We start from the raw sequence: 113,479 nt of genomic DNA, 5'->3' as shown, positions 1-113,479 counted from the left end.
GGATCTGCGGTGCCTCCGGCCTCGCCGAGGGCTTCCACTGCGCCGGTGCCGGAGGAGACGATCCCCGGCACGCCGTGGGCGCAGGCCTCGGTGACCACCATGCCGTAGGTCTCGGCCCACGAGGGGAGCAGCAGCAGATCAGTGCGGCGCCAGAGTCCGTGCATCTCCTCCGGGGGGAGTGCCCCGAGGTGGACGATCCTGCCGGGGAGGCGACCCTGAAGCTCCTGGAGCACCGCGGCACCTGGCCCCTGCTCGGCGCCGCCGCCGGCGAGCTGCAGCACCCAGTCGTGCTCGAGCAGGGTGGAGAGCGCCTCACCGAGCAGGCGGTGGTTCTTCCGTGGGGTGAAGGAAGCGGCCATGGTCAGTCGCAGGGGAGCCGTCTCGGAGTGCATCCGGCCCGGGTCCACGCTGCTTGGGAGGTCCACGCTGCTCGGAAGGTCCACACCGGGGACGAGGACATCGACCTTCTGGCGACCATGGCGGCGGTGGAGATCCGCGGCCGCCCACCGGCTGGTGGCCACCACGCGGGCAGCCGCCCGCACGGCCTGACCCTCGGCCTCCGCGAGACCGACGGTCCTGGGCTCTGCGGACCCGGTCGTGTGCTCGTACTCGGCAGCCAGCGGCAGATGCACCAGCAGCACATCGCCCAGCGGCTTCTCTGCCCGCGGGCTCGGGGCCGCCGGCCGCTGCGTGGAGTCGTCGGTGAACAGCTCGGACATGCACCCGCCGATCAGGCCGTCCACGATCACCGGCAGCGGGCGGATTTCGCGGTGCAGCCTCGTGAGCCGGTCCAGGATACGGCTGCGGGAGGCCTCATCCGGGTGCGGCCAGGGGCCGGGGACACGCAGCCGGTGCACTGTGGTGCCCAGGCCCTGCAGAGCGTCCACCACTCGGTCGTTGTACAGCGATCCGCCGCTGGGTCCGGGCAGATCAGGCTCGACCCAGATCAGCTCCGTCACATGCGGCTGCGAGTCCTCGCCGCCGAGCGGCCGGTGGAGGCGCCGGGTCACAGTTCGAGACGCACCGAGGCTCGGGCCCGTGGGTTCTCCTCGGCCTCGATCTCGATGGCCGTGAGTCCATGATGCTCCGGAAGCGACTGGGCGAGCTGCTGCGCGATGTAGGCGATGATCACCTCGGTGGTGCTCAGCTTGTTCTCGAAGGCGGGAAGCTCGTCCAGGTTCTGGTGGCGCAGCGGCTCCAGCACCACGGCGAGGAGATCGGTGGCGGCTCCGATGTCCATGACCACACCATGGGTGTCCAGCCCGGGGCGCTCGTAGGTGGCGTGGATATGAAGCGTGGCCCCGTGCAGCCGCTGGGCGGGGCCGAAGAACGGGTCGTCGAGACTGTGCGCGATCATCAGATGGTCATCGACGGTCAGCCGGAATCGCGACATGTGCGCCGAGAGGTGGGAGACGGTCATGGGTGCTCCTGTCGGTGTGGTGGCTCTGCGGTCTCAGGCTTGAAGCGGACGGGGGACAGCTGGTCCGTGCGGTGGTCGACCACGTGGCAGATCGTCCCGGACCAGGTGGGGTCCTCGGCGGCCAGGGCGTCCATCACCTCCGGAAGGTCCTCCAACGGGGAGCGGCCGGTGAGCAGCGCGTCGAAACGCTCGTCGAGCAGGGACAGGGCCAGCTGGAGCCGCTGCCGCCGAGTCCGCCGCAGCCGACGCGGCTGGGCGACCTCGCCCACCTGGGAGGCGACGATCCGCAGCCTCCGAGCATGGAAATCCGCGCCCAGCGGCACGTCCGGATGGTGCTGGCCGTACCAGGACTGCTCCACGATCACCGTGTCATCGCCGGCCACCCTGAGCGCCTCCGCCAGGCCGGCCCCCGTGGCTGAGGAGTGCAGGACCACGTCACGGTCCGTGCTCGCCCGACCCGGCGGCAGGGCGTGCAGGCCTAGGGAGTCGATGAGCTGACGGCGTGCGGCATCGACCTCGACGACCTCGAGCCGTTCCAGCGGCATGCGGTCCGCGAGCAGTGCGGTGGCCAGCCCGATCATCCCTCCGCCGATGACCGTGACCCGGTCACCGAGGCTGACACCGGCCTCCCAGAGCGCGTTGAGGCCCGTCTCGGCGGCGCCGGCGAGCAGGGCTCGCTCCGGCGGACAGCCAGGCGGCAGCGGATGACAGTCCTCGGCGGGGACGGCGACATGCTCGCGGTGGCCGGCGAGGCTGAACACGGTGCGTCCGACCAGCTCGGCGGCCCCTTCTCCCTGGCCGTCCCGGACGACGCCCACGTTGAGGTACCCGTGGCTGACCGGGTGGGGCAGCTCGCCCAGCTGATGTGGTGCCCGCATCAGCTCGGCGGTCTCGGGGGGAACGTCTCCACGGTGGACCATCGATTCGGTGCCGCGGGAGATGCCGCTGACGATCGTCTCCACCAGCACCTCGCCGTCGGCGGGGCGGGGCGGCGAAGCCTGCCTGAGCTCCCCGCGCCCGGGACCGACAGTCCAGAACTGCCTGCTGCTGGGTGCCTCCATGGTCGTATCCTGCCACGTCAGGCCGGGTGAGGGACATGGTCGCCGCGGTTCAGGCGGCACAGGTCCGGAATCCGCGTGCCCCTTATGATCGCTGTCATGGACCTCCGCCGCAGGCCGCTGCTCGGCAGCGCCGCCGTCATCATCGCTGCGGCGCTGCTGCTCGGTGCTCTGCTGCATCTCGACGGAGCGCTGACCAGCCTGCTCCTCAGCGGGCCCGAGGGGATCGAGGACAGCGTCGACGGCCTCCTGGCGCCGGGGGAGGGGCTCGGCGTGCCGGCGGTGACGGCAGGAATGATCGCTTTCGCCTCTTGCCAGCTGCATGCCCTGAGAGGTGCCGGCCGCTTCCGTCTCGCCGATGCCGTGACCCTGCTGCGCTGCATGCTGCTGGGGGTGTTCACCGCCGCCGCGATCCAGGCGACCAGCCCTGCGGAGCTGCCCACCGGTTCAGGGCTGCCTCTGCCGCTGATCTTCCTGGCGGCGATCATCCTGCTCATCGACGGGCTCGACGGCGCGGTGGCCCGCTCCGCCGGTGGAGAGACCCCCGCCGGAGGCCGGTATGACGAGACCTCCGACGCCGTGGTGCTCCTCGTGCTGGCCCTGACGGCCGCGCTCGCAGTGGGCTGGTGGGCGCTGTTGCTGGGACTGCTGCGGCCGGCCTTCGCCGTGGGAGGCCGCATCCGCCCTGCCTGGCGGCAGCCGCTGGACCCCAGCCGTCGTCGCAAGATCTGCGGCATCGCGCCGGGGATCCTCCTGCTGGGGGCCCTTGCACCGTGGCCGGCGATCTCCGGAGTGACCACCGCCGACGTCGAGCTCGGGCTGCGCGCCCTGCCCGTGGCATTGGGCCTGACCCTGGTGACGATCTCCTTCGGGCTGGATGTGCTGCGCCTGGAGAGAGCATCTCAGGACCAGCCTCCGAACCCGGGCACGACGCTGCCGGAGTGACCTGCGATGTGACGTGTCCGGCGCTCCCGCGGCGCCATGGTGTTGACAGAATGGCCTCTGTGCGACTTTTCTTCGACGCCCGCTACACCCGGACCCGGGTTCATGACGGCATCTCTCGCTTCTCCGCCTCGCTGGTCGAGGCCACAGCCCGCCGTGCGGACGTCACCATGCTCATCAGCGATCTCGATCAGCTGGCCCTGCTTCCATCCGACGTCCCCTGGCTGCGGATCAGCTCCCCGACCTCCGCCGCAGAGCCGTGGGTGGCCCGGCAGATCAACCCGCACCGCCCCGACGTCGTCTTCTCCCCGATGCAGACCATGGGCGGCTGGGGGCGCGAGTATCCGCTGATCCTCACCCTGCACGACCTCATCTACTACGAGCATCGCACGCCCCCGCGGAACCTCCCTGGCCCCATCCGGCTGGGATGGCGGCTCTACCACCTCAGCCCGTGGCCGCAGCGGCTCGTCCTGGACCAGGCCGACGCCGTCGCCACCGTCTCGCAGACCACCTGTGACCTCATGCGGTCCAAGCGGCTGACGCGTCGTCCGATCGAGGTGATCCCCAACGCCCCGCAAGCAGTGGCCGAGCCGCGTGACCCCGCGGGACAGCCGCCCCGCCGTCTGGTCTACATGGGGTCTTTCATGGACTACAAGAACGTCGAGGGCGTCATCCGGGGCCTCTCGGAGCTGCCCGAGCACACGCTGCACCTGTGCAGCCCGATCGACGCCCGCCGGCGCGCTGAGCTGACTGCGCTCGCTCCGCGTGAGGACCAGCTGGTCTTCCACGACGGGATCTCCGAGTCCGGCTACCACGACCTGCTCCGAGAGGCGACTGCCCTGGTCACCCTGTCCCGGGCGGAGGGCTACGGTCTGCCGGTGATCGAGGCCATGTCCCACGGCACGCCCGCAGTGGTCTCGGACCTGCCGATCTTCCGGGAGATCGCAGGCTCCGCCCGGGAGGCCGCCGGGGCCCAGGCCGTGAATCCCGACGACCCGCAGGCCTTCGCCGCCGCGGTCCGCAGGCTCGCGGACCCGCAGACCTTCGCCGCCGCCTCCCGAGCTGCCCGGAGGCGCAGCCTCGAGTACGGCTGGGAGGACTCCGCCGATCGCCTGCTGCGTGTGGCCGGGGACGTCTCCCGACCCTGGCGGCGTCGCCGCGCGCCCTGGGACTGAGGATCGGATCCGGAACGCGTCGGCCTGCTGGAGAGACACACCGGGCCCGACGGAGAGGGGCAGCAGCACCGAGGGCTCCAGGTCCCCGGTCAGCAGCAGCGGGTTGAGGTACTCGCCGTGGAGTCGCACGCCCCAGTGCAGGCAGGAGCCCGCCGTGCAGTGGTGCGAGCCGTCGAGTTGACGGGCCAGCGTGCCGATCGGCTCTCCGGCGGCGACGACGTCGCCCACGTCCAGATCGCTCTCCACCGGTTCGAAGGAGCTCACCAGTCCGTCCCCATGGTCGAGGGAGATCACCGGTCGGTCCACCACCACGCCGATGAAGCTCACCTGTGCTGCCGCGGGCGCGAGCACATCGGCGCCCTCCTCGGCCGCCAGATCCACGCCCCGATGGCCGGCCGCCCACGGAGCCGGAGGCGCGGCGAAGGGCCGCAGCACCTCCGGCACCGCGGTCACCGGAGGCTGCCAGTCAGGGGTGGGGGCGGCGGACCCTGCCGCAGAGGTCGCTGCGGCCGGCAGAGTCCCGACTCGGGCTGTCGCGTCCGGGACCGCCGGCCCGCCGATGCTGAGCATCATGATCAGCAGCAGGCACATCATCACCGTGCGTGGCTGCGGGGGAGTGGTCAGCGGAGAGACGAGTTCGACGACAGGGTCGACGCCGGGCTCCGCACGTCGGGCCCGGGGATTCGCGGATCTTCGGCACAGGTCCATGGAGCTATGCTGGAGCGCTGGCCGAGGTCGCGACACAGTCCGTCGCGACCCTGTGGAGAGATCGGCGTGTCACCCCGTCCTGTGCCCGTCCTGTGGAGGATCGGAGCAGGCCGGGGGATCACGATTCTGTAGTACACTGTTGGCCAGCAGTTGACGCTGACGTTCTATCGTCCTGCCCACTTCTGGTCCCTCTCGCGAGGCAGGTCTCTGGGCAGTTGATCGCCGGCCGACGCTGACTACGCGCAGAGCTTGTCTCCGTCAGCACATCCTCTTCGAAGGGCAGCTGGGGGAGGGGGATCCGCTCGGTCCGCACCGGAGGCGCCTGGTTCCAGGCCTCCTGCTTCGGCAGGAACCGGAGCGGTCGGATCCATGATCTCGAATCCCAGCTCTGCCAGGAGCCCCGGTGAACGGGGCAGTACGACGTGACCAACCGAAAAATACCCGCCGGCGCTGCATGGCGTCGTCCCCTCCTCCGGGAGTCAGGGACGGCATCGTGTCTGAAGCCCGGCACCGAAAGGATTCACCATGCCTGTCGTCACCATGCGCCAGCTCCTCGACTCCGGTGTGCACTTCGGCCACCAGACCCGACGCTGGAACCCGAAGATGAAGCGTTACATCTTCACCGAGCGCAACGGCATCTACATCATCGACCTGCAGCAGTCGCTGTCCTACATCGACCGCGCGTTCGACTTCATCAAGCAGACGGTCGCCCACGGCGGCTCCATCCTGTTCGTCGGCACCAAGAAGCAGGGCCAGGAGGCCATCGCGGAGCAGGCCACCCGCGTCGGTCAGCCCTACGTGAACCACCGCTGGCTCGGCGGCATGCTCACCAACTTCGCCACGGTCTCCAAGCGCGTCCAGCGCATGAAGGAGCTCGAGGAGATCGACTTCGACGACGTCGCCGGCTCCGGCCACACCAAGAAGGAGCTGCTGCTGCTCAGCCGCGAGCTGACCAAGCTGCAGGCCAACCTGGGCGGCATCCGCAACCTGACCAAGACGCCGTCGGCGGTCTGGATCGTGGACACCAAGAAGGAGCACCTGGCCGTGGACGAGGCCCGCAAGCTGGGGATCCCGGTCATCGCCATCCTGGACACCAACTGCGACCCCGACGAGGTCGACTACCCGATCCCGGGCAACGACGACGCCATCCGCTCCGTCGACCTGCTCACCCGTGTGATCGCCGACGCCGTCGCCGAGGGCCTGATCGCTCGCGACGAGAAGCGCGGCGGCGGCTCCGGTGCCGCGGCCGAGCCGATGGCCGAGTGGGAGCGTGAGCTCCTCGAGCAGCACGCCGCAGAGAAGGCCGGCAAGGCAGACAAGGCCGAGGGCGAGGCCGTCGAGGCTCCGAAGGTCGAGACCGAGACTGCTGAGACCTCCGAGACTGTCGAGACCTCCGAGACTGACGCCGTCGACACGGTCGAGGTCTCCGAGCCCGCCGAGGCGTCTGCCGCGGACTCCAAGTAAGACTCTCGTCGCTTCAGCGCCTCACGCCCGTCACCTGAATGCCTGATACTCAGGTGGCGGGCGTGAGGGCTGTGGAGCGCGCATCTTCACCGATCTGATTCATCGATCCCCATCGAACCCCAATCTGGAGGACGGGACTATGGCGAACTACACCGCTGCTGACATCAAGGCCCTGCGCGAGCGCACCGGCGCCGGCATGATGGACGTCAAGAAGGCTCTGGACGAGGCCGACGGCAACTTCGAGAAGGCCATCGAGGCCATCCGCATCAAGGGCCTCAAGGGCGCCGCCAAGCGTGAGGGCCGCTCCGCCGCGGAGGGCCTCGTGCTGGCCAAGGTCGTTGACGGTACCAAGGGCTACCTGCTCGAGGTCAACGCCGAGACCGACTTCGTGGCCAAGTCCGACAAGTTCGTGGGGCTGGCTGAGAAGGTCCTCGAAGTGGCCGTGGCCAACGACCTCGGCGATGTCGAGACGCTGCTCGAGGCCGACGTCGACGGCAAGAAGGTCACCGACTACGTCACCGAGGAGGGCGCGGCCGTCCTCGGTGAGAAGATCGTCGTGCGCCGCCTGGCCAAGGTCGAGGGCGCCTTCGTCGATGCCTACCTGCACAAGACCTCCAAGGACCTCCCGGCTCAGGTGGGTGTCCTCTTCGCGGTGGACGCCGACTCCGACGCCGCGAAGACCGCTGCGCACGACGTCGCCGTGCATGCCGCAGCCATCGTGCCGCAGTTCCTCACCCGTGACGAGGTGCCGTCCGAGACCGTGGAGAACGAGCGCCGGATCGCCGAGGAGACGGCCCGCGCCGAGAACAAGCCGGAGCAGGCCATGCCGAAGATCATCGAGGGCCGCACCAACGCCTACTTCAAGGAGAACGTCCTGGTCGACCAGCCGTTCGCCAAGGACCCGAAGCAGACCGTCTCCCAGGTCCTCGAGTCCGCCGGTGCCGGAGCGACTGCCTTCGCCCGCTTCCGGGTCGGCAGCTGAGCCTCTCGCTCGTCCCACCCCGGCTCGTGCCGCAGGGTGCTCGTCTCAGCCGGAGAGGCATGCCTACAATGAGGCAGACCGCATGATCTGAGACATCAGGGGGTGGCCACACTGACGCTGTGGTCACCCCCTTCTCATGCCCGGATCCCGGCATCCAGGCACTGACCGCACTGACCCTTCTGCCGCCCGACACCTGCCGGCCCTGGTCTGCTGCATTGGCAGCTGCCGGAGGCTGGCCTCCGAAAGGACCTCGATGCCGATGACCACCCAGCCTGCCGTCCCCGTCTCCGCCCAGTCCATCGATCTCGAGCTCACGGAAGGGGTCGAGCGCCGCCGCGTGCTCCTCAAACTCTCCGGGGAGGTCTTCGGCGGCGGAAGCGTCGGCGTCGACCCCGCCACGGTGCGCGGCATCGCCGAGCAGATCGCCGCCGTGGGCGGAAAGGTGGAGGTCTCCGTCGTCGTGGGCGGGGGGAACTTCTTCCGCGGAGCCGAGCTCTCCAAGGCGGGCATGGACCGTGCGCGTGCCGACTACATGGGCATGCTGGGCACGGTGATGAACTGTCTGGCGCTGCAGGACTTCCTGGAGCAGGCGGGCCAGCCCACCCGGGTCCAGACGGCCATCACCATGGGGCAGGTGGCCGAGTCCTACATCCCGCTGCGCGCCATCCGGCACATGGAGAAGGGCCGCGTGGTCGTCTTCGGCGCTGGCGCCGGCATGCCCTACTTCTCCACCGACACCGTCTGCGCCCAGCGCGCGCTGGAGGTCGGTGCCGATATGGTGCTCATGGCCAAGTCCGGGGTCGACGGGATCTACACCGCCGACCCGAAGACGAACCCGGACGCCGAGAAGCTCGAGCACATGACCTACACCGACGCGCTGCGCCGCAACATCCGGGTGATGGACCAGACCGCGATGACGATGTGCAACGACAATGACCTCCCGATGCGGGTGTTCGGCATGGAGGGGGAGGGCAACGTCACCCGGGCCCTGCTGGGCGAGGAGATCGGCACCCTGGTCACCTCCTGAGGACCGGGCGCGCCCTGATCCAGGTCAGATCGGTGTCTGACCCGCAGAATCAGCCCCGGCGGGGGCGCTGCACCACGTAGACTGAGACGCAAGTTCCCACCTCAAGGAGACCGACGTGATTGACGAGACCCTGGTCGAAGCCGAAGAGCTCATGGAGCGAGCGGTGGAGGCCACCAGCGAAGACTTCGCCACCGTGCGCACCGGCCGGGCCAATCCGGCGCTGTACTCGAAGGTGCTGGTCGACTACTACGGCTCGGCGACGCCGCTGCAGCAGCTGGCCTCCTTCAACATCCCGGACGCTCGCACCATCCTGATCACCCCCTATGACATCTCGGCGATGCGCGAGATCGAGCGGGCCCTCTCGGACTCCGAGATCGGTGCGAACCCCTCCAACGACGGCAAGCAGATCCGGATCACGATGCCGGACCTGACGGAAGAGCGCCGCAGGGAGTACGTGAAGCTGGTCAAGTCCAAGGGCGAGGACCACAAGGTCTCGGTCCGCAACGCCCGCCGCAAGGCGAAGGACGTCATCGAGAAGGCCGTGAAGAGCGGCGACGTCGGCGAGGACGACGGCGAGCGGGGCACCAAGGAGCTGGAGAACCTCACCAAGACCTACGTGGATCGCATTGACGACATGATCAAGCGCAAGGAAACCGAGCTCCTCGAGGTCTGAGGCCGATGACAGGATCTGAGCGCACCGGAGAGGCCACCGGGCCGGCGAAGCCGGTGCGCACGCCACGGGCGGGTCGTGACCTGCCCGCGGCGATCATCACCGGCGCTGCTCTGCTGATCCCAGCGGTGCTGGGGATCATGTTCTTTCCACTGCTGCTGATCATGCTGGGCGTGGTCCTGCTCTCCATGGGCGTCTGGGAGGTCGCTCGCGCCCTGGAGACCCAGGGCCTGCGACTGCCCAAGCTGCCGCTCTTCCTGGGGGCTGCGGCGATGCCTCTGTCGGCCTACTTCGGCGGGGTCGAGGCCCTGACTCTGGCGCTGATGGTGACCTGCACCGCCATCGCGGTCACGGCCGCGGTGCTGCGCGTGCAGGATCCCGGTCGGTCCATCATGTCCTCGATGTTCGTGGCCTGCTGGGTCCCGTTCCTGGTCTCCTTCGCGGTGCTGCTGCTCAGTCAGCCCGATGGACAGTGGCGCCTCGCCGTCGTCGTGCTGCTGGTGGTCTCCAACGACACCTTCGGCTATATGGTCGGGGTGCTGTTCGGCAAGCACCCGATGGCCCCCAAGATCAGCCCCAAGAAGTCCTGGGAGGGTTTCGCCGGATCCATGGTGGGCTCCGTCCTGGTGGGGGTGCTGACCTCCTGGCTGATCTTCGGGGAGCCGATCCATGTGGGGGCCCTGCTGGCCGCCGCCGTCGTGGTGTCGGCCACTGCCGGGGACTTCTCCGAGTCCATGGTCAAGCGGGAGCTGGGGCTGAAGGACATGTCCCAGATGCTGCCGGGCCATGGCGGGGTGATGGACCGGCTGGACTCCCTGGTGTTCGCGATGCCGACCGCCTACTTCGTGATCGTGGCGCTCACCCGGGATTCCGGGGGAGTTCCATTAGGCTGAGGGCATGGCGCACACAGAGAATGCACTGTTCACCCTGCTGGACCCGGAGGAGCAGGGCTACAACCGCGACGAGGTCGACGAGTTCATGGCCCGCGCCCGCGTGGCCTACGACTCCGGCACGGGGATGCCGCTGGCCGAGATTCGTCAGGCGAGCTTCTCCATGGGCTCCGGCGGCTACGACCCCGCGGAGGTCGATGGAGCATTGGACCGTCTCGAGGACGCCTTCGCCGCCGCCGAGAGGGACCGTTACATCAGCCAGCATGGTGAGGATGCCTGGTATGAGCTGTTGGCCGAGCGGGCCGCGCCGCTGCGGGTCCGTCTCGAGCGCCCGGACGGCAAGCGGTTCCGTGAGCCGGCACATTCCTCGGCCCTCGGGTATCGCAAGGAGCAGGTGGACGAACTCTGCCGGGAGCTAGAGCAGTATCTGGACGGGGAGAACCCGATGAGCGTGGACGAGGTCCGCACCATCGTCTTCGCGGGAGTGCACGGCTCCAACGGCTACGACGAGGCCCAGGTCGATGCCTTCCTGGACCGCATCACCGAGATCATGGCCTCAGTGGGCTGACCGCGAGTCCTGCTGGGACGTAGCGGTGCCGCCCGCGGCAGTCACGGCATCGAGGAGCCGGTCGAGCAACCCGTGCGCCGCCATCCTGCGCGCGTCTCGTTCCTCGCCCCCTTCGGCGATCCACAGGGCGGCATCGTTCATCGCTCCGGAGAGCTGCGCCGTGGCCGCCTCCTGGAGCTGGCCCGAGTAGCCCAGCTGCCCCAGTCCGTCCTTGAGGTGTGCGGCGGCGTTTTCCGCGTCCATCCGGCGCCAGCGGGCCCATCCGAGCACCGAGGGGGCGTCGAGGAGCAGGATTCGCGCACGGGGCGCCTCGGTGATGGCGTCCAGGAATGCGTGACAGCCACGCCGCAGCTGCTGCTCGGCGTCGGCACCGCCCGTCTCGGCGGCGCTGAGGACCTCTTCCCCGACCTGGAGCTGCAGCTCTTCCGCGACAGCGGCGAAGAGCTCCTGCTTGGTGCGGTGCCGGTGATAGACGGCACCCCGTGAGACGCCCACGCCCCGGGCGACGTCGTCGACCGACACTCCGGCGAATCCCTGCTCCGCGAGGAGGGACCTCGCATGGTCGAGGATCGCGCGGGCGGTCTTGGCCGCATCCGCTGCGGACGAGCGGGGCATGAACCCTCCCTTTACATTCGTTGTGTATGTATTCTGCGAGATGTCACATTCACAGTGTATGTATAGGAGGCCCAGCGATGGCCGTCACCAGTGTCTATCCCGTCCTCATGGTCGTCGATGTCCCGTCCGCCGTGGACTTCTTCCGAGAGGTGCTGGACTTTGAGACCGTGTTCGACGCCGGCTGGTACATCAGCCTGCGGCGCGGTCCCCACGAGCTGGCGCTGCTGGCCCATGACCACCCCACGGTCCCGGCAGAGCGTCGATCCACCGTGTCGGGTGTGCTTCTCAATGTCGAGGTCGATGACGTCGATGCGGTGCATCGAGCCGTGGTCGCGCGGTCCGAGGTGCGCCTCCTGGCCCCGTTGAGAGATGAGGACTTCGGCCAACGGCACTTCATCCTCGACGGCCCGGAGGGACTCATGGTCGACGTGATCCAGCCCATCGCGCCCACTGCGGAGTTCAGCGCCGCGTATCGGTGAAGCCCGGGGCAGGTCGCCTCCGCCGACGACGGCGACCCCACCGTGGTGCTGGAGCCGCCGTCGTGCGTGGTGTCTGAGCCGAGTGCGCCGCGCTCAGGCGCCGCAGGTGTCCTTCAGTGCTCGGAGGCCTTCTCCGCGCCCACGCCGGTGAGAGAACGGATCTCCATCTCGGCCTGCTTGACCGGATCCTCGGCGACCGTGGAGGTCTTCGAGCCCACCCAGCCGAGCAGGAACGCCAAAGGGATGGAGACCAGTCCCGGGTTGGCCAGCGGGTACAGCGCCAGGTCCGTCTCGGGGAAGAAGGAGGTCTCCGCGCCCCAGACCACCGGGGAGAAGGCGATCAGCAGGATCGAGGATCCCAGGCCCCCGTACATGGACCACAGTGCGCCACGGGTGGTGAAGCCCTTCCAGAACAGCGAGTACAGGATCGTGGGCAGGTTCGCCGAGGCCGCCACCGCGAAGGCCAGCGCCACCAGGAAGGCGACGTTCTGCCCCTGAGCGCCGATGCCCCCGAGGATCGCCAGGATGCCGACGACGACCACCGTCGTCCGGGCCGCCCGCACTTCGCCCTTATTGTCGATCTTGCCCTTCTTGATGACCTGACCGTAGATGTCGTGGGCGAAGGAGGCCGAGGCCGTGATGGTCAGGCCCGCCACCACTGCCAGGATCGTGGCGAAGGCGACGGCCGCGATGATGCCCAGCAGCAAGGTGCCGCCGAGCTCGTAGGCCAGCAGCGGGGCCGCGGAGTTCTGGCCGCCGGGTGCGGAGAGTATCCTCTCCTGGTCCAGCATCGCGGCGGCGCCGTAGCCCAGCACGAGTGTGAACAGGTAGAACGCGCCGATCAGCCAGATCGCCCAGACCACGGACTTGCGGGCGTCCTTGGCCGTGGGGACGGTGTAGAAGCGGATCAGCACATGCGGCAGGCCCGCGGTGCCCAGCACCAGGGCGAGGCCCAGGGAGAGGAAGTCCATCTTGGTCAGCAGGTCCATGCCGTACTGCAGCCCGGGCTCGAGCAGCGCGTCCTGGCCGGTCCGTTCCACCGAGTCGCCCAGCAGCGCGGAGAAGTTGAAGCCGTAGCGGGCCAGCACCCAGAAGGTCATCACCGCCGAGCCGGCGATGAGCAGCGCGGCTTTGATGATCTGCACCCAGGTGGTGCCCTTCATGCCGCCGATGAACACATAGACGATCATCAGCGCGCCGACCACCGCGATGATCAGCGACTGGCCGGCTCGGGAGTCGATGCCCAGCAGCAGCGAGACCAGAGCGCCGGCGCCGGCCATCTGGGCCAGCAGGTAGAACAGGCAGACCGCCAGGGTGGAGGAGGCCGCGGCGATGCGCACCGGGCCCTGCCGCAGCCGGAAGCTCAGGACGTCGGCCATGGTGAACTTGCCGGTGTTGCGCAGCAGCTCGGCGACCAGGAGCAGCGCGACGAGCCAGGCCACCAGGAAACCGATGGAGTAGAGGAATCCGTCGTACCCGTAGATGGCGATGGCTCCCACGATCCCCAGGAAGGAGGCCGCCGAGAGGTAGTCCCCGGCGATGGCCGTGCCGTTCTGGGTGCCGGAGAATGATCTGCCGCCCGCATAGTAGTCGGCGGCGGTGTTGTTGCTCTTCGAGGCGCGGAGCACGAAGAACAGCGTCACTCCGACGAAGATGAGGAAGATCCCGATGTTCGCCCAGGGGTTGCCGACCTCGGTGGAGAGGACCTCCTCCTCACCGGAGGCGATCGGCGGGTTCAGAGCGGTCAGTGCCGTGATGGTCATCAGCGATCGCCTCCTGCGGTGGTCGGTGCGGGAGTGTCGTCCGGCAGTCCGACGCCGGCGGCCTCCAGCTCATGTCGGATCGCGCTGGACTTTGGGTCCAGGGACTTGTTGGAGAAGGACACATAGGCGGCGGTGATCGCGAAGGTGGTCGCGAACTGGGCCAGTCCGAGCACGATGCCGAGATTGATGTTGCCCAGCACCGGTATGGCCATGATCTGCGGGGCGAAGGCGGCCAGCAGCACGAACCCCAGGTACCAGACCAGGAAGATGACGGCCATCGGGAACACGAAGCTCCGATGCGTCCGTTTCAGCTCCTGGAACTCCGGGCGGTTCTGCACCTCCTGGTAGTCGACGGTCGCCGCGGTGGGCGCGGTCGGTGAGCTCATCGCTCCTCCTTGTGGTCTCGGATGGACGTCGCGTGAATGTCTCCCACGTTCCGCCGGTCCAGGGCGTGGTCCACGCGGTCCCTGCGTGGGGCAGGGCGGGCCCGCCCCGGCACGCTGACCAGAGTGCCGCAGTGACCCAGCTCACGTGAAGCAGGTCACCGTGCTGCTGCGATGAACGGCCTGTTCGGTGCGACGAGCGGTCGCGGTCGGCCCGGGACGAGTCGGACGGCCCGCGACGGCACGCTCGGCTTGGACGGTAGGGTCGGGCGGCGGTGCGGCTGGCCTACGATGGTCCCCATGTTCGACGTGAGCCCGGTCGTGGTCGTCCTGATGGTGCTGGTCGGGGTGCTCACCGCCTGTGTGCTGCTGCTGGCCGGCCGCCGCCCAGGCGCCGCGCCCTCCCGCGGTGAGGCAGGTGCCGCCCGTGCCGATGACAGTGGTCGCGACGTCGTGGGGGCGGGCGCGCCGGACGAGGGGCCCTTCAGCTCGCAGGAGGGCGGGGAGCCGGACTATCGCCGGCTGGCCGAGACGCGGCGGCGTCAGCTGGTGGAGGCCGAGCTGCGCACGCTGCGCGCTCAGATCTCCCCGCACTTCATCTACAACAGTCTCAACGCGATCGCCGCATTCATCCCCACGGAGCCGGTCCGGGCGCGCGAGCTGGTCATCGACTTCGCCGACTTCACCCGGTACAGCCTGCGCGCCGAGGGGGACTTCTCCACTCTGGCCGAGGAGCTGGACGCCGTCGAACGCTATGTGGTCCTGGAGAAGGCCCGCTTCGGGGGCAGGGTCCAGGTGGACCTGCAGATCGCCCCGGAGGTGCTCGGGGTGCGGATCCCCTTTCTGGCGGTCCAGCCGCTGGTGGAGAACGCGGTGCGCCACGGACTGGAGGCTGAGTCCGGGCAGGTGCGGGTGCTGCTCAGAGCTGTCGATGAGGCCACCCATGCGGTGATCTCGGTGGAGGACGACGGCGTAGGGGCGGAGCCCGAACACATGGCCGAGGTCCTCGCCGGGGAGGCCGGCGGTTCGCACATCGGGTTGCGCAATGTGGACCTGCGGCTGCGTCAGGCCTTTGGCGGCGGTCAGGGCCTGGTGATCGACACGGCCGTCGGGGCAGGCATGATGGTGTCCATGCGCATCCCGAAGTTCCAGCCGGAGGTCGACGTCGACACGGAGGTCGCCGCCCGATGAGCGTCAGTGCCTCTACGCCCCGGGCCTCCCAGTCGACGGCCGCCCCGACCGGCCGCGCGCTGCGCGTGCTGGTCGTCGACGACGAGCCTCCGGCGGTGGCTCAGATGCACTGGCTCCTCGAGGCCGACCCGCAGGTCGGGGCGGTGTGCACGGCGTCCAACGTCGCACAGGCCAGGCATCAGCTGGACACCCGGGAGGTCGACGTCATCCTTCTGGATGTCCATATGCCCGGCCCCTCCGGGTTGGCCATGGCGCGGGAGCTGCGGACCAGCGGCGAGCAATGGCCGCAGATCATCTTCGTCACCGCCGACGCCGGACCGGCGGTGGAGGCCTTTGAGCTCGCCGCCCGCGACTATCTGCTCAAGCCGGTGCGCGCGGCGCGGCTCTCCGAGGCGCTGCGTCGCGCCGCGGAGGTCCTGGGCGGCGCCGCCGACGCCGGAGAAGGGGAGCCCCAGCGTGTCTCGGTGCTGCAGGGCGACGCCACCGTGCTGGTGGACATCGCCTCCATCCGCTGGGTGCAGGCCCAGGGCGACTACGCCCGGCTGCACACCGAGGCAGGCTCTTACCTGCTGCGCATCGCCCTGGGCGACCTCGAGGAGCAATGGTCGCGGCAGGGCTTCGTGCGGGTGCATCGCTCGTCTGCGGTGAATCTCCATCATGTGCACCGGGTGGTCCACCGCCAGGGTCGGATGACCGTCCAGCTGCGTGACGGCTCCGGGGGTGCGCAGGAGATCGCAGTGAGCCGGCGGCTGATGCACCACGTCCGCGAACGCCTGGAGGTCCATCGCGTCCGCTCCCCGAGCGGGGGAGGGTCGGGATGAGTCTGCCGGGCGATGCGGAGCCGGATCCGCAGTTTGCGCCGCTGCGCGACCACCGGGTGCGGGTGCATGGCCCGCGGACCGCACCGGAGGCGGACGAGGTCCTGCTGGCCCCGGCGCGGGGGCACGTCCGCCGTCGGGTCTCTTCTGCGCGGGTCAGCAGGCTCATCCGAGATCAGCTGCGCCTCGCGGTGGGCTGGGGGCTCGGCTTCTTCCTGCTGCTGGTTGCTCTGTACTTGGTGCTCTCGACGCTCGACGTGCTGGCCGCGGTGACGGTGCTGGGAGTGCCGCTCCCGTGGCTGGTCCCGGCGCTATGCTTCTACCCGCTGCTGATGCTCGGCGGCTGGCTGCACCTGCGCGGCAGCGAGGCCGCCGAGCGTCGTCTGCTCACCGAGGTCGGCCTCGAGGGCGAGCCCCATGGAGAGTACGAGGTCCGCCCCGCTGACGGGGAGAGCCGCGGATGAGCCCTTCTGCGACGGCGCTGGTCGCCATCGGGCTCGTCTGTCTGGTGTCAGTGGTGATCAGCGTCCACGGCCTTCGGCTCTCGCGGACCACCAGCGACTTCTACGTGGCCTCGCGGCGGGTCCCGCCATGGCTGAACGCCTCCGCCATCGCGGGGGACTATCTCTCGGCGGCCAGCTTTCTGGGAGTGGCGGGGCTCATCGTGGCTTACGGTGCCCAGGGCCTGTGGTTCCCGGTCGGATACGCCGCGGGCTTCTTCACGCTGCTGCTCTTCGTGGCCGCCCCGCTGCGCCGGTCCGGCGCGTACACCTTGCCGGACTTCGCCTCGCTGCGATTCGGCTCTGCCCAGCTTCGGCGGCTGACGGCGATGATCGTGATGATGACGGGCTGGCTCTATGTGGTTCCGCAGCTGCACGGGGCCTCGCTGACGCTGAGCACCACGACGGGCCTGCCCGGGTGGGCGGGTCCGCTCCTGGTGGTGCTGGTGGTGCTGCCGACCGTGCTGGTCGGGGGGATGCGCTCCGTGACGCTGGTCCAGGCGGTGCAGTACTGGATCAAGCTGTGTGCGCTGCTGATCCCCTGTGTGTTCATCCTGCTGCGGCTGGGCCGGGACTCCGGGTCGGGCTCCGGCTCAGCCCGTCCCGGGGGAGTGCTGGAGGGTCTGCCCCCGCTGGGTGAGTTCTGGCAGGCCGGGCTGCTTCCGGATGCGCTCGACGGCGGCGGCGCCGGCCTCTACCAGACCGCTTCTCTGGTGCTGGCACTCATGCTGGGGACTGTGGGGCTGCCGCATGTGCTGGTCCGCTTCTACACGAACCCGGACGGCCCCACCGCTCGGCGCACGACCCTGCTGCTGCTGGGCCTGCTCTCGGTCTTCTACCTGCTGCCCGTGACTCTGGGGGTGATGGCACGTCTGGTGCTGCCGGTGGCTCAGGGCGGTCAGGGGAGCGCGGACCCAGACGGAGGCCCGGCCGGGGTGGGTGCGGGGATCGCCGATGCGGCTCTGCTGCGCCTGCCGGCGGCGGTCTTCGACGGGGCGGCCGCGGATCTGCTGGTGGCGCTGGTGGCCGGCGGGGCCTTCGCCGCGTTCCTGTCGACCTGCTCCGGGCTGGTGGTCTCCATCTCCGGGGTCGTCTCTCAGGAGTTCTTCGCCGGCACAGTGCGGGGGTTCCGGATCGGTGCGGTGGTCGCGCTCGGGCTGCCCCTGGTGGTCGGCACGGTGACCAGCCAGGTGGCGCTGGCGGGTGCCGTGGCGATGGTCTTCACCTTCACCGCTTCGGCGCTGGGTCCGCTGCTCCTGCTGGGGATCTGGTGGCGGGGCCTCACGGAGTCCGGGGTGATCGCCGGGATGGTCTCGGGTGCGGTGGTCTCCTTGTCCTCCCTGGTGATCGGGCTGGGGTTGGGGGAGCACTCCGCCGGCGCGCAGGTCTTCCTCTACCCGGCGCTGTGGTGCATTCCGTTGGCGTTCCTGGTCACCGTGCTGGTCAGTCTGCTCGGACGGGAGGCGCCGCCGCGCACCGCGGAGGCCGTGCTGGCGCGGCTGCACCTTCCTGAGGCGGCTCAGCCCCGGGGGCGGTGAACCACACGGAGCAGCCGGCTGTGTCCGGCGGCGCTCGGCTCCTGCTCCAGCAGCTGCAGATCGATCGGCCCCATGGAGTCCGGCCCCAGGGAGTCGCTGAGCAGGGGAGTGCCGCCGCCGAGGAGCACGGGCACGGTGTTGACCAGCAACAGGTCCACCACCTGGGCCCGGAAGCACTGGCGGGCGACGTCGGCACCCAGGATGCTGACGATTCCCTCGGGTGCGGCGGCGCGGCAGGCAGAGAGCGCGGCGTCGAGATCTGTGGTCACGGTGATGCCTTCCGGCTCAGGCTGCGGGGGTCGGTGGGTCAGCAGGATCTGGGCCCCTTCCCACTGCCCCTCGAGAGGGCCTTCCTTCTCCGGATCCCCGGCGTGGGGGTCGTCGCCGTCAAAGGTGCGGCGGCCGACCAGCAGCGCCTGGAGGTCGGGCATGAGGCGCTCCATGACGGGGTCGGCCCCCATATGGGGAAGCAGCCAGGACATGTCTCCGCCGGGTCCGGCGATCCGGCCGTCCACGGAGGCTGAGGCGGCGTAGAGGAAGGTGGTCATGGGTGCCTCATCCCTGCATCATCGGGCGGACCTCGGTGGACCCGTACTCCAGGTGGGGCATGCGCTCAGCGATCGCATGGGCCTCGGCCTCGTCGGCAGCGGCGATGACGTGCACGGCGAAGACGATGCTCCGGCCCTGGGGCTCCTGCGGGTCGGGAGCCTCCGCGACGTCGTCGGTCCCCGCGCCCAGTCGGACGGTCTGCTCGCCGAGGGCATAGCCGGCGACGAGGTGTCCGCTGCGTCGAAGCTCGGTGCCCAGGGCTTCCCAGGCCTGCATCTCCTCGTGAAGCTCCTCGGTGCCCTCCTGGGGCCCGGTGCCGGGGACGAATCGGTGGATCAGCAGGTGGGTGGCGGTGCGCTCGGTCATGATGTCCTCTCGGTGATCTGTCGGTGACCCGGCGGAGGTCTGTCAGGGGTCCCTAGGCGGGCGGTAGGTCAGCAGGACGTTGCCGGAGCGGAACGCCGTCGTGGGTCCGGCCTGCAGCTCGATGCGCTGCGGCAGAGTGGTGAACAGGCGGTTCCCCCGGCCCAGGAGGACCGGATGGACGAGGATCCGCAGCTCGTCGACGAGACCCTGTTCGAGGAGTGAGGAGGTCAGGTCGGAGCTGCCGAAGACGGCGACGTCCCCGGTGACCTCCGCACCGAGGCGCGCGAGATCGCTTGGCAGGTCACGGCCGTCTGAGTGCCGCGTCCCGGTCCAGGACGGCAGAGATGCCGGGTCTCTGGTGACGACCAGCTTCGGCACCGAGGTCATGAACGTGGCCACGTCGGGCATGTTCTCCCGTGCGGACGGGGAGGTCCAGAACTCGGCGAAATGCTCGTAGGTGCGGCGCCCGAGCACCAGCGCGCCGACCTGACGGTACTGATTCCTGTTCCAGGCGAAGAACTCGGCGTCGTTCAGTGCCCAGTCCAGTTCGTGGTCGGGCCCTTCGAAGCAGCCGTCGAGGGAGGAGAACAGGAACGCGAAGACATGCCGTGCGCGGGGTTGGGCCGCGTCGTCGGGGTGCTGTGCGGGCAAGGATTCGGCGAAGGCTCGGTAGTCCTCTCCTGCGGTGTTCGGTGGCGCAGGGTCCATGGAATCCTCCCGGGAGAGCTCGGCCAAAACTGATTGCGTTCTGCATCTGGTGAGACCTATCCCAGCATGACCAGGTGTAGAATGCAAGCAGTTCTGTCCGTCGAGAGCGAGGTTTCCGCGCATGGCCGCCACCCAGCCCGCAGGGCACCGCTCCGCGTGCCCCATCAACCTCACCGTCGAAGTGCTGGGAGACAGCTGGTCGCTGATCATCATCCGTGACGTCATCTTCGGTGATCGGCGGCACTACCGACGCCTGCTCGAGGAGTCCGAGGAGGGCATCGCCTCCAACATCCTCGGTGATCGGCTCAAGCGCCTGCTCGCCGCAGGGGTGCTGACCCGCGCGCAGGACCCCACACATCGACAGCGTCGGATCTACAGCCTCACCGAGGCCGGCATTCAGCTGGTGCCCGTGCTCGTCCAGCTCGGTGCCTGGGGCAGGAGGCATCAGCCGGCGTCTGCAGAGCTCAGTGTCCGCGCCAGGCTTCTCGAGGAGGGCGGCCCCGCGCTGTGGGAGGAGTTCATGGAGGAGCTACGCGGTCGCCACCTCCGCGGGGATGGGGTGGCAGAAGCGGCCGGGCATCCACCGGCCGAACCGGCACGTGGGCCTCGGCCGGCCCGCTCCGTGCTCGAGCGGCTCGATGCCGCGTACCAGGAGGCCGTGGCGCGCGGCGTCGAGGGATGATCCCGGTGCCGACGAGCACCGCACGGTCGATGGCCGCCGCCGGTGGGTGACGGGCCGGCCTGCGGGAGCAGGGGTGCGCGCTGGGGGCTCAGGCCTCGCCGGGGTATCGCAGGCCGATCTGTGCACGCACCTCGTCAAGGGTTCCCATGATGCCCACCGAGTCGTCGAGGGTCAGCACGTCGCCGTCGAGCTCTCCCTGCTGGATGTAGCGTTCTGCCGCACGCACCTGCAGGTGCATGCCCCGGCCGATGATCTCCGGCTCGAAACGCTCCACCACCCTGCCCTCTGGGGTCGAGACCGTGAAGCTCGCTGCGGTGTACCAGATCCGGTCGATGTCGAGGCGGCCTTCGGATCCGATGATGTGGGCGGTGTTGGGCCCGGCTCCGCGAGAGGAGGACAGCGACGTCGACAGCGCGCCCTGGGCGTGCCGCATGATCGTGGCCACCTCGGTGTCGGCTCCGGTCTCGCCGAACCGAGCCTGCGCGGTGACGGCGCTGGGTGCGCCCAGCAGGTCCCAGGCGAGGGAGATCGGGTAGACGGCGAGATCCAGCAGCGCGCCTCCGCCCAGCGCCAGGTCGTTGATCCGGTGCTCGGGGTCGCTCGACAGGCGCTGGGTGTGGTCGGCTGAGATGGCGCGCACCTCACCGATGGCACCGCCGTGGACCAGCTCGCGGATCCTGGTCATATGCGGCAGGTGTCGGGTCCACATGGCCTCCATGACGAGCAGTCCGCGCTCTCTGGCGAGGTCGCGGAGCGCTTCGGCCTGGGGGCGGTTGAGCGTGAAGGGCTTCTCCACCAGCGCGTGCTTGCCGTTCTCCAGCGCCAACCGCGCGTGTTCGGCGTGGTACGGGTGTGGCGTGGCCACGTAGATGATGTCGATCTCCGGGTCCTCGGCCAGCGCCCGGTAGGAGCCATGTGCCCGGGGGACCCCGTGCTGACGGGCGAAGGTCTCCGCCGAGGCCTGACTCCGGGAGGCGACCGCGCTGACCGTCAGATCCGCAGTGTGCAGGTCGTCGGCGAAGGCGCGGGCGATGCCTCCGGTGGCCATAATTCCCCAGCGAAGTGGTGTCATGATCTCTGAGTCTACCGCAGGAAAGCGCTTGCCAGTGATGGGGGTCACTGTGCTGTGCAAGGATGATCGAGCACGCCGGCGCAGGTCGGGGGCACTCGGCGTGCGGCAGCGGGGAGGAGCTGGACGTTCGATGAGAGAACCGAGCGAAGGACATCCCGGAGTGTCTGACGCAGCGGAGGTGCCACGTGCCCCGCGACCACGGACGGGGCCGCCGCCCGCCGAGCCGCTCCGCAGGCCCTCGTTCGCGCGATTCTTCACCGCCGACGCGGTCACCGCCTGTGGGCTCAGCATCACCGTGGTGGCCGTCGACGTGCTGGTGGTGCAGGTCCTGGAGGCCTCCGAGGCCGAGGTGGGGATGCTGCGGGCTGTGCAGTTCCTGCCATACCTGCTGGTCGGTCTGCTGGCCGGAGCGCTGGTGGACCGGTGGCGGCGCAGACCCGTGCTGGTGGTCTCGCACGCCGCGGCAGGGCTGGCGCTGCTGGCGATTCCTGTGCTGTGGGTGCTGGGGCACCTGACGCTGGCGACGACGGCGGCGATGCTGTTCCTGGTGGGTGTCTGTGGGGTGTTCAGCCTGGCCGCCGAGCAGTCCTCGATCCCGGACCTGGTCGGGCGTGAGCAGTTGGTGCTGGCCAACGCGCGGATCGGACAGTCCCGGACCGTCGCTCAGACGTCCGGGCCTGCCGTCGGCGGTGCGCTGGTGGCCTGGGCGGGTGCACCGCTGGCGCTGCTCGTCACCGCCTTCTCGAGGCTGGCCTCGGCAGCGCTGATGGCCACGGTCCGCTTCGATGTCACTGAAGCCGGTGCCCCCGGATCGGAGCGACACACCTCGGAGCAGAGCACTCCTGAACAGCGCACTCCGATGCAGGGACTCGGGGCTCTGCCGCGGCGGGGCCTGATGTCGTCGATGGGGCAGGGAGTGGCGTTCGTGTACCGGCACCGGACGCTGGCGCCGCTGGCGGTCTCCACGCACGTGTGGTTCCTGGCCAACAGCGCGGCGATGACCGTCTTTGCGATCTATGCGCTGCGTCACCTGGGGCTGTCCCCGGTGCAGTACGGGGCGGTCCTGGCCTGCGCGGGAGTCGGGGGACTCGCCGGTGCGCTGGCGGCACCGCGCATCGTCCGGAGGCTGGGCGAGGGCAGCACGGTCCTGCTGGGGCGAGGCGTGATGCCGCTGGCCTGGGTCGCGATGATTCTGGTGCCCGATGCTTCGGCGGGCTCGGTGGCCCTGCTCGCCGCGGCGAAGATGCTCTACGGTCTCGCGATGGGGGTGGAGGACCCTGCGGAGGCCGGGTACCAGCAGGCTGTGACCCCGCGTGCCATGCTGGGAAGGATGAGCTCCACCATGCGCACGGCCAACCGGGGCTGCGCGGCCCTCGGGGCCCTGGCCGGAGGAGTGGCCGCAGGACTGCTGGGCCTGCGGGAGACGCTCTGGGTCTCAGTGGTGGTGTTCATCCTGGCGGCGCTGATCGTCGGGCTCTCTCCGCTGCGTGGAGCGCGAGCCCTGGACCATCAGGCGCGCTGACGGTGCATGGTCAGGGTCAGCTGAGCTGGAGGATCTTCTCCTGGACCACCTGGGCGCGCACGTTGGAGAAGCTGGACTCCTCGCCCACCTCGGTGAACCCCAGGGACTCGAGGATCTTCAGCGTGCCGACGTTGTCCACCACCACGCGGGCCCGCACCGGACGCTGTGGGAAGTCCTGGAGGAACTTCGAGACCGCCTCGGTGGTGACGCCTCGGCCCCAGAACTGCTTGTCGGTCCAGAACATGATCTCGCGGGCGCCCTCGTCCTCGAAGGCGGCGATGGAGCCGATCGGCTGCCCCTCGAAGTCGATCGTGCGCACGATGGCGTCGGCAGAGTTCAGCAGCTCTCCCCAGTGGTGATCGAAGACGCCACGGTCAGACGGGTTCGTGGAGGCGAAGCCGGCCATGTGGGCGGCGTCGGCGTCCTGCTGGAACTGGAAGAACTGGTCCAGATCGCTCGGCTGTACTTCCCGCAGCGTGATCATCATGTGGCTCCTCGTCGTCGGCCGCACGGCCGAAGGTGGGGACAGGTGCAGTGCGTCCAGGGTACCGGCAGATCTGCACCGGACGTGCATCAGGTCTCATTGCATGAGGAAGCCGGCACGGAGGAGCCAGCGGGGCGGATTCCGGGATATCCAGCTCAGGCCGGGATAATGGGGCGCATGTCGTCCCACCCTTCCGCCGCTCCCTCCTCGCCCGAGTCCAGTGCCGCTGTGCCCGATGCGGTCCGGCGCAGCGACGACGGCGACTTCGCCGCGAGTCCGGAGACCGTGCGCCGGGTGGTGCTGCTGGGCTCCACGGGGTCCATCGGCACCCAGGCGCTGGAGGTCATCGCGGCCAACCCGGGTCGCTTCGAGGTGGTCGGTCTCGCCGCCGGGGCCAACACCGGGCTGCTGGCCGAGCAGGTGCGCGCCACCGGCGCACGGGCCGTGGGGATCGCCGTCGACGGCGGCACCGCCGCCAATCCGGGCCACCCTCCGCTTGCTGAGGCGCTGCGCGCCGCCGGTGTGTCCCATCCGGTCGAGGTCCTCTCCGGTGCCGAGGCTGCGGTGACCTGCGCCGGGCAGCTGGGGGCCGATGTCGTGCTCAACGGCATGACCGGATCCATCGGGCTTCGCCCGACGCTGGCGGCCCTGGCCTCCGGAGCCACCCTGGCCCTGGCCAATAAGGAGTCGCTGGTGGTGGGCGGCGCCCTGGTGGCCGCGGCCCTGCGCCGCCAGGGCCAGGTGGTGCCGGTGGATTCCGAGCATTCTGCGCTGGCGCAGGCGCTGGGCTCCGGTCGGCATGAGCGAGGCCTGTGTACGGCTTCGGTGACCGGACGAAGCGAGGTGCGTCGGCTGATCGTCACGGCCTCGGGCGGGCCGTTCCGGGGATGGGGCGCTGAGCAGCTGCAGGAGGTCACCCCGGCCCAGGCTCTGCGTCATCCGAATTTCGCCATGGGACGTGTGGTCACCACCAACTCAGCCACCATGGTCAACAAGGCTCTGGAGGTCATCGAGGCTCACCTGCTCTTCGACGTCCCGCTGGCCGACATCACGGCAGTGGTCCATCCGCAGCAGATCATCCATTCCCTGGTGGAGTTCCAGGACGGTTCCACGATCGCGCAGGCCGGACCCCCACGGATGTATGTGCCCATCGCCCTGGGGCTGTCCTGGCCGGAGCGGCTGCCGCAGGTGGACGCGCCTGTGGACTGGACGCAGGCGATGAGCTGGGAATTCGAGCCGCTCGACGACGACGCCTTCCCCGCCGTGCGCCTGGCCAAGCAGGCCTGTGCGGCCTCGGCGACGCATATGGCGGTCTACAACGCCGCCAACGAGCAGGCGGTGGACGCCTTCCACGAGGGTGCGCTGCGCTTCACCGACATCCTTCCCACTGTGGAGCGCGTGCTCGCGCACCACGACGGCGGTGTGGGTCCGCCCAGCCTGGAGGATGTGCTCGGTGCCGAGCAAGAGGCTCGGGCCCGGGCTGATGAGCTCATCGCCGCCGCGTCCGTGTCGAGTTCCGGCGCAAGAGCCGGCGCAGGGACCGGCGCGGCGGAGACGAGGCCGGACGACGTGATGGAGGGGCAGGCATGACAGCGCTGCTGATGACCGCTGGAATCCTCATCGTCGCGGTCGGGATCATCTTCTCCATCGCTCTGCACGAGATCGGCCACCTGCTCCCGGCGAAGCTGTTCAAGGTGCGGGTGACCCAGTACATGGTCGGATTCGGCCCCACGCTGTGGTCGACGCGCCGCGGGGAGACCGAGTACGGGGTCAAGGCGGTGCCGCTGGGCGGCTACGTGGCGATGATCGGGATGTATCCGCCTCCGGAGCAGGACGGCGCCGGCAGGGAGCCCGGCGGCGCCGAGGACACCGGTGTGGGCCGGGAGGATCCCGACCCCGGGCCCACGGACCCGTATCTGCGGGAGATCGGTGCCCAGTACGGGCAGCTCGACCAGCCCGACCAGCCCGGCCAGCCAGCCTCCGGATCGGGGGAGGGTGAGACCCCGGTGCGCACTGTCAGCTCGCAGTCCACCGGGCTGTTCCAGCAGATGTCCGCCGAGGCGCGCGAGGGTGCGGCGGAGGACCTGCGCCCCGGCGACGAGGACCGCATGTTCTTCCGCCTGCCGGTCTGGAAGCGGATCATCGTGATGCTCGGCGGGCCCGCCATGAATGGTCTCATCGCCCTGGTGCTCACCGCCGGGATGATCTCCTTCCATGGCACCGCCGAGCCGAACACCCAGGTGCGCGAGGTCTACGAGTGCGTGGTCTCTGCCGAGGCGGCCGATGCCGGGCAGACCGAATGCAGCGAGGATGACCCCGCCGCCCCGGCCTACGAGGCAGGACTGCGCCCCGGGGACGAGATCGTCGCCTACGGGGGGCAGGAGGTCCAGGACTGGGACGAGCTGACGGGTCTGATCCGTGACTCGGCGGGATCCTCGACCCAGGTGGAGTATCTGCGCGCCGGAGAGCGGCACACCACCACCCTGACGCCGATCCTCACCGAGCGTCCGGTGCTGGACGGCCTCGGACGGGCCGAGCGCTCCGGGGACGGCTCCCTGGTCACCGAACCGGTCGGATTCATCGGGATGGGCGCGGAGCAGGAGCTCGTCCAGCAGCCCGTCTGGGAGGCCGGGCCGCTGGTCTGGCAGCAGTCACAGGCGGTGCTCGGCGTCGTCGCCAACCTGCCGGTACGGCTCTATGACGTCGCCGTCTCCACCTTCACCGAGGCCGAACGCGACCCGGACGGGCCGCTGAGCGTGGTAGGGGTCGGTCGGATCGCCGGGGAGCTCTCCGCCCTCGATGAGGTTCCCCTGGAGTCTCGCTTCGCCTCGCTGATCTCGCTGATCGCCGGGGTCAACGTGGCTCTGATGATCTTCAACCTGATCCCGCTGCTGCCGCTGGACGGCGGCCACGTGGCCGGGGCCCTCTACGAGGCGCTGCGTCGGCGTCTGGCGAAGCTTCTCGGGCGCCCGGACCCAGGCCCCTTCGACATCTCCCGGCTGCTGCCGCTGACCTATGTGGTCGCCGCGCTGCTGCTGGCCATGGGTCTGCTGCTGATATACGCCGACATCGTGAATCCCATACGCCTGTTCTCGTAGCGGTCGGGGTCCGGCTCAGGCCGGTGTCGTCTCGGCTGGTGTCGTCTCGGCCGGCGTCGCCTCCGCCAGCGCGTCGATGCCCTCTGGCGAGAGGGCGTGGTGCAGCGCCAGCAGACTGGCGCCCAGCAGGCCGGCGTCCCGTGACTGCGTGGCGGTGTGGATGTCCAGGCGTTGGGTCGCCAACGGCATCGCTCGTTGATAGACGACCTCGCGGACACCGGCCAGCAGGTGCTCCCCGGCGCCGGCCATCCGCCCGCCCACGGCGATCACCTCGGGGTTCAGGAAGCTGATGCTCGCGGCGAGGACCTCGCCGAGGTCGCGTCCGGCCTGCCGCACTGCGCGGATGGCCTCCAGATCGCCGGAGTCCACGAGGCTGACCACGTCACGGCCCCCGAGCACGTCCTGTCGGCCGGCACGGCGCAGTCGGTCCGCCAGCCGTGAGCCGGAGGCCACCGCCTCGAGGCAGCCTTCGTTGCCGCAGTGGCAGTAGACACCGTCGCCGGAGCGGACGCGGACATGTCCGATGTCTCCGGCGATGCCCTGGGCGCCGCGCTGCAGACGTCCCCCGGAGATGATGCCGGCGCCGATGCCGGTGGCGACCTTCACGAACAGGAAGTGCTCCACCGGCCGGGCCAGCCTGCTGTGCTCACCCAGGGCCATGAGGTTGACGTCGTTGTCCACCAGCACCGGTGCGGCGAGGTGCTGATGGAACCATCCGGGCACGTCGAAGCCGTCCCAGCCGGGCATGATCGGAGGGCGGGCGGGGCGACCTGTCTCGAAGTGCACCGGCCCCGGCAGCCCGATGCCCACCGCCATCACGTCCTCGCGGCTTCGGGAGAGCTCGACGAGCAGCTCGTCGGCCCGCCGCATGACCTGCGTCAGCACAGCCTCGGGTCCGGAGGCGATGTCCAGGGGCTCCTCGTAGGTGTTCAGCTGCGCATTGAGCAGGTTCACCACAGCCAGCCGGACGTGGCTGGCCCCAAGGTCGACGGCGAGCGCGAGCCTGGCATCGGGCAGCAGCGCCACGCGCCGTGGAGGGCGCCCTCCGGTGGAGGCGCCGGCGGTGGCGGGCCCGATGAGGCCCAGCTGCGCCAGCGCGGAGAGCCGATCATTGACTGTGGAGCGGGCCAGCCCCGTCAGACCGGCGAGCTCGGTGCGGCTCTTGGGCACGCCATCGCGCAGCAGCTGAAAGAGGTCGCTGGCTCCTGTTCCACCGAGCGCATTGGTGCTTCTGGCCACGTGCATGGACACCAGTGAACCATACTTCCACTGCCGTCCAGGCGTTGAGTGGCGATTCACTGCAGAGTTATGTTGACCTTCGCCAGAAGTGGGTCTACTGTGATCACTGTCGGACGACGTGACAGGCCTCACAGTCTGTGGCGGCGCTCTCATGATCCATCCCGGTCGGCCCGCAGCCCGAGCCTTCCCCGAATCAGCCTGAAGGAGCACGACGCCAGTGCACAATCTGTCCATCCAGCTCTACACCGTCAGGGGAAGCCTCGAGGCCGACCCCGCGTCCGCTCTCGAGCGCCTCGCCTCCATCGGCTTTCGCCAGGTGGAGCCGTTCGGCCTCGTCGACTTCGCCGATCGGCTTGCTGAGCCGTTGGAACGCCTGGGCCTCTCCGCGCCCACGGCCCACGTCAAGCTCGCCGGAGCTGACCTGGACGCGGTCTTCAGCGCCGCCCGTAGCCTGGGCGTCGACACGGTCATCGACCCGATGATCGATCCGGCACGGTGGACGACCCGCGAAGGAGTGGAAGCCGTGGCCGCTGAGCTCCGAGAGGCCTCCGCACGGGCCGCCGAGCAGGGACTGCGCGTGGGCTACCACAACCACGCCTTCGAGCTGGAGAGCCGGATCGCCGGGACCTCTGCCCTGGAGGTCTTCGCCGAGGCAGTGGGCGACGCCGTCGACCTGGAGGTCGATACCTACTGGGCCGAGGTCGGCGGAGAGTCCGCTCCCGAGCTGCTGCGTCGCCTGGGTGAGCGCGTCGTGGCGATCCACGTCAAGGACGGACCGAAGACCAAGGTGAACACGGACCAGGTGGCCGTCGGCGCCGGCAGCATGCCGATCCAGGAGATCCTCGCCGCCGCGCCGCGGGCCCTGCCGGTGGTGGAGCTGGACGACTTCTCCGGAGAGATCTTCGACGCCGTCACCGCCAGCCACTCTCATCTGACCAGCAGCTGATCGATCCTAACGGGACGACCCGCACGAAGAAGCCCGCCTGATGATCCCAGACCAGGAGAACCGCATGGCCCCCAGCACCAGCACCGGAATCACCGCCTCCGAGGCGCCGAAGCAGACCCCCTCGGCCGACGGCCGGGTCGGCGTCGGCATCGTCGGCGCCGGAGTGATCAGCAACGAGTACCTGAAGAACCTCACGGCCTTTCCCGACCTCGCAGTGGCGTTCATCGCTGATCTGGACACGGCTCGCGCGGCCGAGCAGGCCGAGGCCTGGGGTGTGCCGGACTCCGGTTCCTATGCGGAGCTGCTGGCGCGGGAGGACATCGAGATCGTCGTCAACCTGACCATCCCGGCAGTGCATGTGGAGGTGGCGCTGCAGGCGGTGCGGGCCGGCAAGCACGTCTGGAGCGAAAAGCCCTACGCCCTGGACCGCGAGTCCGGGCACCAGCTCAGGCAGGCCGCCGAACAGGCGGGGGTGCGGATCGCCGTCGCCCCCGACACCTTCCTGGGGGCGGGGCTGCAGACGGCGCTGCGCACGGTCCGCAGCGGGGCGATCGGCACCCCGCTGACCGCGCTGACCCTCTTCCAGGTACCCGGACCGGAGTCCTGGCACCCCAGCCCGGAGTTTCTCTTCGCCCGCGGCGCGGGCCCGCTCTTCGACATCGGCCCGTACTACCTGACCACCCTGGTCCAGTTCTTCGGTCCGATCCGTCGGGTGGCCGCCACCGGCTCCCAGGCGCGAGCCACCCGGGTGATCGGCTCGGGTCCCAAAGCCGGGACCGAGTTTCCCGTCGAGGTCCCCACCCATGTCAGCGCGCTCATCGAGTTCGAGTCCGGAGCCAGCGCCCAGTCGGTCTTCAGCTTCGACTCTCAGCTTCCGCGGGCGGGCTTCGTGGAGATCGCCGGCAGCGAGGGCACTGCCGTGCTGCCTGATCCCAACGTCTTCGACGGCGAGACGACGCTGCACACCGGTGGTGCCGAGCCTGAGGTCATCTCCCCTCAGGGCTCCTTCCACACCCGTGGCACCGGCGTCGCCGAGCTGGCGCAGGCGATCAGAGCCGACCGCCGGGAGCGTGTCCCGGGTGACTTGGCGCTGCATGTGCTCGACGCCATGGTCTCCATCGCGGAGGCGGCCGAGTCCGGACAGTTCGTCGAGGTCGCCAGCACTGTGGAGGTCTCGGAGCCGCTCGACATCGACTGGGACCCCACTCGGCCCACCCATTGATCTGATCTTCACTCACCACTCTCACCGTTTGATGAAGGGACCCTTGTCATGGCCACCACCGATCGCCTCGCCGCCCGCGGCGGCACCGTCCGCCGTGTGACCACCCTGCCCCTGGCCGTGCTGGCCGCGGGCACCCTGGCTGCCTGCGGCTCCAGCCCTGCCGAGGATGTGGACACCGAGAACATCTCCGGGTCCATCACCTACTGGGCCTCCAACCAGGGTGACTCCGTCACGGAGGACGAGCAGGTCCTCTCCGAGACCATCGAGCGCTTCACCGAGGAGACCGGTGTGGAGGTGGAGCTGGAGGTCATCCCCTGGAACGACCTGCAGAACCGCATCCTCACGGCGGTCTCTTCTGGAGACGGCCCCGATGTGCTGAACATCGGCAACACCTGGGCGGCCTCGATGCAGGCGACGGGCGCTTTCCTCGAATGGGAGGGCGAGGTGCTGGAGGCCATCGGAGGCGAAGAGCGTTTCATCGGCTCCAGCTGGGCCACCGGCGGCGCGGAGGGTGAGACCCCCACCTCGGTTCCGCTCTACGCGCTGAGCTACTCGCTCTACTACAACACCGAGATCTTCGAGGAGAACGGCATCGAGGAGCCCCCGGGCACCTGGGAGGAGTTCGTCGATGTCGCCCAGGAGCTCACCCAGGACACCGACGACGACGGCAGCATCGACCAGTGGGGCTTCACCCTCGCCGGTGCCAGCATCTCGAACAATGCCCATGCGGCGTTCATCCGCGGCCTGCAGCACGGCGGTGAGCTCTATGACGAGGACGGCGAGCCGGACTTCACCAACGACGCCGTCGTCGCCGGAGTCGAGGAATGGGTCCAGCTGATGGGGGAGGACGGCGTGGTCTCGCCCTCCGACGCCGAGCTGGTCAACGGCGCGGAGTCGGTGGAGCAGGTCGCGAGCGGCCAGGCGGCGATGGTCTTCGACCAGGCGCCGGGCAACGTGTTCTCCAACCGGGACTTCGACGGCTACGCCGCGGCAGAGATGCCGATGCTAGACGTCGACGCCACCGGGCTGGAGGCCACTCAGTCCCACGTGGCGGGGATCAACATCAGCGTCTTCGAGAACTCGGACAACATCGATGCCGCCGTGGCCTTCGTCGCCCACATGACCAGCGACGAGGAGCTGACGTACCTCAACCAGGAGTTCACCGCGCTGCCGGTGGTCTCCGACCTCTATGAGGACGATGCCTTCCAGTCCGAAGAGATCCAGCTCAAGCAGCAGATCCTGGAGGACCACGCCCAGCCGATGCCGCTGTACCCCTCGGAGAGCCAGATGGAGACGGTGGTCGGAACGGCCATCCGGGACCTGCTCGCCGATGTGGCCCAGGGTGGCGAGGTGACCGAGGACGACGTGCGTGAGGCCTTGGCCACGGCCGAGTCGCAGATGTGACGGAGGACCAGGATGCCAGTCGAGCCGAAGGTCAAGGAGCCGCCGGAGCGGGAGCGGTCCGTCGATGACGCCGCCTCCGCCCGGCACAACGGGAAGCTGACCCCTTCCGAGAGGAATCAGCGCCGCGCGCAGGCCAAGGTGGCCGGGCAGGTGGTGCAGACCGCAGGAGCGGGCCGTCGGGACCGGCTCTTCCCCTACGCGCTGATCGCACCAGCCAGCGTGATGGAGCTGCTGATCCACATCATCCCGATGGCGCTGGGCGTCTACATCGCCTTCCTGGGGCTGAATCAGTTCACCATCGGCAACTGGCTGCAGGCGCCGTTCGTCGGCCTGGAGAACTTCGTCACCGGGCTGGACCCGGACGGGCCGATCGGCAGCCAGTTTTACGCCGCCCTGCTGCGCACCGTGGTCTACACGCTGATCAGCGTGGGGGCCGCGTGGGCGCTGGGCATGTTCGCCGCGGTGCTGCTGACCTCCAAGGTCAAGGGGCGTGGGTTCCTGAGGACGCTGTTCCTGACTCCGTACGCCTTGCCGCAGTACGTCGGGGCGATCGCCTGGGCGTTCATGTTCAACCAGCGCGACGGCGTCATCAACCGGATCCTGGTCCAAGACCTGGGAATCCTGGACGAGGGCCCGTTCTGGCTGCTGGGCGGCAACGCCTTCTGGGTGACCGTGGTGGTCACGGTGTGGCAGTTCTGGCCCTTCGCCTTTCTGATGCTGCTGGCGGCGTTGCAGAACATCCCGGACGACGTCTACGAGGCCGCCGCCTTGGACGGGGCGAGCCTGTGGAAGCAGTTCACTACGATCACCCTGCCGATGATCCGGCAGGCCAATGTGGTCATGCTGCTGATCCTCTCGCTGTGGATCTTCAACCAGTTCAACATTCCGTATGTGCTGTTCGGTCCGGCGTCGCCCCCGGAGGCCACGCTGATCTCACCGCTGATCTATGAGCAGTCGTTCAACTACTGGAACTTCGGTGTCGGCGGCGCGATGAGCGCGCTGCTGCTGGTGGCGCTGGTGATCGCCTCGGCGTTCTACATCAAGCTGGTCATGCCGAAGGGGAAGGCACTCCATGATTGAGACCCGCGGATTCAAGATTCTGCGCGCCGTGGGGCTGACCTTCCTCACCGCGATCGTCGTGCTGCCGCTCTACGTGATTTTGGTGACCAGCGTGAAGCCCCTGGAGGACGTCCGCGGGGTGTTCAGCTGGCTGCCCTCCCGGATCACGCTGCAGCCCTATATGGACATCTGGACGACGGTGCCGTTGGCGCACTACTTCGTCAACAGCCTGATCGTGGTGGTCACCGCGACGATCTTCTCCGTGGTGCTGGCGGTGCTGGGCGCCTACGCGCTGTCCCGGTTCCCCTTCAAGGGGGCCCGCACCTTCTCCATGATGGTGCTCTCCACCCAGATGTTCCCGGGGATCCTGTTCCTGCTGCCGCTGTTCCTGATCTTCACGCAGATCCAGCGCACCGTCGGCATCCAGCTCAACGGGTCGTATCTGGGCCTGATCCTGACCTACATGACGTTCTCGCTGCCGTTCGCGATCTGGATGCTCAGCGGATTCTTCGCCTCCATCCCCAAGGATCTGGAGGAGGCGGCCATGATCGACGGGACCGGCCGCATGGGTGCCCTGATCCGGGTGGTGCTGCCGGTGGCCAGGCCGGGGATCATCGCCGTGTCGGTCTACTGCTTCATCACCGCCTGGGGCGAGGTGCTCTTCGCCTCGGTGATGACCAATGCGGACACCCGTACCCTGGCGATCGGGCTGCGGGCCTACGCCTCGCAGACCGACGTCTACTGGAACCAGCTGATGGCGGCCTCCGTCGTGGTGTCCCTGCCGGTGCTCATCGGGTTCATGCTGGTCCAGCGGCATCTGGTCACCGGGCTCTCGGCGGGTGCGGTGAAGTGAGGGGCCACGCGATCGAGGCAGGGACCGATCAATGATCGACAGGAATGCAGGACAGGCGAGGAGAGTTCGTGAGTCATCAGGGAAAGGACAACGTGACGGGTCGTACTGATCAGCCAGGAGACGTGACGAGGGTCGGAGTCATCGGACTCGGATGGGCCGGGCAGCAGCATCTCGAGGCCTTCAGCCAGGCCGCGGGAGTCGAGGTCCTGGCCCTGGCGGGGATGGAAGACGATCTGCGGCAGACGCTGGGCGGGCAGTACGGCGTCCCGCATCTGGTGCGGACCTGGGAGGAGCTCCTGGAGGTGGACTCGCTGGATGCGGTCAGCATTGCGGTGCCGACGTTCCTCCATGCCCCCATCGCGATCGCAGCCCTCGAGAGGGGCCTCCACGTGCTCTGCGAGAAGCCGCTGGCCCGAGACGCTGACGAGGGCCAGATCATGGTCGACGCCGCCCGCCGGGCCGGGCGCGTGCTCGACGTCGCGTTCAACCACCGCCGACGCGGCGACATCAGAGCTCTCAAGGGGGTCATCGACTCGGGTGAGCTGGGGCGTTCCTACTACGCGAAGGCCTCCTGGCTGCGCCGTCAGGGGATTCCTCAGCTCGGAAGCTGGTTCACGAGCAAGGAGCTCTCCGGCGGAGGTCCGCTGATCGACATCGGGGTCCATGTGCTGGACTACGCCCTCTACCTACTGGACGAGCCGAAGGCGGTCACCGTCTCGGCCTCCGCGTTCGCCGAACTGGGCACGCGAGGCAGAGGCGGGGCGAAGAACGTCTCCGTGACCCGTGAGGATGCGGACCGCGCCTATGAGGTCGAGGACTTCTCCTCGGCGTTCGTGCGGTTCGACGACGGTTCCACGCTGATCTTGGAGGCCGGGTGGGCCACGTACCGCGAGGCCGAGGACCTGCTGGACTTCTCCGTGTACGGGACCGAAGGGGGAGCCCACCTGCACGTGGCCGGGGCCGCCAAGACGCCGGTGGGCGAGCTGAGGGTCTTCACCGACGAGGACGGTGAGACGGCTGACTATGCGCTCACGGCCGAGCCGGGACGCGGGCATGGGCAGGTGATCCAGGACTTCATCGAGGTGATCCGGGGTGATCGCGTGATGTGGCGCGACCATGACGGGTCCCTGGCACTGGAGCGGGCACGCATCATCGATGCCTGCTACCGGTCGGCGGCCGCACGACAGGAAGTGAGGCTGGCCGATGCCTGAGAGTCCGCTGCGGATCCTGGTCTGGAACGAAGGCGTGCACGAGGAGCTGGCCGAGCCCCAGCACATCGGGGAGATCTATCCGGAGGGAATGCACGGGGCCATCGCCGCGGGCCTCCGGAAGCACCTCCCGGAGGCGGAGGTCGCCACTGCCACGCTCAGTGACGTGGAGCACGGGCTGACCGAGGAGCGGCTGGCCCGCACCGACGTCCTGCTGTGGTGGGGCCACCGGGCCCATGACGACGTCGGGGAGGAGATCGTCGACCGCGTGCATCGGCATGTCCTGGCGGGAATGGGACTGCTGGTGCTGCATTCCGGGCACTTCGCGAAGGTCTTCCAACGGCTGATGGGCACCACGTGCTCGTTGGCCTGGAGGAACCGGGGAGAACGGGAGCTCGTCTGGACGGTGAATCCCAGCCATCCCATCGCCGAGGGGATCCCGAACCCGCTCATCGTCCCCGAGCAGGAGATGTATGGAGAGTTTTTCGACGTGCCCGAACCCGAGTCGCTCATCTTCATCAGCTCCTTCGCCGGCGGGGAGGTCTTCCGCTCCGGACTCACCTACTCCCGGGGCCACGGCCGGATCTTCTACTTCAGCCCGGGCGACCAGGACTATCCCGTCTATCACCAGGCCGAGATCCAGCGGGTGCTGGCCAACGGCGTGCGGTGGGCCGCCAGGCCGGGGCATGGACGAGAGGCCCCGGCGGTGTCGAATCCGGCGCACGGCTGGTTCGACGAATCCCATGCCGGCGCAGGCGCTCCACCGGGGAACTCATGACGGGCCGAGCCGGACATCCGGTGACGGGCGACGAGGACGATCAACACACAGGACCGGGAGCCCCGCAGTACGTGGCGGACATGGCGCGACCGAGACAGGGGGATCCATGCAGAAGCTGAAGGCAGGCATCATCGGAGGCGGGTTCATGGCCCGGACCCACACGGCGGCGGCCCGTGCGGCCGGAGCCGACGTGGTGGGGCTGGTGTCCTCATCCCCGGATCGCAGCACCGCGGCGGCAGAGCCCCTGGGAGTGACCCCGGCGTCGAGTGTGGAGGAGCTGATCGAGCGCAGCGACGTCGTCCATGTCTGTTCGCCCAACGCCCGGCATGCCGAGCACGTCCGCGCGGTCCTCCGGGCGGGCCGTCATGTGATCTGTGAGAAGCCGCTGGCCGTGGACGCCGCCGAGGCCGCCGAGCTGGCCGAACTGGCCGAGAGCGCCGGCGTCGTGGCCTCGGTCCCGTTCGTCTACCGCTTCCACCCCATGGCCCGGCAGGCTCGCAGCGAGACCTCCGCAGGGAGGCTGGGCAGGCTGCTCACCGTGCGCGGCGCCTATCTGCAGGACTGGCTGCTCGACGCCGAGGAGTCGAACTGGCGGGTCGATCCGCAGGTCTCCGGGCGCTCCCGGGCCTTCGGGGACATCGGCTCCCATCTGGTGGACCTTCTGGAGTTCATCACGGGGGAGCGGATCGTGCGGCTCAGCGCGGCCACCACCATCGCCCACCCGCAGCGCGGGGGAGCCGAAGTCGTCACCGAGGACGCCGCCGCACTGACCGTGGAGCTCACCGGGGGCGCGCTGGGCAGCCTGATGGTCTCCCAGGTCAACGCCGGGCGGAAGAACCAGCTGACATTGGAGCTCTCCGGGGCCGAGGGCAGCGTGTTCTTCGACCAGGAGCACCCTGACGAGCTGTGGCTGGGCCGTGCCGACGGCTCGGTGACCATCGCGCGGGACCCCGCCGTGATGGACGAGGACGCCGCTCGGCTCTCGCTGGTCCCCTCGGGCCACCCGATGGGCTACCTGGATGCCTTCGCCGCCTTCGCGCGGGACACCTACGCGCGGATCGGCGGCGAGCAACCCGCGGGCCTGCCCACCTTCGCCGACGGCGCCCGGGCGAACCGGATCATCGACGCCGTGCTGGAGTCCGCGCAGAGCGGACGCTGGGTCGACGTCGCCCCATCGGAGCGGCCTGTGCCTGCCCGGACCTGACCTCCGCGAGGAGCACGGGCCGTTCCGGCGCGTGAGCACCGGACCACCGAGACCTCATCCCCAACACACGACATCAGGAGAGACATGAGCGCAGCAGAGCACGCTTCCCACCCCGTCACCCTGTTCACCGGCCAGTGGGCGGACATGCCCTTCGAGGAGTTGGCGGCCCGGGCCGCCGAATGGGGCTATGACGGCCTGGAGATCGCCGCCAGCGGGGACCACCTGGATCTGCGGCGGGCTGATGAGGACGACGAGTACCTGCAGTCTCGGTTGGAGATCCTGGACCGCCACGGGCTGAAGGTCTGGGCGATCTCCCATCACCTGGGCGGCCAGGCCGTCTGCGACGACCCCATCGACTTCCGCCACGAGGCGATCCTGCGTGACTACGTCTGGGGCGACGGCGAGCCCGAGGGAGTGCGCCGGCGGGCGGCGGAGGACATGAAGCGCTCCGCCCGCGTGGCACGGAAGCTGGGGGCCGACGTCGTCGTCGGGTTCACCGGCTCGAAGATCTGGCAGTACGTGGCCATGTTCCCGCCGGTGCCCGGTGAGGTCATCGACGCCGGGTACCAGGATTTCGCGGACCGTTGGAACCCGATCATGGACGTCTTCGATGAGCAGGGTGTGAAGTTCGCCCTGGAGGTCCACCCCTCGGAGATCGCCTACGACCACTGGACCACGGTGCGCGCGCTGGAGGCCATCGGCCACCGTGAGGCCTTCGGGCTGAACTGGGACCCGAGCCACATGTTCTGGCAGGGGATCGACCCGATCGGGTTCATCACCGACTTCGCCGATCGGATCTACCACGTGGACTGCAAGGACACCCGGCTGCGGCCGCAGACCGGGCGCAGCGGGATCCTGGGCTCTCACCTTCCCTGGGGTGATCCGCGGCGCCGCTGGGACTTCGTCTCCACCGGTCACGGGGACATCCCCTGGGAGGACGCCTTCCGCGCGCTGGGGCACATCGGCTACTCGGGTCCGATCTCCATCGAGTGGGAGGACGCGGGCATGGACCGCCTCCACGGGGCCGCCGAGGCGGTGGGGCGTATCCGTTCGCTGCTGTGGAAGCGTCCGGAGGCCTCCTTCGACGCCGCCTTCTCCAATCAGTAGGAGAAGGAGTCAGCCGGCGGCACCGCCATCGGGTGCTGTCGGCATCTCGCCCCGCCTCTGAGTCAACACGCGGTCACGGGCATGACTGAGGTGGTCGGCGAGTGCCTGGCGTGCGGTGACCTCGTCCCCGTCCTGAATGGCAGCCATGATGGTGTCATGTTCAGCCACCACATTCGTGGGTGTCGTGCTGCGGTGCGCGGAGAACTTGCCCATCGTCAGGTGGATCTCCCCGGAGATCATCTCGTACATCCGTTGGAGGCGTTCGCTCTGGAATCCGTTGACGAGACCCCAGTGGAATGCGATGTCGGCTTGCACCTGTTCGGCGAAGTCTTTCTGCTCGGCAGCGCTCCGCATCGATGACTGCGCGCGCTTCACCTCGGCTGGCAGATGGCGCTGTCCTGCCAAGTGCGCGACGGCTGTGGATTCAAACGTGGTGCGGCTGAAGAACAGGTCCTTGATCTCGTCCTCGTCGAGCTCTGGCACGGCGGCCGATCTGTGGGCGACTCTCCGCAGCAGTCCTTGGCTTGTGAGACGCTCGATGCAGGACTTCGCGGTGGGGCGGGCCACGCCGTACTCTTCGACGACCCGAAGCTCCGTGACCTTCTCTCCCGGCTCGATCTCGCCGTTGATGATCCGGGTCCGCAGGGACTCGAAGAGGGCCTCCGTCAGTGATGAGGGGCCGAGCTTGATCTGAGTGCTGCTGGCAGGCACATCTCGTCCTTTCACGGTCCATCTCAGCCTGCCGCAGATGGCGTCATGGAGCTGAGGATGTCTTATCTGATCACTTGCCTGACAACAGCATAGCGCTGAGCTCAGAGGCGTCACTCAGTTCTTGAGCCATGACAAGGTCTCTTCGGTCTTTCTCGTCGGCTTGTACTCAGCGCTTACGGTGCCTGAATACCCTGACGTCTGCAGGGCCGCGGCAAGTGAGGCCCAGTCCAGCTCTCCTGATCCAGGCTCGCCGCGGTCCGGCGTGTCGGCGAGCTGGACATGCCCGATCCTCCCTGCAGACTCGTCGGCAGCACGGGAGGGGTCCACTCCGTTGCGGCTCAGGTGGAAGGTGTCGAGCAGCAGGGCGGAGCCATGACCGACCTCGTCGGCCAGCTCGAGACCCTGGTGGTGCGTGGTGAGCGGATACGTGCCGTTCAGGCCTTCGGCGAGAGGCTCAATGAGGACTGTCCCTCCGATCTCCTCGACCGCTTCCGCAGCTCGCCGGTAGGCCGTCACGGCGATCGTGCGATGTGTGGAGGGTTCTGCGCCCCCGTCTGGCTGTCCGTAGAGCAGGTTGAATCCACGGCAACCCGTGGCGAGCGCGACTCGTAGGACGGCCTCCGTGTTCGCCTCCAGCTCCGCCTGCCGCTCGGGCCTGCACGCGATGCCGCGCTCTCCTCCCGCCATATCTCCGGCGAAGAAATTCAGTCCGGTCAGCCGCACCCCGGAGTCATGGATGGTGCCGACCAGATCGTCAAGGGCCGCATCGCCCGGATGGGCCCGGGTGAAGGGCCACCAGCTTTCGACGGCGCCGAAGCCGGACTCGAACGCTGCTTCGAATCGTTCCATGTACGGAAGCTCGGTAAAGAGGAGGGAGACGTTTGCGCTGATCTCGTAGCCATTCCACTGCATAGGTGCATCTTGTCATACAATGAATAGCATGTCATCATGTCTGACAACACACGCTGGAGTGTGACGTGAGCCATAGACGACGGGAGTACCTGTGAGAGCACCAGAGGCAAGGCCTGACATGCAGGAGAGCCTGAGAACCCCGGAGTGGTACAGGACGGCGACTCGGTGGACACAGCTGACGTTCACCGAGGACGACCCCTCCGCACTCGACGTCGACTTCTGGGTTGATGTCTTGCGCCGGTCCCGATCCAACGCTCTCTGCCTGAGCGCAGGTGGCTACATGGCCTTCTACCCGACGGAGATTCCCTATCACCACAGGAGCCGACATCTTGGGGACTCCGATCCTTTCGGCACTCTGGTGGAGAGCGCCCGCTCACTGGGCATGCACGTCATGGCGCGAGTGGACCCGCATGCCATCCATGAGGAAGCGGCCGCAGCTCATCCCGAATGGCTGGCCCGAGACGAGAACGGCCAAGCCATGGAGCATGACTCGATGCCTGGGCTCTGGTGGACAGATCCGTTCAGCAGCTATCACCGGGAATTCATCACCGAGGTTGCCGTGGAGATCACCAGGAAATACGACATCGACGCCGTCTTCGCCAACCGCTGGGAAGGACCTCCTCGGAGGGTGTCCTACAGTCCGGCATCGATGCGGGAGTTCCTGCGGGGCACCGGCATGGAACTCCCCAGTGAGTCCGAGCCTGAGGATCCTGCCTGGTCTGTATACAGGGAATGGCGGAGTCGGAAGCTCAGCGAACTGGTGGTGATCTGGGACGATGCCGTTCGAGCTGTGAAGTCGCATGTTCGGTTCATCCCCAACCGTGGTGCCAATCTGACTCGAGATCTTGTCCGCGAGATGGTGGATGACCGATATCCGATGTTCTTCGTGGACAAGCAGGGGCGTTCCGGCGTCGAACCGTCCTGGGTTCCCGGACGCATCGCGAAGCGGGCCCGAGGGCTCTACCCAGATAGGCCCGTGGCTCTCATCACCTCCGTGGGGCCTGAATCCCATGAGGCACGGTGGAAGGATTCTGTGGCCGACCCGGAGGAGACCACCAGTCTGATCGTCGACGGTTTCGCCCACGGTGCGCGGCCCTGGTTCACCAAGTTCAAGGGGGAGATCTTCGATCAGCGATGGGTCGCGCCGATCGTGGAAGCTTATGAGCTCCATGAAAAGGCCGAGCATGTGCTGGAGCGGTTGACTCACACCGGTGAGGTGGCGCTCTTGGACAGCCGGGTCTCTGCGGACGCGCTGCCAGACGAGTCCTATGTGCCCGGTCGGCCTGAGCACGAAGACGGCGTCTACCAGGCTCTGATAGAGGCGCGGATCCCCTTCGTCTATATCGCTGATGAAGCCTTGACGGCAAAGCGGCTGGAGGGGGTCCGAGTTCTGGTGCTTCCTGCCTGTCCGGCGTTGAGCACGGCGCAGCGTCAGGTGATCGAGGAGTTCGTCGAGGCAGGGGGAAATGTCGTGGCTGCCTTCGACTCCAGCCTGGCGGGGGAGCCGGGTGAGAGGGTGCTGGAGCTGGGGGAGCTCTTGGGCGTGCGTCTCACGGAGGATGTCCGCGGCCCCTTGAAGAACAAGTACATGACCATTGAGAAGGAACACACTCTTTCCTCCGGCTACGAGGGTGCTCAACGGATCGTCGGCGGAACACAGGTGCTGGGAGTGGAGCTCCTCGGAGAGGCGCAGGAGATCTTCCGCTTCGTGCCCGATTACCCGGACCTTCCTATGGAGGAGGTCTATCCCAGGCCTGGCGCCTCCACGCCGGCTGTCGTGACGCGCGAGCATGCCTCGGGTGGGCGGACTGTGTACGTCGCGTTCAACCTGGGGGAGATCTACTGGGAGTTCCTGCAGTCCGATCACGGGCGCCTGGTGGGGAACGCGGTCCGCTGGGCGCTGGGGGGCCGGCCGCAGGTAGAGGTCTGTGGCCGAGGGTTGGTCGACGTCGCTGTCCAGCGAGGGCATGGCGAGTTGGCGGTCACCCTGGTCAACCTCACCAATCCGATGGCCATGCGGGGGCAGAACCATGAGCTGATTCCCCTGAAGGACCAAGAGGTCCGCATCCGGCTGCCAGAGGGTGTCTCGGAGGTGACGGCCACCCTGCTCTATGCCGACGGGCAAGCGGGGGTTTCTGTGGAGGACGGTGTGGCGACGGTTCCGGTCGCGCGGATTGACCGGCTGGAGACTGTGCACCTCGTATGGCCGGTCTGAGCCGGAGGAGGTCACTGACGTGCACCAGTGGCAGAGATTTTTCGGAAGCAGTGAACGAGGGATTGAGGAGAGTGTAGATGCGTATCGGTTTCATCGGGCTCGGGGTGATGGGTGCTCCTATGGCCTTGAACTTGCTCAAGGCAGGGCACACGCTCACTGTGCACCGGGTGAGGGAGCGCCACCAGGGCCTGCTGGAGGCGGGTGCGGTGGCAGCAGATAGTCCCCAGGAGGTTGCGGAGAAGTCCCAGGTGATCGTCCTGATGCTTCCGGATACGCCTGATGTGGAGAAGGCCGTCATCGGGGCCGATGGCGTTCTGAGCGGGCTGCAGGAGGGTTCGCTGGTGATCGACATGAGTTCGATCTCCCCGGTGGTGACCAAGGACGTGGCGGCTTCCGTCCGCAGAGCCGGGGGAGAGTACATCGACGCGCCGGTCTCTGGGGGTGAGGCGGGAGCCAGGGAAGGCGCGCTCACCATATTCCTGGGTGGGTCGGAGGCCGCTGTCGAAGAGGCCATGCCACTGTTCCAGACCCTGGGGAAGAACATCACCCACATGGGCGAGGTGGGCGCCGGACAGGCGACCAAGGTGGTGAATCAGATCATCGTGGGGCTGACCATCGAGGCGGTGGCCGAAGGGCTCTCTGTGGCGGAGGCGTCCGGCATTGACGCTGGCAAGGCACGGGAGGCGCTGTCCGGAGGGTTCGCGTCCTCCAGGATCCTGGAGATGCACGGGCAGCGCATGGTCAATCGGACGTTCGACCCCGGCTTTCGGATCCGGCTGCATCGGAAGGATCTCGGTCTGGCGTTGGCCGCCGCGGAGCATCACGGCGTTGAGCTTCCCGGCATCGAGGTGGTGGCCCGCCAGATGGACAAAGCTCTCGCGAAGGACTGGGGTGAGCTCGATCATGCGGCCCTGTTTCGCCTGATCGCCGAGAGGGACGTATGAGCCAGAGATGGTGGAACGCACCCTTCCGGACGGTTCAGACCAATCTGCGGGAGATCGACGCGGGGCTCGACGTCGAGCAGACTGCAGACGCGATACAGAGCTTCGGTGCGAACACCTGGTTGATCAGCGTCGGGGGGATCATCGCGAACTACCCCAGCAAGCTCGCGTGCCAGACGGTCAATCCTGTGCTGGGGGAGAGGGAATCGGGGGATCTGGTCGGCGACGCGGTGGTGGCTGCCCACGATCGGGGCATGCGCCTCCTGGGTCGCATGGACTTCTCGAAGATCGATGCTCGTCGAGCTGAGGAGCATCCCGAGTGGTGCTTCGTCAGTCCCGAGGGAGTGCCTCAGACCTACAACGGGTATCGAAGTGTCTGTCCCAGCGGCGACTACTACCAGCAGAAGATGTTTGACGTCATCGAAGAAGTGATGAATGGATATGACATCTCCGGATTCTTCTTCAACATGATGACCTTCAACGAGTTCGACTACAGCCGCGCGTACTGGGGGGTCTGCCACTGCGAGCCGTGCTTGGAGGGCTTTCGAGCGTTCGCTCCTGGGCTGGAGCATCCTCGAAGCCCGGAATCCAGCGGATACTCACGCTGGAAGCAGTTCACCGCACACGTCCTTGATGATCTGCATGCGCGGATGACTGCGCATATCCATGCCATTCGTCCCCACGTGGCGCTGATCATGGGCGACAAGGCGGACATCACGTTCCACGAGGCCAACAACGCCGTGGGGAGGGCGCTGTGGCACCACCACACCGCTGAGCAGGTCAGTGCGGCGCGGTCTGGGAACCAGGAGCGCCCGGTTTTCGTCAACTCTGCGGCCTTCGTCGACATGCCGTATCGCTGGGCAGGGGAGGATCCTCACCGCTATGCGCAGTACTTGGTGCAGACGATCGCCACCGGTGCCCAGCCTTCCCTCTACCTCATGGGCCGCATCGAGGACAGCAAGTACGAGGCTGTCGAGGCCGGTGCGGAGGTGATGCGATTCCATCGGGACAACGAAAGGATCTACACAGACCTTCGATCTGATGCCAAGGTCGCTCTTGTACGGATCTCAAAGCCGGACGCCCCTGATCCACAGCGGCGGCGGGCCGAGTTCGAGGGCCAGTATCTGGCCCTGACTGAGAAACATGTGCCGTTCGACGTCGTCCGCCAGGACCGCCTCTCAGAGATGGACCCTGAACGCTATGCCCTGGTCATCCTTCCAGACCTCGGTGAGCTGCGACCTGAAGAGGTCAAGGCGCTGGAGGCGGTGCTGGCCGCAGGGGGCGGTGTCGTCGCCACCGGGGATTCCGGATGGCAACAGGGCTCGCCTCAGCTCGGCGGCGACGAGCCGCTGGCCCAGCAGCGTGCCGCCTTCGTGACTCAGGAGTCCGTGCGCTCACTTCATGTTCCGGTGAACGACTCTGGTGACCTTGCCCCCGTGGTGGGGGGATTCCACGTGTTGGAGCCGCGTCCCGGGGCACAGGTCGACTGGCTCGCCGTAGGGCGCGCGCTCTACGGGCCCCCTGAGAAGTGCTACGGGCATCACCCCACGTCTCACCCCGGGTGGGTCGCCGGCCGGCATGGAGCCGGGGTGCTCGCCTATGCACCGTGGCGACCAGGACTCACCTATCGGACGATCGGCCTCAGCGCGGTTCGTGATTCCTGGGTGGCGAAGATTCTCACGACCTCAGGGGAAGCCTTGCAGGTGCGGAGCAGCCTGCCCCAGCACGTGCAGATCGTTCCGGGCCGGAATCATGAGGCCTCGGTCGTTCACCTCCTCAACCGCACAGGAGATGCAGATCAGCGCTTCATGCCCCCCGTCCCTCTTGCTGAGGCGGCACTGCACCTTGATGTCTCGTGGGCGGTGTCTAGGGTCCGTGCCCGCGTCGCTGACCAGGAGCTGGAGTGGAGGCAGTCGGGCCGCGACCTCACGGTGAAGACGCCTCCGCTTGGCCTGTTCGAAGTCATCGAGATCAAGTGAAAAGTAACAAGACATGAATGATTGACAGACAATATGCTCGGCATTACAGTCGAATGCAGTCCGCTGAGTGATGCTCGTCACTGTGCAGGTGTTGCTCATGCTTATTGAGGGGAGAAGGTCATGCAGGCGTTCAACAGGCGAGACTTCCTGATCGGGGCCGGTGCTGCGGGTGGGATGGGGATGCTGGCCGCCTGCGGCGGTCTCGGCGGCGGCGGGGGCAATCAGGCTGGCACGCTCCGCTATGCGTTCTGGGGGAGTGATGTGCGTCAGCAGAATTATTCCGAGGCGTTCGGCATGATGGAGGACGAATACCCCGACATCAGCATGAACGTTGAATTTGCCGACTACAACGCTTTTCAAGAGCGCATGACGACGCAGATGGCCGCGGGGAATGTGGCAGACATATTCTGGGTGCCGGCTCCTCAGGTCATGACCTACTACTCAAACGGACTGTACCGCTCCCTTGAGGGGATCGATACCCTGGACCTCTCGGATTACAGCGACCAGGATATTGAGGACTTTCGCCTCGATGGAGAGCACAACACTATGCCGTTCGGAACATTTGTGCCCGTCATCAGATACAACGCAACATTTGTCGAAGAGTATGGAGTTGACCTTCCTGACGAGTGGACCTGGGATGAGTTCGCAGAGTTTGCGATCGATTTCTCCAGTGGAAATCCCGACGGCGTCAAAGCTCTGACGTATGACGCGCAGGCAGACCTCCCGTTCGAAGGATGGATCCGGCAGCGCGGCGAAGAGCTGTGGACAGAGGACGGGCAGATCGGATTCAGCCAGGAGACCTTGGAAGAATGGATCGAGTGGTGGGAGAACCTGCGCGAGGCTGGTGCCACGACCTCCATCGGCGAACAGGACGGGATCGAAGGCAGCTGGGAAGACATCGGCGACATCGTCTTGATGCGTTTCGGAAATTCGAACCATATTGTCGATGACGCCGCGATGTTCCCTGATTACGAGTTCCGGCTGAGGCACATGCCTGAGGCCCAGAGTGCGGCCGAGGGGTATCAGTACCTCTACTTCCCGAGAATGGCGATCTACAAGGATGCCGATGATGACCAGGCTGAGCTTGCGGGAAGTGTCCTGACGTTCTGCACCTCGAATGTTGAGATGCAGCAGATCGTCGGTCTGACAATGGGTGTTCCCCCGAACCCGCGTGTGGCAGAGGAATATGCGGAGGTCGCAACAGCTGAAGAGCTCGAAATGCTGGAGCTCGTGGCGGAGGACCGTGATGTCGACCGCCGTCCCCGGTACGAGGCGCCCCCCGGCACCAACACCTGGCGGGACGTTCTGCGTCGGCAGCTCGAGCAGGTGACCAATGGGAACCGGAGCATCACGGAGGCCGCGGAAGCGACGATCAGCGAGATCGACAGCGGGATCCAGGGCTGAGCGGTCGGTGATTTGAGATGACCAAGACTGTGGAAGAGGCCGCTGACGTGCAGCCCGTGTGGCAACGGCCATCAGGCCCGCCGAAGAAGACCACGAGGAAGTCCACGCTGGGCAGGCAGGACGGCGTCGCACATGTCTTCATGCTGCCGTGGTTGTTGGGGCTCGTGTTCATCACATCGGTTCCGATGCTGGCTTCGCTGTATCTGTCGTTCACGAACTACAACATCATGGGGTCTCCTGAATGGACCGGGCTTGCGAACTATGAACGAATGGCCGGAGACGATCGGTTCTGGAGCGCGGCACAGGTCACGGCAACCTATGTCCTGGTGTCGGTGCCGCTCCAGCTGGCCTTTGCCCTTGGCCTGGCTCTGATCCTGGATCGTGGGCTCAAGGGGCTCACGTTTTACAGGAGCGCCTACTATCTACCCTCCCTCCTGGGGGCAAGTGTGGCGGTGGCGGTTCTCTGGCGTCAGGTGTTCGGTCACAGCGGACTCATCAACCAGATGCTCGAGATGATCGGGATCCAAGGGACCAACTGGCTGCAGAACCCGGACACGGCGCTCAGTACATTGATCATCCTCAACGTCTGGACGTTCGGTGCACCCATGGTGATCTTCCTGGCGGGTCTGCGTCAGATCCCTGAGGAGCTCTATGAGGCGGCCCGAGTTGACGGGGCTTCAGTGGTGAGGCAGTTCGGCAGTGTCACGATCCCACTGCTCACGCCCATCATCTTCTTCAACCTCATCCTGCAGACGATCGGATCGTTCCAGGCTTTCACCCAAGCCCATGTGGTCAGCGGCGGAACCGGCGGCCCAGTGGACTCGACGCTCTTCTACACGCTGTACATCTACCAGCAGGCGTTTGTGAACTTCGACATGGGGTATGCCTCAGCGCTGGCCTGGGTGCTCCTGCTCGTCATCGCGCTCATCACTGGTGTGCACTTCCTTCTGTCCAAGTACTGGGTTTTCTACGGAGACTGATATGAGTGAGCAGGCATTGTCGAGGAAGGCCCAGGCGGAAGGCACGGAAGTTGCGTCACCGATGGAGTTGGGCCCATCCACCACCTCACGGGTCATAGGCCCCAGGGAGGCCAGGCGGTCGGGCAGACGCAACAGCATCATCCGCCATGCAGCGCTGATCATCTTCGGGCTGTTCATGCTGTATCCCCTGATCTGGATGGCAGTCAGCGCCTTCAAACCATCACACCTGGTGCTCACTGACCCGAGCATCATCCCCACTGAGCTCACACTGGAGAACTTCCGCAACGGATGGCACGTGGCCGGCCTGCCCTTCTGGGTCTTCTTCGGAAACTCTCTGATCCTCGCGATCAGCTGCATCGTGGGGAACCTGTTCGCCTGCTCGTTGACGGCCTATGCTTTGGCCCGCCTCAACTTCAGGGCACGCAAGTGGTACTTCGCCATCGTCCTGGTGTCGGTGATGCTGCCCATCCACGCGGTGATCATCCCCCAGTACATCGTCTTCTCTCAGCTGGACCTCGTGAACACTTTCATCCCCCTGGTGCTGCCCAAGTTCCTGGCTACTGATGCATTCTTCATCTTCCTGATGGTGCAGTTCATCCGAGGCATCCCGAAGGAGCTTGATCAGGCAGCCGTCGTCGACGGAGCAGGTCCGTTTCGGGTGTTCTGGTACGTGATCTTCCCCCTGATGCGTCCAGCCCTCGTGACGACGACGATCTTCACCTTCATCTGGACGTGGAACGACTTCTTCGGCCAGCTGATCTATCTCACAGACTCCGGCATCTGGACGGTGCCGATCGCGTTGAACGCGCTCCTGGACTCTGAGTCGAATCAGGGGGCCGGGACGCTGATGGCCATGTCAGTGGTCTCCCTCATCCCGATCCTGCTGTTCTTCGCCTTCGCCCAGAAGTATCTGATCCGGGGGATCTCGACGACGGGGCTGAAGTGAGACGCATCATTCACGTCAAGTCCTCAGCTGGCCCTTCTCTTGAGCAGATCCGTGCCGCGGCGCCGGATTGCCAGGTGCAGGCGGTGGATCGTCTTTCACCACTGGGAAGTGCGGGGTCGGCCTCGTCTCCAGAAGCGGGCTCTGCTGTGCTCGGGGCGTCCCCACGAGACGACCTCCACAGAATTCCCGGGCTGGACTGGGTCCATTCGGGTGCCGCCGGCGTTGACGGCTGGTTGACGGGCGGAGTCCTGCCGCAAGGGGTGACCCTCACGTCCGCCGCCGGCAACGGCGCGATTCCTCTGGCTGAGCACGCCTTGATGCTTGTGTTGATGCTCAGTCGCGACGCTCCGCGGTGGATGAAGGCTCAGCGGGAGCACCGCTGGGATCGTTTCACCCACGGTGAGCTAGCCGGCCAGACCCTCGGGATCATCGGCTACGGGAACAGTGGCCAGGACCTGGCGCGCAAGGCTCAGGCGTGTCATATGAAAGTACAAGCTCTCCGCAGATCGCCCTCTGGAGAGACGGACGGTCAGATTCGCCTGCTCTATGGAGATGCGGGACTGAAGCAGCTGCTCGACACCAGTGACTTCGTGGTGGTCACTGCTCCGGTGACGTCGGAGACGCGCGGGATGCTGGGGCGCCCGCAGCTGCGGAGGATGAAACCAGGTACCTTTCTCATCGTCATCTCTCGGGGAGGGATCGTCGATGAGGAGGCTCTCCTGGAGGTGTTGGAGGACGGGCACCTGGCAGGAGCGGGGTTGGATGCCCACGGAGTGGAGCCGTTGCCTGAGGGCAGTCCCTTGTGGGATATGCCTCGAGTCATCGTCACACCGCACAACGGAGCGACCACTGACGCGACTCTTGAACGAGGTCACGCGATCCTTCTGGACAACGTCTCCCGGTGGGCTGCAGGGCGGAGCCTGCGCAACGTCGTGGATCGTTCACGCGGATACTGAGGGAGGATGCAGGGCCGGTACGATGGACGCATGACCGCCATCAACCTTGGTATGCCAGCTTCACCTCCGCCTGTCCTTGCCCCGCGCCGGAAGACGCGGAACTTCCAGGTCGGCAGTGTCGGCGTCGGCAGTGATCATCAGATCTCTGTGCAGTCGATGACCACCACCAAGACACACGACATCAACGGGACGCTGCAGCAGATCGCTGAGTTGACGGCCTCCGGCTGTGACATCGTGCGCGTCGCCTGCCCCACGGACAAGGACGCCGAGGCGCTGCCGATCATCGCGATGAAGTCGCAGATCCCGGTGATCGCTGACATCCACTTCCAGCCCAAGTATGTCTTCGCCGCCATCGAGGCCGGCTGCGGTGCGGTGCGGGTCAATCCGGGCAACATCCGCAAGTTCGACGACAAGGTCGGCGACATCGCGAAGGCCGCCAAGGACGCCGGGGTCTCGCTGCGCATCGGCGTCAATGCGGGCTCCCTGGACAAGCGCGTGATGGACAAGTACGGCAAGGCCACCCCCGAGGCGCTCGTCGAGTCGGCCGTCTGGGAGGCCTCGCTGTTCGAGGAGCACGACTTCCACGACTTCAAGATCTCCGTCAAGCACAACGACCCGGTGGTCATGGTCCAGGCCTACCAGCTGCTGGCCGAGCGCGGGGACTGGCCGCTGCACCTGGGTGTGACCGAGGCGGGCCCGGCGTTCCAGGGCACCATCAAGTCCTCGGTCGCCTTCGGGGCGCTGCTGTCCCAGGGCATCGGCGACACGATCCGGGTCTCCCTCTCGGCCCCGCCGGCCGAGGAGGTCAAGGTGGGCAACCAGCTCCTCGAATCGCTGAACCTGCGGCCCCGGAAGCTGGAGATCGTCTCCTGCCCCTCCTGCGGGCGGGCTCAGGTCGATGTCTACACGCTCGCCGATGACGTCACCGCCGGGCTGGAGGGCATGGAGGTGCCGCTGCGCGTGGCCGTCATGGGCTGTGTGGTGAACGGTCCGGGGGAGGCCCGCGACGCCGACCTCGGGGTGGCCTCCGGCAACGGCAAGGGACAGATCTTCGTCAAGGGCGAGGTCATCAAGACTGTGCCGGAGGACCAGATCGTCGAGACGCTGATCGCAGAGGCCAACCGCCTCGCCGAAGAGATGGATCTGGAGTCCGATGGAGATGCTCAGGCAACGGGTGCCCCTGTGGTCTCCGTCAGCTAACACCCTCGCCGCGCGGATCGACCACGCCACGGGCGGGGCGGTCCGCGTGCTCATGCCCGGGGACACCCCCGCGCTGCGCCGTCTGCTCGACGCCGACCCGGTGGTCAACGTCTCGGTGGCCACCACTCTGGCCAGCCGGGGTGGGGCCGGGCCCGGAAAGGGCCGCAACGGCGCGGTGTTCCTCGGGATCGACGCCGAGGCGGAGGAGGCTGACCCGGCCGACGCCTCCGCCGAGGACTCAGGCAGGGCACCGGAGCTCGCCGCCGCGTGCTGGGTGGGGTCGAACATCAACCCTGTCGGTGCCGACGCGGCCCAGGCTGAGCTGTTCGGCCTGGCGCTGGGTGTGATGCGCCGGCGGGTCTCCTCGATCTATGGGCCCGCCGAGGCCGTGCTGGAGCTGCACGAGGCCTCCGGTTGGCACAGCCCGCGGGATGTCCGCGCTGATCAGCCTCTGCTCACCATGACGGGGCCCTCCTCGGAGGTGCCGCTGCCCGGAGTGCGGCAGTCCCAGTCGGAGGACTTCGCGCGGGTGGAGCCGGCCTGCGCGGCGATGTTCACCGAGGAGCTGGGGTTCTCTCCCTACGCCCAGGGCTCCGCGCAGTATCGCGAGCGGATCCGCTCGCTCATCGCCGCCGGGCACTCGCAGGTGCTCACCGATCCGGTCACAGGTGAGGTCATCTTCAAGGCCGAGTACGGGGCTGTCACTGACGACGTCGTCCAGATCCAGGGGGTCTGGGTGCGTCCGGATCATCGTGGTCAGGGGCTGGCGGTGCCCGGTATGGCGGCCGTCGTCGACCATGCCCTCACGCTGGCGCCGACGGTGAGCCTCTACGTCAACAGCTACAACGCCCCAGCCATCCGCGCCTACCGTCGGGTGGGTTTCGAACAGGTCGGCACGTTCGCCACGGTGCTGTTCTGAGTCATGGCATCGTCTAGCCACAGGTGTGACATCATGCGTAGTCCCGGCGGCCCGGCCACGCTCATGACGTGCCTGTCGCCGCCGTCTCGGGCGCGCGGAGCCTAAGCTAGGCTGATGGCTTCTCCACGATCACGCGCCACCATGAAGGACGTCGCCGCGCGGGCCGGCGTCTCGCCGAAGACCGTCTCCAACGTGCTCACCGGCGCGGTGGCCGTCCGGGAGGGGACCCGGGAGCGGGTGCAGGCGGCCATGGATGAGCTGGACTTCGTCCCGAACCTGAGCGCCCGCGGGCTGCGTAACGGGCGCACCGGCATCATCGGGGTGGCGCTTCCGGATCTCGCCACGGCCTTCTCCGCCGACCTCGCCCACACGATCGTGGAGCAGGCCCATGAGCGGGGTCTGGCCGTGCAGTTCGAGGAGACCGCGGCAGAGCCCGAGCGGGAGCATGACCTGGTCTCCCGGGCGCGCACCCACCTGATCGACGGGCTCATCCTCAACCCGGTCCGTCTGGAGGATTCGGTGATCGAACGGGTGGACCATCTGCCGCCCGTGGTGCTCATCGGAGAGGTGGAGCAGCATCGCGCTGATCGGGTGTACGTGGACAGCCGCGTCGCCTCCCGGGAGATCACCGAGCATGTGCTGTCCCGCGGGGCGCGTCGCGTCGCTGCGCTGGGCGGCGCGGTGCGCGGGCAGGAAGGCAAGGCCACCGCCGGTCTGCGCCTGCTGGGATACCTGGACGCACTGCGCGATGCCGGCCTGGAGGCGGACCCCCAGCTGCAGGTGGGCGTGGAGCAGTGGACCATCGGCGGGGCCGCGGCAGCTGTGGAGGAGCTGCTGACCCGGCAGGTGCCCTTCGACGCCGTCGTCGCCTTCACCGACACGTTGGCCTTCGGTGCGCTGCACGCCTTGCACCGGGCGGGGCTCCGTGTTCCCGAGGACGTGCTGGTCACCGGTTTCGACGACGTGGAACATGCGGCGTTCACCCTGCCGCCGCTGACCACCGTGGCCTTCACCCGGACCGACTACGTCAGTGCGGCCCTGGACCTGCTCTCAGCGCGGTTCGAGGAACGGGTGGGGCGGCGCGACGATGGCCCCTCTCAGGCGGTGGTGATCCCGCACCGGCTGGTGCTCCGCGAGTCCACCCAGGGCACCCCCGCGGGGTATGTCCCGACGGGCTCGCCTTGACGGGCGTCAGGTCTCCAGTAGCATGGTGTCCATCGTGATGTGCGCCACAAGGAGATTCTCTGAGGCGTAGTTCCATCGATGGAATTCCTGTCCTCGATCACGCTCGGCCGTGCGTGGAAGGAAGGGGCTGGGTTCTCCGAGACAGAATTACATCGATGTAAAGATGATGGGGGCGCACCTGCGGACCCCATGGTCCCGACCAAGGAATGAGCATCTATGAGACGACCCATCCTCAGCAGGAGGCAGCTCCTCGGGGGCGCGCTCGCCGGCGCAGGAGCCGCCGCGCTGGCCGGATGCGCGCCCAACGTCGGGCCCGCTGACCGGACCACCCTGCAGTTCTGGCATCTGCTCAGCGGCGGTGACGGCATCACCATGGCCGAGCTGCTGGACGGCGTCAATGACTCCCAGGACGACTTCTTCGTCCGCCCGACCGTGCTGGCCTGGGGCACCCCGTACTACACGAAGCTGGCCATGGCCGGCGCGGGCGGCCGTGCCCCGGAGGTCGCCATCATGCACTCCACGCGGGTGCCCGGCTATGTGCCCGGCGGCCTCCTGGACCCGTGGGACGAGGGACAGCTCGCCGAGCTCGGCGTCGACGAGTCCACCTTCACGGGCCCCATGTGGGAGAACAGCCTCGTGGGCGGCGAGCTCTACAGCGTGCCGCTCGATGCCCATCCGTTCCTGATGATGTTCAACCGCGACATCTGCCAGGAGGCAGGCGTCCTCGAAAGCGACGGACGCCTGAGCGTCCCGCAGTCCCCGGACGAGTTCATCTCCCTGTGTGAGGAGATCGGAGGAGTGACCGGCGGCAACGCGCTGTCCTACGGATTCCTGGGTGACGCTCCGCAGATCTGGCGGCTCTTCTACACCTTCTACGCCCAGCACGGGGTCACCATGGAGTTCCCCGACGGAGGCGAAGCCGTCATCGACGACGAGGCCTTCCTCAGCTCCCTGGAGCACATGAGCCGTTTGGTCGACGGGACCATCGCCTCCAGCCGCGGCAACTACGACTCCGCCGTCGCGGAGTTCTCCTCCGGCAGCACCGGGCTGTTCTTCAGCGGCGTCTGGGAGCTGCCCACCATGCAGAACGCCGGCATCCCGGTGGACATGGACATGATTCCGCCGATCTTCGGCGAGCCCATCACCTACGCTGACTCGCACTCCTTCGTGCTGCCGCACCAGCTCAGCCCGGACCCTCAGGCTCGCGAGCATACCTACGAGTTCGTCGCCCAGCTGCTCAAAGACTCCGTGAACTGGGCGACCGCCGGCCATATCGCCGCCTATCTGCCGGTGGTGGACAGCCCCGAGTATCAGGAGCTGCTGCCGCAGGCCAACTACGCGGACGCCGCCGACCACATCGTCTACGACCCCACCGCCTGGTTCACCGGATCCGGGTCCAACTTCGTCAACGAGCTGGGGCAGATGTTCCAGCGCGCGATGACCGCCGGAGACGGCTTCGAGGACGCCCTGGACCAGTTCCGTTCCTACGTGAACTCGATCCTGTCCAATCCCAACCCCGTGGACCCGGAGGGGGCTGAGCAGGTATGAGCGACATCCGAATGACCACCACCGAGAAGACCGACCGCCTCGACGAGATGGCGCCGCCCGGCACCGGCATCGCCCAGGTCGGCGAACGGGCCGCGCGCCGGAAGGAGCGCCTGGTGGCCTGGGCCTTCCTGGCCCCCTTCATGATCGCGTTTCTGATGTTCGTCGTCTGGCCGATGCTCCACGGCGCCTGGCTGAGCTTCACCGACCAGTCGCTGGCCGGTTCGGGCGGGAACTTCGTGGGCCTGGACAACTACGCCGAGGCCTTCACCGACTCCACCATGTGGGGCGCGATCCGCAACACCGTATGGTTCACCATCATCTCCACTGTGCCCCTGGTGCTGTTCGCGATGGTCATGGCCCTGCTGGTCAACACCGGCCTGCCGGGGCAGTGGCTGTGGCGACTCTCGTTCTTCATGCCGTTCCTGCTGGCCTCCACGGTGATCTCACAGATCTGGGCGTGGATCTTCAACCCGGAGATCGGCGCGGCCAACGCGGTGCTCTCCGCCGTCGGGTTGGAGCCGCTGGCCTGGCTGCAGACCCTGCATCTGGACCTGATCTCCATCACCATCGCCACCGTGTGGTGGACGGTCGGCTTCAACTTCCTGCTCTACCTGGCCGCACTGCAGAACATCCCGGAGAGCCAGTACGAGGCCGCGGCGGTGGACGGCGCCGGCCGCTGGCGCCAGCTGTGGTCGATCACGATTCCGCAGCTGCTGCCCGTGACCGGGGTGATCTTCATCCTGCAGATCCTGGCCTCGCTGAAGCTCTTCGACCAGGCCTACCAGATGCTCGGCGGGATCTCCTCGGACACCTCGCGGCCCATCGTGCAGTACATCTTCGAGGCCGGCTTCGTCGGCTACCGCTTCGGCTATGCCGCGTCCATCTCGTACGTGTTCTTCGCCCTGATCGTCGTGGTCGGCGTGATCCAGATGGGCATCCTCAACCGCAGGAAGGGGCAGCGATGACCACCACGGCAGCACTCCCGCAGATCGGGAGCGTCAAGCGCAGCTACAAGCCGGGGGAGGGGCCCTTCACACCGGCCCGGATCCTGGCCTTCATCGCCCTGGCCGTGATGGCTCTGGTCTGGCTCCTGCCCTTCGTGTGGGCCGTGGCCACCTCGTTGAAGACCGAGACCGACGCCGCCTCCGGTCGGCTGACGCTCATCGGCTCGGAGGGCATCTCCTTCGCGGCCTTCGACACGGTTCTCTCCGAGGGCAACGTCTACATCTGGGCGTGGAACAGCTTCTGGACCTCGGCGGTGATCACCTTCCTCACCGTGGCGATCTCCGCGCTGGCCGCCTACGCCTTCTCCCGGATGCAGTTCCGCGGCCGGGCCACCGTGTTCTTCGCCGTCATCGCGTCGATCATCGTGCCGCCACAGGTGCTGATCATCCCGCTGTACTACCAGATGCTGGCGTTCAACATGGTCGACACCTACTGGGGTCTGATCCTGCCGCAGGTGGTCATGGCGCCGATCGTGTTCATCCTGAAGAAGTTCTTCGACGCAGTGCCCATCGAGCTGGAGGACGCCGCCCGGGTGGACGGCGCCGGACGGCTGCGGGTCTTCTGGTCGGTGGTGCTGCCGCTGTCCAAACCGATCCTCGGCGCGGTGTCGATCTTCGTCTTCATCCAAGCCTGGAACAACTTCCTGTGGCCGTTCATCATCATCAACGACACGCTGCTCATGACGCTGCCGGTCGGACTGCAAACCGTGATCAGCGCCTACGGCGTCGCCTATGCCCAGGTGATGGCCCAGGCCGTGCTGGCCGCGCTGCCGCTGATCGTGGTGTTCCTCTTCTTCCAGCGCCAGATCGTCCAGGGTGTGGCCACCACCGGCTTCGGCGGGAAGTGACCTCCCCACCCCGGCGGCGTCGTCGTACGGCGGTGCCACCGGGGCACCCAGCTCTCTCCAGACATCCCCTCACCCTTTAAGAACAGGAGACTCATGTCCCAGGCACATCTGACCGTCGACCGCGCCTTCACCGTCGCGGACGTGCCCCACAGGCTCTTCGGATCCTTCGTGGAGCACATGGGCCGGTGCGTGTACACCGGCATCTTCGAGCCCGGTCACCCGCAGGCCGATCAGCGCGGCTTCCGTCAGGACGTCATGAAGCTGGTCAAGGAGCTCGGCCCCACCGTGGTGCGCTACCCGGGCGGCAACTTCGTCTCCGGCTACCTGTGGGAGGACGGCGTCGGGCCGGTGGAGGACCGTCCGGTCCGCATCGACGGCGCCTGGCACTCCATCGAGACCAACGCCTTCGGCCTTCACGAGTTCGTGGAGTGGGCGCGTGAGGCCGAGGTCGAGGTCATGGAGGCCGTCAACCTCGGCACCCGCGGGGTGGAGGAGGCCCGTGCCCTGGTGGAGTATGCCAACCACCCGGGTGGCACCTATTGGTCCGATCTGCGCAGGAAGAACGGCGCGGCCACCGGCACCATCGAAGAGCCCTTCGACATCCGCCTGTGGTGCCTGGGCAACGAACTCGACGGGCCATGGCAGATCGGGCACAAGACCGCAGACGAGTACGGTCGGCTGGCCCAGGAGACCGCCAAGGCCATGCGGCTGGTGGACCCGGACCTCGAGCTCGTGGCCGTGGGCTCCTCCAACCGGCAGATGCCGACCTTCGGCTCCTGGGAGCACACCGTGCTCTCGCACACCTATGCGGAGGTCGACTACATCTCCATGCACGCCTACTACCAGGAGCACGACGGCGACGCCGCCTCCTTCCTGGCCGAGGCGGTGGACATGGACGCGTTTATCGACGGCGTGGTCTCCACCATCGACGCCGTGAAGGCCGCCGGCAAGCACACCAAGCAGGTCGACATCTCCTTCGACGAGTGGAACGTCTGGTACCAGCGGGGCCTCGAGACCGAGGACCAGCCCCACCAGGTCGCCAAGGGGTGGCAGAAGCATCCCCGGCTGATCGAGGACTCCTACAACGTCACCGATGCGGTGGTGGTGGGAACCCTGATGCACTCGCTGCTGCGCCATGGTGACCGCGTGCGGATCGCCAATCAGGCGCAGCTGGTCAACGTCATCGCCCCGATCCTCTCTGAAGAAGGGGGCCCGGCCTGGCGTCAGTCCATCTTCTGGCCCTTCGCCAGGATCGCCGCCATGGCGCGCGGGCAGATCCTGCGCCTTGCCGTGGACGCTGACCAGGTCTCCACCCAGAAGTTCGGGGACGTCGACGTCGTCGACGCCGCCGCCACCTGGGACGAGGGTACCGGGAGGCTGTCGCTGTTCGTGGCCAACCGGGGGATGGAGGAGTCCAACGACCTCACCCTGGACCTGCATGGTCTCGAGGCCACCGGAATCAGCTCCGCCGAAGTGCTCGCGATCCCGGAGGAGCGGGACCGCAAGGCGGCGAACGTGCTCGACGATCAGGACGCCGTCGGCCTCCGTCCGCTGCGTGAGGTCGGGCTCGAGGACGGCGCGCTGCGAGTGACGCTGCCGCCGATGTCCTGGGCCGTGGTGCAGCTGGAGGTCAAGTCCGCCTGAGCGCAGGACCGCCGGTGCCCCGGCGGGGAGGGACGGGCCGTGTGTGAGCTTCAGCCTCACACACGGCCCGTCCGCGCGTCGGGGATCTGCCCGCCCGGATCGACGCCCATACTGGAAGGTGCGGTGGGTCAGGTGCGTCCGGCTCGCCGCTGTCCTGACCGCTGGGCTTCAGCCCGCAGACGTCCCCGGCCGACCTCCGAGGAGAACCGGATATGCCGCAGCCCGCCCCAGGCCGCCGTCGTCGTCCCTCCGCCGTCGCCGTGGCGCTCGCGGTCTCCGGGGTGCTCATGATGGCCGGATGTGGCGATGATCCGGCCATCGCAGACCGGGACCGTGGGGGAGGACCGATCGGCGACCCTGGCGGGGACCAGCAGCTGCGTGCCCCCGAACCCGAAGGCAACCAGCTCTCCCATGAGGAGATGCGTGAAGCCCTGGAGGAGCACTTCGGCGAGGCGACCATCACCGACACCGACGACGTCCTGCCGGGCCTGCGCGATCTGGACACCGAGCTCCAGCGCCTGCGGGTGGCGCCTCAGGAGTGCAAGCAGTACGTGGTGGAGTCCGCGAGCCCGCTCCCTGACGGCTCGCTGGTGGCCCACGCGGTGCAGGCAGGATCGGTCGGGGGTTCGGAGGACTCGGGCGGCTCGGGGGACTCTGAAGATTCTGAGGACACCGGCTCGGGCAGCGTGGAGGCGACCGTCTACACCTTCGCTGAGTGGGAGTCGGCCGACGCTCTGCTCTCCGGCGAGCAGGACGGCGTCGCGCTCTGCGACACCTACACGGCGACCCGACCTTCCGGTGAGGAGGACGGGGAGCCTCCGGTCACCGAGGTCACGGTCGAGGAGGTCTCGATGTCCTCCGCCGCCGACGCGTCGCTGGGGCTGACCCAGGAGCTGAGGGCCGACGGTGCCACCTCCCATCTGGTGGCCGTGATGCTGCGGCATGGCTCCCAGGTGGTGCTCGTAGCCGAAGCCGGGGCCGAGGCGCCGGAGGAGGACGAGGTCGAGGACCTGGTGGAGCAGCTGCAGGAGCAGGCCGCGGCGGTGCTCTCGGATCTGACCGGCGAGGATCTCGCCCTCGAGGACGAAGACGACGATGACGAGGATGCCGACGAGGACGCTGGGTCAGACGAGGACGAGTCTGACGAGGAGTCCGGCGACGGGGACGAAACGGACCAGGACGAAACGGACGAGGACGAAACGGACCAGGACGAAACGGACCAGGACGACTCCTGAGCGCCCGGCTCTGTCGGTGACCCCTAGTAGACTTCCTTCGGCAGCAGACCCATCGATCTGGAATTGAGTTCACCGTGCCCCTGAGACTGTCGGATCTCTTTCTCCGCACCTTGCGTGACAACCCCGCCGACGCCGAGGTCGCCAGCCATCAGCTGCTGGTCCGTGCAGGCTATATCCGTCGTGCGGCACCGGGCGTGTACTCGTGGCTGCCGCTGGGGATCAAGGTGCTGCGCAAGCTGGAGGCCATCGTCCGGGAGGAGATGGACCGGATCGGCGCCCAGGAGATCCACCTGCCGGCGCTGCTGCCGAAGGAGCCCTATGAGGCCTCCGGCCGTTGGGAGGACTATGGGGACAACATCTTCCGTCTCCAGGACCGCAAGGGCGCGGACTACCTGCTGGCGCCCACCCATGAGGAGCTCTTCACCCTCCTGGTGAAGGACTTCTACACCTCGTACAAGGACCTGCCGGTCTCGCTGTACCAGATCCAGACCAAGTACCGGGACGAGGCCCGTCCGCGGGCCGGCCTGCTGCGCGGCCGAGAGTTCATCATGAAGGACTCCTACTCGTTCTGCCTCTCCGAGGAGGATCAGCGGGCGGCCTACGACGCCCACCGTGCCGCCTATCTGCGGATCTTCGAGCGTCTGGGGCTCGAGGTCGTGCCGGTGGACGCGGTCTCCGGGGCGATGGGCGGCTCGGCCTCCGAGGAGTTCCTGTTCCCGTCCTCGGTCGGGGAGGACACCTTCGTGGAGTCCGACGGCGGCTACCGCGCCAATGTGGAGGCAGTCACCACGGTGGTGCCCGCAGCGATCGACCATTCCGACCTGCCCCCGGCCGAGGTGCACCACACCCCGGGGACCAACACCATCGAGACGCTGGTCGCAGCGGCGAACGAGAACCACGCACGCGCAGACCGGGCCTGGACGGCCGCGGACACCTTGAAGAACGTGGTGATCGCCGTCGTGATGCCTGACGGTGAGAGGCGCGTGGCGGTCATCGCAGTGCCTGGAGACCGCGACGTCGACCTCAAGCGTGTGGAGGCGACCGTCGGGGAACACCTGGGCGCGGCCGGCGAGGTCACCGTCGAGGCAGCTACCTCGGAGGACCTGGAGTCTCACCCGCTGCTGGTCCGCGGCTACATCGGCCCCGGCCTGGAGCTGGAACACCCGGTCCTGGGGGCAGAGGGCGCCACCGGCATCCCGTACCTGGTGGACCCCAGGGTGGTCTCGGGCACCAGCTGGATCACCGGAGCGAATCACCGGGATCAGCATGTCTTCGGGCTGGTGGCCGGCCGTGACTTCACCTGGGACGGCGTGATCGAGTCCGTGGTGGTGAAGGAGGGAGACCCCGCCCCGGACGGCTCCGGTCCGCTGCGCACGCGCCGCGGCATCGAGCTGGGTCACATCTTCCATCTCGGGAAGCGCTACGCCGAAGCGCTGGGACTGCAGGTCCTCGACGTCAACGGCAAGCTGGCCACCGTGACCATGGGCTCCTACGGCTTCGGCGTGACCCGGGTGCTGGCCGCGATCGCGGAGGCCAACAACGATGAGCGCGGCCTGGTGTGGCCCGGTTCGATCGCCCCGGCGGACGTGCACGTGGTGGCCACTGGCAAGGACCCGGCGATCGGCGAGGCGGCTGAGACGCTCGTGGCGGCTCTGGAGGTGGAGGGCGTCTCGGTGATGTTCGACGACCGCCCCAAGGTGTCCCCGGGCGTGAAGTTCTCGGACGCCGAGCTGCTGGGCGTGCCCACCCTTGTGGTGGTGGGCCGGGGTCTGGTCGACGGGATGATCGAGCTCAAGGACCGCCGCTCGGGTGAGGCTGAGCAGGTCCCCGTCGACGGCGCCGTGACGGCGATCGTCGGGCGCGTCTCCTCGCTGCGCTGACGGCCGCGGTCGTGGAGGTTCTTCTCGACCAGCTTGCCGAGATCTCGCTGCTGACGATCCTGCTGCTGCTGGTCGTGGGCTTCGCGGCCGGGTGGGTGGATGCCGTCGTCGGCGGGGGCGGGCTGCTGCAGCTGCCCGCACTGCTGACGGTTCCGGGGATCACTCCGGTGCAGGCGCTGGCCACCAACAAGCTGGGGTCGATCTTCGGGACCACCACCTCGGCGATCACCTACATCCGGCGTGTGAAGCCCAGTCTGACCACGGCTGCTCCGACGGCTTTCGCGGCCCTCTGCGCCAGCTTCGGCGGGGCGATGGTGGCCGCGTGGCTCCCGGAGGCGGTGATCCTGCCGTTGATCGTGCTGGCGCTGCTGGCGGTGGGTGTCTTCACCGCGGCGAAGCCGAACGTGGGACAGCTGGAGAAGCTGCGCCACGTGGGGCTGGGACACGTGGCTCGTGCGGTGCTGATCGGTCTGTTGGTGGGTTTCTATGACGGTGTGCTGGGGCCGGGGACGGGGACGTTCCTGATCATCGGTCTGGTGATGGTGCTGGGGTACAGCTTCCTCAACGCCTCGGCCCACGCGAAGATCGTCAACGCGGCGACCAACCTGGGGGCGCTGCTGTACTTCGGCCCTGCCGGCCACGCGCTGATCGCGGTCGGCCTGCTGCTGGGCGTGGCGAACATGCTGGGCGGCTACACCGGGGCGCGCATGGCGATCGCCAAGGGGTCACGGTTCGTCCGCGTGGTGTTCCTGGTGGTGGTGTTCGCCCTGGTGGCCAACCTGAGCTGGGACCTGCTGACCACCTGGTTCGGCTGACCGCCCGGCCCTGTCCCGCCCTCGCCCTGCTCGTCCCCGTCGAGTTCGCTTGTCCCCGTGCAATTCCGCGGGGACAAGCGAACTCGACGGGGACGAAGTGGCCCTAGACCCGCGGGACGCCGGCGTTCACCAGCTTCTGGCGCAGCAGCTCCACGGTCTGGACCTCCGTCCATATGAAGCGGGCGACGCCGAGGCCCAGGGCCCGCAGGCCGTCCTCGCGGACCTTCTCCTCGTACACCACCTCAGAGACATCGCGGTGCCCGAGCACGCCGTTTCGGGTGTACTTCGCCCATCCGTCGAACTCCCCGACGATCCCTGCGCTCCTCCAGAACAGGTCCACCCGAGCAGTCCTGCCGTCGGGCAGGACGAACTCCACCTGTGTCTCAGGCGTCTCGAACCCGAGGTCCTCCACGCGCAGGCGGGTCAGCGACTCTCCGACAGACTCCGCGCCGGAGTCGGAGCGTGCCCACGCGCTGGCCCAGCGTCGGCTGCCTCGCCGGCTGCGGATGAGCGGGGTCCACGGCTCGACGTCTTCCGGGGCCAGCCTGTGCCCTGAGGCCCAGCGTCCGGACCGCACCGAGTCGAGCACGACGACGGCGTCGGTGACCTCCATGCGGGGCAGGGTGTCAGCGAGCACGAGGCCCAGCGGCTCGACGAGGATCCCAAGATCGTGCAGTCTGTGCTCCCCGGCGTCGGGCAGGGGTCGGCGAACCGTGGCGGGGGAGGGAAGCGTCTCGGCGGCCTGCCGCATGGCGCTGGAGGCCAGCACCCTCCGGGTGGGCACGCCCGCCAGATCAGCAGTGTCGGGCCGACGACGGCGTGGGCCCTTCAGCGGCCCGTCAGAGGAGGCCAGAAGGGCGCCCACGGTGTCCGGTCCGGCACGCCCGACGAGCCGGGGCGCGGGCCGGATCCCCGCCTCTTGGCGTCGCCAGGTGCGCAGGTGAACTGCCTCCGGGACGCGGAGCTGGTCCACCCCGTGCACGGCCAGGGCCGTCTCCCGGCAGATGACGGAGCCTGGGGCGGCCAGCCGTGTCGCCGCGGTGGCCAGCAGGTGCCGGTCCCAGGGCGGTGCCTGCAACCATGCCCCCGGGTCGATGTACACGCCACGGCGGAGTCGAAGCAGACGTCCGGCGTCGACGGCTCGGGTGAAGCTCTGGGAGGCCTGTGTGCTGTCCTCGGATGACCCGGCATGGAGGAGCGGATGGCTGGCGGTTCGACGGGCGGCGCTCATCCTCCGACTATGGCGCACCGGGTCGGAGGCGTGGGGCTCTCGTGCGCATCTGTGGACAACCCCCACCTCTTGTCCCCGTCCTGTTCGTCTGTCCCCGTACATTTCCACGGGGACAGACGAACAGGACGGGGACTGCTGAAAGGTGTGAGAAACATGACGGGGCGCCGTCGTCAGCGGGCCCCGTCGGAGAGCGGCACTGTGCTCCCCGCACCGATACAATCGAGGCGCACCAGCACCCGACCGCCGGAGGTACGTCCCATGGCATCCCCACGCCGCCCCCGCGAGGACCAGGAGTCCCGCGACCCCCGAGCCTCGGCGCTGGTCTCCGTGATCGAGCCGACCGTCACAGCCCACGGGCTGCACCTGGAGGAGGTCGATCTGGCCAGCGGCCCGACCACCACCCTGCGAGTGGTCGTGGACTTCGCTGCAGGCACCGAGCAGGTCGATCTGGACACCGTCGCGGGTCTCTCCGAGGCGCTGTCGGCGGTGCTGGACGGCGCGGACGTGCTCACCGAGGTCGCCTCCTATGACCTTGAGGTCTCCACCCCGGGCGCGACCCGTCCGTTGACCGAGCCGCGGCATTTCGCGCGCAACGTCGGCCGGCTGCTGGAGATCGAACGGGAGGAGGGCGCTCCGGTGGTGGCGCGCCTGGAGGAGGTCGCCGACGACGGCGTGGTTGTCGCCGAGCAGCGCCCAGCCCCGAAGAAGGGCATGCCGGTGAAGTACGGGGATCCGGTGGAGATCGCCTTCGATGCGATCCGCCGCGCCCGAGTGCAGGTAGAGTTTTCCCACAAGGAGTGACCACACCGAGCGAAGAGGCCGGCCGAGATCATCGGCCGGAGGATGAGCGACGGAGCGATCGGACCGGGCCTGTGCGGCACGGGCGAACTGGAGGAACAAGTGGATATCGATATGAGTGCCCTGCGCATGCTCGTCAAAGAGCGTGACATTCCCCTCGAGAAGCTGATACCGGCCATCGAGCAGGCTCTCGTGCTGGCATACCACAAGTCCCCGGGAGCGCTGCAGCACGCTCGTGCCGAGATCGATCAGTCCACCGGTCACGTGACCGTCTGGGCCAAGGAGTTCACCGAGGAGGGCGGCGTCCTCGGCGAGTTCGACGACACTCCGAAGAACTTCGGTCGCATCGCCGCGTCCACCGCACGGCAGGTCATCATGCAGCGCATCCGTGATGCTGAGGATGACCAGGTCCTCGGTGAGTTCAAAGGCCGCGAGGGCGAGCTGATCTCCGGTCTCGTCCAGCAGGGTCGCAACCCGCACATGGTGCAGGTGGACCTGGGCTCCGTGGAGGCTGTCCTGCCCCCGCAGGAGCACGTTCCCGGGGAGGTCTACTCCCATGGTTCGCGCCTGCGGGCCTTCGTGGTGGACGTCCACCGCGGGATGAAGGGGCCTTCGATCACGCTCTCCCGCTCGCACCCGGGGCTGGTGAAGAAGCTCTTCGAGCACGAGGTCCCGGAGATCGCCGACGGCACGGTGGAGATCACCGCCATCGCTCGCGAGGCCGGCCACCGCACCAAGATCGCCGTGCGGAGCAGCCAGTCGGGGATCAACGCCAAGGGCGCCTGCATCGGATCGATGGGCTCCCGCGTGCGGGCCGTGATGACCGAGCTCAACGACGAGAAGATCGACATCATCGATCACAGTGACGACCCGGCGGAGTTCATCGCCCATGCGCTGTCGCCCTCGAAGGTCTCCTCGGTGACGGTCGTGGACGAGAACGCCCGCTCGGCGCGGGTGGTCGTTCCCGATTACCAGCTCTCCCTGGCGATCGGCAAGGAGGGGCAGAACGCCCGTCTGGCCGCCAAACTGACCGGTTGGCGCATCGACATCGTCTCCGACGCCGCTCCTGCCGCCGACTGACCACCCGGCCTGTGGGTGAGGGGACTCACTCGCGCGGGAATGATTCTTCCGTGACCACGCCGAGGGGGTAGACTGTCATGGTCCCTGTCCGAACCTGCGTCGGCTGTCGCCGACGGGTTGAGCAGGGAGACGTCGTGAGACTTGCACTGGCGCCCGAGGCTGTGGAGCCCGACGCCGACCGGTCGTCCGGTCGGCGCGAGGTGGTTTCTCAGCCTTGTCGGGTGGTGGTCGACGCCGTGTGCCGGATGCCCGGTCGCGGAGCGTGGATCCACCCGAGGCCGGAGTGCTTCGAGGCGGCGGTGCGGCGGAAGGCCTTCAACCGGGCGTTCCGCCGGCCGGTCAGCATCGAGTCCCTCAGTTTCGAGCACGTCGAGGCCGCCGCTGTGCGGCCCTGGCGCCGAGGCTGAAGACGTCCCAGCACACACCAGATGAAAGCGGGTTGGAAAGAGATGGACACCCGATGAGCACCGACGGATGAGTACCCAGTGAAGACATCCCTGAGTGACTCCGTCATGAATCTCAGAAATTTCAACGGCTCCGTCCGGTGAGACGCTGATATCAGCCCCGCTGATCTCGGCGGGCATCGCGCGGGCCAGAATGAGGAGCAAAGTGGCCAAGGCCCGCGTACATGAGCTCGCCAAAGAGCTCGGCATCACATCCAAGGACGCTCTTGCCAAGCTGCAGGAGATGGGCGAATTCGTGAAGTCGCCGTCCTCCACCGTGGAACCCCCGGTGGCCAAGAAACTGCGTTCGGCGTTCCCCCACGCCAAGAAGGACGCCTCCCAGAAGTCTGCCCCGAAGCCTGGAGGCGGCCCCTCGCCGACTCCCGGCGGGGTGAAGCCCGGCCCGAAGCCGGCGCAGAAGCCTGGTCCGAAGCCTGTCGAGGAGAAGCCTGCCCCGCAGGCGCCTCAGGCTGAGGCTCCCCAGCCCTCTGCCGAGAAGCCTGACCAGGCGGGTTCTGCCGCGCCTGCTCCGAGCGAGTCGGCCGAGAAGCCTGCTGCGGACAAGCCTGCTCCGGAGTCCCCGGTGACTCGCGCCCCCCGCCCCGGCGGTCCGAAGCCCGACGGCGCCAAGACCGGTGAGGATGCCCCGAAGTCTGGCGGCACTCGTCCGGGTCCGCGTCCGGGCAACAACCCGTTCGCCCCGAAGCAGGGCATGGGCTCCTCGGAGCGCCCGGCCCCGCGACCCGGCGGTTCCGGCGGCCCCCGCCCCGGTCCGCGTCCGGGCCCTCGTCCGGGCAACAACCCGTTCGCCTCCCAGCAGGGCATGCGCACCGAGCGCGGCGGCGGCCCCCGTCCCGCGGGCGGTCGCGGTCGGCAGGGAGCACCGGCCCAGGGCGGTGCTCGTCCCGGCGGTCCGCGTCCGGGCCCGGAGCAGGGCGGCGGCGCTCGTCCGAAGCCTTCGATGATGCCCGGACAGACCACCTCTCCCGGTGGCGGTGGGCGTCCCGGTGGCGCTCCCGGGCGTCCCGGTGCTCCGGCCGGCGGCCCGCCGCGTGGCCGTGGTGGCCGTGGTCGTGGCGGCACTGCCGGCGCCTTCGGGCGCGGTGGTCCGTCCCGGTCGAGGTCGCGCAAGTCCAAGCGCGCCAAGCGTCAGGAGATGGAGCAGCGGCAGACCCGTGAGATCGGCGGTGTGCGCGTCCCCAAGGGTGACGGCACTACGATCCTGCGCCTGCGTCGCGGCTCCTCCCTGGCTGACTTCGCCGAGAAGATCAATGCTGAGCCCGCGGCGCTGGTCACCGTGCTGATGAAGCTCGGTGAGATGGCCACGGCCAACCAGTCCCTGGACGAGGAGACCTTCCAGCTGCTCGGGGAGGAGCTGGGCTACAGGGTCCAGATCGTCTCGCCTGAGGATGAGGACCGTGAGCTGCTCGAGACCTTCGACATCAACCTGGCGGCCGAGGCGGCCGCCGAGGATGCCGATGACCTCGAAGCGCGTCCCGCGGTGGTCACCGTCATGGGTCACGTCGACCACGGTAAGACCCGTCTGCTGGACGCCGTCCGTAACTCGAACGTCACCGAGGGTGAGGCCGGAGGCATCACCCAGCACATCGGTGCGTACCAGGTGCACGTCGAGCATGACGGCCGCGAGCGGGGCCTGACCTTCATCGACACCCCCGGCCACGAGGCGTTCACCGCCATGCGTGCCCGTGGTGCGAAGGTCACCGACATCGCCGTGCTGGTGGTCGCCGCCGACGACGGCGTGATGCCGCAGACGGTGGAGGCGCTGAACCACGCCAAGGCGGCCGGTGTGCCGATCGTGGTCGCGGTCAACAAGATGGACAAGGAGGGCGCCGCACCGGAGAAGATCCGTGGGCAGCTCACCGAGTACGAGCTGATTCCCGAGGAGTACGGCGGCGAGACCATGTTCGTCGACATCTCGGCGATCCAGGGTCAGAACATCGACCAGCTGCTCGAGGCGATCCTGCTGACCGCAGATGCGGCGCTGGAGCTGACGGCCAACCCGTCCAAGGAGGCCCGCGGCGTCGCCATCGAGGCACACCTGGACAAGGGCCGTGGCCCGGTGGCCACCGTGCTGGTGCAGTCCGGCACGCTGAAGGTCGGTGACAACATGGTCGCCGGCACCGCCTTCGGCCGTGTGCGTGCGATGTTCGACGAGAACGGCGATCTGGTCGAAGAGGCCGTCCCGTCCCGTCCGGTCCAGGTGCTGGGTCTGTCCTCGGTGCCGCGCGCCGGTGACAGCTTCCTGGTCACCTCGGATGACCGTACGGCCCGTCAGATCGCTGAGAAGCGTGAGGCCGTCGAGCGCAACGCGATGCTGGCCAAGCGTCGCAAGCGCGTGAGCCTGGAGAACTTCGACCAGGTCGTGGCCGAGGGCAAGATCGACACGCTGAACCTGATCCTCAAGGGTGACGTCTCCGGTGCTGTCGAGGCGCTGGAGGACGCTCTGCTGGGCATCGACGTCGGTGATGACGTGCAGCTGCGCGTGATCCACCGTGGCGTCGGCGCCATCACGCAGAATGACGTCAACCTGGCCACCGTGGATGAGGCCGTGATCGTCGGATTCAACGTGCGTCCGGCCGAGCGGGTCCAGGACCTGGCTGACCGGGAGGGCGTGGACATGCGCTTCTACTCGGTCATCTACGCGGCGATCGATGACATCGAGGCTGCGCTGAAGGGCATGCTCAAGCCGGAGTACGAAGAGGTCCAGCTGGGCAGCGCGGAGGTCCGCGAGGTCTTCCGCTCCTCGAAGTTCGGCAACATCGCCGGTTCGATCGTCCGGTCGGGCACCATCCGCCGCAACGCCAAGGCGCGCCTGGTGCGCGACGGCTCTGTGGTGGTGGACAACCTGGCCATCGAGTCGCTGCGTCGCTACAAGGATGACGCCACTGAGGTCCGCGAGGGCTTCGAGTGCGGTATCGGCCTGGGCTCGTTCAACGACATCAACGACGGCGACGTCATCGAGACCTGGGAGATGCGCGAGATCCCGCGCGTCTGAGTCTCATGTCGCCTGACACCTCCGGGGATCGCACCGTCGTGGTGCGGTCCCCGGAGGTGTCCCTGCCTGGCCTGGGGCTGTCCTAGGCTGGGAACCACGTTTCGACTTTCAAGGAGGCCATCATGGCTGATCCAGCACGCGCCGCACGGCTCGCCCAGCGCATCAAGGTGATCGTGGCCGAGGCGCTGCGTCGTCGGGTCAAGGACGAGCGCGCGGAGCTCATCACTGTCACTGACGCGCGCGTCACCAACGACCTGCAGCACGCCACGGTCTACTACACGGTCATGGGTGACGACGACGCCCGCCGGGGTGCCGAGGAGGTGCTTGCCGCCCACAAGGGAGCCGTGCGCCATGAGATGGGCAAGCAGCTGACCATCCGGCTCACCCCGACCATCGAGTTCGTCGCTGATGAGATCCCGGAGTCCGCCGCGCATCTGGAGGATCTGCTGCGCAAGGCGCGGGAGCAGGACGAGCAGGTCGCCGCCCTGCGCGAGCAGGCGGCTCCGGCCGGGGGCGAGGACCCCTACCGTTCGATGGGCGAGGGGTCGGAGGAGTCCGAGCACGCCGGCTCTGAGGGTGTCGCCTCTGACGGGACCGGCTCCGCTGACGAGCGCTGAGGGGCCGGCATACCTATGGGCAAGCAGCAGCGCGCGGAGGAGATCGCTGTCGGTTCCGGCCTGGTGCTGGTGGACAAGCCGGCCGGGTGGACCAGCCATGACGTCGTCGGGCGGATCCGCCGGCTGGCGGGCACCCGCAAGGTGGGGCATGCAGGCACCCTGGACCCCATGGCCACCGGGGTGCTCGTGGTCGGCATCAACCGCGCGACGCGGCTGCTGACCCACATCGTGGGGGTCTCCAAGACCTATACGGCCACCATCAGGTTGGGGCAGTCGACCACCACGGACGACGCCGAGGGTGAGCTGCGCCAGACCCGCTTCGCCAATGCGATCACCCCGGAGCGGGTGCAGCATGAGGTGGACGGGCTGACCGGGGAGATCCAGCAGGTGCCGGCCACGGTCTCGGCGATCAAGGTCGACGGACGCCGGGCCTATGACCGTGCCCGCAAGGGCGAGGACGTCCAGCTGGCGGCTCGGCCCGTGACGGTGCATCGCTTCGACGTGCTCCAGTTCCGGCGCGTCGAGGGCGGACGGCTCGTCGACGTCGACGTCGAGGTGGACGTCTCCTCCGGCACCTATGTGCGGGCGCTTGCCCGTGACTTGGGGGAGGCGCTCCAGGTCGGCGGGCACCTGACAGCGCTGCGTCGCACCGCGGTGGGTCCCTATCGGATCGAGAACGCGCTGACTCTGGACCAGCTGGCCGAGGACTTCGGCTATGTGGGCCTGGCCGAGGCCGCGGCGCGGATCTTCGCGCAGCGTGAGCTGAGCGCCGAGGAGGCGGAGAACCTCGGGCATGGACGCCGCATCACCGCCTCCGGCACAGGTGCCGCGGGAGAACCGGATCAGCTCACAGCGGCCTTCGGGCCCGACGGCGAGCTGATCGCTCTGCTGAAGGACGTGCCGGCGAAGAAGGACGCCTCCGCCTCCGGCGAGGCCGCCCGCGCGGCTGCTGCGGAGCAGGCGGACTTCCAAGCGAAGCCGGAGCTGGTCTTCGCGCCGCAGTGAGCGGCTTCACCTGCCGGATGCTCCGCTGCGAAGTGTTCTACAGGGTGTAGAGGTTTAGAATCGTCCAGGACCGCTCGGCAGGAGGAGACACATGACCCTGATGTTCATCATCGGCACCGTCGTGTGCGCCGCCTCCACGCTGATCTGCTGGGTGATGACGGCGCTGCGCCGCCATCCGGCGGACTCCTCGATCATCAGCCTCGCCGCCGTCGAGCTCTTTCTGGTGGCCTACGGCATCTACGCCGCGGTGCGGCAGCTGGGCTTCGAGGCGACCATCACCGGTGAGGGCTGGGAGTTCTGGGGCTACGTGTTCACGGCGCTGCTGCTGCCCGTGGGCGTGTTCGTCTGGGCGATGATCGACAAGACCCGCTGGTCGAACCTGGTGATGAGCTTCGTGGGCCTGGTGGTCTTCGTGATGGTCTATCGCATGGAGGTCATCTGGTGGGGGAGCGCGCTATGACATCTGAGACGGGCCCCTCCACTCCGCGGAATCGCGGGGTGGGCATGCTGATCATCACCGCCTACGGGATCTTCGCGGTCTCGGCCACCGCCCGGGCGCTCTATCAGATCCTCGTGCACTTCGACGACGCTCCGGTGGCATACTCGCTGAGCGCTTTCGCCGCGCTGGTCTACGTCTTCGCGACCCTCGCCCTGGCCCGGACCTCGACGGCGGCATGGCGTGCTGCGCTGGTGGCGGTGCTGATCGAGATGGTCGGGGTGCTGACGGTGGGGTCCTGGACCTTCCTGAATCCGACGCTCTTCCCGGAGGCCACCGTGTGGTCGCACTTCGGGCAGGGCTACGGCTTCGTCCCGCTGGTGCTGCCGTTCCTGGGGCTGTACTGGCTGTGGCGCCATCGGCCGTCCCGGAACCTGCCGAGCGGAGTGCCTCGGACGGGAATGGGCACCGACTGATCGGTGCTCCATAATAGGTACCGGCCCTGATGCCGACGCACCACCTGCAGATCCGAGGAGACACGTGCACTACTGGAACGGTCTGGATGAGGTTCCCGCGGACCTCGGTCCGACGGCGGTCACCATCGGCAATTTCGACGGTGTCCACCTGGGGCATCAGGAGGTCCTGAGGCAGCTGGCCGTGGCGGCCGTCGAACATGGCTGTGTCGCCGTCGCGGTGTCCTTCGATCCGCACCCTGCCCTGGTGCACCGGCCCGACTCCAGTCCGGAGATGCTCACCGGGGTGCAGGAGAAGATCAACCGGCTGGCGACCACCGGGATCGACGCGCTGCTGATGATGCGATATTCACTCGATCTGGCCGCGCTGACTCCGGAGGAGTTCGTGCTGCGGTGCTTCGTGGAGGGGCTCAACGCCCGTGTGGTGGTGGTCGGGCATGACGTGCGTTTCGGCCGGGACAACACCGGCTCGTTCGAGACCATGGTCGAACTGGGGCGTCAGCATGGTTTCACCGTGGTCGGGGTGGACGACTTCGGCTCGGACCGGCGCTGCTCCTCCACCTGGGTCCGGGAGGCGCTGGCCGACGGCGACGTCGCCGCGGCCCGCGAGGTGCTGGGGCGTCCCCATGCGGTGCTGGGTGAGGTGGTCCATGGGGCCGCCCGTGGGCGCGAGCTGGGCTTCCCCACCGCGAATCTGAGCCAGCAGGCCGAGGGCATGATCCCGGCTGACGGCGTCTACGCTGGCTGGCTGACCGACGGACGCGGGCGGCGCTGGCCCTCGGCGATCTCCGTGGGTTCGAATCCCACGTTCGACGGGGTGCAGCGCGTGGTCGAGTCTTTCGTGATCGGCCGTCCCAAGGAGAAGGTCGAGGACTTCGACCTCTACGGGCAGCAGGTGCGGGTGGAGTTCATCGAGCGCCTGCGCGGCATGGTGGCCTTCGAGGGCATCCCGGAGCTGATCCGTCAGATGGAGGAGGACGTGGTGCGGGCGAAACAATCGCTGGGCACCGACGATCCGGAGCACCTGGACGCGTGGCCGATCCCGGCCGTGGAGGGCTGACCTGATGGGCCCGGCTGCTCCTGAGGCAGGCGGGGCGGCAGGAGCGTCGCCGAATCGTCCTCGGCTCAGGCCTGGTGACCAGGTGGTCATCGCCGATCCGGGCCGTCGGCGCGTGCTCGGCGGTGCCTACGCCGAAGAGATGGATCGCCCTGCGGCCCGTGAGTATGACGCCCTGCGCCCGCGGTACCCGGGGACGGCGGTGGAGAAGGTGCTGGGTGCGGCGAATGCCGGCCGGGCACCGCTGCGGATCGCGGATCTGGGCGCAGGCACCGGGATCCTGACCCGTCAGCTGCTGGACGTCGGAGCGGATCGGGTGGGCCAGGTGCATGCGGTGGAGCCCAGCCATGTCATGACCCAGGTGTTGGCGGAGACCCTCGACGACGGCGACGAGACCAGCGGCGGCCAAACGAGCGACGGCGAGGGGGCGGGTGCTGCCGGATCCCGGCTGCAGATCCACCTGACGACGGCGGAGGACACCGGCCTGCCGGAGGACGGCGTCGACGTCGTCGTGGTGGCCCAGGCCTGGCACTGGTTCGAGGTCGCCGCCGTGCAGCGTGAGGCCCATCGGATCCTGGCCGTCGGCGGGGCGATGGCGATCCTCTCCAACCATCTCGACACCTCGGATCCCTGGGTGCACCGGCTGACCAGGATCATGCGGGCCGGGGACGTGCATCGACCCGGCTGGGTCCCACCGATGAACCCGCGGCTGTTCGCCGAGCCGCGCACCGAGGAGTTCACCTGGTCGCGCCGACTGACCGCCGACCAGGTGCGCGGGCTGGCCACCACGATGAGCTCATGGCTCAGTGCGGGGGAGAAGGAGCGGGCCCGGCGTCGGGCCAATCTGGACTGGTACCTCCAGGAGCATTCCGGTCTGGCCGGAGGCGACGTCGTCGAACTGCCGTACCTGACGGTGCTGCACACCGCCGCCCGCCGGTGAGAGTCCTCGTCGGTGGCACATGCCGGTCGCTGCGGCGGCGGATTCGTCCTGCTCCCTGGTGCTGGGGTAAAGTGGATCAGTCGTCGTCCGCGACGATCACGCCATGCTGCAGTCCGCGGTGGCTGGCGCTCGATGACGGTCCGCCGTCGTCGGGACTCTGTTCGCGGTACAAGCATCAAGGAGCAATCCCATGGCTTTGGATCCCGCTGTCAAGCAGGAGATCATCAAGGAGTACGCGACCCACGAGGGCGACACTGGTTCGCCTGAGGTTCAGGTCGCCGTGCTGACTCGCCGGATCAGCGACCTCACGGAGCACCTGAAGTCGCACAAGCAGGACCACCACACTCGTCGTGGCCTGATGATCCTGGTGGGTCGCCGTCGCCGTCTGCTCAAGTACCTGCAGAACACTGACATCGAGCGGTACCGTGCGCTGATCAAGCGCCTCGGCATCCGCCGCTGAGTGTCTCAGGCACCGCCCAAGGCGTGCAGACGCTGATACCAAGCTGATGGAACAGGTGGCTCCACACACGGTCGAATGACCGTGGGAGTCACCTGTTCTGTATGCGAGACTATGAAGGACAGGCACGCCGGTGCGAGCATGGATACCACGTGCTCCGGTCCTCGGTAGTGGCCTCCGGGAGCCGCGCGCAGGCGCAGGCAGCCCGTGGGCTTCGATCGATGGCCGTCATGTGGTCTGATCCAGCTCCTCTCGCCGGCGTCCGTGCCTGGTTATTCGACAACTGAGAGGAGACACCTGTTATGCAGGGTCCCGAGGTTCACTATTCCGAGGCTGTGATCGACAACGGTCGGTTCGGCACTCGTACCATCAACTTTGAGACCGGGCGGCTGGCCAAGCAGGCCGCCGGCTCGACTCTGGTCACCCTCGACGAGGAGACCACCATCCTGTCGGCCACCACGGTCGGCAAGTCCCCCCGCGAAGGGTTCGACTTCTTCCCGCTCACGGTGGACGTCGAGGAGCGCATGTACGCCGCCGGGCGCATCCCCGGCTCGTTCTTCCGCCGCGAGGGCCGCCCGTCGACGGACGCGATCCTGGCCTGCCGGCTGATCGACCGCCCGCTGCGCCCCGCCTTCAAGAAGGGCATCCGCAACGAGGTCCAGGTGGTCGAGACCATCCTGGCCATGAACCCGGATGACCTCTACGACGTCGTGGCCATCAACGCCGCCTCGCTGTCCACCCAGCTCTCCGGTCTGCCGTTCTCCGGCCCCATCGGCGGCGTGCGCGTGGCTCTGGTGCATGACTCCGAAGGTCCCCAGTGGGTGGCCTTCCCGAAGTACTCGCAGCTGGAGAACGCTGTGTTCAACATGGTCGTGGCCGGCCGCGTCGTCGGCGATGACATCGCCGTGATGATGGTCGAGGCCGAGGCGACTGACGGCTCCTGGAAGCTGATCAAGGATCAGGGCCGCACCGCTCCGACCGAGGACGTCGTCGCCGAGGGCCTGGAGGCTGCCAAGCCGTTCATCAAGGTCCTCTGCGAGGCGCAGGCCGACCTCGTCGCCCGTGCCGGCAAGGAGCCTGTGGAGGTGCCGACCTTCGTGGACTACGAGGACGACGTCTTCCAGGCCGTGAAGGCCGCCGGCGAGGAGAAGCTCACCGGCATCTACCAGATCGCGGACAAGCAGGACCGCGACGCCGCCGACGCCGAGCTGAAGGCTGAGCTCGTTGAGCAGCTTGCCGGCGAGGGCCAGCAGTTCGAGGGCCGCGGCTCCGAGGTGGGCAAGGCGCTGAGCGCGGTCACCAAGCAGGTCATCCGCCAGCGCATCCTGCGCGACCAGTTCCGCATCGACGGCCGCGGGCTGACGGACATCCGTCAGCTGACCGCCGAGGTCGAGGTGCTGCCGCGGGTGCACGGCTCGGCGATCTTCGAGCGCGGCGAGACCCAGATCATGGGTGTCACCACGCTGAACATGCTGAAGATGGAGCAGTCCATCGACAGCCTGTCGCCGGAGACCAAGAAGCGGTACATGCACAACTACAACTTCCCGCCGTACTCCACCGGTGAGACCGGTCGTGTGGGAAGCCCGAAGCGCCGCGAGATCGGCCACGGTGCTCTCGCCGAGCGCGCCGTGATGCCGGTGCTGCCCTCGCGTGAGGAGTTCCCTTACGCGATCCGTCAGGTCTCTGAGGCACTGGGCTCCAACGGCTCCACCTCGATGGGCTCCGTCTGCGCCTCGACGCTGTCGCTGCTCAACGCCGGTGTGCCGCTGAAGGCTCCGGTGGCCGGAATCGCCATGGGTCTGGTCTCCGATGAGGTCGACGGTGAGACCCGCTACGCGGCGCTGACCGACATCCTGGGCGTCGAGGACGCCTTCGGCGACATGGACTTCAAGGTGGCAGGCACCGAGGAGTTCATCACCGCCATCCAGCTGGACACCAAGCTCGACGGCATCCCCGCCTCCGTGCTGGGTGCCGCGCTGAAGCAGGCACGTGAGGCTCGGCTGCACATCCTGAGCGTCATCAACGCCGCGATCGACACTCCGGATGAGATGTCCGAGTTCGCGCCGCGCATCATCTCGGTGATGGTCCCGGTGGACAAGATCGGTGAGGTCATCGGCCCGAAGGGCAAGATGATCAACCAGATCCAGGAGGACACCGGCACCGACATCTCCATCGAGGATGACGGCACCGTGCTGATCGGCGCCACCAACGGTGAAGCCGCGGAGGCCGCGCGCAGCGCGATCAACGCGATCGCCAACCCGCAGGTCCCCGAGGTGGGGGAGCGGTACCTGGGCACGGTCGTGAAGATCACCACCTTCGGTGCGTTCATCTCACTGACCCCGGGCAAGGATGGTCTGCTGCACATCTCCGAGCTGCGCAAGCTCAACGACGGCAAGCGCGTCGACGACGTCGAGGACGTCGTGGGTGTGGGCCAGAAGCTGCAGGTCGAGATCACCAAGATCGATGACCGCGGCAAGCTGTCGCTGTCTCCGGTGACCGAGGACGACGGCTCCGGCGAGGAGAAGCAGTCCGTCAACCAGGTGCTGGTCGACTCCGAGTGACTCTGCTGAGCTGACACCAGCTCTGAGCTGACGAAGGCCGGTGGCCGTTCCCCGCGGGGAGCTGCCACCGGCCTTCTTCGTGTGGGGCGGCATCCTCTGCCTCGAGCGCCCAGCAGGTGCGAGGGGTGTACGGCGGAATGATCTGCCGGATATGTGATGCTGGACGTGTGACGCAGGACGACGAGGTCAGCCGCGGCACCCGTGGCGGAAGTCGTCGCGTACCTGTGCGAAGCGCGCACCTCGACGCCGTCTGCGCCGCTGGTGGTGATGTCATCGTCTCCGGGGCCTCATCGGCCTGCCCCGACCACGGCCCTCTGTCGAAAGGACCGCTCCGTGCAGAAGATCATCACACAGCCGGACGATGTCGTGGACGACGTTCTGGACGGCATCTGCCACGCCCACGCGGAGCGTCTGCGACCTGTCGACGCCCCGGGACCGTGCGCGGCGGTGGTCCACTTCCTGCGTGAGCTCGCGGCCCGGGAACAGGAGACGGCATGACGCTTCTGGTCGTGGGATCGATCAATGAGGACCTGACGATTCGGCTTCCCGAGTTCCCCCAGCCAGGGGAGACCCTGGGCGCGTCCTCTGTGACGAGGACGATCGGCGGGAAGAGCGCGAATCAGGCAGTGGCAGCTGCTCTGGTCGGCGCACAGTGTCGTCTGGTGGCCCGCGTGGGTTCCGACGACGGCGGAGCGGAGGCTCTGCGGGTCCTCGGCGAAGCAGGCGTGGACACCGATGGTGTCCTTGCCGGAGAAGGGCCGACGGGTTCTGCCTTCATCAGTGTGCGTGACGACGGGGAGAACACCATCGTCGTCGTCCCCGGGGCGAATGCGCAACTGCACGTGGAGCACATCTCTGAGGACGTGTTCGACGGGGCCGACTGGCTGCTGTTGAGCTTGGAAGTGCCGCTGGCGACGGTCGGCGGGCTCGCGGCCCGCGCGCGTGCCGCCGGGGTCCGGGTGGCTCTGAACGCGTCACCGCTGCCGAACCAGGCTCTGGATCTGACCCACGTGGACATGGTCGTGGTGAACGATGGCGAGGCCTCGAGACTCCTCAGGGACCAGGCGTCGGCCGAGAGTGCGCGTGCAGACCACCTCGGTGTCGAGACGCTGGTGGTCACCCACGGCGGGGACGGGGCGACGATCCACGGGCGGGAGGGGGACGTTGTCTCGGTGCCGGGGGTGCCGGTGCGTGCGGTCGACACCACGGGCTGCGGTGACGCCTTCGCCGGAGCTCTGGTGGGACGCCTCACCCGTGGTGACACGGTGTCCCAGGCAGGGGCGACGGCGGCACGGTTCGCAGCCGAGGCGGCGACCCGCCCAGGTGCCCAGGTGTCGTACCCTCGGGACTTCGCCGTGTGAAGCCGCGGCGTGCGCGAAGGGCTTGCCCGCGGGCGAAGCGCGCTGGAGGATGGGGACCGTTCCACCGAGTGGACCCGTCGGCTGATCTGCACTGATCGCCGGCCTCCCAACCTCCGAGAGGACATCGATGCGCTCCCCGATCCTGGACTACCTCGACACGCTGATCTCCGAGACGGATCACATCTCCTCGGGGGAGCCGGCGGACTACATACCCGAGCTGGCCGCCGCCGACCCTGACAAGGTCGCCGTCGCCCTGTGCACCGTCAACGGCACGGTCTACGCCAGCGGGGACGCGGACCATCAGTTCAGCATCCAGTCGATGTCGAAGCCTTTCGCCTACGCGTTGGCGATCGAGGATCAGGGGCTGGAGAGGGTCCGTGATCTCATCGGGGTGGAGCCCAGCGGGGAGGCTTTCAACGAGCTGTCGCTGGATCCTGAGACGGGAAAGCCCCGGAACCCGATGATCAATGCCGGCGCCATCGCGACCCATGCGCTCATCGCCTCTGACGGGCAGTCCAGGGTGGAGCGGGTTCTGGAGTTCTTCGGCAGCCTGTCGGGCCGGACGATCGAGATCGATGAAGCGGTGGCGTCCTCCGAGCTCGCCACGGGGGACCGCAACCTGGGACTGGCGTATCTGCTGCACTCCTCAGGGCAGCTCGCCGGAGATCCGCAGGAGTCGGTGACCGGATACATCCGCCAGTGCGCGGCTTCGATGACGGTCTCGGACCTGGCGCTGATGGCGGCGACCCTGGCCAACGGGGGCGTGCAGCCGCGGACCGGGGAGAGGCTGCTGTGCCGGGAGAGCACCCGCCATCTGCTCAGCGTGATGGCGTCCTGCGGGATGTATGACGCCGCCGGCGACTGGCTCACCGGCGTGGGCATCCCCGCCAAGAGCGGGGTGGCCGGAGGCATCATCGGTGTTCTCCCGGGCCAGGTGGGGGTCGCGGTCTTCTCTCCGCGCCTGGACGGGCACGGCAACAGCGTCCGTGGTGTGGAGATGATGCAGCGCCTGTCCGAGGATCTGGGCCTTCACCTCATGGAGGCGAGCCGCCCGGCACGGTCGGCGCTGCGCGAGACTCGCATCGTCTCCCTGGAGGGGCGCCCGGCGACGATCTACGTGCTTCAGGGAGACCTGGTGCTCAGCAGCATCGAGGCGCTGGTCCATGAACTCATCGAGTCCCCGCCGACCACCGATGTGGTGGTCTTCGACATGGCACGGGTGGACGAGGTGCTGCCCGTGGCCCGACGCACCTCTTCTGAGATGGCAGCGAAGCTCCTGGATGGGGGGCATCGGATCGTCATCGTCGACCCCGAGTCCATGGTCGAGGACTTCACGGACAGCCGTGGACGAGGGATCGAGCGGTGGAGCCCGGAGAGGCTCGAATCCGCTCTCGCCTGAGATGATCCTCCAGGGCGGGTCACCGAGGGGTCCCTCCCGTCGGATCCCCGGTCCTAGACGAAGGCGGACATTCCGGTGAGCTCTCGGCCGGCGATGAGCATGTTGATGCTGTGGGTGCCTTCATAGGTGTAGAGCGCCTCGATGTCCGCTGCGACCTTCGCGATCTCGTGGGTGCTCAGGATGCCGTTGCCGCCCAGAATCTCTCGGGCGGCTGCTGCGGATTCTCGGGCCAGCCTGGTCAGCGTGGCCTTGGCCAGCGAGGCCCGCAGCATGGTGAGGGCACCTTCTTCCTGGAGCCGGCTCAGTTCGCCCATGAGGGCGGTGGAGACCGCGAGATTCCCGGCCACATGGGCCAGGGTAGATTGGATGAGCTGGAATGACGCCAGGGGAGTGCCGAACTGCTCCCGCTGACGTGCGTAGCCGCTGGCGATGTCGAACAGCGCCTGCTGGGCTCCCACGGCCTGCCAGCCCACCCATGCCCGGGAGGACATCAGGAGATCGTTGGTCACGGAGAAGGAGGTGGCCCCGGGCAGTATGGCGTCCTCGGGCACGGTCACATCGAGCTCGACGTCGGCGTTCTGCATGATGCGCAGGCCCGTCTTGCCCTCGATTTTGCTCGCCCGGTATCCGGGGGTGCCGGTCGGCACCAGAAATCCCTTGATCTGACCGTCGGCCGTGTCTCGGGCCCAGACCAGGGCGATGTCGGCCATGGTGCCGGCCCCGATCCACCTCTTGGATCCGCGGATCTGCCATTCTCCGTCCGAGAGGGTCGCCGAGGTGGCCAGCCCGCCGGCGATGTCGGAGCCGTGCTCCGGCTCGGTGAGGCAGAATGCGCCGATGGCCTCCAGGGAGCGCAGCCGGGGCAGCCAGCGCTGTCTCTGATCCTCGGAGCCGAGCTGCTGGATGGTGCCGATGATCAGTTCGTTGTGGATGCCCAGCAGCGCGGACAGCGAGACGTCGGCTCGGGCGATGGCCGCGTGGGCCAGCCCTTGGAAGAGCGGGGAGGATCCGTCGACGAGCGTCTCGCCGAGTCCCAGTGCGGCCAGCCCGGGGAGCAGGCGGTCCGGGAACTCCTCCGCATTCCAGGGCTCGATGACGGCAGGGCGCACCGTCTGCTGCAGATGCTGAGTCAGGCCTGCGAGGCGAGCCTGTTCGGCGTCGTCGAGATGGCGAGACAGCTGCATCAGGTCCAGGTGCTGCTCGGTGGGGACATTCTTGCGGGCCCGTTTCTGGATCACAGGGGTGGTCTGTGTCGTCATCGTCGTCTCCGTCTCCTGGGGTCTAAGCCCTCGTGGGGCTGGTCGCGCGTGCCATGGGTGGTGGCTTTACCGACTATAGGACTTCCAAGTATATTCTAGAGTGACTACGATCACACATCGGCATGAAGGGCATCGAGCTGCCGAAGACCATCTCGGGTAAGATTCGGCGCGTCCAGCTGCGTCATGCCGACGAGTAGCGCGCGCAGGCCGGGCCGCCAGAATCAGGGGCCCGCCCGGAGTTTTGAGAGGAAGAGCCGGATCTCACGCGGCGGCGGTGACCGGCCGTCGTCCCCGCTGCGAAAGGGCTCGCCGTCCCGACTCCCGAAGGAGACCTGTATGCACGACCCCCTCGCCAAGGACCCCATCGCTGAGGTCAGGAAGAACTGGGAGCGGCACGGGTGGGAGTCAGCAGCAGCCCCTGCGGCGGCCGTGACGGCGATCATGCGCACCCAGCAGATCCTGCTGGGCCGCGCGCAGGAGATCCTCAAGCCGTTCAAGCTGACGTTCGCCCGGTACGAGGTGCTCTCCCTGCTCAGCTTCTCGCGGGAGAACCGCATGCCGATGAACAAGGCGAGCAAGCTGCTCCAGGTCCACCCGACCTCGATCACCAACGCGGTGGACCGGCTGGAGTCGGCAGGGCTGGTGCAGCGCCAGCCCCATGAGTCGGACCGGCGGGCGATGCTTCTGGTGCTGACGCCCGAGGGCACGCAGGTGGCGGAGCGCGCCACGAAGGCGCTCAACGAGCAGCTGTTCGAGTCCACCGGGTTCGAGGAGCAGGAGATCGAGGACCTCAACGCGATCCTCGCCCGGTTTCGTCGGCGCGCGGGGGACTTCGCCGACTGACCGCCGGCGTCTCAGGCCTGGGGGCGCCGGTGCCTCAGGCCTCGTGTGATGAGGAGTTCTCGCGGATGGTGTTGATGATCGCGGAGAAGTCCTGCCGGGCGCCGTCTCCTGCGGCGAACTCGGAGTAGATGGCGGCGGCCAGCCGGCCCAGCTGGGCGTCCACCGACTGCTCGTCCAGCGCGTTGGTGGCCAGCGTGAGGTCCTTGGCCATCAGGGCTCCGGCGAATCCAGGCTGGTAGTCGCGGGTCGCCGGAGAGGTCGGCACCGGTCCGGGCACGGGGCAGTTGGTGGTCAGCGCCCAGCACTGTCCGGAGGCTTTGGAGACGACGTCGAAGAGCGCCTGATGGGTCAGCCCCAGTTTCTCGCCGAGCACGAAGGCCTCTCCCACCGCGATCTGAGTGACGCCGAGGATCATGTTGTTGCAGATCTTGGCCGCCTGGCCCAGGCCGTTGCCGCCGCAATGGACGGCGCGGGTCCCCATGATGTCCAGCAGCGGGTGCACAGCGGCGACGACGTCGTCCTCCCCGCCCACCATGAAGGCCAGGGTCCCGGCCTCGGCACCGACCACGCCGCCGGAGACCGGCGCATCGACGGCGCGGAAGCCGGCCTGCTGGGCCAGCTCTGCGGCCTGTTGGGCCTCGGAGATGTTGATGGTGGAGCAGTCCAGGAAGATGGTGCCGGGGCGGGCGGCCGCCAACAGTCCCGGTGTCTCCTGATAGGCCGAGATCACGTGCCGCCCGGAAGGCAGCATGGTCAGGACCACCTCGGCCTGAGCCACGGCCTCCAGCGGATCGGTGACCACCTGCACCCCGTGGTGACGGGCGGTCTCCATGGCTTCCGTGACCACGTCGAAGCCCAGCACCGGCACGCCGGCGGTGACCAGGTTCGCGGCCATCGGCCCGCCCATGTTGCCCAGTCCGATGAAGGCGACGGTCGGGTGCGACGTCGTCTGTGGAGCGTCGGTGCTCATGAGTGTGCCTCCAGGGGTGCAGGGCCGGATCTAGGGTCTGATGCGGGGCGGAGCGTGGGGGTGGACTGTGGGTCAGGAGGGGAAGTCTCGCCGGCCACGGGTCAGCTTCCCTCGGGCATGATGAAGCTGGCGCCCTCTTTGATGCCGGAGGGCCAGCGGGTGCTCACGGTCTTGGTCTTGGTGTAGAAGTTCAGCCCGTCGGTGCCATGCTGGTTGAGGTCGCCGAATCCGGAGGCCTTCCAGCCGCCGAAGGTGTAGTAGGCGATGGGCACCGGGATGGGCACGTTGACCCCGACCATCCCGACGTCCACCCGGGAGCTGAAGTCGCGGGCGGTGTCGCCGTCGCGGGTGAAGATCGCCACCCCGTTGCCGAATTCGTGCTCGCTGGGCAGGCGCAGGGCCTCGTCGTAGTCGGCGGCGCGCACGATGGTCAGCACCGGGCCGAAGATCTCTTCCCGGTAGACGCGCATCGCGGGGGTGACCCGGTCGAAGAGCGTGGCGCCGACCCAGTAGCCGTTCGGGTAGCCCTCGACGGTGACGCCGCGGCCGTCGACGACGAGCTCGGCGCCTTCGTCCACGCCCACGCCGATGTAGTCCTCGATGCGCGCCTTGGCGTCGGCGCCCACCACGGGGCCGAAGTCGCTGGTGGGGTCCAGGGAGGGGCCCACGGTGAGCCTGCCGATGCGCTCGACCAGCTTCTCCCGGAGGGCCTCGGCGGTGGCCTCGCCGACCGGGACGGCGACGGAGATGGCCATGCACCGTTCGCCGGCCGAGCCGAAGCCGGCGCCGATCAGGGCGTCAGCGGCCTGGTCGAGATCGGCGTCGGGCATGATCACCATGTGGTTCTTAGCGCCGCCGAAGCACTGGGCGCGCGTGCCGTGGGCGGCGGCGGAGGCGTAGATGGACTGCGCGATCGGGGTGGATCCCACGAAGCCTACGGCTTTGACCCGGGGATCCTCGATGAGTGCGTCCACCGACTCCTTGTCTCCGTTGACGACATTGAGGGTGCCCGGGGGCATGCCTGCCTCAAGCGCCAGCTCAGCCAGGCGCAGCGGCACGGACGGGTCACGCTCGGAGGGTTTGAGGATGAAGGTGTTGCCGGCCGCCAGGGCGATCCCGGCCTTCCACAGCGGGATCATTGCCGGGAAGTTGAAGGGAGTGATCCCTGCGGCCACCCCCAGCGGTTGGCGCAGGCTGTGCACGTCCATCCCGGTGGCGACGTCGTGGGAGAACTCGCCTTTGAGCAGGTGCGGGGCTCCGGCGCCGAACTCCACGACCTCCACGCCGCGCTGGATGTCGCCCTTGGCGTCGTCGAAGGTCTTGCCGTGCTCGTTTGAGAGCATCTCGGCGAGCTCGTCGCGATGGGTCTGGATCAGGTCGACCCATTTGAGCAGGATGCGGCCGCGCCGCTGGGGGTTCATGCCGGACCACTGCGGGAACGCGCGCTGGGCGGAGTCGACGGCTCGGCTGACCTCATCGCGGGAGGCCAGCGGCACATGGGAGGAGACCTCGCCGCGCACCGGGTTGAAGACCTCGCGGTGACGGCCGGAGGTCCCGCGCACATGCTCTCCGTGGATGAAGTGGGACAGTTCGGGCATGGGGATGCTCCTTCGTGCGCTGAGTGTGAGGTGCCTCTCACTCGTCACCCTAGGCTCACGTCATTGGACGTGCAACTATCAGGGTGAGCGTGCGGCCTCAGAGGTGCGACGGCGCGCGTGTGGTCCGGGGCCGCGGCCGCCGCTACGGGGCGATTCCGCGTGGCTGGTCCGCCCAGGGTGCCCGGGCGTCCCGGAGCGTGCCGGCACCGGTGCGCACCGCGTGCAGCGCCAGGATCCCGACGACGGCGGAGGGGTTGTGGATCCGTCCGGAGAGCACCGCATCCACTGCCTCGGCCAGGGGCACCCAGGTGGGCACGATCTCTGACTCCTCCGCCTCCCGGGCGTGCAGCTCGGCCTCCGGGACTGCGCTGAGCCCCTGAGCCAGGTAGATGCGGATGGCTTCATCGGAGGCGCCGGGGCTGGTGTAGTAGTCCGCCAAGGTGTGCCAGCTCTCGGCCCGCAGGTCTGCTTCCTCGAGCAGCTCCCGCTGGGCAGTCTCGAGCATGGGTTCACCCTCGACGTCGAGCAGCCCGGCGGGCACCTCCCACAGGTGCATGCGCACCGGGTGACGGTACTGGCCGATCAACAGCACCCTGTCCTGCTCGTCCACCGGCAGCACGGCCACCGCCCCGAGATGCTTGAAGTAGGCCCGGCGCAGGGTCTGCTGCTCGGCTCCGAAGCGGAACGCGTCCTCGACCAGGGTGAACAGGCGAGCGTCATGGTGGATGACGGAGGTGTCGACCGGGTGCTGAGCGGGGGAGTCGTGGAGCGCCATGGGGTCAGCCTAACGCTGGGCCGGAGGTGGCTGGTGATGTCTGCTTGTATGTTGTGCACAGCAGACACGAGAGGCGGAGCAGATGGCACAGCGGCAGCGCGGCGCAGCGGGGACGGGCTTCTGGATCGTGGCTCTGCTGCTGTTCAGCGCAGGATGGGCCGCCAATCACTTCGCGTCGATGCTTCCGGTGCTGCGGGTGGAGGGCCCGTTGTCCGCGGTGGCGGTGAACGCCGCCTTCGGCATCTACGCAGTCGGCCTGCTGCCCGGGCTGCTGGGCGGCGGCGGTCTGGCAGACCGGATCGGACCCCGTCCTGTCGTCCTGGCAGGGGGCCTCACCGCGGCTCTGGGCAATCTGGTGATGATGTGTGGGTACACGGAGCCGTTCATCCTCACCGGCCGGCTTATCGTCGGCGTCGGGGTAGGTCTGGCCGTGAGCGCCGGCACCGCCTGGGCGGCGAATGTGCGCGGCATGAACGGCGCGGCGCTCGCCGGGCTGATCCTGACCTCAGGCTTCGCCGCGGGCCCGGTGGTCACCGGGGCGCTCGCCGTCGTGCTCTCCGGCACGGCGCGGCTGACGGTCCCGTACGCGACGACGGCGGCGCTCTCACTCCTCGCGGTGGCCGCGGCGCTGCTCGCCGGGAAGGGGGACGCCGCGCCCACACGGGGCGCTGAGGCCGGGGAACAGGCGAGGTCAGCCCCTGGGCCGCAGCGGAGTGCGTTCAGGGCACTCTCTGCGGCGCTGCCGATGGCCTTGTGGGTGTTCTCCTGCGCCACCGTGGCGTTCGTCGTCCTGCCTGCGCGCCTGCCGGTCTCCGAGGAGCTGCGCATGCTGCTGCCCGGGGCCGCGGCCGCCCTGGCGTTCAGCGCGGGGCTGGGGCTGCAGGTGCTCGCCCGGCGAGGACGGTGGGGACCGGTGACCGGGGTGGCCGGGGCCCTGCTGGCCGGGATCGGGTTCACCCTGGCCGGGCTGGGTGGTCAGGCGCCGCCGGTGTGGCTGTTCATCGTGGCGATCCTCATCCTGGGTGCGGCCTATGGTCTGTGCCTGCGTGAGGGTCTGGTTGATGTGGATCGGCTGGCGCCGCCGGCGTCGCGGGGCCTGGTCATCGGTGTCTACTACACCTTCACCTATCTGGGCTTCGGACTGCCGGTGCTGCTGGAGGCCCTCGACCCTGCCCTGGGCCCCTCGCTGCCGCTGTTCGTGCTGGCGGGAGCTGCCGTCGTCGTCGCGATCCTGCGCACGGCGCATATGCGGTTCACGGATCACCTCACCCGGTAGGCGGGGACTTCGGCGGGAGCGGTGTCATTCCTGGTTGCTGGGACGGCTGAGGTCGTGAAGCGCCGGGCCTTCGAGCCGTGCGCCGTCGGGGGCGAAGCGGGAGGCGTGCAGCGGGCAGTCCCAGGTGTGCTCGGCGTCGTTCCAGCGCAGGATCCCGCCCATATGCGGGCAGATGGCGGAGACCGCGCAGGTGGTGCCCTCCACGGTGGAGACGCCCAGCGGCCGGCCGTGACGCTGCCCCACCACCCCCTGGCCCTCCGCGGGGGCGTCATGGGGCAGGGAGGTCAGCTCGGCCGAGGCCCAGCCGGTGGCCATGTGCATGCCTGTGGAGAGATTGTCCTTGAAGCCGGTGGCGACGTCGGCGGCGCTGGTGACGCGCTCGCTCAACGCCTCCGCCCAGCTGGGGGAGTGTTCGTGGATCTGGGAGGTGATGGCCAGCGCGGCGGCGACCCCGTTGGTCATGCCCCATTTGTTGAACCCGGTGGCGAAGAAGACCGTGCCCTCGCTGCGGGGGAGCGTGCCGAAGAGTGGGAGCTGGTGGATGCTGCGGTAATCCTGCGCGGACCACGCGTGGGTGCGCTCGGCACCCGGGAAGTGCTCCCGGGCCCAGGTCTCGAGATCTGCGACGGCGCCGGAGTGGGACGCCGCCCGGCCGACGGAGTGGTCATTGCCGCCGATGAGCAGCAGCTCGCTCCCGTCGGCTGCCGGCACACTGCGCAGGGTGCGATCCGGGGAGTCGATGCTGAGGTACATCCCCTGTACGGGGGAGGACCCCTCGGGCAGCCGGAAGGTCAGCGCGTAGGAGCGATGGGCGGAGAGGGTGGCGAAGTGCCCGCCGCGGTCCAGTACGGGCACCCCGGTGGCCAGCACCAGGTGGTCGGCCTCGACGTCGCCGGCGCTGGTCTGCACGGTCAGCGGCCGGTGGTGGTCGGCTCCGGTGACCCGGACGCCTTCGATCAGCTCGCCATCCCGATCGATGAGCTCATTCGCCAGGGTCTGCAGCACCGGCATCGGGTGGAACTGGGCCTGATCGGGCATCCGGATCGCCCCGGCCACCTCGAACGGCAGCTCGGTGGCATCGGACCACTGGGCGTCCAGACCGGCGGTCTGGCAGGCCTCCAGCTCCCGACGGAGGGTGGCGACGCCGTCCTCGGTGGTGGCGTAGGTGAACGCGTCCCGCCGCTGGTACGAAACCTTGTGCTCGTCCAGGTGGCGCAGCAGCCAGGCCTGACCCTCCCGATTGGCCTCCACATACGCGCGCAGGATGTCATCCGCCTGGTGCTCCCGGATGCCCGAGAGCACGCTGCCCTGGAGGAGGGAGAGCTTGGCGGTGGTGTTCCCGGTGGCCACCGCGCCCACCGAGCGGGCCTCCAGCACGGCCACGCGTTTCCCGGCCCGGGCCAGCAGCACCGCAGTGGTCAGCCCAGTCAGCCCTGCCCCGGCGACGACGACGTCATAGCGGTCCCGTGAGATGAACCCGGTGTTGGTCGGTGTGATGGTGGGGGAGGTGTCGAGCCAATAGGAACGCATGAGGTCCTCCGCGCAGCCGGGTGCGATGGTCTGATGCCCATCCTGGTGCGGGCACAACATCGGCGTCCAGAGCTGAGGCGCGGCAGCTCCACGAACGCCCTCAGGAATATGTGCACATGAGCTTGAGGACTGAAGGAGGGCTGATAGCGTGAGCAACGTGGAAGACGCGTTGTCAGAATTGCGAAATTTCGTCCAAGAACGTGAATGGGCACAGTTCCATTCGCCAGAGAACCTGGCCAAGAGCATCGCCATCGAGTCAGGCGAACTGTTGGAGTGTTTCCAGTGGTCCGAGGAATCTGGCGATGCGGAGCGTGTCCAGAGCGAACTTGCTGACGTCCTGACCTACTGCCTCCTGCTCGCGGACAGACTGGGTGCGAACCCCGAGGAACTTGTGCTGCAGAAGTTGCAGCACACGCGGACGAAGTATCCCGTGGACAAGGCCAGAGGCCGGAGCACGAAGTATGACCGGCTTTAGCGTCGAGACGATCAGCCTGAACAGTCCGCCGCCGGTGGAGCCCGAGTCTCGACTGCACAACTGGCCCGTCGTTTACACACTCGATGACGGCCACGAGATCTACGTCGGGGAGACCCTCAGTGCGGTCAAGCGTCTTCGTCAGCATCGCGACAGTGAGACGAAGAAGCACCTCCACGCCGTGCGCGTGGTGTTGCATGAGCGCTTCAACAAGTCCGCCGCTCTGGATCTGGAGAGTTTTCTGATCCGATTGTTCGCGGGAGACGGCAAGTACCGGCTGCTGAACCGAAATCACGGAATCGTCGATGCCGACTATTATGATCGCGCAGTCCGTCGCGGCGATTTTGAAGAGATCTTCTCGACGCTGCGGGACCAGGGCCTCTTCGAGCGGTCGATACCTGAGATCGAGCAGTCCGACCTGTTCAAGCTGTCCCCGTTCAAGACGCTCACACCCGAGCAGGCGCTCGCCGTTGAGGATGTCCTGAGGAGCCTGGGTGCTACCTGGGACGCGGTGCCAGGGGTAACGAGGTCGATCGTTGTGGAAGGTGACCCCGGGACCGGGAAGACGATCGTCGCGGTCTACCTCATGAAGCTGCTTCAAGACTTGGCGACTGTGACGGATGAGGAGATGGCCGAGGACATCGATCCCGATGGCCGATTCGCCGAGTTCTTCACCCCGAGCTTCCGGGCCAATGTGAGCACGGGCGATGTAGGACTGGTCGTCCCACAACAGTCGTTGCGAGAATCGATCCGTCGAGTCTTCGGACAGACGAAGCAGCTGTCTCCGGACATGGTGGTCGACCCGTTCGCAGTCGGTGCCGGTGACAAGCACTATTCAGTCTTGATCGTGGATGAGGTCCACCGCCTGAACCATCGAGCCAACCAGCCGTCGGCTCGTCAGAACACTAGATTCCGGGAGATCAACGAGCGCCTTTTCGGAGCAGATGCCCCTGACCTCACTCAGCTGGACTGGATCATCGCGAAGAGCGACACACAGGTTCTTCTCGTCGATCCAGAACAGAGCGTGCGTCCAGCCGATCTGCCGCGGTCCGTCCTCGACGAAGTGATCTCTCGATCAGGGGCGGTAGGGCACCACCACACGCTGGCTTCGCAGCTGCGCCTGCGGGCTGGAGACGGTTACATCCCCCACGTGCGAGCGCTTCTCCAGGGGCGAGCAACGGCTCCCGTGGACGTCGGCGAGTACGAATTCCTCATGTTCTCGAACGTCAGCGCCATGCACCGCCGAATCAAGGAGCTGGATGCAGTCCATGGACTTGCGCGGCTTGCTGCTGGATTCGCGTGGCCATGGTCGAGCAAAGAGGACAAGTCTGCCTACGACATCCACCTCGATGGCTGTTCGCTGCGTTGGAACTCAAGGGCCACAGACTGGGTGAATGCGCCGGAGTCGTTGGAGGAGGTTGGGTCGATCCACACGCTCCAGGGCTACGACCTCAACTACGCCGGCGTGATCATCGGACCGGATCTACGCTATGACGAGGCGAGTGGCGAAGTGGTGTTCGACAGGTCGAACTACTTCGACAAGCGTGGGAAGCAAAACAATCCGAGCCGTGGAATCGTCTATAGCGATGAGGACATCCGCGAGTACGTCATCAACATCTATCGGGTCCTCATGACGCGCGGAATCCGAGGGACCTTCGTTTACGTGTGCGATCCCGCTCTGCGGCGATACTTCAGCCGGTTCATTCCGCATGCAGAGTCCCGTCCGGCTCCTGCGGATCTAGTACGGGAAGAGACGGTTCTGGCTGAGTTTCCGGCCCAGCACCGGGAGCCCCGCCTGCCGAAGAGTTGATGCGATTTTGGATCCCGTGATGGGGCAGGCCGTGTATGACTCGAGATCTTTCGAGCCTGTGCGCCTGGGGGCAGGCGTCCGATGCTGCGGGGTTGCACCTCTTTGGCGACCTCCGCAGTGGCTGTGGCCTCGGCGGTGCTGGCCCATTCATCAAGTTGCCCCGCCAACACGGCCACGATCAGCCGGACGATGGATTCTCGACCGGGGAAGACCGCGACCACGTCATTGCGTTGGCGGACCCCAGGAGCGCACTGGGTCTGTGGGAAGCTCCTGATTCGTCGGCACCCGAAACCAGACGGGCAGATCCTGGAAAAGACACTCCGTATGGGTCAGGCGACTCACGAGTCACACCCGGAATCAGGGGGCGACAGCAACCCCGCCAGCCCGCCCCAGGCCGACCATCTCAAGACTTACTGACTGTTCAGTGGCAAGGTCGAGAACCTGAGCAGCGGTCATACCGGTGATGTCCTCTTGAGTGGGTTGCAGGAGACTCCTCGAAGGGCCACTTTATGGCCGCGCCCCGTCCAAGCCGCAGGCGGTCACGAGCCTCGGGACCGGTACACCACTGTATGGGGCTTTACTGGTAGAGATCCCGATAGAACCAGTAGCCGTTGATTCCTGAAGGGTGATGAATCGTGAACTGGGTCGGTTCTCTCGGTGGGAGCCCCTGGTTCAGTGGCGTCACCGTAAACCCTGCGTGCTTGTAGACCCGGACCGCCTGGGGGTGCCGGATGTCGACGAAGCCTTCGATGTAGCGCGCGCCTTGTTCTCGGACGACCTGGTAAGCGGTCTCCAGCAGCAAGCTTGCAATGCCCTGACCCTGGTACTCGGGGACGACGAACATTCCTGAGAGGTTACGATGGTGCTGGGCGTAGAGTCTCCCCGTCTCAGGGGAGGAGCGTAGGAGGGGACGAGGAGCACAGTGTTCGATGATGACACCTCCGATCAGATCTCCGGAGTCGCTTGCCACCGTACCGATGAAGTCTCCTTCGGGCACCGATTCACCTGAGAACGCGGTGCGCAGGTCCCGTTCATAGGTAGCCCGTTCTCGTTTTACATGGCTGGGGCTTCCATACCCAGTGATGTGCTGATGAGCCAGAGCGTGAACCTTCCGCTGTCGGGACGGTGATGTCACCGATGAGATCTGAAAGTCCATGGAGTTCTCCTCTGCCGCTAGATGTAGGAGGGCATGACGTTGTTGCAACGGGCCGGGACCAGTGAGGCCGGAGGCACCTCACCACAGGCGGTATGTGGACGATGATAGTTGTAGTGATTGGTTTACACCGCCAAGTCGTCTCTTCGAGCCTGTTCTGAAGCACATATGCGTGTGTAGAGCACCTCGTCGATCATGAGGCGGTTGAACCGCTTGACCTTGCCGTTATGCCGCGGCGTGTAGGGCCGGATCCGCTGATGCTTCCGCGTCAGCGCTTCCACCGTTCGGGTGATGTCGTTCGCACGATAGGAGGACCTGTTGTCGGTGACCACCCGATCCAGTCGACTGCTTCCGTGAGCGGCGCAGAGAGCCCGCACCGGGGCGAAGAAGCTGATCGTGGTCGCCGCCGTCTCGTCATCGCGAGCCTCGGTGTGGGCCAGCCGGGAAGTACCCGTCCACCGCTGAGTGCAGGTAGGTGGAGCCGACTCGGGCGCCGAGACCGCGTTCGGCTTTCGGCGCCGCGCCGACACCGTGGCTGCGGGCCCTCCGGCCACCTCCGTCGGGGATCCGCCCGACCCTATTCACGTCCAGTGGAGCACAAGACCGTGCCAGTAGGCGCGGATCTGCCGGGGTGGTCGCCGCTGGGACTCACTGGCGGGGCTGAGATTCTGCAGCCTGGAGATTCCCAGTCGGTGCAGCCATCCGCCCATGGTGCGCAGAGCGATCACCACCGGGGCATGCCATCGGGCCTCGGAACCTTCGCCGTCTTCGGTGTCCTAGCCGCCGGTGACCAGGTGCTGCCAGATCCGTCGGGCTGACCATGTGCGTCGTCGGGGTAGGTCCTCGATCCGGGCGAAGAACCCTGTCGGGGCCCGCCAAGGTTTCTGAGCGGGTCGACAGGCCAGGTCCTGGAGTCCTTCGTCGCCTTCAGCGAGGTAGTGGGCGACCTAGGTGGCCACGGTCGGGCGTGAGACCTGGAACGCCGCAGCGACGTAGTCTTTGGGGATCCCGTCGCTCAGGTGGCGGGTGACCGACGGGAGCCGACCGGTGAGGGCCTGGGGTGCGTGAGTGTGAATCATGGACGGGCCCTTTGGTGCGGATGAGTTGTGTGGGAACTTCCGTCCTGTGGCGGGAAGCCCATTTTATCGACGCGCCTGTGACAAGTACCTAATGACCCACATCAGTTAGTCGCTCGTGTCACTATCGCTGTCGTCTGTCACGCTGTCACTCGCCACTGTGGCATCTACAGGGACCCCTCCCGCAGGCGTCAGGCCCGCCAGCGCCAATGCAAGTTTCTGAAGGTGTGCAGCTCGGGCCTCAAGGAATGCCTCGAAGTTATCGGCCAGTGCCGCTTGGTAAGCAGCTTCTGAGACGAGAGATTTATCGAGCCTGTTTCGCAGTTCATCCTGGCCGATTGTTGCGGCAACTTCAGATAAATAGACCGACGGCGCCTTGTCCCGGATCTGAATATTGCTGATCGATGTCAGCATAACCATATTTCCGATTGCGTTAGCTCGACGTGAAGCGTGCCCTTTTCTCCTAAGGAATGCCTTCGGGAAGAAGTGATGAAATTCTTTGTCGTTACTCCAAGCCAGCGAACGATTCTTGTCGATTGCTTGGCCAGTAATAAGATCCACCGGGGCGTGATGAGACAACATGAGTGCCAACATCTTCGATGTTGCGCTATTCGCGCGGAATTCACGGATCGACCAGATTGATTCCGTGGGGGCGACGGAGGAGTTGGCAATCTCGGTGGACTCGCCGTTGCCGAAAGCGTGAACTGCCTGCCTGTCCGAGCTCATCTGTCCCGTATTCCAGCCACCGAAGTAGCTTGCAAGTGTTGTGCGCCAAAACCAGCGTCTGATGGTTGCATACTGATCATTTGTGGGATGAGGAATGACTCTAAATACCTCACATAGAACTGCAAATTGGTTTGCGTAGGGTAGAGCGCGCGCGCCTGGCGCTCCTATTTGTGTCGCAAGGAAGTCGCTGGCCCGTTTTGCTGCCTCTCGCGTCTCTCGGATGGCTTTCGAGAGCTGATCCTCGGTTTGATTTCGAAGGTCATCGATTGCTGATACCTCAAAGCCGAGGCCAGCCGCTGCGGCAACCGTTCGCAGCATCGTTTTGCGGTCGATGCCGTTGAAGTTCTTCGGAGCCAGGTCCTCCCGGAGGCTATCGATCGCATCGACCAGGTCGAAGGTTGGCGTCCACGTCGCAGCGCGCATCAGATCGACGATGGTCAGTGCCGTACCGGTGCTATTGATGCGCTCGAATACGGGAGCAACATCCTGGATGGGCATATCGCCCAGCGTAACAATGGCTACTTGGTAATCTGTGAACCGATCAAACAACATCTTCGCACGCGAAGAAAGATCTTCATCTAGTCCGGCTAATCGACTGAAATAGGTCGAGGGAGTTGAAAGATGTCGGAGCGGCACGACATGGAGTGCGGGTTCGTCTAGAGTGTCGAGATGCACGAACCGCTCAGCCTTGAGATCGTAGGCCAAGTTCCACACGCTGTCCGCTGAATCGGGTGCCCAGTGTAGAGCACCACAAATAGTAGAAAGGCGTTGCTGGCCGTCAAGCAGATAGTTGACGGGATAATCTGGTTTCGTCGTTGCCACTTCAAGTCCTGCGATATTGCGTTCGCTCGCTAGCTCTTGACGAGATTGCCAGAGCAGCATGCTGCCGATTGGATAGTTCCGTGAAATCGAGTCGAGAAGGTCAAGCATCTGCTTTCGCTTCCAGACAAAGTTTCGTTGAAATCGTGGTAGCAGGATATCCCCAGTCAGGACGCGTCCAGCAAGTTGGACAACACGCTCTGCCGTGGGCTTGGGGTCCTTAAATGCGGACTTCGGCTCATCCATAGGGCCACCCTACTGTGAATTGCCCCAGTCCCGATGGAAGCTCTCATCCTATGGAGGATGAGAGTCATGGCGAGGAAGTACAGCGAGCACCTTCGTGAGCACCCAGCTGCTCCGATGAGTTACGACGGGAGACGAGCCGCAAGACTGCTCGGATCATGTTGGCCCGTCATATTGCCGTGGTCCGGCCGCGGGCCTTGGGGTACTGGAGGATGCACTGCGTCGCTAGCTACGCTCCCTGGCCTAACGCTGTGTCCGTTTCCACCTGCTCCTCGCGGGCATCGAGTTCCTTGTCGCGCTCGTCGGCGGCCTTGCGCTGCTCATGCAGGTTTGCTAGCTCCACCTCCACCTCGACTTCGACTTCCTCGGTGACGGCCTCGGTCACAGTCTCCGTGACGACTTTCGGCTCCAGCTCGGTGCGGCCGGTCAGCGCAATGGCGCCGGCCAGCAGGCCTGCCACGCCCAAGGCGAGGCGCCGGGGCGTCTTCGTTGTCTCTGCGGCGCAGCGGATCATGGGGTTCTCGACTGTGGTGAACATGGTCGTCTCCTCACGGAACGGAACGGAACGGAACGGAGTGGTGCAACAGATGACGCGAAGACCGGGAATCGTTGATGGGGAAGCGGCGATGGATTCACTCTTGAGAGACCGGGTTCTTCGCGTATCCAGAACCTAGGTCCCATTTCGGACATATCCAGGTGACGCGCTCCTCTCACGAGGTCACCGAGAGCGTGTAGCGTCGAGGAGTCTGTTCCGTTTCCGTGCCGTCAGGAGACCCATGACCCCGCTCCGCCCTCTGGCCGCACTCGACCGGCGGATCCGCGACCTCACCGCCGACGCACCCTTCGCGGTCCACTGGCAGATCTCGGACATCACCAGCACTGAGCTTCCCGCCATCGGCTCAGCCGCCGACACTCAGGTGGCCTCTTTCAGCACCCGGAAGGTCAGCTTGCTGCTGGCCTGCCTCGCGCTGGTCCACCAGGGCCGGCTGGCACTGGACGCGCGGCTGCCCATCACCGACGAGCTCAAAGACGGCGTCCAGGCAGGCATCATGAAGGATCTTGCACCCGGGGTCGAGCTCACCCTGGAGGACCACCTGAGGCAGATGATGATCACCTCGGACAACATCTGCACCCAGTTGGTCTTCGACGCCATCGGCGGGGCAACACAAGCCAGCCCCGCCCAGCCTGCCAGCCTGCACCAGGACGACCGCGCCGCCGCCGCGCTGCAGCAGGTCAACGACTACTGCGCCTGGGTGGGTATGCGGAACACCCTCCATCGGGAGATCTTCCCCCGCAGCGGCGAGCTGACCTGGCACCACAGCATCGAGCAGATGACCGTCACCACCGCCGCCGACCAGGCCCACCTGCTCGCCCAGCTCGGCCGCGGCACCCAGAACACCGAGGCTGCCGAAGCCCTGCACCTGACCCCGCAGCTGTGCCGCTTCGCCGTCGAACTCATGCACGGGCTCCACACCCCGCTGCTCGTCGCGCAGACTATCCGGCTGCGCGTGGCCGAAAAGAACGGCCGTGGGCTGCGCAGCCTCTCCCAGATTGGGCTAGCCACCACCGACGACGGCGCCCCGGTCGCCGCCGTCGCGGTCTACGCCGAGACCATCCCCACCGAGCTGCCCGACGGCACACCCGGCCGAATCGCCGCCTGCGAGCTCTTCGGGCAGATCGGACAGGCGATCGAGGACTGGCATGACGGAGTCGGCCGCGGGGAGGGGCGGCACGTCCCGGCGGACGCGCGGGACACGCACCCCGTCCACGTCCCCAGCCTTCTCCGTATCCCTGCGGACATCCCCGGCACTGACGCGCAGCTGGAAGCGGCAGCGGCTCACCCCGGCGTCCTCGCCGCCATCGGGGGAGTGACCGGCGGAGGGCATGAGGGCGGCGCCGTGGGACGAGACGTCCTGGGCCACCGCGAGTTCCACCCGCTGGCCGGAACGGGCAAACTACTCGCCGCGCTGGCCCTGGCCGAGCGGGAGGCCGCCGACCCCGGCCTGCTGGAGATGCCGGTGAGGATCACCGCCGCGCACCGGCGCGCTGCCGTCGTCGGACCTCTGCGGATCCCGTCTGGCTCCAGGGGACACACCGGCGAGAGGGTCAGCAACCTGACGCTGAGCCTGCATGACGCTCTCGGACTCATCATCGGCACCTCCGACGCCGCCACGGCCTTGGCCGTCCGGAACGCCCTGGAAGCCAGGGGAGTGGACCTTGTTGCCGAGGTCCGCAGCTTCTTGGACAGATTCGACGTCCCGGACCAGCGAATGTTCCACACGCAGATCACTGGGCTCGAGGACCCGGAGACCGTCCGCGGTGACTTGCTGACCGGGGAGACCTCAGCCCACGAGCTGCGCCAGGTGCTGATGCTGCTGACCAGCGACGGCGGGCTCTTGGGGGAGGACGTGCCGGACCGAGGAAAGCTCGGTCTGAACGCTGCAGCGGCGCGTCGCGTCCTGGGATGGATGTCCCAGGTGTTCGAACCCTCAGGGCTCGCCTGGGCGCTGCCCGGCTACGGGCCGAAGAAGGTGCCCCAGTGGACGGTCTCCGGACTGGAGTCCCGGGCCGCCCAACACGGAGGAGCACTCAGCGAAGGCTGGACCTCGGTGCTCATCACCCGCCGGCCCGGCGTTGTGCCGACCGACGGGGGAGTCCTCTGGATGGCCGCCCACGTGCCGGCTCGCACCGGCAGGGAGGCCTCCCGGATCCTCGGCGAACTCGGGCTGACCCTGCACCGGCGCGGCCTCAGCCGGCCCAAGCTTCGAGGGAACGTGGCGCCGATGTACATCCAGGAATAGGGCGCCTCACCGGCTGAGCAGCTCCTCGGTCTCTGTACCCGGCACGGCCGCCGAGACCTGGGTGCCCCACGGGTCCTCGGTGACCACCCGGTGCCCCTCATCGGCGAAGCTGATCCCCTGCGCGCGATACCGGGACACCAGGGCGTCCAGGTCCTCGCGGCCCGGCACGGTGATCGCCAGGTCACCCAACCCCAGGCGGGAGGACCGGGGCCCGGCCCCACGGCTGTTCCAGGTATTCATCGCCACGTGGTGGTGATAGCCGCCGGCCGAGGCGAACAGGGCGCTGTTCCAGCTGGCGGTGGGGTCGAAACCCACTGCGCCCACATAGAACTCACGCGCCCTGGCGACGTCGCCCACCTGCAGGTGGACGTGACCCACCGTCCCGGCGCGGGCGGCGCCGGCGTCGAGCACCTCCTGGTCCAGGTGGCGGCGCAGGTAACCGTTCGGGTCCAGCGGCAGATTGTCCATGCGGACCTGCGTCCCGGTGACCTCCCAGGTCTCCCGGGGCCTGTCCCGGTAGAGCTCGATGCCGTTGCCCTCCGGGTCGGTGAAGTAGAACGCCTCGCTGACCAGATGGTCGGCCGAGCCGACATACCGGGACCGCGGGTGCCGCGCGGCACGATGGACGGTCGCCGCCAGGGAGGACTCGTCCTCGAACAGGAACGCCGTGTGGAACAGGCCCGCCTCATGCGGGTCCACCCCGGGCAGATCCGGGGTATGGATCAGCCGCACCATTGGAGTGGCACCGCGGCCCAGCACCCGGTGGACCTCCCGGCCCCAGGTGCGCTCCTGCAACGGCTCCATCACCAGGGCGGTCTCGTAGTAGGCGGACATCGCCTCCAGATCGCCTACGCGCAGGGTGACCGCGTCCATGGCGGTGGCAGGGTTCAAGGCGCGGCCGTCAGCGGCCGGGATGGAGTCGGGGGAGACGTTCGGCATGAGAGCTCATCCTTGCGGCGTCGGCGGTGACCGCAGTCCGGCCACCGGTTAGTTGTTTCTACAAGTATGAACAGCTCGGGAGTGCTGGATGTTCCCAGAAGTGGCCGATGGGCGGCATGGCTTCACGGCGGTATCACCGCGGCGTACTATTCATGGTGAATAAGGAGGTGTTCATGGCACTGCTGGAACGTCCGAGGGGACGACTCACGGCGAAGGACTTCAGGGAGGTCACCCCTCAGAGACTGCGTGCCCGGCAGCTGGTGGATGCCATCGATCGTGATCGACTGGTGGTGCAGCTCCTGGATCAGGGCAGGACGCAGACGCAGGCAGCTGAGGAGTCTGGGCTGTCCCAGGCCACAGTGCACCGCATCAGTCGCCGTCGTGAGCAGATCGAGGAGCAGCGTGAGAATCCCCGGCCGATGGAAGTCATCGCCCGTTGGCTGATCGGAGAAGTGACACATGAGGCCATGATCGAAGATCTTGTCAGCCGCACCTATGAGGCGGGGAGGATCCCTGAAGGGTCTTACGACGGTTACGTTCCCGGAACGTGGGACGACCTCATCCAGGCGTCTGTCAACGGGATGCTGCCCCCAGAGGACTTTCAGCAGATCAGGGACAACGCTGCTTCGTGAGTGCGCGTCACGCCTGTCACCGCTGGCTCGTCGACAGGACGCCTCCGGATTCCACGGTCGAATCTGCTGGGATTCAGCTCGACCTTCCTGCGGCACCGGACATCGACCGGATCGTGGCAGACGTCGTGGGCTCCCACCTTCATGATCCTGAGCGGCGAGGTCTCGTGGAAGGGTGTGCGGCCGTCATCACTTCTGGTCCACCCGGAGCAGGAAAGTCCCACGCGATTGAGCAGCGGGCGGATCAGCTGCGGGGATATCGACGTATCGATCCGGACGCGCTGAAGGACGAGCTTCTGGAGCGGTTCCTCCGTCAGGGCTTCTTGACGCGGCTGGACGCGTACGTGCTTCCTGACGGCCGCAGACTCACTCCCAGGGAGGTGGCATGGTGCGTCCACGCGCAGTCGGTCAGAGCGGCAGATCTCATCCGCCGGGAATGCCTGGCTCGCCAGGAGAACATCATCATCGAAGGGACCCTGCACTGGCATGGGATCGTGGACCAGTTGGAGCGGGAGCTCGTCGACGACGGGCAGTATGACAATGCTCTGATCCTGAACGTCCAAGCGTCGGAGTCGATCGTCCAGGCACGGGCTGAGGCGCGGTGGTGGAATGACCGCACCGCAGACCCGTTAGGCGGCCGCTTCATCCACCCGAAGATCATCTCCACGTTGTGCGCCGAAACTGGCGGCAAGACTCATAGCACACGCCATGCGGTCGAAGCGGCTCGTCGGCTGGCTGAAGCCGGACTCGACGTCGAATTGGAGACCATGACGGCCGACTGAGGCCTCGTCGTCGCGGGGTCCCAGCGGTCGCGTGCGCCGTACTCACCCCAGCCCGCCGGCCGACATCGCCACCAACGCCTGCACGCAGTCCTCCTCGGACCACTCCTGGTGGGTGGTGTGCTGGTCCACGCTCAGGGTCACCGCCGCCGAGAGCAGCGCGGTCGCGGTGACCTCCAGCCGGGCCGGGGACGACGGCGTCTCGGCGTACCCTTCAGCCACTCGGGCCGTGTCGAGCCGGGTCAGCCGGTCCGTCAGCAGGGCCACGATGGCCTCCTTCTCGGAGCGCAGCTGCTGGGACTCGTCATCGCGCCGCCGAGCCAGGGCGTAGGCCACCAGTCCGGTGAAGGAGGGGTAGTCCCGCAGGAAGGCGAAGGCCGCCCGAATCTGGCTGGCCAGGCTGGCCCGCACCGTGGCGAGATCGCCGACGTCGTCGAGGTCATCCATGATCCGCTGCAGCTCCTCCGCCCCGTGCACCAGCATCTGCCGGACCAGGTTCTCCTTGGAGCCGAACTGGTAGTACACCGAGCCCTTAGCCACCCCGGCGATCGCCGCCAGCTCCTCCACGGAATGCTCGTGCACGCTGCGGTGATCATCCAGGGCCATCATCGCCTGCAGCAGACGCACCCGGGCTGAACCCCGCCGTGAAACTCCTCGTGAGCTCGCTCGTGGACTCCCGGCTGTCTGCCGCTCGCTGTCCGTCTCGCTCACCGCGCTCATGCGGCCTCCTCGATCGCCGGCTGGAGCCGCTTCAGGCTCCACATCTTCTTCTTCCGGATTGCCAGCACCAGCAGCGTCAGCCCCACCCCGGTGGTCGCCAGCAGCGCGGCCAGCGTAGTGGACAGCGTAGCCAGGTCCGCACCGTAGATGACATGCCTCAGGCCATCGACCACATAGCTCATCGGCAGCACCGGGTGCAGAGCCTGCAGCGGCTCCGGCAGGGTCTCCGGCGGGAACGTGCCGCCCGAGGCCACCAGCTGCAGCACCAGCAGCAGGATCATCAGCATCTTGCCCGGATTGCCCAGCAGCGCCACCACCCCCAGCACCAGGGCGGAGAACGCCATGGACGCGGCGAACAGCACCGCCAGAGCCAGCCACGGATGCGCCGGAGACAGGCCCAGTCCGGCGACGACGGCCCCATAGAGCAGCAGGCTCTGCGTCAGCGAGAGCAGCAGGAACGGCACCCAGGAGCCCAGCGCGATCGACGCCGACGGGGCGTTGGAAGCCAGCGCCCGGGTGGAGGTCGGCCGCAGCACCTGCAGCATCACCAGCGCACCGATCCACAGCGACAGGGCCAGGAAGAACGGCGCCATCCCGGCCCCATAGTTGCCGGCCTCGGTCTGCGCCGTCTGGTTGACCTTCAGCGGGTTGCCGATGACCTCGCTGATCTCCTCACGCTCATCATCATCAGGGTTCGGCACCTCCTCGGCCCCGTCATCCAGGCCGGCGGCCAGCTCCTCGGCGCCGTCGGTCAGTTCCATCGAGCCGTCCGAGGCCTCGAGGAGGCCATCACGCAGGGCCACCGCGCCGTCGCTGAGCCCGGTCGCCCCGTCGTTGAGCTCCCCGGCGCCGATGGCCAGCTGCCCGACCCCGTCATGGGCGGTGTCAGCCCCATCGGAGAGGTCCGAGGCTCCGGTGCTCAGCTGCAGGGCGCCATCGCGGGCGGTGCTCACCCCGTCCGAAAGGTCAGGGGTGGAGTCCGCCAGCTCCGCGGCACCATCGGCCAACGTCGAGCTGCCGGCGAGCAGCTCATCGGCCCCATCAGCGACCTCACGCGCACCGGTGGCGAGCTGATCGATGTCCTCCTGGGCCTCACCCAGCTCCGTGCGCGCCGTCTGGGCGCGGGTGATCAGCTCAGAGTCCTCCGCCACGGCATCCAGCGCGCCGCGCGCCTCCTCCACCTGCTCCTCCTCGATCACCCCGGCGTCAAGGAGGTCCTGCACCGCCTGGTCCGCACGCCCCTCGGCCGAAGCCTCGAACTCCGAGATGATGTCGCTGGCCTCATGGGAGGCGCTCGAGAGCGCCTCATTGCCGTCGGCCACCTGCTCGGCGCCCTCGCTGAGGGTGCTGATCCCGGTGTTCAGCTCCGAGGCGCCGGCGGAGAGCTGCCCGGCGGCGGTGTCCACCGCGTCGGCGCCCTCCTGCAGCTCAGACATTCCGTTGTAGAGGGAGGAGGCGCCGGTGGAGAGCTCATCGGCCCCGTCGGAGAGCTGCTCGGTGCCCTCGGAGAGCTCACCCAGGCCGGTCACCAGCTCATCGACGCCGTCGTCGAGGTCCCCGGCCCCGTCCGCCAGCTCCACGGAACCGGAGTGAAGCTCACCGATGCCGTCGCTGAGCTCGCCGGCGCCGTCGTGGAGCTGCCCGGCGCCATCGGCGGCGTCGATCAGCTGCCGGTGGATCTGCCCGAAACCGGTCAGCATGGCATCAGCGGTCTCCTGGCCGACCTCGCTGGAGACCGATTCATGGACCTCTGAGGCCAGCACGCTGACGATGTTGCTCAGCAGATAGTTGTTCGCCTCATTGGTGGTGATGTCCAGGATCGCCTGATCAGCAGACTCGAAGCTCGACGGCGAGGCCAGCGCCTCCGAGAAGTCCTCCGGGATGATCAGCGCGAACTGGTGCTTGCCCGAGGCCACCCCCGCCTCAGCGGCCTCCCGGGAGTCGACGGTCTCCCAGCCGAAGGAGGCGTCGTCGATGAGCTCCTCGGCGACGTCGTCACCGACAGTGCGGTGCTCGCCGTCGAAGTCCGCCCCTTCGTCCAGATTCACCAGGGCCGCGTCGACGTGCTCCAGATTGTCGTAGGGATCCCAGTTCGCATACAGGTAGATGCCCGCATAGAGCACCGGCACCAGCGCCAGCCCGAAGATCGTGATCAACGGAGTGAAGCTGCTGGTCATCCGCGCGAACTCCGAGCGCACGAGTCGCAGGAACGTCATTCTTTGCCCTCCAGAAGGTCATCCAAGTCGCTCTCCTGCGCCGCAGCCGCTGCGTCCTCAGCGGGAGCGTCGTCAGCGGGAGCCTCGTCCAGGGGAGCCTCGTCGGCGGGTGAGTCCTCAGCGGGCTGCTCCAGGGCGTGGTCCTCGACCAGCTCATCCTCTGGATAGGCCTCGTCGACGCCTTCGACTCCTGCGGCGGAATCCTCATCGGCACGCGGCGGCTCCTCGTGGTGGCCGGCGAACCCGCAGGTGATGTCCTCCCGGACCGGAGGCGTCTCCAGCAGGGCCAGCAGGGCCCGGCCGGAGTCGAAATCACAACGGTCGCTCAGGAAGTCGGCCAGCTCATCGAGATCGACGTCGTGGCGGTCCGGCGAATCGACCACGGCGAAGCGGACGGCCGGGTCGGAGAAGGCCAGCTCGATGAGCAGGCCGAGCCGACGCAGCGGCTCCAGCGTGTCGATCCGGTCCCCGGCGATGTCCTCCGCCTCATGCTCCGCCAGCCAGGCGCGGACCCCGATCCGCCGGGCCTCGCGGCCCACCCGGCTGCGCAGCGGCCGCAGGGCCAGCGACTCGGAGACCACGTTCTTCACGGTCATATGGTGCTCCGGGGCGGTGATGCCGGGGGAGTCCACCAGAGCAGTCCGGTGCCGGAGTGCGCGCAGATCCTCGACGTCGTCGAGGAGCACCGTGCCCTGGTCCGGCACCATCCGTCCGGAGCTGATCAGCGCCAAGGAGGTCCGCGCCAGGGAGGTGGAGGCCTGCAAACCGGAGAGGGCGCCGTCGGCCGCGGAGAAGCTGGTGGGGTCGAGAATCCGACCGCGATGACCGTCGAAGGCCACATCCTGAAGTCTCAGCATGCGACCATCCTACGCTTGAACTGACTGGTCAGTCTAAAAATGTGAGGAGTGCATCATGTCAGGCCTTCGGCCTCCTTCGTCCCCGTCGTCTTCGTTCGTCCCCGCGCAATTCCACGGGGACGAACGAAGACGACGGGGACAGAAGGCTGCCCCAAGCTCACCCCGTCGCCGTGACTCCGTTCATAGCCAGCAGCCGCGCACAGTCCTAGACTCAGCTCGAGGCGGCCCCCGCCGAGGATCCGGCGGTCACCGGCCGCCCTCTGCCACGGAAGGGGAACATCCGATGCCCACAGTCGCACGCACCATGGTCGACACCCTGCACGCCAGCGGGGTGCAGAGGGTCTACGGGATTCCGGGAGACTCGCTCAACGGCTTCACCGACGCCCTGCGCGCCGCCGGCACCATCGAGTGGGTCCAGGTCCGCCACGAGGAGACCGCCGCCTTCGCCGCCAGTGCCGAGTCCCAGGTCACCGGTGAGCTGGCCGTCTGCGCGGGCAGCTGCGGACCCGGCAACCTGCATCTGATCAACGGGCTCTACGACGCCCAGCGCTCGCGGACCCCGGTGCTGGCCATCGCCGCGCACATCCCCAGCGAGGAGATCGGCTCCGGCTACTTCCAGGAGACCCACCCGCAGGAGCTCTTCCGCGAGTGCAGCGTCTACGTGGAGCACGTCACCCACGCCGAGCAGATGCCCCGGCTGATGCGCATTGCCATGCGCGAGGCGCTCGAGAAGCGCGGCGTGGCGGTGCTGGTAATCCCCGGGGACGTCGCCCTGAAGGAGATCACGGCGGCGCCGGAGACGATCCGGGCCACCAGCTCCGTGGTCACCCCGGCCGAGGACGCCCTGGCCTCCGCCGCCGAGGCGCTCAACGGCTGCGACCGGGTCACCATCCTCGCCGGCGCCGGTGCGGCCGGCGCCCATGACGAGCTGCTGCAGATCGCCGAGCGGCTCCAGGCGCCCATCGTCCACGCGCTGCGCGGCAAGGAGCACGTCGAGTACGACAACCCCTATGACGTCGGCATGACCGGCCTGCTCGGATTCTCCTCCGGGTACCACGCCATGGAAGCCGCCGAGACGCTGCTGGTCCTCGGCGCCGACCTGCCCTACCAGCAGTTCTACCCGCAGGGCGCCACCGTGGTGCAGGTCGACATCCGCGGCGCACAGATCGGCCGCCGCACCAGGGTCGACGTCGGACTGGTCGGGGGAGTGAAAGAGACCGTCGCTGCGCTGCTGCCCCGGCTGGACGCCCACGCCAGCTCCAAGCACCTCGACGGCGCCACCAAGCACTACCGTCGCACTCGCAAGGACCTCGACTCGCTGGCCACACCCTCGAAGCGGACCATCCACCCGCAGTACCTGGCCCGGCTGATCGACGAGGCCGCCGCCGACGACGCTGCCTTCATCCCCGACGTCGGCTCCCCGGTGGTCTGGGCCTCCCGGTACCTGACCATGAACGGCCGACGCCGGCTCATCGGGTCCTTCTCCCACGGCTCCATGGCCAACGCGCTGACCCAGTCCATCGGTGCGGCCTCCGCGGACCCGCGCCGGCAGGTCGTCGCCCTGGCCGGCGACGGCGGACTGACCATGATGCTCGGGGAGCTGCTCACGCTGACCCAGGCGCAGCTGCCGGTGAAGACCGTGGTCTTCAACAACTCCTCGCTGAACTTCGTGGAGGTGGAGATGAAGGCCGCCGGCTTCGTCAACTACGGCACCGGCCTGACCAACCCGAGCTTCGCCGACGTCGCCGAGGCGATGGGCATCCGTGGCATCCGTGTAGAGACCTCCCAGGGCCTCCCGGCCGCGGTGGAGGAGTTCTTTGCCCACGAGGGCCCCGCGGTGCTGGATGTGGTCACCGAGCGGCAGGAGCTCTCCATGCCGCCGGCCATCACCGCCGAGCAGGCCAAGGGCTTCACCCTCTACGCCATCCGCACGGTGCTCTCCGGCCGCGGCGACGAGCTGGTGGACCTGGCCCGCACCAACTGGCGCCAGCTGTTCTGATCGACTGCCTGACCGAGCGCTCCGGATCGACCACCCCTGTGCCGGGCCGCCGGGCTTCGGTAGGGTCGTGACATGGGAGAACTTCTCGATGATCTCGCCGCCGCCCGGGCCGCCTGGACCGGCCTCCAACTGAGGGATTGGTACGCCCAGGACCGGCTGCTGGCCCAGCTGCGCACCGCGCTGGAGCCCGATGCCGAGCGCTTGGAGAACCCCGAGTTCGGGGCGGAAGTCCGCGACCTCGTGCAGGCCGACGAGTCCGCCGCCGCCGATGACGTCCACGTGGACGTCGAGGATCCGCTGCTCTGGGCGGACCGACGGATCACCCACGACGACGGCGGCTGGTCGGTGATCGGCATCAGGTTCCGCGGCCGCGATCTCACCTGCCCCTTTGTCGACGTCATCGCCTCCTCGCTGAGCCCGACCCCGGAGAACATCCGCAGGATCGTCACTGAGGCGGCGGAGGACCTGAAGGAGTTCCGTCCGCTGACCGCCCGGCTCACCGTCGGGGACCCGGACTCCGGTCTCGCCGAGGTCCACGACGCCTCGGGCATCGGCCCTTCGGCGGTGGACCAGTACCTGGTGGCCGGGCTCATCCGGGGGATCAACCACCGCACCCGGGTGGCCTCCTACCGGCGGGTGAGCCTCGAGCCGATGGACCCGACCCTGGCCGCGGCACGGGTAGCCGAGATCTACGCCGCCCACCCGGAAGGCACCCGCTGGGCGACCCCGGCGGGTCCCGACGAGCTGCAAGAGGCCTCCGAGGACGGGGCCCTGTTCGAGATCTTCGCCAATGGTGAGCCCGCCGGGGTGGTCTCCGCCCCGCGCGACGACGACCACGGCCTCAGCGGCCACCTGGTCCAGGAGATCTGCCTGGACGAAGACCATCGCGGCCGCGGATACGGCCCGGCCGTGCTGCAGCGGCTCTGCGAGGAGCTGCCCCACCCGGAGCCGGGAACAGTGCTCTGGGGAAGCATCCACCCGGAGAACGTCCCCTCGCTGCGCAACGCCCATGCCGTGGGACGCACCACCGTGGGCGGCCAGCTCTGGGTGGCCCCGGAAGGACTGCCCGGCATGCCCGCCGCACTGGCCCGCCCGTGGTGAATACAGCAGCCGAATGATGGTCGAGGGGCTCCAAGGGCTCGCCGCCCCCTGATGGCCTCCTCCACGACCGATGACCCCCGCCCGCCCCCCCGACGACAGGATGCTCCGTGACCTCACCTTCCCTCCGCTCCACCGCCGCCGCCGAACGCCAGGCCCTGGTCCGAGCACTGCGGCAGCACGGTCCGCACGCCCACACCCTCTGTGAGGGCTGGACCGCCCACGATCTGGCCGTCCATGTGGCGGCACGCGACGCCCGGCCGCACCTGGTGTTCGGGCAGGAGCTGCCCGTCGTCGGCGACGCCGCGCGGGAGAAGTACAAGACCTTCGAGAAGATGGATTTCGAGGATCTGCTGGACCGCATCGAGGCGGGAGTGCCCTCCTGGCACCCGGCCCGCTCCCGTGCCGTGGACGACGCGGTCAACACCGTGGAGTTCTTCGTCCACACCGAGGACGTGCTGCGCGCCGAGGAACTGAGCCTCTCGGACGAGGAACCGGCTGACATCGAACCGGCTGACACTGATCCCGCTGATGCCGAGACCGTCGGAACGGAGCTGCAGCCGCGCCGCCGTCGGGCGCCCGAAGCTGTCCAGCGGAGACTGTGGCAGCACGCCTCCCGGACGCTGTTCCTGGCCGCCGCGCGCAAGCACAACCGGCGGATCACCTTCATCAGCCCCGGCTTCGGCTCCGTCACCCATGGGTCTTCGAAAGACCCGATGATCAGCCTCGAAGGCGCCCCCGGGGAGCTCATCCTCTGGGCCTTCGGCCGCGAGCAGGCCGCGGACGTCACGCTGCGCCGGCACTGACGGGCCCATCGCGGGGGGAGACGGCGGGCAGGCCGCCCCTGGCTCATAGCAGAGGTCCGCTATACCGTGGAGGCATGGATGAGGTCGCACCGTCGCTGCACGAGATGACCCCGCGGGAGATCCTGCGGGCACGCCGACGCGCCCTCGGCCGGACCCAGCAGCAGCTCGCTGAGGCGATCGGCACCACCCAGTCGGTCATCGCCGCCGTCGAGAGCGGGCGCCGACCCCTGAGCGTACCGATGCGGCAGAGACTCCATGCGGCCCTGACCCCAGACCCTGCTGAGCTGCTCCAGCGCCACCGGGAGACGATCAAGCAGGCCGCCGAGACCCACGGGTTCACCGGAGTGCGTGTCTTCGGCTCCGTGGCCCGCGGCACCGCGGAAGCCTCCAGCGACCTGGACCTCTTCGTGGAGTACGCCGACCCGCAGCAGCGCCAGCCGCTGGAGATCTTCGGACTCCAACGCCACCTGGAGGGCCTGCTGGGGATACCGGTCGACGTGAACCTGCTGACCGGACGCCCGCTGAAGGGGGCCCGCGCCCAGCAGGCCTTGAAGGAATCGATCGCCCTGTGACCGACCCCCGACATCACCCCGACCGCACCCCCGAGCTCCTGGAAGACATCGCGGAACAGCTGGCCGTGTGCCGTGACATCGTCGCCGACGGCTACGAGATGTACATGGGCCCCTCCCAGGACTCCTACCTGCGACGTCGCACCGCGGAACGCGCCGTAGAGATCATCGCCGAGGCCAGCCGCCGGCTCGACGCCGAATGGAAGCAGCAGCACCCTGGCGTCCGGTGGCGGTACATGACGGACATGCGCAACAAGATCGCCCACGACTACGGCGCCATCCACGACGACATGGTCTGGGAGGTCATCGTCGGAAGCGTCCCCGAGATGGGCCGGCTCCTGGGCCTGGCCCCGGCGGAGGACCCCTACGGCCCGCACTGAGGCCGCGGAGGCGGAGGGACACGCACGCCGCCGGCCCCGCCCGGCCCGCCGCGCCTGGTCTCAGTCGCGCCGCATCTCAGCCGCGCATGCCCAGAGCGAAGGGCAGCACCCGATCCGCCCCGGCACCTCGCAGCTCCCGGGCCGCCACCGTCAGCGTCCACCGGGAGATCACCTCGTCATCCACCAGCAGCACCGCCGCACCCTGCAGCTGAGACGCCATCTCCTCGGGCACCCGGAACCGGCCCAGCAGCCCGGCCAGTCGGAAGGCGCTGTTCGCCTCCGGTGAGCTGGAGGGCCCGCCGTCGACGGGCTCCAGCGCCCCGGCATAGGGCAGGCGTCCGACCTGGGCCACCCCGCGGGCCAGGGAATCGACCAGCCGCGGGTGGCGCCGGGAGGGCACCGACACCACCACATCCGGCCGCCGCTCCCAGCCCCATTCCGCCAGCACCCGCACCACCGCAGAGGCCAGCTGATCCGGCACCGGGGCGTCCTCGCCCTGGATCGCTTCACGCACCGCCGGGCCCCAGCCCAGATCAGACAGCCTGGCCAGCGCCCGGCCCTCCTCGGCCACCTCGCCCGGACCCAGCCGGCCCTTCAGCGAGAGTCCCAGGGCGCCCAGCCCGGTGGGCCACTGCTTGCGCGGGGCGATCTCCACCCCGACCCGGTCCATCGAGACCCGGGCCTCAGAGACCGAGTCCTGATCCAGCTCACGGGGAAACCACGGCCCCGCGCAGGTGTCGCAGCGGCCGCAGGCGGTGGCGGCGTCGTCGTCGAGGGCTGCGGCCAGATACGCCATCCGACACTGCCCGGGAGGCAGCCGCTCATAGTCCAGCATCGACTGCTGCTCGGCCCTGCGCAGCCGCAGGATCGTGTCATAGCGCTCGGCGTCATAGACCCACCCGCGCCCGGTGGAAACCCATCCGCCGCGCACCCGGTGCACCGCGCCGTCGACCTCCAGCACCTTCAGCAGCAGCTCCAGCGGGGAGCGGCGGATCTCCACCATCGCCTCCAGCCGGGCCACCGAGAGCGTCTCCTCCGGGTGCTCGGCCAGCGCGGCCAGCACCGCATCCGCACGTTCCTGGGTGGGCATCGAGGCCTGCGCGAAATGCTCCCAGATGCGTACGTCCTCTCGGCCCGGCAGCAGCAGCACATCAGCGTTGTCCACCGCACGGCCGGCACGGCCGATCTGCTGGTAGTAGGACACCGGCGACGAGGGCGCCCCCAGGTGCACCACGAAGCCCAGGTCCGGCTTGTCGAAGCCCATCCCCAGCGCCGAGGTGGCGATCAGCGCCTTCACTCGGTTCTCCTTCAGCGCCTGCTCCAGTTGGGCACGCTCGTCCGGGTCCGTCTGTCCGGTGTAGGCGACCACATCGTGGCCGTGCTCCCGCAGGTGACGGGTGAGATCCTGCGCCTGCGAGACGGTCAGCGCATAGACGATCCCGCTGCCGGCCAGCGAGCCCAGATGCTGGGTCAACCAGGCGATCCGCTGCTCCGAGTCCGGCAGGGTCAGCACACCCAGGCGCAGCGAATCCCGGCTGAGGCTGCCACGCAGCACCAGGACCTCCTTGCCGCTGGCATCCCCGGCCGGGGAGAGCTGGGCGGCGACATCCTCCACCACCCGGGAGTTCGCCGTCGCGGTGGTGGCCAGCACCGGGACCGCCGTCGGCAGGTTGCGGACGATCTCCCCGATCCGCCGGTAGTCGGGGCGGAAGTCATGGCCCCAGTCGGAGATGCAGTGGGCCTCGTCCACCACCAGCATGCCCAGCCGGTCCAGCAGCCCCGGCAGCACCTCATCGCGGAAACGCGGATTGGCCAGCCGCTCCGGGGAGATCAGCAGCACGTCCAGCTCATCGGCGGCCAACGCCTCCAGCACGGAGTCCCACTCGTGGGCGTTGGCCGAGTTCACCGCCTGCGCCCGCACTCCGGCGCGGGTGGCCGCAGCGATCTGATCCCGCATCAGCGCGATCAGCGGGGAGACGATCAGGCTCACCCCACGCCCCCGACTGCGCAGCAGATGCGCGGCCAGGAAGTACACCGCCGACTTGCCCCATCCGGTCTTCTGCACCACCAGCACCCGGCGGCGCTGCTCCACCAGTGCGGAGATGGCCTCCAGCTGGCCCGGACGGAAGTCATCGTCACGTCCGGTCAGCGCGGTGAGGCGCTCACGGGCCTCGGCATGGAAGGCGGAGTCCACTGCAGTCTCAGTCATGACGACCACTCTTCCACGGCCGACTGACAGCTGGCCCTCCGGGCTCCCTCGCGTGTCAGACGCCCTGCTCAGCGACGCAGGAAGGCTCCCTGGAGGGCCGCGGGAGTGATAGATTGCGGCGAGAGGGCCGCCGACGGGAAGAACCTCCGTCAGCGGCCGAGGAGTCCGGGCCGGGAGGGCCGATGTCGCGATTCGAGCATGAGACGTATCTGCCATTCGCCCGCGACGACGTGTTCGCCTGGTACACCCGCCGCGGTGCGCTGACCCGGCTGCACCCGCCCTTCGCCGGTGAGGTCCTCGCCGAGCCGGAGGACGGCCCCGTCGACGGCGCGGAATCCCGGATCACGCTCAACCTCCCCGGGCTCTTCGGGGCCAGCGCCACCGCCGCCGCCGGCCTGGCCGGCTCCGTGCTGCCATTCTCTCCGCGCAGCCGACTGGCCTGGCACTCCCGGCATGAGGACTTCCGCCCGGGCCACGGATTCACTGATGTGATGATCTCCGGGCCCATGCACAGCTGGCGCCACGAGCGGGAGTTCCTGGACCAGGGCCAGGGCACCCTGCTGCGCGAGACCATCACCTACCAGCATCCGGCCGAATCCCGCCTGCCCGGTCCGCTGCGACGCCGCATCCAGCACAGCCTGGAGCAGGAGCTGCACCGGGTCTTCACCTTCCGCGCCCACCAGACGGCCCAGGACCTCGCCTTCCATCAGAGCCATAGCCGACTGGCCTCCCAGCAGCGAGAGCGTCGATCCCATCTGGACGTCGCGGACGACGCCTGCGCGGACGGTCCCCAGGTGGTCGCCGTCTCGGGTGCCTCGGGGATGATCGGCACCCAGGTCTGCGCGCTGCTCGGCGGTGCCGGCATCGAGGTCAGGCGGCTGGTCCGTCGGGACCTCAGCCGGACCGAGGCGGGGGAGTCGGAGACCGGAGTCGGGGAGATCGCCTGGGATCCGGACTCCGGGCAGCTGGACGAGCAGGCGCTCGCAGACGTGGACGTCGTCATCAACCTGGCCGGCCGGCCGCTGGCCTCCCGATTCACCGATGAGCACAAGCGCCGGGTGCGCTCCTCGCGCGTGGACGGCACCACTCTCCTCGCTGAGACGCTGGCCCACCTGGAGGAGACCAGCCCGAGGGGGCGCGCCCTGATCAGCGGCTCGGCCATCGGCTGGTACGGCGCCACTGCGCAGGACCGAGTCGGAGCCGCCGGTCAGCTCACCGAGAGCATGCCCTCCGGCACGGACTTCCTCGCCGAGGTGTGCCGGGCCTGGGAGAGCGCGGCCCGCCGGGCCGAGACCTCAGGCGTGCGTGTGGCGACCATCCGCACCGGCCTCGTGCAGTCACCCTCCGGAGGCGCACTGCAGCAGATGCTGCCGCTGTTCGCCGTCGGGGTGGGCGGCCCGCTGGGAGGCCCTCAGATGCAGAGCTGGATCAGCCTGGATGACATCGCGGGGCTCATCGTCCACCTGGCCCTGACCCCGTCGGCCAGAGGCCCGGTCAACGGTGTCGCTCCTGCCCCCGTCACGGCGCGGGCCTACGCCCGGTGCCTCGGCGCGGTGCTCCGGCGGCCCTCGGCGCTTCCCACGCCCTCCTTCGGCCCCAAGCTCCTGCTGGGGGCCCAGGGGTCACGGGAACTGGTCATGGCGGACCAGGACGCCAGCGCGGAGAAGGCTCTGGATCTCGGCTACGCCTTCCGCCACCCCACCCTGGAGGAGGCCTTGCGGCACGTGCTGGGTCGGTGACCGGTCGTTCCGCCCGAGCCGGCAGCCTCCCCCCCGCTTCACACACCTCGACCCCCCCATCCCGCAAACCCCGAGAGGACCTCACCATGACCCCCGCTCCCAGCACCGCCGAGCTCGCCGCCCGCGCTGACACCCTGCTGAACCTCCACCACCGGCAGGCCCCGGTGGTCCTGCCCACCGCCTGGGACGTCTGGTCCGCGCGGTTCATCGAGGAAGCCGGCTTCGAGGCGCTCACCGTGGGCAGCCACCCGCTGGCAGACTCCCTCGGCGCGGCCGACGGCGAGGCGATGAGTCTGGAGCAGGCCCTGGAGGCCATCGCCCGCATCACCGCCGGTGTGGACATCCCGGTCTCCGCGGACTTGGAATCCGGCTACGACACCCCACCGGCTGAACTCGTCGAACGGACGCTGGCCGCCGGCGTCGTGGGCATCAACATCGAGGACGTCGCCCATTCCCGGGGAGCGATGCGCTCGGCCCAGGAGCATGCCGACTACCTGGCCGGGATCCGGCAGGCCGCCGACCAAGCCGGGGTACACCTGGTGATCAACGGGCGCACCGACGTCTACAAGCACGCCGGGGACTTCAAGGACCCGCTCTCCGAGACGCTCCACAGGCTCCATCGCATGGAGGAGGCCGGCGTCGACAGTCTCTACCCGGTCGGTCTGCCCTCTGAGGAGGTTCTCAGCACCATCCTGGCCGAGATCCGCACGCCGCTGAACGTCACCGCCCATCCGGAGAAGGGGGCGGTCCCCGACGGGCTCGGTCTGGCACGGCTGACCGAGCTGGGCGTCTCCCGGGTCAGCTTCGGCCCGCTGCTGCAGATGACGCTGGCGGAGAAGGCCGCCGGAGTGCTCGACGGCTGGAAGTAGCAGGGCGCCGTCGGCGAGAGCCCGCAAGCCTGAGCCGGGACACCGATGCCGGCCGGCGCACGCGTTCCGGCCGGTGACCTTGGCTCCTGGGTTACCCTGGCACCTTGCCGTCGCTCCCGGCCCCACGCCGGGCGTACCCTCGATCCAGCAGGAGCACCCTCACCCCATGCGCGTGACCATCGCCCCCCGCACCGAAGGCATCCTCAACTCCGACGCCGGCTCCACGGTGCGCCGCTCCGTCCTGCCCTCCGGCGTCCGGGTGCTCACCGAGGTCATGCCGGGCCAGCGCTCGGTGACCATCGGCTTCTGGATCGCGGTGGGCTCGCGGGACGAGGCCCAGCACCAGCACGGCTCCACCCACTTCCTGGAGCACCTGCTGTTCAAAGGCACTCCGAGCCGCTCCGCCCTGGACATCGCCGCCGCCTTTGACGCCGTCGGAGGAGAGTCCAACGCGATGACCGGCAAAGAGTCCACCTGCTACTACGCCCGGGTGCTCGACGCCGATCTGCCCATGGCCGTGGAGGTGCTCACCGACATGGTCACCTCCGCCTCGCTGGATCCGCAGGAGATGGAGACCGAGCGCGGGGTCATCCTGGAGGAGCTGGCCATGGCCGAGGACGATCCCGACGACGTCGTCCACGAGCGCTTCTCCGCCCAGGTGATGGACGGCCACGCGCTGGGGCGGCCCATCGGCGGCACCCCTGCTGACATCCGCACGGCCACCCGCGACGACGTCCAGGCCCACTTCACCCGCTGGTACCGGCCGGACGAGCTGGTCATCACCGCCGCCGGCGGACTGGACCACGATCAGCTGTGCCGGATGATCGACGAGGCCCTGGACACCTCCGCCTGGGACACCACGGTCTCCCAGGACCCGGCGCCGCGCCGGGTGGGGCAGGAGCAGGTGATCCCGGTTCGGGCAGGGGTGGAGGAGCATTTCAAACCCGTCGAGCAGGCGCAGGTCATCCTGGGCGGCCGCGGCCTCTCCGCGGCCGACGAGGATCGCTTCGCCCTCTCGGTGATGCACGCGATCCTCGGCGGCGGGATGTCCTCCCGGCTGTTCCAGGAGATCCGCGAACGCCGCGGCCTGGCCTACTCCACATACTCGTTCTCCGCCGCCTACACCGACGCGGGCTGCTACGGCCTCTATGCCGGATGCCTGCCGGAGAAGGTGGACAGCGTCATCGCGGTGATGACCGCTGAGCTGGAGCGCATCGCATCAGCACCGGTGACTGAGGAGGAGCTCAGCCGTGCCAAGGGCCAGCTGCGCGGCGGGACCGTGTTGGGCATGGAGGAGACCTCTTCACGCATGTCCCGGTTGGGGCGCTCCGAGCTGGTGCGCGGCGAGTTCGTCGACATCTCCGACACGCTCGCTCAGCTGCAGGCCGTCACCGCTGAGGACGTGCGCAGCGTGGCGGGCCGGCTGGCGGACTCGCCGCGGGCGACCACGGTCGTCCGGCCCGGTCGGGATGGCTGAACACCAGGCCGCGGGGTGGAGGCCCACTGATGACGGGGGCAGGCCCCCGCTCCTACACTGGTCTTTTGGACGGCCGACGGCACCGAGGACGACCGGAGGGTGAGGAGCCTGGATGCCCGGAAGGGCCAGTGACCGCATGGAGGAACAGCTGATCAGCGACGTCGGGCTGGACCGACGCCATCAGCTGGTCGCATGCCTGGCCGGAGTCGGCGTGGCTCTTCCCGCACTGGCCTGGGGCTGGTCCACGGCCAGCGCCCTGCCCATCCTGGGTGGGATCCTGCTGGCCTGTGTGGTCTTCGCCTGGTCCTCGCTGCTGCGGGTCAGGCTCAGCGTGGTCGGCGAGGGGCTGCGCCTGCGTGCAGGGATCTGGTCCGCCGAGATCGTCCCCTGGCAGGCGGTGCAGCAGATCCGCACCGGCGCCCGCACCCAGCTGATCGCTGTGTGGGGCCGGAAGTCCGAAGCCGAGGCCACGCAGTACCTCGTCGACGGGCCCACGCTTCGCATCGTCACCTCCGGACATGAGTATGTGGTCAGCGTGGAGGACTCCCGCGCCGCGATGCAGGAGCTGAGCGCCCACTGGCCGGGCGAACACACGTTGCGCACCCTTGACCCGCAGCAGAGGAGCACCTGATGAACCGTCGACGTCGCCATGATTCTACCTGTGGATTCTCGATCGCCGGATCGGCGGACACCGGGCGGACACGCCCTGGATCGCGCCTCCGGCGCCGCGCCGTGGCGTTCGCAACTCCGCTGATGGGCGCCCTGCTGCTGTCCGGATGTGCCGGGGGAGGGGAGCAGGACGCCCCCGAACCTGATGAGGGCCGGGTGACTACCGCACCGGGGCCCTCGCCGCAGGGTCCCGACGACGACGCCGCAGCCGATGAGCCCCAGGGGTCCGATGACATGACCGATCCCGACGAGCCGGACTCCGACGTCGCCCAGACAGACCTTGAG

103 protein-coding genes and 2 pseudogenes (2 of these 105 only partly in view) are annotated in these 113,479 nt (G+C 67.9%); 75 read left to right on the top strand and 30 right to left on the bottom strand.

The genetic code is table 11. The features are described 5' to 3' along the window. The 3 genes in view from ODE13_RS01285 to ODE13_RS01275 are tightly spaced (each overlapping or abutting the next) and all read right to left on the bottom strand, a layout consistent with a single transcriptional unit that may run on beyond the window. Positions 1-1,010 carry the 5' portion of a glycosyltransferase family 4 protein gene (locus tag ODE13_RS01285; RefSeq protein WP_322477637.1) on the bottom strand. 166 nt of this gene lie to the left of the window's left edge, so the window shows 1,010 of its 1,176 coding nt (coding positions 1-1,010); it begins with the start codon at positions 1,008-1,010; the stop codon falls past the left edge of the window. Next, positions 1,007-1,420, bottom strand: coding sequence for a 6-carboxytetrahydropterin synthase (locus ODE13_RS01280; protein ID WP_322477636.1), 414 nt, complete (start codon positions 1,418-1,420; stop codon positions 1,007-1,009). The genes ODE13_RS01285 and ODE13_RS01280 overlap by 4 nt, the downstream gene beginning before the upstream one ends. Continuing rightward, positions 1,417-2,481 (bottom strand): zinc-binding alcohol dehydrogenase, encoded by a 1,065-nt coding sequence (locus tag ODE13_RS01275; protein ID WP_322477635.1) that lies wholly within the window; start codon positions 2,479-2,481, stop codon positions 1,417-1,419. The genes ODE13_RS01280 and ODE13_RS01275 overlap by 4 nt, the downstream gene beginning before the upstream one ends. Positions 2,482-2,577: 96 nt before the next feature. Here ODE13_RS01275 and ODE13_RS01270 point away from each other — a divergent pair, with 96 nt between their 5' ends. Then, positions 2,578-3,423, top strand: a complete 846-nt coding sequence (locus ODE13_RS01270) for a CDP-alcohol phosphatidyltransferase family protein (RefSeq protein ID WP_322477634.1) — start codon at positions 2,578-2,580, stop codon at positions 3,421-3,423. Positions 3,424-3,473: 50 nt separating this feature from the next. Next, the gene (locus ODE13_RS01265) at positions 3,474-4,595 is read left to right on the top strand and encodes a glycosyltransferase family 4 protein (RefSeq protein ID WP_416210501.1); all 1,122 of its coding nucleotides are present in this window, start codon (positions 3,474-3,476) and stop codon (positions 4,593-4,595) included. A gap of 111 nt (positions 4,596-4,706) precedes the next feature. Here ODE13_RS01265 and ODE13_RS01260 read toward each other — a convergent pair. Continuing rightward, positions 4,707-5,165 (bottom strand): annotated as a pseudogene (locus ODE13_RS01260) (M23 family metallopeptidase); the annotation flags it as partial. 663 nt (positions 5,166-5,828) lie between these two features. Here ODE13_RS01260 and rpsB point away from each other — a divergent pair. From rpsB to ODE13_RS01230, 6 genes are all read left to right on the top strand, one after another. Continuing rightward, on the top strand, positions 5,829-6,767 hold the full coding sequence (rpsB, locus tag ODE13_RS01255; RefSeq protein ID WP_322477632.1) for a 30S ribosomal protein S2: 939 nt from the start codon (positions 5,829-5,831) through the stop codon (positions 6,765-6,767). 139 nt (positions 6,768-6,906) lie between these two features. Beyond that, positions 6,907-7,749 (top strand): translation elongation factor Ts, encoded by an 843-nt coding sequence (tsf, locus tag ODE13_RS01250; RefSeq protein WP_179542314.1) that lies wholly within the window; start codon positions 6,907-6,909, stop codon positions 7,747-7,749. A gap of 259 nt (positions 7,750-8,008) precedes the next feature. Continuing rightward, positions 8,009-8,776 (top strand): UMP kinase, encoded by a 768-nt coding sequence (pyrH, locus tag ODE13_RS01245; RefSeq protein ID WP_322477631.1) that lies wholly within the window; start codon positions 8,009-8,011, stop codon positions 8,774-8,776. Between the two features lie 115 nt (positions 8,777-8,891). Then, positions 8,892-9,449, top strand: a complete 558-nt coding sequence (frr, locus tag ODE13_RS01240) for a ribosome recycling factor (protein ID WP_322477630.1) — start codon at positions 8,892-8,894, stop codon at positions 9,447-9,449. 5 nt (positions 9,450-9,454) lie between these two features. Beyond that, positions 9,455-10,339 (top strand): phosphatidate cytidylyltransferase, encoded by an 885-nt coding sequence (locus ODE13_RS01235; RefSeq protein WP_322477629.1) that lies wholly within the window; start codon positions 9,455-9,457, stop codon positions 10,337-10,339. A 4-nt stretch (positions 10,340-10,343) separates the two neighbouring features. Next, the gene (locus tag ODE13_RS01230; protein WP_322477628.1) at positions 10,344-10,904 is read left to right on the top strand and encodes a DivIVA domain-containing protein; all 561 of its coding nucleotides are present in this window, start codon (positions 10,344-10,346) and stop codon (positions 10,902-10,904) included. Here ODE13_RS01230 and ODE13_RS01225 read toward each other — a convergent pair. Beyond that, positions 10,893-11,519 (bottom strand): TetR/AcrR family transcriptional regulator, encoded by a 627-nt coding sequence (locus ODE13_RS01225; RefSeq protein ID WP_322477627.1) that lies wholly within the window; start codon positions 11,517-11,519, stop codon positions 10,893-10,895. The genes ODE13_RS01230 and ODE13_RS01225 overlap by 12 nt on opposite strands. Positions 11,520-11,596: 77 nt before the next feature. Here ODE13_RS01225 and ODE13_RS01220 point away from each other — a divergent pair, with 77 nt between their 5' ends. Continuing rightward, entirely contained in the window at positions 11,597-11,998 is a 402-nt protein-coding gene (locus tag ODE13_RS01220) for a VOC family protein (protein WP_322477626.1), read from the top strand. Between the two features lie 113 nt (positions 11,999-12,111). Here the strand turns inward: ODE13_RS01220 and ODE13_RS01215 are convergent, their stop codons facing one another. Both ODE13_RS01215 and ODE13_RS01210 read right to left on the bottom strand, forming a co-directional pair. Beyond that, on the bottom strand, positions 12,112-13,761 hold the full coding sequence (locus tag ODE13_RS01215) for a cation acetate symporter (RefSeq protein WP_322477625.1): 1,650 nt from the start codon (positions 13,759-13,761) through the stop codon (positions 12,112-12,114). After that, a complete protein-coding gene (locus tag ODE13_RS01210; RefSeq protein ID WP_179542321.1) occupies positions 13,761-14,147 on the bottom strand; it encodes a DUF485 domain-containing protein in 387 nt (128 codons plus the stop codon). Before ODE13_RS01210 ends, ODE13_RS01215 begins: the two co-directional genes overlap by 1 nt. Positions 14,148-14,444: 297 nt before the next feature. Here ODE13_RS01210 and ODE13_RS01205 point away from each other — a divergent pair, with 297 nt between their 5' ends. Genes ODE13_RS01205 through ODE13_RS01190 form a run of 4 tightly spaced genes read left to right on the top strand, consistent with a single transcriptional unit; the run spans position 14,445 to position 18,191 of the window. Continuing rightward, positions 14,445-15,335 (top strand): sensor histidine kinase, encoded by an 891-nt coding sequence (locus ODE13_RS01205; RefSeq protein WP_416210500.1) that lies wholly within the window; start codon positions 14,445-14,447, stop codon positions 15,333-15,335. Then, entirely contained in the window at positions 15,332-16,156 is an 825-nt protein-coding gene (locus tag ODE13_RS01200; RefSeq protein WP_322477624.1) for a LytTR family DNA-binding domain-containing protein, read from the top strand. Before ODE13_RS01205 ends, ODE13_RS01200 begins: the two co-directional genes overlap by 4 nt. Further along, positions 16,153-16,617, top strand: a complete 465-nt coding sequence (locus tag ODE13_RS01195) for a hypothetical protein (RefSeq protein WP_322477623.1) — start codon at positions 16,153-16,155, stop codon at positions 16,615-16,617. The genes ODE13_RS01200 and ODE13_RS01195 overlap by 4 nt, the downstream gene beginning before the upstream one ends. Continuing rightward, on the top strand, positions 16,614-18,191 hold the full coding sequence (locus ODE13_RS01190; protein WP_322477622.1) for a cation acetate symporter: 1,578 nt from the start codon (positions 16,614-16,616) through the stop codon (positions 18,189-18,191). The genes ODE13_RS01195 and ODE13_RS01190 overlap by 4 nt, the downstream gene beginning before the upstream one ends. Here ODE13_RS01190 and ODE13_RS01185 read toward each other — a convergent pair. From ODE13_RS01185 to ODE13_RS01175, 3 genes are read right to left on the bottom strand one after another with little or no spacing between them, the layout of a single operon-like run. Then, the gene (locus ODE13_RS01185) at positions 18,173-18,739 is read right to left on the bottom strand and encodes a dihydrofolate reductase family protein (protein ID WP_322477621.1); all 567 of its coding nucleotides are present in this window, start codon (positions 18,737-18,739) and stop codon (positions 18,173-18,175) included. The two genes, ODE13_RS01190 and ODE13_RS01185, sit on opposite strands and share 19 nt — an antisense overlap. Positions 18,740-18,746: 7 nt before the next feature. Next, positions 18,747-19,106 carry a YciI family protein gene (locus ODE13_RS01180; protein WP_322477620.1) on the bottom strand — a complete coding sequence of 120 codons (360 nt, stop codon included), beginning with the start codon at positions 19,104-19,106 and terminating at the stop codon, positions 18,747-18,749. Positions 19,107-19,148: 42 nt separating this feature from the next. Beyond that, the gene (locus ODE13_RS01175; RefSeq protein ID WP_322477619.1) at positions 19,149-19,814 is read right to left on the bottom strand and encodes a dihydrofolate reductase family protein; all 666 of its coding nucleotides are present in this window, start codon (positions 19,812-19,814) and stop codon (positions 19,149-19,151) included. Between the two features lie 121 nt (positions 19,815-19,935). Between ODE13_RS01175 and ODE13_RS01170 the strand changes: the two genes are divergently transcribed. Beyond that, positions 19,936-20,496 (top strand): helix-turn-helix domain-containing protein, encoded by a 561-nt coding sequence (locus ODE13_RS01170; protein WP_322477618.1) that lies wholly within the window; start codon positions 19,936-19,938, stop codon positions 20,494-20,496. A gap of 88 nt (positions 20,497-20,584) precedes the next feature. Here ODE13_RS01170 and ODE13_RS01165 read toward each other — a convergent pair whose 3' ends face one another. Beyond that, entirely contained in the window at positions 20,585-21,568 is a 984-nt protein-coding gene (locus ODE13_RS01165) for a Gfo/Idh/MocA family oxidoreductase (RefSeq protein WP_322477617.1), read from the bottom strand. Positions 21,569-21,728: 160 nt separating this feature from the next. Between ODE13_RS01165 and ODE13_RS01160 the strand changes: the two genes are divergently transcribed. Then, positions 21,729-23,090, top strand: coding sequence for an MFS transporter (locus ODE13_RS01160; RefSeq protein ID WP_322477616.1), 1,362 nt, complete (start codon positions 21,729-21,731; stop codon positions 23,088-23,090). A 16-nt stretch (positions 23,091-23,106) separates the two neighbouring features. On the opposite strand, the gene ODE13_RS01155 is transcribed toward ODE13_RS01160, so the two are convergent. Beyond that, positions 23,107-23,577, bottom strand: coding sequence for a GNAT family N-acetyltransferase (locus ODE13_RS01155; protein ID WP_246348824.1), 471 nt, complete (start codon positions 23,575-23,577; stop codon positions 23,107-23,109). Positions 23,578-23,751: 174 nt separating this feature from the next. Between ODE13_RS01155 and dxr the strand changes: the two genes are divergently transcribed. Both dxr and ODE13_RS01145 read left to right on the top strand, forming a co-directional pair. Next, the gene (dxr, locus tag ODE13_RS01150) at positions 23,752-25,164 is read left to right on the top strand and encodes a 1-deoxy-D-xylulose-5-phosphate reductoisomerase (protein ID WP_322477615.1); all 1,413 of its coding nucleotides are present in this window, start codon (positions 23,752-23,754) and stop codon (positions 25,162-25,164) included. Further along, positions 25,161-26,672, top strand: coding sequence for a site-2 protease family protein (locus ODE13_RS01145; RefSeq protein ID WP_322477614.1), 1,512 nt, complete (start codon positions 25,161-25,163; stop codon positions 26,670-26,672). Before dxr ends, ODE13_RS01145 begins: the two co-directional genes overlap by 4 nt. A gap of 15 nt (positions 26,673-26,687) precedes the next feature. Here the strand turns inward: ODE13_RS01145 and ODE13_RS01140 are convergent, their stop codons facing one another. Next, positions 26,688-27,917 (bottom strand): ROK family transcriptional regulator, encoded by a 1,230-nt coding sequence (locus ODE13_RS01140; protein WP_322477613.1) that lies wholly within the window; start codon positions 27,915-27,917, stop codon positions 26,688-26,690. A gap of 211 nt (positions 27,918-28,128) precedes the next feature. Between ODE13_RS01140 and ODE13_RS01135 the strand changes: the two genes are divergently transcribed. The 9 genes from ODE13_RS01135 to ODE13_RS01095 all read left to right on the top strand — a co-directional run bounded on the left by ODE13_RS01135 (position 28,129) and on the right by ODE13_RS01095 (position 37,692). Next, complete coding sequence (locus ODE13_RS01135; protein WP_322477612.1) at positions 28,129-28,857, top strand: sugar phosphate isomerase/epimerase; 729 nt, start codon at positions 28,129-28,131, stop codon at positions 28,855-28,857. A 64-nt stretch (positions 28,858-28,921) separates the two neighbouring features. Next, a complete protein-coding gene (locus ODE13_RS01130) occupies positions 28,922-30,079 on the top strand; it encodes a Gfo/Idh/MocA family oxidoreductase (RefSeq protein WP_322477611.1) in 1,158 nt (385 codons plus the stop codon). 48 nt (positions 30,080-30,127) lie between these two features. After that, a complete protein-coding gene (locus ODE13_RS01125; RefSeq protein WP_322477610.1) occupies positions 30,128-31,483 on the top strand; it encodes a sugar ABC transporter substrate-binding protein in 1,356 nt (451 codons plus the stop codon). Between the two features lie 12 nt (positions 31,484-31,495). Next, positions 31,496-32,563 (top strand): sugar ABC transporter permease, encoded by a 1,068-nt coding sequence (locus ODE13_RS01120; protein ID WP_322477609.1) that lies wholly within the window; start codon positions 31,496-31,498, stop codon positions 32,561-32,563. Further along, entirely contained in the window at positions 32,556-33,395 is an 840-nt protein-coding gene (locus ODE13_RS01115; RefSeq protein WP_179542337.1) for a carbohydrate ABC transporter permease, read from the top strand. Before ODE13_RS01120 ends, ODE13_RS01115 begins: the two co-directional genes overlap by 8 nt. Positions 33,396-33,487: 92 nt before the next feature. Further along, on the top strand, positions 33,488-34,606 hold the full coding sequence (locus ODE13_RS01110; protein WP_416210523.1) for a Gfo/Idh/MocA family protein: 1,119 nt from the start codon (positions 33,488-33,490) through the stop codon (positions 34,604-34,606). Beyond that, positions 34,599-35,381 carry a ThuA domain-containing protein gene (locus tag ODE13_RS01105; RefSeq protein ID WP_322477607.1) on the top strand — a complete coding sequence of 261 codons (783 nt, stop codon included), beginning with the start codon at positions 34,599-34,601 and terminating at the stop codon, positions 35,379-35,381. The genes ODE13_RS01110 and ODE13_RS01105 overlap by 8 nt, the downstream gene beginning before the upstream one ends. Positions 35,382-35,487: 106 nt before the next feature. Continuing rightward, positions 35,488-36,585, top strand: coding sequence for a Gfo/Idh/MocA family oxidoreductase (locus ODE13_RS01100; RefSeq protein WP_322477606.1), 1,098 nt, complete (start codon positions 35,488-35,490; stop codon positions 36,583-36,585). An 84-nt stretch (positions 36,586-36,669) separates the two neighbouring features. After that, complete coding sequence (locus tag ODE13_RS01095; RefSeq protein WP_322477605.1) at positions 36,670-37,692, top strand: sugar phosphate isomerase/epimerase family protein; 1,023 nt, start codon at positions 36,670-36,672, stop codon at positions 37,690-37,692. Between the two features lie 9 nt (positions 37,693-37,701). On the opposite strand, the gene ODE13_RS01090 is transcribed toward ODE13_RS01095, so the two are convergent. Beyond that, a complete protein-coding gene (locus tag ODE13_RS01090; RefSeq protein ID WP_322477604.1) occupies positions 37,702-38,403 on the bottom strand; it encodes a GntR family transcriptional regulator in 702 nt (233 codons plus the stop codon). A gap of 114 nt (positions 38,404-38,517) precedes the next feature. Then, on the bottom strand, positions 38,518-39,315 hold the full coding sequence (locus tag ODE13_RS01085) for a hydroxypyruvate isomerase family protein (RefSeq protein ID WP_322477603.1): 798 nt from the start codon (positions 39,313-39,315) through the stop codon (positions 38,518-38,520). A 118-nt stretch (positions 39,316-39,433) separates the two neighbouring features. On the opposite strand from ODE13_RS01085, the gene ODE13_RS01080 reads away from it, so the two are divergent. The 17 genes from ODE13_RS01080 (at position 39,434) to ODE13_RS01000 (ending at position 61,014) form a co-directional block, all read left to right on the top strand. Continuing rightward, positions 39,434-41,530 carry an alpha-amylase family protein gene (locus tag ODE13_RS01080; RefSeq protein ID WP_322477602.1) on the top strand — a complete coding sequence of 699 codons (2,097 nt, stop codon included), beginning with the start codon at positions 39,434-39,436 and terminating at the stop codon, positions 41,528-41,530. Between the two features lie 77 nt (positions 41,531-41,607). Then, positions 41,608-42,474, top strand: coding sequence for an NAD(P)-dependent oxidoreductase (locus ODE13_RS01075; protein ID WP_322477601.1), 867 nt, complete (start codon positions 41,608-41,610; stop codon positions 42,472-42,474). Next, complete coding sequence (locus tag ODE13_RS01070; RefSeq protein ID WP_322477600.1) at positions 42,471-44,450, top strand: alpha-amylase family protein; 1,980 nt, start codon at positions 42,471-42,473, stop codon at positions 44,448-44,450. The genes ODE13_RS01075 and ODE13_RS01070 overlap by 4 nt, the downstream gene beginning before the upstream one ends. A gap of 120 nt (positions 44,451-44,570) precedes the next feature. Beyond that, positions 44,571-45,854 carry an ABC transporter substrate-binding protein gene (locus ODE13_RS01065; protein WP_322477599.1) on the top strand — a complete coding sequence of 428 codons (1,284 nt, stop codon included), beginning with the start codon at positions 44,571-44,573 and terminating at the stop codon, positions 45,852-45,854. 17 nt (positions 45,855-45,871) lie between these two features. Continuing rightward, positions 45,872-46,834 carry a sugar ABC transporter permease gene (locus tag ODE13_RS01060; RefSeq protein ID WP_322477598.1) on the top strand — a complete coding sequence of 321 codons (963 nt, stop codon included), beginning with the start codon at positions 45,872-45,874 and terminating at the stop codon, positions 46,832-46,834. Between the two features lie 196 nt (positions 46,835-47,030). Next, positions 47,031-47,780 carry a carbohydrate ABC transporter permease gene (locus tag ODE13_RS01055; RefSeq protein ID WP_322477597.1) on the top strand — a complete coding sequence of 250 codons (750 nt, stop codon included), beginning with the start codon at positions 47,031-47,033 and terminating at the stop codon, positions 47,778-47,780. A gap of 317 nt (positions 47,781-48,097) precedes the next feature. Next, the gene (locus ODE13_RS01050; RefSeq protein WP_322477883.1) at positions 48,098-48,736 is read left to right on the top strand and encodes a D-2-hydroxyacid dehydrogenase; all 639 of its coding nucleotides are present in this window, start codon (positions 48,098-48,100) and stop codon (positions 48,734-48,736) included. A gap of 30 nt (positions 48,737-48,766) precedes the next feature. After that, positions 48,767-49,936 carry a flavodoxin-dependent (E)-4-hydroxy-3-methylbut-2-enyl-diphosphate synthase gene (ispG, locus tag ODE13_RS01045; protein WP_179542349.1) on the top strand — a complete coding sequence of 390 codons (1,170 nt, stop codon included), beginning with the start codon at positions 48,767-48,769 and terminating at the stop codon, positions 49,934-49,936. Further along, positions 49,896-50,855 carry a GNAT family N-acetyltransferase gene (locus ODE13_RS01040; protein ID WP_322477596.1) on the top strand — a complete coding sequence of 320 codons (960 nt, stop codon included), beginning with the start codon at positions 49,896-49,898 and terminating at the stop codon, positions 50,853-50,855. The genes ispG and ODE13_RS01040 overlap by 41 nt, the downstream gene beginning before the upstream one ends. Positions 50,856-50,969: 114 nt before the next feature. Further along, positions 50,970-52,040, top strand: coding sequence for a LacI family DNA-binding transcriptional regulator (locus tag ODE13_RS01035; RefSeq protein WP_322477595.1), 1,071 nt, complete (start codon positions 50,970-50,972; stop codon positions 52,038-52,040). 216 nt (positions 52,041-52,256) lie between these two features. Further along, complete coding sequence (locus ODE13_RS01030) at positions 52,257-53,588, top strand: extracellular solute-binding protein (RefSeq protein WP_322477594.1); 1,332 nt, start codon at positions 52,257-52,259, stop codon at positions 53,586-53,588. Beyond that, entirely contained in the window at positions 53,585-54,553 is a 969-nt protein-coding gene (locus tag ODE13_RS01025) for a sugar ABC transporter permease (protein WP_322477593.1), read from the top strand. The genes ODE13_RS01030 and ODE13_RS01025 overlap by 4 nt, the downstream gene beginning before the upstream one ends. After that, complete coding sequence (locus tag ODE13_RS01020) at positions 54,550-55,440, top strand: carbohydrate ABC transporter permease (RefSeq protein ID WP_179542354.1); 891 nt, start codon at positions 54,550-54,552, stop codon at positions 55,438-55,440. The genes ODE13_RS01025 and ODE13_RS01020 overlap by 4 nt, the downstream gene beginning before the upstream one ends. 93 nt (positions 55,441-55,533) lie before the next feature. Further along, entirely contained in the window at positions 55,534-57,084 is a 1,551-nt protein-coding gene (locus ODE13_RS01015) for an alpha-N-arabinofuranosidase (RefSeq protein WP_322477592.1), read from the top strand. Between the two features lie 212 nt (positions 57,085-57,296). After that, positions 57,297-58,319 carry a hypothetical protein gene (locus tag ODE13_RS01010; protein WP_322477591.1) on the top strand — a complete coding sequence of 341 codons (1,023 nt, stop codon included), beginning with the start codon at positions 57,297-57,299 and terminating at the stop codon, positions 58,317-58,319. Between the two features lie 74 nt (positions 58,320-58,393). Continuing rightward, positions 58,394-60,199 carry a proline--tRNA ligase gene (locus ODE13_RS01005; protein ID WP_322477590.1) on the top strand — a complete coding sequence of 602 codons (1,806 nt, stop codon included), beginning with the start codon at positions 58,394-58,396 and terminating at the stop codon, positions 60,197-60,199. Between the two features lie 11 nt (positions 60,200-60,210). Then, on the top strand, positions 60,211-61,014 hold the full coding sequence (locus tag ODE13_RS01000; RefSeq protein WP_322477589.1) for a TSUP family transporter: 804 nt from the start codon (positions 60,211-60,213) through the stop codon (positions 61,012-61,014). A gap of 103 nt (positions 61,015-61,117) precedes the next feature. On the opposite strand, the gene ODE13_RS00995 is transcribed toward ODE13_RS01000, so the two are convergent. Continuing rightward, on the bottom strand, positions 61,118-62,245 hold the full coding sequence (locus tag ODE13_RS00995; protein WP_322477588.1) for a hypothetical protein: 1,128 nt from the start codon (positions 62,243-62,245) through the stop codon (positions 61,118-61,120). A gap of 258 nt (positions 62,246-62,503) precedes the next feature. On the opposite strand from ODE13_RS00995, the gene rimP reads away from it, so the two are divergent. The 15 genes from rimP (at position 62,504) to ODE13_RS00920 (ending at position 77,888) form a co-directional block, all read left to right on the top strand. Next, complete coding sequence (rimP, locus tag ODE13_RS00990) at positions 62,504-63,046, top strand: ribosome maturation factor RimP (protein ID WP_322477587.1); 543 nt, start codon at positions 62,504-62,506, stop codon at positions 63,044-63,046. Positions 63,047-63,145: 99 nt separating this feature from the next. Continuing rightward, on the top strand, positions 63,146-64,123 hold the full coding sequence (gene nusA, locus ODE13_RS00985) for a transcription termination factor NusA (RefSeq protein ID WP_179542361.1): 978 nt from the start codon (positions 63,146-63,148) through the stop codon (positions 64,121-64,123). A gap of 134 nt (positions 64,124-64,257) precedes the next feature. Further along, positions 64,258-64,530, top strand: a complete 273-nt coding sequence (locus tag ODE13_RS00980; protein WP_416210497.1) for a YlxR family protein — start codon at positions 64,258-64,260, stop codon at positions 64,528-64,530. A 202-nt stretch (positions 64,531-64,732) separates the two neighbouring features. Beyond that, positions 64,733-67,582, top strand: coding sequence for a translation initiation factor IF-2 (gene infB / locus ODE13_RS00975; protein WP_322477585.1), 2,850 nt, complete (start codon positions 64,733-64,735; stop codon positions 67,580-67,582). A 122-nt stretch (positions 67,583-67,704) separates the two neighbouring features. Beyond that, entirely contained in the window at positions 67,705-68,199 is a 495-nt protein-coding gene (gene rbfA / locus ODE13_RS00970; RefSeq protein WP_179542364.1) for a 30S ribosome-binding factor RbfA, read from the top strand. A 15-nt stretch (positions 68,200-68,214) separates the two neighbouring features. Further along, positions 68,215-69,204 carry a tRNA pseudouridine(55) synthase TruB gene (truB, locus tag ODE13_RS00965; RefSeq protein ID WP_322477584.1) on the top strand — a complete coding sequence of 330 codons (990 nt, stop codon included), beginning with the start codon at positions 68,215-68,217 and terminating at the stop codon, positions 69,202-69,204. A gap of 91 nt (positions 69,205-69,295) precedes the next feature. Next, positions 69,296-69,664 (top strand): hypothetical protein, encoded by a 369-nt coding sequence (locus tag ODE13_RS00960; RefSeq protein WP_179542366.1) that lies wholly within the window; start codon positions 69,296-69,298, stop codon positions 69,662-69,664. After that, positions 69,661-70,116: a hypothetical protein gene (locus ODE13_RS00955; protein ID WP_322477583.1), complete on the top strand. Its 456-nt coding sequence runs from the start codon at positions 69,661-69,663 to the stop codon at positions 70,114-70,116. Before ODE13_RS00960 ends, ODE13_RS00955 begins: the two co-directional genes overlap by 4 nt. 64 nt (positions 70,117-70,180) lie before the next feature. After that, positions 70,181-71,173 carry a bifunctional riboflavin kinase/FAD synthetase gene (locus ODE13_RS00950; protein ID WP_179542368.1) on the top strand — a complete coding sequence of 331 codons (993 nt, stop codon included), beginning with the start codon at positions 70,181-70,183 and terminating at the stop codon, positions 71,171-71,173. A gap of 82 nt (positions 71,174-71,255) precedes the next feature. Beyond that, on the top strand, positions 71,256-72,110 hold the full coding sequence (locus ODE13_RS00945; protein ID WP_322477582.1) for a class I SAM-dependent methyltransferase: 855 nt from the start codon (positions 71,256-71,258) through the stop codon (positions 72,108-72,110). A gap of 190 nt (positions 72,111-72,300) precedes the next feature. Continuing rightward, positions 72,301-72,570, top strand: a complete 270-nt coding sequence (gene rpsO, locus ODE13_RS00940) for a 30S ribosomal protein S15 (RefSeq protein WP_179542370.1) — start codon at positions 72,301-72,303, stop codon at positions 72,568-72,570. 299 nt (positions 72,571-72,869) lie between these two features. Next, complete coding sequence (locus ODE13_RS00935) at positions 72,870-75,128, top strand: polyribonucleotide nucleotidyltransferase (protein WP_322477581.1); 2,259 nt, start codon at positions 72,870-72,872, stop codon at positions 75,126-75,128. A gap of 333 nt (positions 75,129-75,461) precedes the next feature. Further along, positions 75,462-75,626: a hypothetical protein gene (locus ODE13_RS00930; RefSeq protein ID WP_322477580.1), complete on the top strand. Its 165-nt coding sequence runs from the start codon at positions 75,462-75,464 to the stop codon at positions 75,624-75,626. Then, positions 75,623-76,489 carry a ribokinase gene (locus tag ODE13_RS00925; RefSeq protein WP_322477579.1) on the top strand — a complete coding sequence of 289 codons (867 nt, stop codon included), beginning with the start codon at positions 75,623-75,625 and terminating at the stop codon, positions 76,487-76,489. The genes ODE13_RS00930 and ODE13_RS00925 overlap by 4 nt, the downstream gene beginning before the upstream one ends. A 127-nt stretch (positions 76,490-76,616) precedes the next feature. Further along, positions 76,617-77,888: a glutaminase gene (locus ODE13_RS00920; protein ID WP_322477578.1), complete on the top strand. Its 1,272-nt coding sequence runs from the start codon at positions 76,617-76,619 to the stop codon at positions 77,886-77,888. A 53-nt stretch (positions 77,889-77,941) separates the two neighbouring features. Here the strand turns inward: ODE13_RS00920 and ODE13_RS00915 are convergent, their stop codons facing one another. After that, positions 77,942-79,147: an acyl-CoA dehydrogenase family protein gene (locus tag ODE13_RS00915; RefSeq protein WP_416210496.1), complete on the bottom strand. Its 1,206-nt coding sequence runs from the start codon at positions 79,145-79,147 to the stop codon at positions 77,942-77,944. 336 nt (positions 79,148-79,483) lie between these two features. Here ODE13_RS00915 and ODE13_RS00910 point away from each other — a divergent pair, with 336 nt between their 5' ends. After that, the gene (locus tag ODE13_RS00910; protein WP_322477577.1) at positions 79,484-79,990 is read left to right on the top strand and encodes a MarR family transcriptional regulator; all 507 of its coding nucleotides are present in this window, start codon (positions 79,484-79,486) and stop codon (positions 79,988-79,990) included. Positions 79,991-80,024: 34 nt separating this feature from the next. Here the strand turns inward: ODE13_RS00910 and mmsB are convergent, their stop codons facing one another. The 3 genes from mmsB to ODE13_RS00895 all read right to left on the bottom strand — a co-directional run bounded on the left by mmsB (position 80,025) and on the right by ODE13_RS00895 (position 83,333). After that, on the bottom strand, positions 80,025-80,960 hold the full coding sequence (mmsB, locus tag ODE13_RS00905; protein ID WP_322477576.1) for a 3-hydroxyisobutyrate dehydrogenase: 936 nt from the start codon (positions 80,958-80,960) through the stop codon (positions 80,025-80,027). Between the two features lie 101 nt (positions 80,961-81,061). Then, positions 81,062-82,558, bottom strand: a complete 1,497-nt coding sequence (locus tag ODE13_RS00900; protein ID WP_322477575.1) for a CoA-acylating methylmalonate-semialdehyde dehydrogenase — start codon at positions 82,556-82,558, stop codon at positions 81,062-81,064. A 142-nt stretch (positions 82,559-82,700) separates the two neighbouring features. Then, the gene (locus ODE13_RS00895; protein ID WP_322477574.1) at positions 82,701-83,333 is read right to left on the bottom strand and encodes an NUDIX hydrolase; all 633 of its coding nucleotides are present in this window, start codon (positions 83,331-83,333) and stop codon (positions 82,701-82,703) included. 82 nt (positions 83,334-83,415) lie between these two features. On the opposite strand from ODE13_RS00895, the gene ODE13_RS00890 reads away from it, so the two are divergent. After that, on the top strand, positions 83,416-84,609 hold the full coding sequence (locus ODE13_RS00890; RefSeq protein ID WP_322477573.1) for an MFS transporter: 1,194 nt from the start codon (positions 83,416-83,418) through the stop codon (positions 84,607-84,609). A gap of 24 nt (positions 84,610-84,633) precedes the next feature. On the opposite strand, the gene ODE13_RS00885 is transcribed toward ODE13_RS00890, so the two are convergent. Beyond that, entirely contained in the window at positions 84,634-86,139 is a 1,506-nt protein-coding gene (locus tag ODE13_RS00885) for an FAD-dependent oxidoreductase (protein ID WP_322477572.1), read from the bottom strand. A 148-nt stretch (positions 86,140-86,287) separates the two neighbouring features. Between ODE13_RS00885 and ODE13_RS00880 the strand changes: the two genes are divergently transcribed. Continuing rightward, complete coding sequence (locus tag ODE13_RS00880) at positions 86,288-86,614, top strand: nucleotide pyrophosphohydrolase (protein ID WP_416210495.1); 327 nt, start codon at positions 86,288-86,290, stop codon at positions 86,612-86,614. Continuing rightward, a complete protein-coding gene (locus tag ODE13_RS00875) occupies positions 86,601-88,421 on the top strand; it encodes a DNA/RNA helicase domain-containing protein (protein ID WP_322477571.1) in 1,821 nt (606 codons plus the stop codon). Before ODE13_RS00880 ends, ODE13_RS00875 begins: the two co-directional genes overlap by 14 nt. Before the next feature lie 577 nt (positions 88,422-88,998). On the opposite strand, the gene ODE13_RS00865 is transcribed toward ODE13_RS00875, so the two are convergent. The 4 genes and pseudogenes from ODE13_RS00865 to ODE13_RS00850 form a co-directional block, all read right to left on the bottom strand. After that, positions 88,999-89,577 carry a GNAT family N-acetyltransferase gene (locus ODE13_RS00865; protein WP_322477570.1) on the bottom strand — a complete coding sequence of 193 codons (579 nt, stop codon included), beginning with the start codon at positions 89,575-89,577 and terminating at the stop codon, positions 88,999-89,001. A 17-nt stretch (positions 89,578-89,594) separates the two neighbouring features. Beyond that, a pseudogene (locus tag ODE13_RS00860) lies at positions 89,595-90,653 on the bottom strand (integrase core domain-containing protein). A 105-nt stretch (positions 90,654-90,758) separates the two neighbouring features. Then, positions 90,759-92,441: a GmrSD restriction endonuclease domain-containing protein gene (locus ODE13_RS00855; protein WP_322477569.1), complete on the bottom strand. Its 1,683-nt coding sequence runs from the start codon at positions 92,439-92,441 to the stop codon at positions 90,759-90,761. A 226-nt stretch (positions 92,442-92,667) separates the two neighbouring features. Then, positions 92,668-92,976, bottom strand: a complete 309-nt coding sequence (locus ODE13_RS00850; protein WP_322477568.1) for a hypothetical protein — start codon at positions 92,974-92,976, stop codon at positions 92,668-92,670. A 238-nt stretch (positions 92,977-93,214) separates the two neighbouring features. Here ODE13_RS00850 and ODE13_RS00845 point away from each other — a divergent pair, with 238 nt between their 5' ends. Continuing rightward, entirely contained in the window at positions 93,215-95,239 is a 2,025-nt protein-coding gene (locus ODE13_RS00845; RefSeq protein ID WP_322477567.1) for a serine hydrolase, read from the top strand. A 6-nt stretch (positions 95,240-95,245) separates the two neighbouring features. Here ODE13_RS00845 and ODE13_RS00840 read toward each other — a convergent pair whose 3' ends face one another. Next, positions 95,246-96,178, bottom strand: a complete 933-nt coding sequence (locus tag ODE13_RS00840) for a VOC family protein (protein ID WP_322477566.1) — start codon at positions 96,176-96,178, stop codon at positions 95,246-95,248. 173 nt (positions 96,179-96,351) lie between these two features. Here ODE13_RS00840 and ODE13_RS00835 point away from each other — a divergent pair, with 173 nt between their 5' ends. Together ODE13_RS00835 and ODE13_RS00830 are read left to right on the top strand one after the other, a co-directional pair. Then, on the top strand, positions 96,352-96,810 hold the full coding sequence (locus ODE13_RS00835) for a helix-turn-helix domain-containing protein (protein WP_322477565.1): 459 nt from the start codon (positions 96,352-96,354) through the stop codon (positions 96,808-96,810). Next, the gene (locus ODE13_RS00830; RefSeq protein WP_322477564.1) at positions 96,807-97,589 is read left to right on the top strand and encodes a zeta toxin family protein; all 783 of its coding nucleotides are present in this window, start codon (positions 96,807-96,809) and stop codon (positions 97,587-97,589) included. The genes ODE13_RS00835 and ODE13_RS00830 overlap by 4 nt, the downstream gene beginning before the upstream one ends. A 42-nt stretch (positions 97,590-97,631) precedes the next feature. Here ODE13_RS00830 and ODE13_RS00825 read toward each other — a convergent pair whose 3' ends face one another. The 3 genes from ODE13_RS00825 to ODE13_RS00815 are packed head-to-tail and all read right to left on the bottom strand — an operon-like array spanning position 97,632 to position 101,379. Further along, on the bottom strand, positions 97,632-98,306 hold the full coding sequence (locus ODE13_RS00825) for a TetR/AcrR family transcriptional regulator (protein WP_322477563.1): 675 nt from the start codon (positions 98,304-98,306) through the stop codon (positions 97,632-97,634). Next, the gene (locus ODE13_RS00820; protein WP_322477562.1) at positions 98,303-100,522 is read right to left on the bottom strand and encodes a YhgE/Pip domain-containing protein; all 2,220 of its coding nucleotides are present in this window, start codon (positions 100,520-100,522) and stop codon (positions 98,303-98,305) included. The genes ODE13_RS00825 and ODE13_RS00820 overlap by 4 nt, the downstream gene beginning before the upstream one ends. After that, positions 100,519-101,379, bottom strand: a complete 861-nt coding sequence (locus tag ODE13_RS00815) for a hypothetical protein (protein WP_322477561.1) — start codon at positions 101,377-101,379, stop codon at positions 100,519-100,521. The genes ODE13_RS00820 and ODE13_RS00815 overlap by 4 nt, the downstream gene beginning before the upstream one ends. Before the next feature lie 283 nt (positions 101,380-101,662). On the opposite strand from ODE13_RS00815, the gene poxB reads away from it, so the two are divergent. From poxB to ODE13_RS00790, 5 genes are all read left to right on the top strand, one after another. Further along, positions 101,663-103,378, top strand: coding sequence for a ubiquinone-dependent pyruvate dehydrogenase (gene poxB, locus ODE13_RS00810; RefSeq protein ID WP_322477560.1), 1,716 nt, complete (start codon positions 101,663-101,665; stop codon positions 103,376-103,378). A 72-nt stretch (positions 103,379-103,450) separates the two neighbouring features. After that, positions 103,451-104,479: a GNAT family N-acetyltransferase gene (locus ODE13_RS00805; RefSeq protein ID WP_322477559.1), complete on the top strand. Its 1,029-nt coding sequence runs from the start codon at positions 103,451-103,453 to the stop codon at positions 104,477-104,479. Between the two features lie 107 nt (positions 104,480-104,586). After that, on the top strand, positions 104,587-105,282 hold the full coding sequence (locus ODE13_RS00800) for a TIGR03085 family metal-binding protein (protein WP_322477558.1): 696 nt from the start codon (positions 104,587-104,589) through the stop codon (positions 105,280-105,282). Between the two features lie 74 nt (positions 105,283-105,356). After that, positions 105,357-105,854, top strand: a complete 498-nt coding sequence (locus ODE13_RS00795; protein WP_322477557.1) for a helix-turn-helix domain-containing protein — start codon at positions 105,357-105,359, stop codon at positions 105,852-105,854. Continuing rightward, positions 105,851-106,231 (top strand): DUF86 domain-containing protein, encoded by a 381-nt coding sequence (locus ODE13_RS00790; RefSeq protein WP_322477556.1) that lies wholly within the window; start codon positions 105,851-105,853, stop codon positions 106,229-106,231. Before ODE13_RS00795 ends, ODE13_RS00790 begins: the two co-directional genes overlap by 4 nt. 76 nt (positions 106,232-106,307) lie before the next feature. On the opposite strand, the gene ODE13_RS00785 is transcribed toward ODE13_RS00790, so the two are convergent. After that, the gene (locus ODE13_RS00785; protein ID WP_322477555.1) at positions 106,308-108,440 is read right to left on the bottom strand and encodes a RecQ family ATP-dependent DNA helicase; all 2,133 of its coding nucleotides are present in this window, start codon (positions 108,438-108,440) and stop codon (positions 106,308-106,310) included. Between the two features lie 182 nt (positions 108,441-108,622). Here ODE13_RS00785 and ODE13_RS00780 point away from each other — a divergent pair, with 182 nt between their 5' ends. The 5 genes from ODE13_RS00780 to ODE13_RS00760 all read left to right on the top strand — a co-directional run. Continuing rightward, entirely contained in the window at positions 108,623-110,179 is a 1,557-nt protein-coding gene (locus ODE13_RS00780) for a TIGR01777 family oxidoreductase (RefSeq protein ID WP_322477554.1), read from the top strand. Positions 110,180-110,265: 86 nt separating this feature from the next. Further along, positions 110,266-111,048 carry an isocitrate lyase/phosphoenolpyruvate mutase family protein gene (locus tag ODE13_RS00775; protein WP_322477553.1) on the top strand — a complete coding sequence of 261 codons (783 nt, stop codon included), beginning with the start codon at positions 110,266-110,268 and terminating at the stop codon, positions 111,046-111,048. A gap of 166 nt (positions 111,049-111,214) precedes the next feature. Continuing rightward, on the top strand, positions 111,215-112,525 hold the full coding sequence (locus ODE13_RS00770) for a pitrilysin family protein (protein ID WP_322477552.1): 1,311 nt from the start codon (positions 111,215-111,217) through the stop codon (positions 112,523-112,525). A 112-nt stretch (positions 112,526-112,637) separates the two neighbouring features. Continuing rightward, positions 112,638-113,156 (top strand): hypothetical protein, encoded by a 519-nt coding sequence (locus ODE13_RS00765; protein ID WP_322477551.1) that lies wholly within the window; start codon positions 112,638-112,640, stop codon positions 113,154-113,156. Between the two features lie 101 nt (positions 113,157-113,257). Beyond that, positions 113,258-113,479: the 5' portion of a hypothetical protein gene (locus ODE13_RS00760; RefSeq protein ID WP_322477550.1), read on the top strand. Its footprint extends 348 nt past the window's final position; the window shows 222 of its 570 coding nt (coding positions 1-222); the start codon lies at positions 113,258-113,260; its stop codon lies off the right edge, out of view.

It is taken from the genome of Nesterenkonia sp. HG001, assembly GCF_034438835.1.
Taxonomy (GTDB): Bacteria; Actinomycetota; Actinomycetes; order Actinomycetales; family Micrococcaceae; genus Nesterenkonia; species Nesterenkonia xinjiangensis.
Note: the sequence above shows the minus strand (reverse complement) of the source record. Positions and strands in the feature narration are given on the sequence as shown.

Excerpts from the sequence above, each read along its gene's own strand:
- ODE13_RS01010 (WP_322477591.1), top strand. The coding sequence starts at position 57,297 with ATGCCGCAGCCCGCCCCAGGCCGCCGTCGTCGTCCCTCCGCCGTCGCC.
- rpsB (WP_322477632.1), top strand. The coding sequence starts at position 5,829 with ATGCCTGTCGTCACCATGCGCCAGCTCCTCGACTCCGGTGTGCACTTC.
- ODE13_RS01095 (WP_322477605.1), top strand. The coding sequence starts at position 36,670 with ATGAGCGCAGCAGAGCACGCTTCCCACCCCGTCACCCTGTTCACCGGC.
- ODE13_RS00955 (WP_322477583.1), top strand. The coding sequence starts at position 69,661 with ATGACATCTGAGACGGGCCCCTCCACTCCGCGGAATCGCGGGGTGGGC.
- ODE13_RS01055 (WP_322477597.1), top strand. The coding sequence starts at position 47,031 with ATGGCAGTCAGCGCCTTCAAACCATCACACCTGGTGCTCACTGACCCG.
- ODE13_RS01130 (WP_322477611.1), top strand. The coding sequence starts at position 28,922 with ATGGCCCCCAGCACCAGCACCGGAATCACCGCCTCCGAGGCGCCGAAG.
- ODE13_RS01040 (WP_322477596.1), top strand. The coding sequence starts at position 49,896 with ATGCTCAGGCAACGGGTGCCCCTGTGGTCTCCGTCAGCTAACACCCTC.
- ispG (WP_179542349.1), top strand. The coding sequence starts at position 48,767 with ATGACCGCCATCAACCTTGGTATGCCAGCTTCACCTCCGCCTGTCCTT.
- ODE13_RS01190 (WP_322477622.1), top strand. The coding sequence starts at position 16,614 with ATGAGCCCTTCTGCGACGGCGCTGGTCGCCATCGGGCTCGTCTGTCTG.
- ODE13_RS01080 (WP_322477602.1), top strand. The coding sequence starts at position 39,434 with ATGCAGGAGAGCCTGAGAACCCCGGAGTGGTACAGGACGGCGACTCGG.
- ODE13_RS00835 (WP_322477565.1), top strand. The coding sequence starts at position 96,352 with ATGGCACTGCTGGAACGTCCGAGGGGACGACTCACGGCGAAGGACTTC.
- ODE13_RS01175 (WP_322477619.1), bottom strand. The coding sequence starts at position 19,814 with ATGGACCCTGCGCCACCGAACACCGCAGGAGAGGACTACCGAGCCTTC.
- ODE13_RS00855 (WP_322477569.1), bottom strand. The coding sequence starts at position 92,441 with ATGGATGAGCCGAAGTCCGCATTTAAGGACCCCAAGCCCACGGCAGAG.
- ODE13_RS01185 (WP_322477621.1), bottom strand. The coding sequence starts at position 18,739 with ATGACCACCTTCCTCTACGCCGCCTCAGCCTCCGTGGACGGCCGGATC.
- ODE13_RS01070 (WP_322477600.1), top strand. The coding sequence starts at position 42,471 with ATGAGCCAGAGATGGTGGAACGCACCCTTCCGGACGGTTCAGACCAAT.
- rpsO (WP_179542370.1), top strand. The coding sequence starts at position 72,301 with ATGGCTTTGGATCCCGCTGTCAAGCAGGAGATCATCAAGGAGTACGCG.
- ODE13_RS01050 (WP_322477883.1), top strand. The coding sequence starts at position 48,098 with ATGCTTGTGTTGATGCTCAGTCGCGACGCTCCGCGGTGGATGAAGGCT.
- ODE13_RS01020 (WP_179542354.1), top strand. The coding sequence starts at position 54,550 with ATGACCACCACGGCAGCACTCCCGCAGATCGGGAGCGTCAAGCGCAGC.
- ODE13_RS01280 (WP_322477636.1), bottom strand. The coding sequence starts at position 1,420 with ATGACCGTCTCCCACCTCTCGGCGCACATGTCGCGATTCCGGCTGACC.
- ODE13_RS00890 (WP_322477573.1), top strand. The coding sequence starts at position 83,416 with ATGGCACAGCGGCAGCGCGGCGCAGCGGGGACGGGCTTCTGGATCGTG.
- ODE13_RS01230 (WP_322477628.1), top strand. The coding sequence starts at position 10,344 with ATGGCGCACACAGAGAATGCACTGTTCACCCTGCTGGACCCGGAGGAG.
- ODE13_RS00845 (WP_322477567.1), top strand. The coding sequence starts at position 93,215 with ATGACCCCGCTCCGCCCTCTGGCCGCACTCGACCGGCGGATCCGCGAC.
- ODE13_RS00775 (WP_322477553.1), top strand. The coding sequence starts at position 110,266 with ATGACCCCCGCTCCCAGCACCGCCGAGCTCGCCGCCCGCGCTGACACC.
- ODE13_RS01145 (WP_322477614.1), top strand. The coding sequence starts at position 25,161 with ATGACAGCGCTGCTGATGACCGCTGGAATCCTCATCGTCGCGGTCGGG.
- ODE13_RS00995 (WP_322477588.1), bottom strand. The coding sequence starts at position 62,245 with ATGAGCGCCGCCCGTCGAACCGCCAGCCATCCGCTCCTCCATGCCGGG.
- ODE13_RS00865 (WP_322477570.1), bottom strand. The coding sequence starts at position 89,577 with ATGGACTTTCAGATCTCATCGGTGACATCACCGTCCCGACAGCGGAAG.
- ODE13_RS01235 (WP_322477629.1), top strand. The coding sequence starts at position 9,455 with ATGACAGGATCTGAGCGCACCGGAGAGGCCACCGGGCCGGCGAAGCCG.
- mmsB (WP_322477576.1), bottom strand. The coding sequence starts at position 80,960 with ATGAGCACCGACGCTCCACAGACGACGTCGCACCCGACCGTCGCCTTC.
- ODE13_RS00895 (WP_322477574.1), bottom strand. The coding sequence starts at position 83,333 with ATGGCGCTCCACGACTCCCCCGCTCAGCACCCGGTCGACACCTCCGTC.
- ODE13_RS01065 (WP_322477599.1), top strand. The coding sequence starts at position 44,571 with ATGCAGGCGTTCAACAGGCGAGACTTCCTGATCGGGGCCGGTGCTGCG.
- ODE13_RS00875 (WP_322477571.1), top strand. The coding sequence starts at position 86,601 with ATGACCGGCTTTAGCGTCGAGACGATCAGCCTGAACAGTCCGCCGCCG.
- ODE13_RS01205 (WP_416210500.1), top strand. The coding sequence starts at position 14,445 with ATGTTCGACGTGAGCCCGGTCGTGGTCGTCCTGATGGTGCTGGTCGGG.
- ODE13_RS01085 (WP_322477603.1), bottom strand. The coding sequence starts at position 39,315 with ATGCAGTGGAATGGCTACGAGATCAGCGCAAACGTCTCCCTCCTCTTT.
- ODE13_RS01100 (WP_322477606.1), top strand. The coding sequence starts at position 35,488 with ATGCAGAAGCTGAAGGCAGGCATCATCGGAGGCGGGTTCATGGCCCGG.
- ODE13_RS00850 (WP_322477568.1), bottom strand. The coding sequence starts at position 92,976 with ATGTTCACCACAGTCGAGAACCCCATGATCCGCTGCGCCGCAGAGACA.
- ODE13_RS00920 (WP_322477578.1), top strand. The coding sequence starts at position 76,617 with ATGCGCTCCCCGATCCTGGACTACCTCGACACGCTGATCTCCGAGACG.
- pyrH (WP_322477631.1), top strand. The coding sequence starts at position 8,009 with ATGACCACCCAGCCTGCCGTCCCCGTCTCCGCCCAGTCCATCGATCTC.
- rbfA (WP_179542364.1), top strand. The coding sequence starts at position 67,705 with ATGGCTGATCCAGCACGCGCCGCACGGCTCGCCCAGCGCATCAAGGTG.
- ODE13_RS00820 (WP_322477562.1), bottom strand. The coding sequence starts at position 100,522 with ATGACGTTCCTGCGACTCGTGCGCTCGGAGTTCGCGCGGATGACCAGC.
- ODE13_RS01165 (WP_322477617.1), bottom strand. The coding sequence starts at position 21,568 with ATGACACCACTTCGCTGGGGAATTATGGCCACCGGAGGCATCGCCCGC.
- ODE13_RS00825 (WP_322477563.1), bottom strand. The coding sequence starts at position 98,306 with ATGAGCGCGGTGAGCGAGACGGACAGCGAGCGGCAGACAGCCGGGAGT.
- ODE13_RS00785 (WP_322477555.1), bottom strand. The coding sequence starts at position 108,440 with ATGACTGAGACTGCAGTGGACTCCGCCTTCCATGCCGAGGCCCGTGAG.
- ODE13_RS00925 (WP_322477579.1), top strand. The coding sequence starts at position 75,623 with ATGACGCTTCTGGTCGTGGGATCGATCAATGAGGACCTGACGATTCGG.
- ODE13_RS01060 (WP_322477598.1), top strand. The coding sequence starts at position 45,872 with ATGACCAAGACTGTGGAAGAGGCCGCTGACGTGCAGCCCGTGTGGCAA.
- ODE13_RS01225 (WP_322477627.1), bottom strand. The coding sequence starts at position 11,519 with ATGCCCCGCTCGTCCGCAGCGGATGCGGCCAAGACCGCCCGCGCGATC.
- ODE13_RS01075 (WP_322477601.1), top strand. The coding sequence starts at position 41,608 with ATGCGTATCGGTTTCATCGGGCTCGGGGTGATGGGTGCTCCTATGGCC.
- ODE13_RS00765 (WP_322477551.1), top strand. The coding sequence starts at position 112,638 with ATGCCCGGAAGGGCCAGTGACCGCATGGAGGAACAGCTGATCAGCGAC.
- ODE13_RS01030 (WP_322477594.1), top strand. The coding sequence starts at position 52,257 with ATGAGACGACCCATCCTCAGCAGGAGGCAGCTCCTCGGGGGCGCGCTC.
- ODE13_RS01215 (WP_322477625.1), bottom strand. The coding sequence starts at position 13,761 with ATGACCATCACGGCACTGACCGCTCTGAACCCGCCGATCGCCTCCGGT.
- ODE13_RS00910 (WP_322477577.1), top strand. The coding sequence starts at position 79,484 with ATGCACGACCCCCTCGCCAAGGACCCCATCGCTGAGGTCAGGAAGAAC.
- ODE13_RS01025 (WP_322477593.1), top strand. The coding sequence starts at position 53,585 with ATGAGCGACATCCGAATGACCACCACCGAGAAGACCGACCGCCTCGAC.
- rimP (WP_322477587.1), top strand. The coding sequence starts at position 62,504 with ATGGCATCCCCACGCCGCCCCCGCGAGGACCAGGAGTCCCGCGACCCC.
- ODE13_RS00840 (WP_322477566.1), bottom strand. The coding sequence starts at position 96,178 with ATGCCGAACGTCTCCCCCGACTCCATCCCGGCCGCTGACGGCCGCGCC.
- ODE13_RS00900 (WP_322477575.1), bottom strand. The coding sequence starts at position 82,558 with ATGCCCGAACTGTCCCACTTCATCCACGGAGAGCATGTGCGCGGGACC.
- ODE13_RS00805 (WP_322477559.1), top strand. The coding sequence starts at position 103,451 with ATGGGAGAACTTCTCGATGATCTCGCCGCCGCCCGGGCCGCCTGGACC.
- ODE13_RS01125 (WP_322477610.1), top strand. The coding sequence starts at position 30,128 with ATGGCCACCACCGATCGCCTCGCCGCCCGCGGCGGCACCGTCCGCCGT.
- ODE13_RS01200 (WP_322477624.1), top strand. The coding sequence starts at position 15,332 with ATGAGCGTCAGTGCCTCTACGCCCCGGGCCTCCCAGTCGACGGCCGCC.
- ODE13_RS01210 (WP_179542321.1), bottom strand. The coding sequence starts at position 14,147 with ATGAGCTCACCGACCGCGCCCACCGCGGCGACCGTCGACTACCAGGAG.
- ODE13_RS01270 (WP_322477634.1), top strand. The coding sequence starts at position 2,578 with ATGGACCTCCGCCGCAGGCCGCTGCTCGGCAGCGCCGCCGTCATCATC.
- ODE13_RS00770 (WP_322477552.1), top strand. The coding sequence starts at position 111,215 with ATGCGCGTGACCATCGCCCCCCGCACCGAAGGCATCCTCAACTCCGAC.
- tsf (WP_179542314.1), top strand. The coding sequence starts at position 6,907 with ATGGCGAACTACACCGCTGCTGACATCAAGGCCCTGCGCGAGCGCACC.
- ODE13_RS01170 (WP_322477618.1), top strand. The coding sequence starts at position 19,936 with ATGGCCGCCACCCAGCCCGCAGGGCACCGCTCCGCGTGCCCCATCAAC.
- ODE13_RS01115 (WP_179542337.1), top strand. The coding sequence starts at position 32,556 with ATGATTGAGACCCGCGGATTCAAGATTCTGCGCGCCGTGGGGCTGACC.
- ODE13_RS01265 (WP_416210501.1), top strand. The coding sequence starts at position 3,474 with ATGGCCTCTGTGCGACTTTTCTTCGACGCCCGCTACACCCGGACCCGG.
- ODE13_RS00915 (WP_416210496.1), bottom strand. The coding sequence starts at position 79,147 with ATGACGACACAGACCACCCCTGTGATCCAGAAACGGGCCCGCAAGAAT.
- ODE13_RS00935 (WP_322477581.1), top strand. The coding sequence starts at position 72,870 with ATGCAGGGTCCCGAGGTTCACTATTCCGAGGCTGTGATCGACAACGGT.
- ODE13_RS01105 (WP_322477607.1), top strand. The coding sequence starts at position 34,599 with ATGCCTGAGAGTCCGCTGCGGATCCTGGTCTGGAACGAAGGCGTGCAC.
- dxr (WP_322477615.1), top strand. The coding sequence starts at position 23,752 with ATGTCGTCCCACCCTTCCGCCGCTCCCTCCTCGCCCGAGTCCAGTGCC.
- ODE13_RS00780 (WP_322477554.1), top strand. The coding sequence starts at position 108,623 with ATGTCGCGATTCGAGCATGAGACGTATCTGCCATTCGCCCGCGACGAC.
- ODE13_RS01140 (WP_322477613.1), bottom strand. The coding sequence starts at position 27,917 with ATGCACGTGGCCAGAAGCACCAATGCGCTCGGTGGAACAGGAGCCAGC.
- ODE13_RS00885 (WP_322477572.1), bottom strand. The coding sequence starts at position 86,139 with ATGCGTTCCTATTGGCTCGACACCTCCCCCACCATCACACCGACCAAC.
- ODE13_RS01220 (WP_322477626.1), top strand. The coding sequence starts at position 11,597 with ATGGCCGTCACCAGTGTCTATCCCGTCCTCATGGTCGTCGATGTCCCG.
- ODE13_RS00960 (WP_179542366.1), top strand. The coding sequence starts at position 69,296 with ATGACCCTGATGTTCATCATCGGCACCGTCGTGTGCGCCGCCTCCACG.
- poxB (WP_322477560.1), top strand. The coding sequence starts at position 101,663 with ATGCCCACAGTCGCACGCACCATGGTCGACACCCTGCACGCCAGCGGG.
- ODE13_RS00815 (WP_322477561.1), bottom strand. The coding sequence starts at position 101,379 with ATGCTGAGACTTCAGGATGTGGCCTTCGACGGTCATCGCGGTCGGATT.
- ODE13_RS00795 (WP_322477557.1), top strand. The coding sequence starts at position 105,357 with ATGGATGAGGTCGCACCGTCGCTGCACGAGATGACCCCGCGGGAGATC.
- ODE13_RS01155 (WP_246348824.1), bottom strand. The coding sequence starts at position 23,577 with ATGATGATCACGCTGCGGGAAGTACAGCCGAGCGATCTGGACCAGTTC.
- ODE13_RS01180 (WP_322477620.1), bottom strand. The coding sequence starts at position 19,106 with ATGACCGAGCGCACCGCCACCCACCTGCTGATCCACCGATTCGTCCCC.
- ODE13_RS01275 (WP_322477635.1), bottom strand. The coding sequence starts at position 2,481 with ATGGAGGCACCCAGCAGCAGGCAGTTCTGGACTGTCGGTCCCGGGCGC.
- ODE13_RS01195 (WP_322477623.1), top strand. The coding sequence starts at position 16,153 with ATGAGTCTGCCGGGCGATGCGGAGCCGGATCCGCAGTTTGCGCCGCTG.
- ODE13_RS01120 (WP_322477609.1), top strand. The coding sequence starts at position 31,496 with ATGCCAGTCGAGCCGAAGGTCAAGGAGCCGCCGGAGCGGGAGCGGTCC.
- truB (WP_322477584.1), top strand. The coding sequence starts at position 68,215 with ATGGGCAAGCAGCAGCGCGCGGAGGAGATCGCTGTCGGTTCCGGCCTG.
- ODE13_RS01035 (WP_322477595.1), top strand. The coding sequence starts at position 50,970 with ATGGCTTCTCCACGATCACGCGCCACCATGAAGGACGTCGCCGCGCGG.
- ODE13_RS01015 (WP_322477592.1), top strand. The coding sequence starts at position 55,534 with ATGTCCCAGGCACATCTGACCGTCGACCGCGCCTTCACCGTCGCGGAC.